Genomic DNA, 109046 nt, shown 5'->3' with positions numbered 1-109046 from the left:
TGGCTCGGGAAAAATCCCCGGTTGCCCACTATCACACCCATCGTCATCTGCTTCGACATCTACGTCTCCATCTCTCTCGGTTAAAACCCGCGTACGGGGATTGTTTAAGTTATTTATGCATTGAGTAGAGCTTCCTGCGACGCTGAGTGGCTCTCGTGAGCGATCTCGCGTAGCTGACGGAAGGTCTCCAGCATGGTTACGGATTCTGGTGCGCTCTCGCCGAAATTAAAGTAATGCGCTCGATAGTGGCGATAGAGCTTGTCATAAATCGCGACTGCTTCGGGTTCCGGATTGTAGGTTCGATATTTCAGGCAGAGTTTTTCCTGCGCTTCTTCTACGGTCTTGAAGATACCCGCCGCCAGCATGGCAAATATTCCCGAGCCGAGGCTGGTGGGAATGCCGTCAGGAACGACGACAGGCTTGTTGAGCACATTCGCGTAGATCTGGTTAAGTGTCGCGTTATTCTGCGGAATGCCTCCCGCATTGACGACCCGCTCGACCGGAACGCCATGCTCGGCCATGCGCTCAAGGATGATGCGCGTATGAAACGCCGTGCCCTCGATGGCGGCGTAAAGCTCATCCTGCGCGGTCGTCAATAGGTTCCAGCCGATAGTGATACCGGCGAGGTCGGCGTTGACCAGAACAGTGCGGTCGCCGTTGTCCCAAGTGAGTCGCAGCAAGCCGGTCTGGCCGGGGCGATTCTTCTCGATGCCTTCAGCAAGCGCCTTCACCGTGGTTTCAGCGCGGCGGGCGATGGCTTCGAAGATATCACCGGTGGCTGAGAGCCCGGCCTCGACACCGGCATAGTTGGGATGCACGCTGCCGGGAACGACGCCGCAGACCCCGGGGATGAGGCTGATCTCCGGCTGCATCGCAATGATGCAGGTTGACGTGCCGATTACGTTGACAACATCGCCCGTGCGGCAGCCAGCGCCGATGGCGTCCCAGTGCGCGTCAAACGCGCCGACCGGGATGGGAATGCCTGCGCGCAGGCCCAGCTCGGACGCCCAGTGCTCAGAGAGATGCCCAGCGAGATGGTCGGAGGTGAGATATTCGCCCGAGAGCTTTTCGACCACGCCGTCGAATAGCGGATCGAGCTTCGAGAGAAACGCCTGTGGAGGGAAGCCGCCCCACTTGGGGTTCCAGAGCCACTTGTGGCCCATCGCGCAGACGCTGCGCTTTGCCTTGCGCGGATCGGTGATGCCGGAGAGTGTCGCGGCGACCATGTCGCAGTGCTCGAAGGCGCTGGCGAAGTTGGCACGCTTGTCGGGGTTGTTGCGAAGCCAGTGCAGCAGTTTGGCGAAGCCCCACTCGTGCGAGTAGACGCCGCCGCACCACTCGATCGCTTCGATGCCATCGCGATGACAGGCCTCGGTGATCTCGCGGGCCTCGCGCTTGGCGCGGTGATCGCACCAGAGGTAGTACTCGTCGAGCGGCTGGAGATTTTTGTCTACCGGGATGACGCTGGAACCGGTGGTGTCGAGTGCGATGGCTTCAACCTTATCGCCCGAGACGTTACACTTTGCCAACACGTCGCGCATGGCCTTGGCCAGACCGCGCATGTGGTCTTCGTGAGACTGTGTCGCGTAGTCGGGGTCTTCGCGTTTGCGATGCAGCGGATACTCCGCCATGGCGGTTCCGAGCGGGCCGCGCTCGCTGTCGAGAAGCGTGACGCGCACGCTCAGGGTTCCGAAATCTACTCCTGCAACAATTGCCATGGTGTTATTGTCCCCGTTCGCAGGTTAGATCGTGCTTTGCAAGAGAGCCTTGCTTTAAAAGGGTGACGGCGGATCGGGCCAGCTTGACGATCATCATGAGCATAGAAGAACAATCCATCAATTCAGATTAGAGTGTTTTGATTAAATATTGAAGAAAACGTTTACCAAATAACGCTATCTTCTTTAATCTATCGATGTCAATAAGGTTTTTCAGGGTGAGACTGTCGGAACGGGAGAAAGCGACCATGTCCAGGTTCCATTCCTCGCAGTCGCGCGAGAGATGGAACCTGGGCGTTCTGGATGGTCCGAGCGGTTTAGGCGAGCTGGATGGTGATGCGCGAGACAGAAGCCGGAGGAATGGTGATATTCAACCGGCCACCCTGCACATCGACTGCCAGCTTTTTGAGCTGAACGGCATTAGGCTGCTCGAACGTGTTGTGGGCGTGCATGTCGGCGTCGGTCAGTACCGATGCCTCCGCGGAGGCTATCCTTGCAGAGCCCCGAAGAGCAATCTCGGTCACCTTCGACTCTTTGAGGTCGGGGTTGGTCGCGGTGATCGTGACAGTTTTGCCGCGCATGGAGGCAGAGCCGAGCAATCCCGCCAGCGTGGTGGGCTTGCCGTTACGTTGATAGTGGATCTGCGGCGAAGAGAAGTTCACGCGCAGTGATTGAGCGCCCTGATGCGCGGCGTACATATCGAAGACGTGGAAGACTGGGGTGGTGATGAACTTGTCTTCGTGCGAAAAAAAGAGGGCATTCAGGCAATTGACCAGTTGCGCGCAGGCGGCCATGCCGACTTTTTCCGCATGGCGGTTGAAGATGTCGAGCGTCATGGCGGTCAGCAAAGCATCGCGAAGAGTAACCTGCTGGCCGAGCAGGTGTGTGGGATCGAGTTGGGTGCCGGGTTTGTACCAGGGTCCATACTCATCCACGACGAGCTTGATGTTGCGGTTGGGATCGAATTCACCCAGTAATCCCCACTGCGCTCGCACGATCTCTTCCATGTAGAGGCCCTGCAGGAAGAGTTCGTACCATCCGGTCTCGTCGAAGTCGAGCGCATCGCGCTTGCCCGCGACCCAGTCGGTGGTCTGACCCAGGCTCAGGTTCCAGGTGTAGTAGTGGACGCTCCACCCATGAAGCTCGCGCGGCATATAGTTCTTTTTGCGCAGCGCCTCGAAGAAGCCGTTGGTCCACTCCAGATTGTTGTCGTTGGGGCCTGAGCCGATGAACGAGAGCGGCACGCCGTAGTGTGGAACCCAGGTGGTGAAGCGGCGAAACTCCTCGGCATATTCCTCCGGCTCGAAGTTGCCGCCGCAACCCCAGCTTTCGTTGCCGACGCCCCAATACTTCACATCATAGGGAGCAGCAGAGCCGTTGCCTGCACGCTGCTTCGCCAGCGTGGTGGAGTCGGCGGGCGAGTTGCAATATTCGACCCAGCGAGAGAACTCGAGCGCGGGCAGGCTGCGCAGATTGCTCGCGAGGTAGGGCTCGGCACCGCTGAGATTGCAGAAGCGTACAAATTCGTCCGTACCAAAGGCGTTATTTTCATAAGCCTGAACGGCGTTGCCCTTCAGCCGCGCTGCGTCGGGATCGTCAGCCCAGAAGTTGGTGCGGGTGGGCCGGTCCTTGCGTGGACCAACACCGTCTCGCCAGTCGTAGCTGTCGGCGAAGCAGCCGCCGGGCCAGCGCACGACGGGGACGTGGATCTGCTTCATCCGATCGATGATCTGCTTGCGTATCCCGCCGACGTTTGGGATGGGCGAGTCCTCGCCTACCCAGATACCGTCATAGATGACGCCGCCGAGATGCTCGGTGAACTGGCCGTAGATCTCGGGCGCGATGGTGCCGACGCTCTCGTCGAGCAGAACTTCGACATGTGCATCGGCGGTTGCGCTCCATGCGGGACGGGCAGCGAATGCGAATGCGGCTCCGGCGAGTGACGATGCCTGCAGGAATCTTCTACGGTCCACGGGGTTTCTCCTATGCGGTGAATTCAGGGACGATGTCTGCCCTCGACACATCCACTGTAGTGGCGAGGCCGATTAACAGCAAACGTTTCCAATAAATGGATCCGGTTGGGGAAAGAGTGGCTCGGACGAAAGAGATCTTCCGAGAGTTGCCGGGGGGAACGGTGCACAGGCTGCGAATCGCGGTCTCTGTAGCGGGCGATGTGCCAATGTGGAGGCTATCGGGTTACATAATCGTTTTAGCTGCGTAGGCTATTCTGTAAACGCATTCCTGATACTCTCTATGGCCAACCTTGGACAGAGCACGAAGAAGAAGCGCACGACGACGAAGAAGACCCCGGAGCGTATGGATATTCGCACCATTGCGCGTCTGGCGAACGTTTCGATTGCAACTGTTTCGCGCACGATCAACCGCGTACCGACGGTGAACGCAAAGATCGCCAAGCGCGTGTGGGAGGTCATCGAAGAGCTTGACTACTTTCCCAACACGCAGGCGAGAGCCCTTGTATCCGGGCGCAGTTGGATCCTGGGCCTGATCGTCTCCGAAATCACCAACCCATTCTTCCCTGAGCTGATTCAGGGCTTTGAGGACATCGCCGTCGAGCATGGGTACGAGATACTGGTAAGCTCGACCAACCACGATCCCAAGCGCATGTCGCACTGCATCCGCCGCATGTTGGAGCGCAAGGTGGACGGTGTCGCGGTCATGACCTTCGGCATCGAGGCGCCACTGCTGGACCAGTTGGCCCAGCGCAAGGTGCCGTTGGTCTTTGTCGATGTAGGGCCGGATGGTCCCGGCATTAACGTGCTGAAGGTGGATTATCACCACGGCATACGCCAGGGCGTGCAACACCTCGCGGCACTGGGACATAGAAATATCGCCTTCCTGCGTGGCCCCGTGGGCCTCCATTCGGCTCAGTCCCGCCTCGACGCATTTTTGGAATCGCTGCGCGAGTGCGGCATCGCACCTAACCCGGCGTGGATTCTGCAGGGTGACCATACTTTGGAAGGTGGCATGGCGGCCATGCAGCAACTGCTGGCAGAAAAAAACATGCCGACCGCGGTGATGTGCTCGAACGATATGACCGCCATCGGCGTGCTGCACACGATGTACCGTGCCGGGTTGCGGGTGCCGGACGATCTCTCGGTCATCGGCTTCGACAACATTCACATCGCCGAGGTGACCATCCCTCCGCTGACGACGGTCCAGATGTCGCGCTTCGATCTGGCAAAGGCAGCGGTGACCGCATTGCGGGCCTGTGCGGAAGGGACGGAGAAATCCGTGCAGAAGCACGAGTACAACATTCAGACCGACCTTGTGGTGCGCGAATCGACTGGCTTTCCGCGAGGAACGATGAAGGACCTTCGCAAAAAGTCGCCGCCGAAAAAGAAATAGATTGGCCTTGGCTAAACCGTATCGACATATTCCCCGGAGTAAGTCGTTGCTCCTATATCGATGATGAGCGGTGAGAACGAACTTCGCGCTGAAGGCGCGGTCTATACCAGCATGGGGCACAGCCCCATGAAACGTACAAGCAGGAAATGCAAGGGCTGAAGGCCCGACCTGGTCAAAGGTTCCACGAAAAGTGCCGTCACCGAAAGCTAACGGTGACGGCACTTTATTTACGCATAAGACGAGAGTTAGTCTGCGATGCCTACATCGGGAACATCGATACCGAGGGCGGTAGCGAGAGAGATCTGGTGGTCCTGCTCCTGCAGAAGGATGTCGCGGATATGCTCCGCCGTGGCGAACTCGCCAAGCTCGTCGCACTGCTTGACGCGGCGGCGATACTGGCGGATCGTCTCGTTCTCATTATCCAGATCGAAGTGAAGCATGTCCGTGGCCTTCTCGGAGGTCTTGACCGGCTTGGGGGTAACGCTGGGCATTCCGCCGAGGTAGTCGATCTGGTTGGCGATGGTGATGGCGTGGGCCAGCTCTTCACCGGCGTGCACGGCCAGTTCAGCGGCGATGTTCATATACTGCGCGCCCTTGAGGACCTGGGAATAATTGACGTACGCAATGATGGCCTGATATTCGCGGGCGAGGTCTTCGTTGAGGGCATCGATGAGTTTTTTGCGGGTGACGGAAGCTTTGGCAGTTTTTTCGGTTGGCATCTCTTCTCCAGGATTTTATGAGTACTCTCATAGTGAGATGCAGGAAGTTCAGGCCGCGTTTTTGAGGAGCGGTTCGAAAAATAGAGGACATAGTGTCTGGCAGCCCTACTCTTTTCTACAGAGAAGGGTAGTCCGTATAACCATGACGCCCGGGAGCATAGAAGGTATTTGGCTCAGGCCGATTAAGCGGCGCGTGTTTCGCGAAACGGGCAGGCAGGTCAGGGTTTGCGATGAAAAGCTTGCCAAAGGCCACGGCATCTGCCTTTCCTTCGTCGAGAAGCTGTTGCCCCGTCTGCTGGTCGATGGCTTCATTTGCGACGAAGGTGCCGCCGAATATCTGCTTGAGCTGGGGCCCGATGCTGTCAGGGCCGACGTGCTCGCGCGCAGCGATAAAGGCGATCTTGCGTCGGCCCAGCTCGCGGGCGACGTAACTGAAGGTCGCGGTTAAGTTGGAGTCGGAGATGCCGTGAGAATCGCCGCGCGGCGCGAGATGCATTCCGACCCGCCCAGCGCCGAAGACGGAGATGGCGGCATCGGCAGCTTCGAGCATCAGCCGGGCGCGGTTTTCAATGGGGCCGCCATACTCGTCGGTGCGGTGGTTAGAGCCGTCCTGAAGAAACTGGTCGAGCAGATAGCCATTGGCTCCATGCAGCTCGACGCCGTCGAATCCGGCAGCCTGTGCGTTCTGCGCGCCACGGCGGAAGGCTTCGACCACGCCCTTGACCTCGTCGAGCTCGAGCGCTCGCGGAGTAGGGAAGGCGCGCTGCGGACGAAGCAGGCTGACAGTCCCCGATGCCGCTATGGCGCTGGGTGCGACGGGAAGCTGTCCATTGAGAAATTCGGGATCGGAGATGCGGCCGACGTGCCAGATCTGCGCGAAGATGCGACCTCCGGCATGATGGACGGCGGCGGTAACGGGCTTCCACGCCTCGACCTGCGCCTGCGACCAGATGCCGGGAACGTTAGCGTAACCGACGCCCATAGGATCGACCGGCGTTCCTTCGGAGATGATGAGTCCCGCGCTGGCGCGCTGGGTGTAGTACTCGATCATCATTGCGGTGGGGATGTGGTCAAACGTGCCGCGGAGACGAGTAAGCGGCGCCATGAAGATGCGGTTGGGAAGCTGCAGGTCGCCGAGTTGAATCGGGTCGAACAGTGACGGCATTGGTTACTCCTTCGCGTCCTTCAAAGGCGCGTCGATGATTGGATGCCCGAGGTACGAGAACGGTGCTTAGGGGTGAGATGGAGTAAATGGAATGAAGACATCCCATCCTTCGTGATGAAGTTGCGAAGGATGGGCGTCTTTGTTTGTCCCACTTTAGATTGGAAAAGATTTAAGCCAGGCACGAAACGCCGGCCCGAGGTCCTCGCGCTTGAGCGCGAGCTCGACGGTGGCCTTCAGGAAGCCCAGCTTGTCCCCGGCATCGTGACGCTTGCCCTCATAGCTGAAGCCGTAGACCTTTTCGTATTGCAGCAGGGCCTTAATGGCATCGGTGAGCTGCAGCTCGCCGCCCGCGCCGGGAGTGATGCCTTCGATCATTTCGAAGATGCGCGGAGTAAGAATGTAGCGCCCGATGATGGCGTTCTGCGAAGGCGCTTCTTTCGGCTTCGGCTTCTCGACCATGTTCTTTACGGCGAGCAGGCGAGGATTCTTTGGATCGGGCGTGCAATCGAGGCAGCCATAGGCCGAGATGGCCGCGCCTTCGACAACCTCGGAGCCGAGAATGCTGCACTGCGTCTCGTTGAACGCTTCGACCATCTGCTTCATGCAGGGAACAGTGGCGTCGACGATATCGTCAGGCAGCAATACAGCGAAAGGCTCGTTCCCGACAATCTCTTTAGCCTGAAGGACAGCATGGCCCAGGCCGAGCGGCTCCGACTGACGAGTGTAGGTGATCTTGGCGAGCTTTGAGACGCTGCGCGCGATTTCGAGTAGCGCAGTCTTGTTCTTGGCTTCGAGCGCGGCTTCGAGTTCAGGGCTGCGGTCGAAGTGGTCCTCCATAATGCCTTTACCGCGGCTGGTAATGATGATGATCTCGGTGCAGCCGGCCGCCACAGCCTCTTCGATGCCGTACTGGATCAGCGGTTTGTCGACGAGACAGAGCATCTCTTTTGGCAGCGCCTTGGTTGCAGGCAGGAAGCGAGTGCCCATGCCTGCGGCTGGGAAGACAGCTTTGCGAATCTTCTGGGGAGTCTTTTGGGTCATAAATTCCTTGGATGCAATTTGATTGTTGAAAATGCTAGCAGGCAGGAGTTACAAGTGAATCAATCCAATGGCGGCAGAAAGACCTAACACCGATTTACATCGATCGCACCGATTAACTACGAAGAACAATTCAAGCCTTATCGGTTTAATCAGTGTAAATCGGTGTTAGGTCTTTGGGCTTAAAGTACTGGCGAGTCACTATGCAGCATGGCTTTGCGAATGATCTCAATAGGAGCAAAGCCCTGGCGCATGAAGTTGTTGTGGAAGGTCTCAAGATTGAAGGCCGCGCCCTCTTTCTTCATCATGTCCGCGCGGAGCTGCATGATCTCCAGCTTACCCAGTGTGTAGTAAAGATAAGTCGGGTCAGAGGTGCCTCGTTTGGTTTCAACCACACCCACGGAGCGCGACTGGTATCCCTCCTTCACAAAGAAGTCCTCAGCCTGTTCCATCGTCCACTTTCCGTCAGGCTCGCCCTCGCCGGTGTGCAGCTTGATGCTGTTGACGAAGCGCGCGTCGCGCAGCAGCGCATCCTGCAACTGCCCAAGACGGACAAGATGCGACTCGCGAATCTGTGCAGCCGTGGCATTCGGGCCGGGCGCGTCGTAGCCTTCGTCGAGCATCATCTGCTCGGTGTAGTGAGCCCAGCCTTCAATGTTGGTGTTGGCTCCAAGCACCTTGCGGATCTTGCTCGAAAACTCAGGCATCCAGAGGAACTGAACATAGTGGCCGGGATATGCCTCATGCACGCTGGTGCTGATAATCGTGCCCACGTTGAAGCTGGCCATGTGCTCGGCGATGTGCTGCGCCGTCCAGTCTTTCTCCGGCAGCGTTACGTTGAAATAGGCCTTCGCGGAGTGCGTCTCAAATGGCCCCGGAGGGTCCATCGAAGCGAAGGTGGTGGCGCGCATAAACGGCGGTGTCTCTTCGAGCGTAGGTTGCACCGTGCTTGGGATGGTAATGATGTGGTGCGTATTAATAAACGTAATGAGCGAGTCGAAGGTGCTGTGGAATGCCGAAAGAAGCTGGTCAGGCGCGGGATGAATGGTGGCGAGTTCGGCAAGGACCTCCTGTGGCGTCTTGGTAGGATCGACCTCCTTTGCTACGCGCGCGAACTCAGCCTGGTTCTTGTGCAGGTCGGCAAAGGCAATCTGTAAAAGTCTGTCCAGTGGAATATCAACCATCTCGTCATAGGAGAGCTTCTTGCGGAACGTATCCGCCCCAAGTCGAAAGTCGCCGTTGGAACGCGGAAGAAGATCGGTCTTCATCCACGCTCCGTAAGACTGAAGCGCCGCGATGACCGCCGCATTGGACTTGGCGAAATCAGCCTTCGTGTCAGGATCGGTAACGGATGCAAACGCGCTGGGCACGTCATTTTGAAAAAAGCTGACCAGCCCGTCGATCTGTTCGAGAGCGATCTCGGTATAGATGTGCGGCGGATTCTTAAGGTTCTTCCGTGCCTCTTCGAGCACCTGCGGAATCAACTTCTCGCGCTCCACCACAGCATGAAGCCGCGTATCGGCAGGAGCATAAGGCCGTTCCATGATGACGAAGATGGAGTTAGTGACACCCGAGGAATAAGTGTCGGGGTTCTTCTCCCAAGGCCGAATGACTTCGAGCGTCAGCAGTTGCGAGCGAATATTATTCAGCAGAATCTCGCGGTCCCCCGCGACGCTGGCATCGAGAGCGGTAGGGTCAATCGTTTCGACCTTCTTCTCGAAGTCGTGAAGAGCCGCAATCTCCTTCTGAATCCCCGCAGCGGAGTAATCCTCAAGCTGCGTGTCGTATTGATGCAGCCCCGCACTCGTGCCCGCAGTCGGAGAGAAGTGGAAGTAGACATCGCTGAAGTATTGATCGGAGACGTACTGGAAGGTCTGTGGCGAACCGTCGGCAGAGATGCGTTGCGCGTTGGCTGTCTGAGCGACGGGGATGGCCATGAGAAATCCTAAATATGCGGTCAGGAGGGCGATGGTACGGAAGGATTTGTGCAAAAGACGCCTCATTAGTTAATTCGGTTGAATGGGGGGTTCCGCGGGTGGATGATAACCGCCCGGAGGCATTTGGTCGAAGACCTCAAAATTTACCTGTACTACGAGCTCGACTGCCACGGGCTGTCCGTGTAACGTCGCTGGCTTGAAGCGGTATTTTTTCACTGCATCCATAGAGTTTTTATCGAAACCTGCATTGCTCGACTTGACGATGCGAATTTGGGTTGGTTTGCCGGATGTATCGACAACTACACCAACGTGGACAACGGCTGTGGTTCCTACCCCGCGGAGGCCGCGAGGAAATTTTGGATTTGCCATATGAATTAGAACAGGCGGGAGAACATCTCCGCCTATCTTCAGGGGTGTGGACGCATCTGCTGGCGTTGTGGCGGGGAGAGGGGTAGTCGTTTGAGCGAGGACAGGCAGGGCGAACAAGAGCAACGCAGCGGGAACAAGGAGTTTGAGTGTCATAGATGTTGAAGTGAGTTTACGGCATTGTGTTATGCGGTTTCAGACAAAGGGTAATCGAAGCCTTGGGAGGGATTTGGTTCAGCCATGCGTATCGAGAGCATCCAGCAGCGCACGCGTCTCAGCAATCACATCTTCGGCTTTGGCACTGGTAAGCGGCCAGCGCAGAATACCCTGCGGCGTGAACTGCGCGCCTTTTTTCGTATTGCGGCTGACCAGCTTCATCAGCACTCCCGGATCGACGCTTCGCTCGCGCGCCGGAGCCACGCCCGGAGCGGTCGCAGGTGATCCACCCGATAGCCGTTCGGCAAACTTCAGATGCAGCATCTCGACAAAAGTCTTGGTCTTGCCCAGTTCAATCTGGGTACGTTTGCGGTCGAGCTGTGCAATGCCAAGCTGCTCGCACTGTAGCCGAATCTCCCCAGCTGCCAGCAGGTTCAGCACGGACTCTGGCGGCGTGCCGTAGCGGTCCTGCAACTCGGCACGAACATCGGCAAGTGTGGCAAAGTCCTCCGCCCCGGCGATGCGCTTGTACATGCGCAGGCGCTGGTTCTCTTCGGGGATGTAGTCCGAATCGATGCGAACGCTGATGCCGAGGTTGATGACCGTGTTGGCATGGGCAGGCTTGTCCTCCTCGCCCTTCATCTTGCGCACGGCCTCTTCCAGCATGGTCGTGTACATCTCGAAGCCGATGGCCTCGATGTGGCCCGACTGCTCGCCGCCCAGCATGTTGCCCGCGCCGCGCAGTTCCAGATCAAGCGCAGCGATCTTGAAGCCCGCGCCAAGATCGGAGAACTCCTTCAACGCCGCAAGCCTGCGCCGCGATACCTCGCTCAGCTCCTTCTCCGGAGGAATCAGAAGGTACGAGTAAGCGCGCCGATTGCTGCGCCCCACGCGTCCACGCAGTTGATACAGCTCGCTCAGCCCATGTCGATCTGCACGATTGATGATGATGGTGTTGGCGAGCGGAATATCAAGACCGTTTTCAATGATGCTGGTCGCAAGCAAAACATCGTACTCATGATTCATGAAGGCGAGCATCACCCGCTCCAGCTCTGCCTCGGGAAGCTGCCCATGACCAATCACGACGCGGGCCTGCGGAACCAGCTCGCGAATCTTCGCCGCGAGCTCGTAGATCGACTCCACGCGATTGTGTACGAAGTAGGTCTGCCCGCCGCGCTCCAGCTCCATCTCAATGGCGGTGCGCACCAGCTTCTCGTCGAACTTGGCGACGATGGTCTGAATGGCCATGCGGTCTTTGGGCGGCGTCTCGATCACGCTCATATCGCGCAGCCCGATCAGCGACATATGCAGCGTGCGCGGAATCGGTGTGGCAGACATCGCAAGTACGTCAATGGCCGTTCGCATCTGTTTCAGCCGCTCTTTATGACGCACGCCAAAGCGTTGCTCTTCATCGACCACCAGCAGCCCGAGGTCCTGAAACTTCAGGTCCTTCGACAGAATGCGATGCGTGCCGATGAGAATGTCGACCTTCCCCTGCTCCACCTTTTCGAGAATGATCTTCTGCTCCTTCGCTGTGCGGAAGCGCGAGATCATCTCGATATTGACGGGAAAGTTGGCGAAGCGTCGCTTGAAGGTTTCGTAGTGCTGAAAACTCAGCACCGTCGTCGGCGTTAGTATTGCGACCTGCTTCGAGTCCTGCACCGCCTTGAACGCCGCGCGCATGGCAACCTCGGTCTTGCCGTAGCCCACGTCGCCGCAGAGCAGGCGGTCCATCGGCTGCGTCGATTCCATATCGCGCTTGATGTCGGCAATGGCGTTGAGCTGGTCGTCGGTCTCGTTGAAGTCGAACGCATCCTCAAACTCGCGCTGCATGTTCGTATCCGGCGAAAAAGGAGTGCCCTGAATCGACTCGCGCTGTGCGTAGAGCTTCAACAGCTCGGCGGCCATGTCGGCCATCGCCTTTTTGACGCGCGCCTTGGTCTTCTGCCAACCCTGCGTGCCCAGTTTGTTCAGTTGCGGAGCAGGCCCTGTATCGGTGCTGCGGTACTTCTGGATCAGATCGAGCCGCGTAAGCGGAACGTAGAGCTTGGCCTCGTCGGCAAACTCAAGGATCATCAGCTCCAGTGGTGGCGAATCGTTTTCTTCGATAACGCGCAGTCCGCAATACTGTGCGATGCCATGTTCGACGTGAACAACGTAGTCGCCGACAGCAAGATCGCGAAAATCGGAGATGAAAGCGGAAGCCTTCGATTTGCCGCGCCGCGCCGTCCGCACCGTTACGTCGGCGTCGTCCGATAAATCCTGTGCTCCAAAGATGACAACCTGACGCGCTGTCGTCCGGTCGAGGTCGAGTATCTGCACACCCGCGGCGATCGTCGTCTTTACGATCACAGGCGTGCGCAGGTCGCCCGCAAGATAGCTGGACTCCGAATAAACCGTCGAGCTGCCATGCTGCTCCGTCCGCGAACCGAGGCGATAAGGAACGTGATACTCCTGCAAAAGCCCGGCAAGCCGCTCCACTTCACCCTGATTAGGAGCCGTGAGCAGAATGCGTGCATCCTGCTTCATCAGCACGTTAAGCTGATCGATCAGCGCCGGAATGCTGCCATGAAATCGCTGCGTGGGCCGAGTGGCGAAGTCCACCTCCGACAGGTCGCTGCGGTCGGCGTCGAGTATATCGACCAGCCCAAGCTGATCGAGTTCGCAACCGCAGAATTTGTGGAGGCGGTCATCAAGGTCCCATGGCGAAAGATAAATATCTTCGGGTCGAACCAGATTGCCGATGCCGGAACGATCATGACGCTGCTCAACTTTGTTCCACCAGCGCTCGCCCTGATTTTTGACCATCGCAGGTTCTTCAATGAAGACGCGAGGCGCAGGGCCGCTTGCCGTCAGCAAGTCTAAAAGTGTGTGCGTAGCTCCAGCGACCGGCGCGAAAAACTCCCAGCCGGGAAACACCGTCGCCTCGCCGGTACGTGTGGCAATGTGCGTCTGCAACTCGACCGGCTCTTCTCCACCTTCGAGCGCAGCCCCGGCAACTCCGCTGCGCGTGAGCCGTGCATTGATCGCGGTCAGAACTTTCTCGGTGACAGGAATCTCTGTAAGCGGAAGCAGCAGGGCCTCATCGAGCGGGTTGCTGCTGCGCTGCGTCTCGGCGTCAAAGGTGCGGATGGACTCGATCTCGTCGCCGAAGAAGTCGATGCGCACCGGGCGCTCCATCTCGGGCGAGAAGGCGTCGATGATGCCGCCGCGCAGCGTAACCTGCCCCGGCATCTCCACCACATCGACGCGGGTGTAGCCCACCGAGAGCAGATGCTCGATCAGCATGTCCGGCATGTACTCTTCGCCGACCTTCAGATGCAGTGCCAGCGCCTTGTAAAAGTCGCGGGTAAAGAGCTTCATGCAGGCAGCTTCGACCGGAGCAATCATAAGCCGCGCCGTCCCGTTCGCGATCTTCCACAGCGTCGCAGCCCGGGTCTCCTGAATCTCAGGGTGCGGGGATAGATTTTCAAACGGAAGAACATCGTGCGCCGGAAGCCGCAAGACCTGTGCAGGGTCCAACGCTCCGGTCAACTCGCAGGCAGAGAGTACTGCGGCATGAAGTGCCTCGGCGGCCTTGTTGTCCGAAACGACAATCACGCACGGAGCATTGGCCGCGCGAACGAACAGCGGCAGATAAAGTGCCCGCGCCGTAGCGGTCAATCCAGACACACGTCTGCGCCCCGTGCCCCCGCTCAGGTGGCGGCGTACACGCTCAAAGGCCTCAGAGTGTTCAAGGTCCGCAAGTAGTTCGCGGACGAAGGGAAGAACCATGCTGCATTGATTCTAGTGGAAATCGATGTTTTCAGGCACCGCCCGACCAGACGGTGGACCTGACGCGTTGAGACACGTGTTAAGCCCGCTGCGGGAAGTGGCCTTCGTCGTCCAGATCGTCACCTTATTTCGACCTGAACGTAGCGAAGTGAGGTCCCTGTCCCTCGGTACTATCGTTGCGTCTCCGCGTCAGATTTTTTGGTGGTCGAGCCCGGAGAATCCGGCTCGGGAGGAAGCGCCTCCGCCTCGGCATCGCCGCCGTAGACCACCTGGCCATATTCAAGCAACGTAACCATCCCGACTCCGCCGCAGATATTGCCCGCCACGGCGAGCCATAGCCAGTGCAGAAAGTCCGTCAGCGAGGCCTGCCCGACCAGCACCGCAGTCAGAATCTCGCCGCTGGCCGCGATGCAGTGGGCAAAGTTACCCAGCCCGACGACGAAGGCCAGCATCCAGATAATCATCACCGACCCGGTGATCGAGTGCGAGCCCGAGACCAGCCACGCCACAGTCGCTATGATCCAGCCGCCCATCACCCCGCTCCAAAAGGTAGTCTCCATCGGACGGTGCAGCGCTTCCAGGCCCAGTTGCGACAGCGCATGAACCACATTCGGATGCAGCGCTCCCGTAAGCCCGGCAATCGCGGCAAAGGCCAGCGCGCCCAGCACATTTGAAGGAAGCACGATGCCCCACAGCCGCAGCGTCTTCCACAGATGCTTCTTCTCCGAAAGCACCAGCGCCACCGGATAAAGCGTATTTTCGGTAAAAAGCTGCGAACGCCCCAGGATCACCACGATGAACCCCAGCGGATAAAACATCTTCGCGATAAACAAAGTGGTGTTCGTCGGCTCCGTCCCCGGAGCGGTCAGCAGGGCGATTGCAATTGCATTCCCCAACCCCGACAGCCCCATAAAGATGCCGCCCGCCAGCCCCGAGATGGCGAGTGCCACGCTCGACCGGCCCAACTCCTGACGGGCGTTGTTCGCCACCTGCTCGTAGATATCCTGCGCGCTGGGACGTTCCAGGTTCTTCTGCGCTTCATTCTTCGGGGCGGGCTGGCTGGGGCGTAGGCGATAGGGCATAGGCTTCCTTGGTTTGATCCGTTGCACTTGTGAGATGCAAAAATAGCAGCCGTGACGGCGCTTGTTAGAATCAACTTTGATTATGTCTACCGCTACCGCGCTCTCGCCAGAGGTTCTCGCCAAATATCAGCCCGTCATCGGGCTTGAGGTCCACGTTCAGCTCCTGACCGCTTCAAAGGCCTTCTGCGGCTGCGTCAACCAGTATGGCGGTGAGCCGAATACGCACGTCTGCCCCACCTGCCTCGGGCTGCCCGGCGCGCTGCCCGTGCTCAATCGCAAGGCAGTCGAGTTCGCTGTGCTCGCGGCAAAGGCCATCAACTGCGAGATCCGCGAGACCAGCATCTTCTCGCGCAAGAACTACTTCTACCCCGACTCGCCCAAGGGCTATCAGATCTCTCAGTTCGACAAGCCCATCGCCGAACATGGCTGGCTCGACGTGCCCGACGCCAGCGGCGCGTCCAAGCGCATCGGCGTCACCCGGCTCCACATGGAAGAGGATGCGGGCAAGAGCGTACACGACGGCTTTGCAGATTCCGTATCGAAGACTTACATCGACCTCAACCGCTGCGGCACGCCGCTGATCGAGATCGTCAGCGAGCCCGACCTGCGCACCGCCGACGAGGTCTTCGAGTACCTCACCAAACTGAAAGAGATTCTCCTCTACACGGGCGTTAGCGACTGCAACATGGAAGAAGGCTCTCTCCGCTGCGACGCCAACGTAAGCGTCATGCTCAAAGGCGCGAAGGAGTATGGCACCAAGGCCGAGGTCAAAAACGTCAACAGCTTTCGCTATATCCGCGCGGCGGTCGAGTACGAGATCGAGCGCCAGATCGGCGTCATCGAAGAAGGCGGCCGCGTCGTGCAGGAGTCGCGCCTCTGGAACAACGCCGAAGGCCGGACGTTCTCGATGCGTTCGAAGGAACAGGCGCACGACTACCGCTACTTCCCAGAGCCAGACCTTCCGCCGCTGGTCGTAGGCGCAGAGTGGCAGGCCGAAATCCTGAAGTCGCTTCCCGAGCTGCCCGAGGCCCGTCGCGCGCGCATGATCGCCGAGTACGAGATTAGCGAGCAGGACGCCGCAACCCTGACGGCAACCCGCTCCTTCGCCGACAGCTTCGAGTCCGCAGCAAAGAAAGCGAAGAGCCCCACGCGCGTAGCCGCTCTGCTGACCAGCGAGTTGACCATGCGCCTACGCCTCGCAAATCTCGAACTGGACCAGTCTCCCGTATCGATGGCAGGAATCGTTATGGCCGCCGACCTCGCTGAGTCAGGCGAGCTTTCGAGCAAGATGCTCAAGCAGCTTCTCGACACCTGTTTCGAAAAGAACGAGGACTTCCCCGCAGTCTACGACCGCGAGAAGCCGCAGCAGATCTCCGACGCCTTGGCCATCGAGAAGATGATCGACGAAGTCATCGCCGCAAATCCAAAACAGGTCGAACAATATCGCGGCGGCAAGAAGACGGTCTCTGCCTTCTTCGTAGGCCAGGTCATGCGCCTCTCCAAGGGACAGGCCAACCCCGCGCTGCTGAACGAACTGGTAGTAAAAAAACTCGATAGCTAAAAATCGTTGGTTCGCTTCATCTGCACGTCATCTCGACCGGAGCGAAGCGCAGTGGAGAGACCCCTGTATTTCGCCTTTGCCTCTCTGCCCCGCTTGACACCTGCCCATCAATTGGCTAAACAGGTGTGAGAAAAGTGGCTATGGCAAACCTGTTGAGATGCAAATCGAGTTCGGTCCGCAAGCTGTTACTGTTCACGTTTGTATGGATGGTTGTCGCCGCGCCAGTCACATTCGCGCAGGCAGGCGCGGTTCCAGATGTGGCTGCGACTACAAGCAAAGCGTATGTACCGACGCTGACGTTTGATGTTGCTTCGATCCGGCAAAGCCCAGCCGCGGATTCTTATATGGTGAGCGGTTCCTTCGCGCCTCACTCCAGCTCTTTGCGTGTGACAGACTTCGATGCCATGAACCTCCTTTCCATGGCATACGGTGTCCGGTGGGACCAAATATCGGGCATGCCAAACTGGAGCGCGATGTTCAATATCCAGGCAAAGTCAGACAGCGCTGCCGATGAACGTTTGGCGAAGTTGAGCAAAGCTCAGGAGAGGCTGGAACAGCAGCACATGATGCAAGCGCTCCTCGCCGACCGCTTCAAGCTGAAGGCCCACTGGGAGACGCGAGAAGGCCCAGCCTACGATCTGGTGCTGTCGAAGAATGGATCGAAGATGCAGGAGGCGAAGGGCGAACCGCCCAGTGCCGAGGAGAGGAAAGCATGGGGCGACTATCCCATACCCCCTCTCTACCAGCGAGGCGATAGCCGGGTCGGTTTCGATTATGTCGCTCACGGATGTTCGATGAACGATATAGTTCAGCAACTGGCCGCACAGTTTGGCCATCCCGTCGTCGATAAGACTGGACTCACAGGTAAATATGACTTCACGCTGCGATACCACGGCACGCGGCTAAGCGACAGGAAAGCCGACGATATGGACCCCATCCAACCGCTCGATATAGCGATTCAGGAGCAGTTGGGGCTGAAACTGAAACCCACCAAGGGTTCGGTACAAATGCTCGTGATCGATCACATCGAGAAACCTTCAGAGAATTAGTGGGGGATGGAAATTTTCTGAGGTCTAATAGGCGAATGCATACTCCAGTCAATGGAAAGCTTGGCCGCATCTGCTGTGCGATCGTTCTGGCCGCATTGATCGGCTGCAAAAGCGACGCGCCCTACGTCGTGCCGGAGGAGCCGATGCCTGCCAATACCGTGATGTTGTCGCAAATGATGCGCGAGCTTTCAGCCACTCCCGGCTTCACCGAAGCCGTCCTCGCAGAGCTGGACAAGAGTGGAAAGCAAGGCCCTGCCTTGATGACACCAGTCCTGATGCATCGCCTGCGCGAGTTAATTCTGGGCAAAGACTGGCAAGGGCTCGACCGCTTCCCCGGCTGGACCATGCAGGAGATCAATCCCACCGTGCGCGTCGCCGGACGCATCGCCGGAAAGAATGAAGCACTCCAAGACCTCGCCGCGCGGCATCCCGGCAGCCCGAAGAGCAGCCTGTCCACTGCGCAGGCAAAGCAGTTCATCGACCTCGGCCCCTACACGCTCGAACACGCCGAGACCGTCGATCTCGACAAGCCATCGCAGTTGCCCGGCTTCACCCGCGCAGGCCTCGTCAGCGACCTCGGAGCAGGCGTCCTGCGCGGAGACGATGCCAACCCGCAGCTCGCTCCGCTCCATGCTGAGAGCCAGCGCATAGCCGACGTGCTCAACCGCCTGAGCCTCAACGGACTCGACGACGCACCGCAAGCCACCGCAAAGCTAGCCGGGAAAAATTCCGCAACTCCCGAGGCACTCATACAGACGCTGATCGATTCCGGTCACACCGTCACCGTGTGGGACGCGCGTTACTTCGCGAACTTCGGCCACTTCCACTACAAGGGGCAGGACGTAATGATGCCCTTCTGGGTGAGTTCGCAGATCAAAATTCCCGGCACCAAACGAACGCTGCTCATTCCCGTAAGCCACGCCGAGTACGAGTGGCAGATTCGCGGGCCAAAGATTAACGCCGACGTAAGCTGGTACTTCGGCGTCGATGGCAAGGCCGAGTTCCGCACCATGGACACGCTCGACCAGCCCTGGGTACTCGTCCGCCACGCGCACGAGTACCGCAACGCCGACGCGCTCGAAGTAACCCGCCTCACAGGCAGGATGTCGATCGCCTACATGCATCAACACCAGGCACGCCCAACCCTGCCCTTCGGCGGCTACTACGCTCTCGGCGTCTGCCAGGACAGCGTCGCCGCCATCGAAAAGAAGATGACCGGCAACGCGACGCTCTTCCCAAACACCGCGGATGGCGCGTTCTTCGACGATCCACGCGACGCCGAAGTCAACGCACTCCTCGAAGCCATCCCGAAAGACCGCAACGGAAAGCCGCCGGAGCCGGAGCGAATCTTCGGTTCTTTACCGACGGCAGATTTAAATGCAATCACCATCCCCGGCCTCACTGCCGATCTCGTAGCCGTGCAAACCGCATGGCATGATGGCTCGCTCGAACGTACGCAATCGTGGACGAGAAAGATGCTGGGAAGATTGCTGGGCATATCCGCAGCGGCATTGCTGCTGGGAATCGTAGTGGTAAAGCGCCGACGCTCGCGATAGCACTGTCTGCAACGATGCAACTTATCGCTGCGATTCCATACTCCTAGATGCAGGGAGAATTTTATGGCAAACAAAAAAGCAACAAAGAAGTCCGCAACTAAAAAATCGGCAATCAAGAAATCAGCCAGCAAAAAAACTACAAGCAAGAAAACCGCAACAAAAAAGACTGCGACGAAAAAGAGTGTCAGCAGGAAGACACCTGCGAAGAAGAGCAGCTCAGGCCGCAAGTACGGAACGGCCGCTGGCAAGAGCGTCGAGCGCGAGATGAAGGCGATGAAGCAGGGCAAGCTCAAGAGCGGCCGCAGCGGCAAGAAGGTCACCAGCCGCAAGCAGGCTATTGCAATTGGCCTCTCCGAAGCGCGCAAAGCCGGTGCAAAGGTTCCCAAGAAGAAGAGCTAGAACGTATGACTTTCTGAGTCCACGCTCTGCCATCACCATCAAAACGAGATGAGCGAAAATACGATTTTCCGAAAGCCTTTATTGAGCGCGGCACTTGGAAGCCGAACGGTTACGCAGGTAGAAGTTCGTGAGATTGTCTTTGCGCCCGGCCAGCGCACCGGCAGGCACTCTCATCCCTGTCCGGTCGTCGGGTATATCGCTGAAGGAACTGCCGTATTTCAGCGGGAAGACGAAGCGGAAGCGCGAACGCTCGATACAGGCTCAGCCTTCCACGAACCGGCAGACGCAGTGATTACGCGTTTCGACAACGCATCTGCCTCGCATCCCATGAAGTTCGTTGCATACTACCTGCTCAACGGCGATCAGGAGCTGATTCATATGCTGCCGCAGGAGTAGCGCTTTCGTTATTTCTTATCCGAACTGGCTGCAGGTGCTGGAGCAGAAGCTGCGGGCGCCGCCGCAGCCGCTGGTGCAGGAGTAGTGTTCGAACCCGAGTCTGAACTCGGCGCAGAACTTTTACTCTCGGTGGAAGCCTTTGGCTTGGCGTTGCCATAGCCGTCCGCATACCAGCCTCCGCCTTTGAAGCTGACGGCAGGCGCGGAGATAACGCGCTCAAGAGGCCCACTGCAATAAGGGCAAATCGTGATCTCGGGGTCGGAGAATTTCTGTATCTTCTCGGTGCGGCGATGGCAGGCAGTGCATTCGTATTCGTAGAGCGGCATTGCGGAGTCGTTTCCTATCTGTCCAGGTACAACTCTATTTTATAGCCTCTGGCAAGGGCGCTCGCGCTACAGGCGAGAATCGCTACTCCGCTTCCGCCAAACCGCCTTCACCTTTGCGCGCCATCGCTCATCCAGCGCAACCAGAGACCACTCCACTCGCGGCGACAGATATCGCAGCACCACCTCCGTCGCCGGATGCACCCGCAACGCCGGAGCCACCAGATAGAGCTTCGGCGCCTCGGCCGACAGCCTGACCCCGCCAAAGTATCCATGCCGTTGAAACTCGCCCAGCCCGCTCATTTGATCGGGATTCTGCAGATGATGCCATCGCACTCGCACCCAGTAGTCCAACCCCTGCAAGGCAAGGTGCAGATCTTCGTCGGCCTTCAGCTCGATCACCGCCAGTCGTCCATCATCGGTCACGCCCAGCAGATCGAGCATCCCGCGATCCGCCGCGGCGAACGCCGGAACCTGCGTATAAACATGCGCCGCATTCAAATGCGCATCCAGCGGTTCGACATCGCGCCGCAGAACGCTCTCCAGCCAACGCTCCGGCTGCATCCTGTACAGCGGATCGCGGCTGTCGCCATTCGCAGCCCGTCGCGCAAACAGCCGCGACACCAGCTCCCGCAGCTCGGCTTCATTCTCGCCGGTCAGCACCGTCTCATTCGCGCCCGCGCCAAACGTAATCTCCTGCGTGCTGTTGAAGGAGCTGCCCCCATACCCCATCCGCACCCGCGCAAACTCCAACCCATGCAGCAGAAACGCCATCTCCGTTCCGCTGCGAATCTTCTGCTCCACCACCTCGCGCATCGGTTCCGGCACCAGCGCCATCACTCGCGCAGCCGACTCGCCAAACCGCTCCCGCGCGGCCTCCATATTTGGCGCATGCATCAACCGAGTCGTCAGGTTGCCATGGTCGGCAGCATCGCGCTGCTCCAACTCTTCGCTCGCCTGGTCCAGCTCCCACAACTCCCACAGCGCAGCATCGCAATTGAGCCACGCCAGCCGCGACAGCGTCAGCGTTGCCATGCCACGCGGCACAATCACCCGCAGCCCCTGATACAGCCTCCGTCCGCCGCCCGATTCGCGACAGTGTTGCAGCCACAAAATTCCCAGCGTCAAAATCCCATCGACGGTGGCCTGCGTCTCTTCTTCATTCACGGCGATGACGGCCCAGGCCTTCTGTCCTTGCACCAGCGATCCCCGCGCATACGCTGGCCCAAAGCTCTTTTCAAGGTCCATCGCGGTACGAAACCCATCCGGTTTCCAGTCGTCGAAGTTCCGCTGCAGCACCCGTTCCAGCACGCGCAGATACTTCACCCGCGTTGCCTCGCGCGTCGAAGGCGTGCGCCGGTCTTTATCTGCGGCAAGCTCCAGCATCTGCGGTTTCGTCTGTCCAAAGCGATGCGTGCTCAGCCGCAGTACGCCGTTCCGCAGCGCAGTTCCGCTCACTCGGCGAACCAGGTTGCGGTCCTCGCCCCAAAGATGCAGCGTGCATCGTCCATGCTCCGTGGCCAGCGAATACTTCGCCTCGCGCATGTCGAAGAGCACCTTGCCGTCTTCGAGCACGACTGCCTTCGGGTGTTCGGCAAGAAACCCCTCCAGCGCCGCGGCAATCTGCTCCACGGTCTGCTCCGGCTCTGCCCCTGCCGTGCGCGACAATCTCATGCCGCCAGCTACCACTCTTCTTTTGCGCGCAGATGCGTAATGTGCGCCACATGATGCATCGAGTGCCACGCATACGTTAGCGTCATCACATCCAGCGTCACCGGTCCGTTCTCGGGATGCAGAAACCCGCGCTGCCACTGCTCCTCGCTCAGCGATTGCAGCAACATCACCCAGCGCGCATGAAGGCTCTCCACCAGCTCCAGCGACCACTCGATCGGGGCGGCATAGTCGCGAAGCGTTGCCCATGCTTTTTCGTCATAGGGCTTGATCGTCGGCCAGTCTTCGGTCAGCGCCAGCCGCAAGCGGACAAATGCGTTCATGTGGCTGTCCGCCATGTGGTGTACCACCTGCCGCACCGTCCATCCTCCCTCGCGATAGGGCGTGCTCAGTTGTGCTGTATCCAACCTATCAACGGCGTTGCGTAACATCTCCGGCGTCTCCGCCAGCGTCGAAATCGCTTGCAGTCGGTCGTCCGGTGTAATGATTGCCGGCTTCTCAAACCTTCCAATCGGATAGTGCGGATCATGCTCGGACATACAAAGCTCCTCAAAGATTCATTGAATTGCAAGGTAGCATATGGCCTCGTATCTTCAGTTAAGGCTTTTTCAACGTCTCATCTATTACATGCGTCTTCTGATCACGGGTCTCGTCCTCTCCACTCTCGCTGCCTTTGCCAGCGCTCAGCAGCCCTCATCTGCTAATCGTCAGCAATCAGACGCTGCACACGCATATCTAGGCTTCGATCTCAACGACTATCCCGGCGATCAGGCGCTCCCAGCTCTGCGGCAACACTTTTCCTTTACGGGATATTGGCTCAACACTCCCCCCGGCGATCGGCAGAATAGCTGGCAGGGCAAACGCGACATCATCCTTCGCAACGGCTTCGGATTTCTTGTGCTCTTCAACGGACGGCTCGATACCGAAATTACGAAGGCACAGAAGTCCGGCACCGCTCCCGCCGCACTCGGCAAAAGTGACGCTGCCGCCGCCATCGCCGCCGCTCGGCGCGAACATTTTCCACTTAACGCGATCATCTTTCTCGATCAGGAGGAAGGTGGACGACTTCTGCCGGAGCAGGCAGACTATCTCTTTGCATGGACGGAGGTTATAGCTCGCTCCGGCTATCGACCTGGCGTGTATGGCAGCGGCCAGCTCGTCAACGAGGGACATGGACACACCATCACCACGGCGCAGGACATCCGCAGTCACGTCGCCGCACAGCATCTCCACGAGATAGCGCTGTGGGTGGTGCAGGACGGGTGTCCGCCTTCGAATGGCTGTGTTTTGAATGCTTTACCGCTTGCTGCCAGCGGAACTCCGGATGCCATGGTGTGGCAATATGCTCAGTCTCCGCGGCGCAAATCCCTCACTGAGGCCTGTGCGCAGAGCTACGGCCGAGACGGCAACTGTCACGCTCCGGGCGCTCCCGATCTCTCGATCGACCTCAACACTGCAGCTTCGCCTGACCCGTCCCATGGTCGATGAAACCACCTAAACGGAGTTTTACCGGTTACACTAAATCAAATGTAACCATTCCAGTGCTATTTTACTGGTTACATGTTGACTGCCGTCGTTTGCCGCCCTTCCCCCGGGAGCCTACAATGAAATAAGATGACAACCCCCTCCGCAGACCACAAGCGTTATTTCATCGAAAAGCTGGGTATCTCCGAACGCCTGATGGAACGGTGTCTTGGGGAGGCGCTCTCTGCGGGTGGAGAGTATGCAGACCTTTATTTTGAGTCGGTTACGTCGACCTCTCTAGGAATCGACGAGTCGCTGGTCAAGTCCGCCAGCCAAGGCATCAGCGTCGGTTGCGGCATCCGCGTTCTGAGCGGCGAGCGCACCGGATTCGCCTATACCGACGACCTCTCCAGCGACCGCCTCCTCAAAGCCGCCCGCACTGCAGCCTTGATCGCCAGCGGCCCGGCGAAGGAGTTGGCTCATGGGTTTACGCATACCGAGACGCCGACGCTTTACCCTGTTGCCGGAGCTACCTCCGACGCCGAGATCTCGGAAAAGCTCAAGCTCATCCAGCGCGCCGATAAGGCTGCTCGCGCCTATGACTCGCGCATCGTGCAGGTTCGCGCCGGGTTCAATGATGAGCTACGCCGCATCCTTGTAGCTGCCTCCGATGGCACCTTTGCCAGCGACACGCAGCCGTTGGCTCGGCTTAATGTTTTTGTTATTGCGAAAGACGGCCCCAACACTGCGCGCGGTACCAGCGGCGGCGGCGGACGTGTGGCTCTTGATTTCTTTGAGGGCAAAAAGAGCCCTGAGTTTTATGCCCGTGAGGCTGCTCGCACCGCCATGTTGCAACTGGGAGCGGTCGATGCTCCGGCTGGCGAGATGGAAGTTGTGCTCGGTCCCGGCTGGCCCGGCGTTCTGTTGCACGAGGCTGTAGGGCATGGGCTCGAAGCCGACTTCAACCGCAAGGGCACATCTGCCTTTAGCGGTCTCATCGGTCAGCAGGTTGCGTCCAGCAAGGTGACGGTGGTCGACAACGGCACGATGCCCAACCGGCGCGGGTCGTTGAATGTGGACGATGAAGGCACGCCGACACAGGAGAACGTGCTGATCGAGAACGGCATCCTCAAGGGCTATTTGACCGACAAGCTCAGCGCCCGTCTGATGGGGACGACGAGCACCGGCAGCGGACGCCGCGAGAGCTATCAGGCCATCACCATGCCACGCATGACCAACACCTACATGCTCAACGGCGACGACATGCCCGAGGACATCATCAAGAGCGTGAAGCGCGGTCTTTATGCCGTGAACTTCGGCGGCGGCCAGGTGGACATCACCAATGGCAAGTTCGTCTTCTCGGCCAGCGAGGCCTACCTGATCGAAGACGGCAAGGTGACGCAGCCGGTGAAGGGCGCGACGCTGATCGGCAACGGACCGGAGGCACTGAAGTACGTGTCGATGGTGGGGAACGATCTTGCGCTCGATGAGGGCATCGGTACCTGCGGCAAGAACGGCCAAAGCGTTCCTGTCGGCGTAGGTATGCCTACCGTGAAGCTCGACCGCATGACGGTCGGCGGTACCGGCGGATAAAGTTTGATTTTAATTTTTATATCCCATGGAATCGAACCCATGCGTACCGCACAAAGCAACAATTGAGGTGAATCATGGCAGTCGAACGCGAAAAGTTTTATGAGTGCGAAGTGAAGCGTCGGCGAGTCAAAGCCACCGGTGGCTACGAGCCGTTCTGGAAGGTGAAGATGATTGCCGATGCTCTCATCGATAACGATACGGAGTTCCGCTGCAAGAGCTGCGGTGGTCCGCTCAAGGTGTTTCGCCGCAATGTCGAGAATGCGCCACCGCCACACGTCGAGCACAAGCTGAAGAGCGACTCGGAATACTGCGCGGCTGGTCTGCATTTCCTCAAGGCCACCGATGGCCGTGAGGCGCGTCCGTCGCAATCGCCTGTTCACTAAGTGTTTGTGGTTGAACTAAACAAAATACAGGGGTCTCGCTCCGGTTGAGATGACCTGTTTTTGTTCTGGCAGAATGATTGAAGATGCACTCAAGAGGAACTGACCATTGCAAGCTGAACAAATTGCTTCCGACCTGAAGAATCTTGCTTCGGATGTTCTTGCCAAGGCGCTCAAGACGGGCGCGACCGATGCTGAGGCCGTCGTCTATGAAGGCGATGAGTTTTCCGCGCTGGTTCGTCTCGGGCAGGTTGAGACGCTGAAGGAGTCGGGCTCGCGGGCCATTGGCTTGCGCGTCTTTGTTGGTCAGAGGACGGCGAGCACGTCTTCGTCGGATTTTTCGGCGGAGTCGATTGAGCGGCTGGTGGATGGTGCGATTACGCTGGCGAAGATTACCAGCGAAGATCCGTTTGCCGGTCTGCCTGAGGCGCATGAGTTTGGCAAGATCGAAGAAGATCAGCACCTCTACTTCGAGGACGTCAACGAGATGCCTCCGGCGGATCGCATCGAGACGGCGCGGCGAGTAGAAGCTGCTGCGATGGGCTACGACACGCGCATTCAGAATTCCGGCGGCGGCGACTTCGATACGGCGACCTCACATAAGATCCTGGTCAACTCGCGTGGCTTTGTAGGTGAGTATCGCCGCTCGTATTGCGGCTTCTCTGCGATGCCGATTGCGGTGGATGAGAAGGGCGGAATGCAGCGTAATTACTGGTACTCGGCTGCGCGGACGACGCGCAAGCTGGAGTCGCCGGAGGAGATTGGCCACGAGGCGGCGCGGCGGACGCTGGCGCGGCTGGGAGCGCGGCAGGTGAAGACGCAGAAGGCCCCGGTAGTGTTTTCGCCGGAGATTGCGCGGTCGATTATCGGCAACATCTTCGAGGGGGCCAATGGCGATTCGATCTATCGCAATGCCAGCTTCTTTTGCGATCAGCTTGGGCAGCAGGTTGCGGGAGAGAACATTACTGTCGTCGATGACGGCACGATGATTTTTGATGGTATCGGCGGGTTTGGGACTTCTCCTTTTGATGGCGAGGGTCTGCCTACGCGGCGAACGGTTCTGGTGGAGAACGGCATTCTGAAGAACTATGTTTTGAATACCTACACTGCCAAGAAGCTGGGGATGAAGTCGACCGGGAATGCTTCGCGTGGGCTGGCGGGAAATCCGGGGATTGGTGCTGGGAACTTTTATCTTGAGCCGGGTACACTTACGCCGCAAGAACTGATTGGCGATGTGAAGAGCGGGCTTTATGTGACGGAGACGATGGGCTTCGGCGTGAACCTTGTGACGGGTGATTACTCGCAGGGAGCCAGCGGCATGTGGATTGAGAATGGCGAGCTGGCTTATCCGGTGGAAGAGATTACCATCGCTGGAAATCTGAAGGACATGTACAAGAACATCGTTGCGATTGGGAATGATCTTGTCTTTCGCGGGTCTAGTGCGGCGCCTACGATTCGGGTTGAGGGGATGATGATCGCCGGGGCTTAGAGAGGTTCTCCTCCAGATATGTAGTATTGGTGATTCGGGCAAAACGCAGATTCCCTTCGGGAATGACAAACAAAGAAACCTTCCCCTGATTTGCTGTTTTCTATCCGTGCGCTCGAGGAAATGAAATCGGCGCGGGGCCGATTGAAGAAACTACAATCCGGGGGTGGGATTGAGTTTTCATTTCGAACATGTTGTTGACTTCGCGCCGGAGCGGGCAGAGGAAATTCTGCGGGCTGTGCCTGCGTTGCCGGGCGTGTTTGCGCTGTGCGGCGCGCGCGAGGGCGATGAGCCTTATCTGACGCGCACGGCTGATCTGCGGCGGCGGATGAGGCGGCTGCTCGATCCGCCGGAGTCGCAGTCGAAGCGGCTCAATCTGCGGGACAAAGTGGCGCGGATTGAATATTGCGTTACCGGCTCTGACTTTGAGTCGTCGCTGGTGCTGTATGACGCGGCAGTGGCGCTGTTCGGATATGCCGAGGCGCGGCGCAGGCTGAAGCTGCATACTCCTTATTTTTTGCGGTTGACGATGGAGAATGCGCATCCGCGGGTCTATGCGACGAACCGACTGTCGAAGCGCGGGCTGGCGGAGATGTATGGGCCGTTTCCTTCGCGGGCGGCTGCGGAGCGGTACTGCGATGCGGTGCTCGATCTGTTTAAGCTGCGGCGGTGCTGGGAGGACCTGGAGCCTTATCCGGAGCATCCGGGGTGCGTGTACGGGGAGATGAAGAAGTGCATGGAGCCGTGTAAGCAGGCCTGCACGCCGGAGCAGTATGCGGCTGAGGCTGAGGCGGTGAAGGCGTTCTTCGACACGCGCGGCGAGAGCAGGCTGGCGGCGATCGAGTTGGAGCGGGAGCAGGCTTCGGCGGAGATGGAGTTTGAGAAGGCGGCGGCGCTGCATACTCAGTGGCAGAAGGTAAAGGCTGCTGCGGCGCTGGCGGATGAGATGGTGCAGCCGGTTCCGAAGCTGCGGGCAGTGATCGTGCAGGCTGCGGCGGTGGAGAAGGAAACACCGGAGCAGGCGGCGCTGTTTTTGCTGGAGGGTGGATGCATTGCCGGGCCGGAGCGGCTTTCGACGCTGGGGGTAAGGGTGGTGAAGGAGCAGACGAGCGTCGGCTCCTCGTTGTTTGCACAGCCGCTGATGTTGCAGGCGGTTCCGCTGGAGGGGGAGGCAGGTGCGCCTGCGGACTCGCCTGAGGTGAGGGCTGCGGCGGTGCTGGCTTCATTGGAGGCTAAGGTGGGGAAGGCCAGTGATCTGGCGCTGCTGAGCGATCATCTTTCGCTGTTCAAGCGATGGTATTACAGGCCGGAGAAGCAGCGGACGGGCGAGGTTTTTTTGCCGAATGCGGATGGAGGGTGGCCGGTGCGGCGGATTCTGCGCGGTGCGGCCAGAGCGGCGCTGGGCGAGCCGAAGAAGATGGCCGAGACGCAGCGGGAGGCGGCCAAGGGGGCGAAGGTGAAGATTCTGCATGAGGGCAGGGAAGGCGTGGAGCGAGTGGTTCTGGTGGCGGAGAAGAGAGAAAAGATCGAATAGAGGAGTCTCGGGGGTTGAGTGGAAACCCATGTCCCAGAATCGGGACATGGGGCACCCGGTTTGTTGAGGAGCATGATGGAGAAGCAGATTGCGGTGGCGCTGGTAAACTGGCTGGCAGGAGCGAATTCCTTTTGATTGAACTGGCATTTTCGATATTGGCGTCTGACTTTGCGCACCTGGCCGATGAAGTGGCGGCGGCGGAGCGGGGTGGCGGGACCATCGTCCATGTGGATGTGATGGATGGGCATTTCGTGCCGAATATTACGTTTGGGCCGCCGATGGTGCAGTCGTTGCGGCGGGTGACGAAGCTGCCGCTGGACTGCCATCTGATGGTCGAGAATCCGGATGCGTTCATTCCGGCCTTTGCCGAGGCGGGGGCGAACATGGTGAGCGTGCAGCAGGAGGTTTGCCGGCATCTGCATCGGACGCTGCAACTGATTGAACAGCATGGGATGAAGCCGGGAGTCGTGATCAATCCGGCGACGCCTGTGGATACGTTGATCGAAGTGCTGCCGATGGTGCACTATGTGCTGGTGATGAGCGTGAATCCGGGGTTTGGTGGGCAGAAGTTTCTGCCGCTGGCGCTCGAAAAGATTGCGTATCTGGCCGCGGTGCGCAAGGAGATGGGATTAGGTTTCCGCATCGAGGTGGATGGCGGCGTTGCTCTCGATACGGTGGCCCGCGTGGTCGACGCAGGAGCGGATATGCTGGTGGCTGGCTCGGCCATCTTCAGCCCGAAGAAGACGGAGCAGAATGCGCGGAAGTTTTTGAAGGTAGCCCGTGCGGCCGCGCCGAAACAAAACTAGCCACGACCTAAGGGACAAGGCTGACAGGAAAGACTAGAATAGAAGGCAGCCTGTGCGCCGATGCGCGAGGCTTATGGGGTACACCGCAGGATGAGTGAGCGTTCCTTTTTTCCAAGTTTGAAGGCCAGTGCGCTGGCCGGGGTGGCGGTAGCGGTATTACTGACGTCTTCAATGGTTGCAGGGGCACAGGTGACGGGCTCGTCGCAGACGACGACCGACGCCAATGGGCAGCAGCAGGAGAGCGTGACGCTGTCGGCCTCGGACAGCAAGAAGCCCAAGGAGAAGAAGGAAAAGGTCGTGGTGTCGAAGGACACCAAGAAAGAGCTGCGGAAGCAGAAGGCGCTCACTCCGATTGCGGAGCAGGACGCGAAGTTGCCCGATAAGGCGCTCTATGACAAGGCTGTGATTGCGACCAAGAAGGGGCACTTCGACGTAGCCCGACTGGACCTGCAGACGTTGTTGAATACCTATCCCGATTCGCAGTATCAGATGCGGGCGAAGCTGGCGATTGCCGATAGCTGGTACAAGGAGGGCGGCACGGCGGCATTGATGCAGGCCGAGAGTGAGTACAAGGACTTCATCACCTTCTTCCCCAACGCTCCTGAGGCCGCCGAGGCGCAGATGCGCGTGGGCGATATCTATTTCCGGCAGATGGACAAACCGGACCGTGACTATACGAACGCCACCCATGCCGAGGAAGAGTACCGGCTGATGCTGCAGCAGTTCCCGGAGTCGGCGCTGGTGCCTCAGGCCAGGCAGCGTCTGCGCGAGGTGCAGGAGGTGATGGCGGAGCGCGAGGCGGAGATTGGAGATTTTTACGCTTCCCGTGCTGCGTGGCCTGCGACGATCGCCCGCTATCAGACGGTGGTGGACACGTATCCCGAGTACAGCCACATGGACGATGTGCTGGTGGGACTGGGAGACGCTTACGAGGCTGAGGCGAAGTACGTCCGCTCGATCCGTCTGCCCGAGGCCGCGAAGGCACGGCTGGAACATATTTATGACGACCAGGCGGCAGATGCTTATCGCAAGGTGGTGCTTGAGCACTCGGCTTCGCCGCACGTAGAAGATGCACGCGACCGGCTGGCGGCGATGGAGCTGCCGATTCCGAAGCCTACGGCGGAGCAGGTGGCGGCGAGCGAGGCGTTGGAGAACAGCCGCTCGGGCTACAACCTGAAAGAACGGGCCAGGCTGCTGGTAATGCATACGCCGGATACGGTGATGGCGGCCCATGCCGGCGATCCGTCGCTGACCGATCCCAAGGCGACTTTGGCTCCGGATGTTACGCGCAAGATTATCTCGGACTTCAATACCTCGATGCATCCTGAGACCGCGACGACCCCGGCGGCCAAGCCGGCGTCGGCTGCGACGACCGATGCTGCACCGGCGGATGAGGCTGTAGCCCCTGCGGCACCGGCTGCTCCGCTGGCGTTCCATGATGTTCCTACGGCTGCTCCGGGTGCGGACAACGGCTCTGCGGTGCAGACGAGCGTTCCGGGGGCGACCAGCAATACATCGTCGGGAACTGCCTCAGATTCGATGGGCGTGGAGATTGTTTCGCCTTCCTCGGCCCCGAAGCCGGATGGCGGGTTGAAGGCGGTAGGGCCGACGAACAATACACCTCTGCCTGCGATCGAGAAGGCCGGGGATTCTCCGATGCAAGCGAACGACATCAAGCCGGGAACGCAGCCCGCGGCGCAGGCCCCGAACGCTAAGGGGAAGAAGACGAAGCCTGGGTTCGACAAGTCAGATGAGTCGTCGAGCAAGCACAAGAAGAAGAAGGGTCTGGACAAGCTCAATCCTTTCTAGGAGTTGATGAAGTAGCAGCAGAGAAAGCCCTGGATGATCTCCAGGGCTTTTCTGTGGGGGCTGGGTTTGGAGAATCGTGCAGGGAACGGCGAAATACGGGGGTCTCTCCACTGCGCGCTGCGCCCCGGTCAAGATGACGTGCATTTATGGTTAGGGTAAGCTTCGGGGCGGGCTAGATAACAAAGCCTTCTGCTCATTGGGATATGCGTGAAGCTCTATTGACATGCTTTGCTGTGGCATGTACGTTGGCTGCAACGTAACCGCTTACTTATTGGCTAGTTTGAGGCAGGGGATTGTTTTGACAGTGCCGGTGGCAGATTGTGCATCCGGAGAAAGAACTGGCGACGGCAAGAAGAACGGCGAAATACAGGGGTCTCCGCTGCGCCGCAGGACGACGCCGCGTGGCTCCGGTAGAGATGACGTTTCTATAGGTTTTGATGGCTGGTTCGAGTTTTCAGGCAGGTTCGAAGGTGGAGGGTTTTGCGATGGGTTTTTGGCGCGGCGTGAGGACGATTGTGACCGATAGTCACTTTCTGGTGCCGTTTTTTGTACTGCTCGCCGGGATTGCCCTGCTGGTGGCGCTGCACTAGATAAAAGTCCCGGCCATTTTTGTAAAAGATGCTCAATTGAACGTGGAGAAGTGTGTGGGAAGCGTGGTAACCAAGAGGCAAAAAGATGGGATGTCGCTGCATGGCCTGGGCGTGGTCTGCGGGCTGACGGCGGGAGTGTGGCTGGGCGCGGCGGAGGCCCCGACGAAGCTGGTGAACGCGGGGTTCTCCCCGTTTGCGATCTCGCTGTGCATGGTGGCGGGGGTGTTTACGGCGCGGTGGACGTTTCCGACGCTGCTGAAGGGAACGAGCTACGTCTTCGCCGATCTGTTTGCGAAGAAGCACCTGATCGTTTGGGCGCTGCTGGCTGGGGCGCTGTGGGCGGTGGCGAATACGCTGACGGTGTTTGCGATTCGCGATGTGGGGCTGGCGGTGGCGTTTCCGCTGTGGAATACGAACTCGCTGATCGGGCTTTTGTGGGGACGGCTGCTGTTCCGCGAGCTTGAAGGAGCGAGCGCGAAGAACATCGGCAAGGTGGTGCTGGGGACCGCGGCCATTGTGGCTGCGGCGGTGATGCTGGGCTTCAGCACGCTACATGGCGGGACGGCGACCGGCCACAATGCGGTGGGAGGGATATTAGCTGCCGCTGGTGCGAGTTTGATGTGGGGGACGATGTATGTTCCTTACCGGAAGGCTTATCTGAGCGGCATGAATCCGCTGTCGTTTGTGACGGCCTTTACGGTGGGGGAGCTGAGCACGGTGTTTGCGCTGACGCTGGCGCTCGATGGCGGACTGCACTCGCCCTCGTTCCAGTTGTTCCATCTGCGGGGAATGGTCTTCTGGCTGTTTCTGGGTGGTTTTGTTTGGGTGATTGGCGATTTGTTTCAGCAGTTTGCTACGAAGTATGTCGGCATTGGCCGGGGGATTCCGCTTTCGAACACGAACCAGCTTTGGGGATTGGCGTGGGGAGCGCTGGTGTTTGGGGAGCTGGCGGCGGCGGACCATCGGCATAAGCTGCTGGTGGTGACGGGATCGGTGGTGATGATTCTGGGGGCGCTGGCGATCAGTACGGCGGTGGCGTCGGCGAAGGAGCAGACCTCGACCAATGAGGCGGTGCTGCGGGAGTGCGAGCGCTATGGGCTGGACTATAACCGGACGATGATGGCGATGGCCGGCGAAGAGTTCAACACGCGCAACGAGAAGCGGCGTTGGTGGGACTATGCGATCATTGCCGCGGCTACAGGCGTGTTTATCTGGCTTGGAGTGAGGGCGGTCGTGCCTCCGCTGGCGATGAATGTTCGCTGGATTGCTGCCCTGGGTGCGGTGTTGCTGCTGAGCTTGATTGTGGGGACCTGGAGCTTGTGGAGAAGGACTCGGTTTTCTTAGGGTTTGGAGTCGATGGGGAGGAAGGCGTGCCCCAGGGGCTAAAGCCCTTTTCCTCTGCTGAGTATTAGAGAGCCAAGGCTGAAGCCTTGGCGTACCTAGAGGCAAGGGCAACCGCAAGAGCAATTGCAACGGCGAGAGCAAATGCAGCGGCAAATGCGGGTAGGTGGTTTGGTTTTGACCTGAGATCGTTCAGGATGGCTGAGTTTGGGTATGCTTCAGGTGTGGAGAAGTTTCAGGAGCGGACATGGCTGTAAGGCTGAAAGATATTGCGCGTGATTTGGGAGTGTCGGTCGTAACCGTGTCGAAGGTGTTGCGGGGCAATGCCGATATCGGAGAAGAGACGCGGAAACGGGTGTTGAAGCGCATGAAGGAGCTGAACTATCAGCCCAACATGATGGCGCGGGGGCTGGCCAGCGGGCGCACCTATACCGTGGGGCTGGTGGTGCCGGACCTGGTGCATCCGTTCTTTGCCGAGTTTGCCAAGTCTCTGAGCGGCGTTTTGCGAACGAGCAAGCGGGCTTTGATTCTGGCTTCGTCGGAGGAAGACCCCGAGGTGGAGCAGCAGGAGATTCGGACGCTGCTGAGCCGGGGAATCGATGTTCTACTGATCGCATCGTGCCAGGCGAGCCTGCGTAATTTTTATGAGCTGGGAGATGTACGGACTCCGTACCTGCTGTTTGACCGGAACTTTCCTCATCTGGCGGCGCACTTTGTCGGGACGGACGATGTGAAGGTTGGCGAGATGGCTACGCGGCACCTGATCGAGATTGGGCGGAAGCGTATTGCACATATCGGCGGGAAGAACACCAGTCCTTCGTTCGACCGTCTGCGCGGCTATCGGAGTGTGATGGCGGAGCATCGGCTGATCGTGCCGGAGAGCTATGTTCTGGTGCGGGAGCGAGTGGAAGAGGCGGGCGATACTGCGGGGTTTCAGGCGATGCAGGAGCTTCTGCGGCTGAGCCCTCGTCCGGATGCGGTGTTCTGCTACAACGACCTGACCGCTATCGGAGCGATTGAAGCGACGCTGCAGGCAGGGTTGCGGGTGCCTGAGGACATTGCGTTTATTGGCTGCGGAAACCTGCGCTATGCGGATTATCTGAGGGTGCCGCTGAGCTCGATCGACCATGGGACCTCTGAGCTGGGACGGGTGGCGGGAGAGTTTGCGCTGGATCTGTCGGCCAAGCCGGAGCAGTCGCCGCGCAGCGTTCTGCTGGAGTCGACGCTCGTGGTGCGGCAGTCTTCCGTTGGCGCTGCCGCTGTGAAATAAGTAGAAGATTCCACTTGCCATCGCGGCATTTTCAGGGCTACTATAGTTAGCGGTAACGCGAGCCGCGGATTTTTCGCGCCGAAGAGGAAATTCCTATGGCAACGACAGCAATCTCGAACGACGCCCCGCTGAAGGACATGGATGAGTGGGATGAATTTTTAACCGGGCGCTATCAGGAAGGCAAGAGCGAGGACGAGTTCCGTCAGTATGACGAACATGCGACCCCCGGTGTCGCTGAGTTCTATCGCCTGAATCACCTGCACCAGAGCTTTGACTATGTGATGGCGAAGGAGAAGGAATACTTCAGCTTGAACAAAGGCGAGAAGAGCATCTGGGAGGCTGCGGAGTTTCTGAATACGCTGGTGGACGATAGCGATCCGGACACCGATCTTACGCAGATCGAGCATCTGCTGCAGACGTCGGAGGCAATTCGCAAGGACGGGCATCCGCGCTGGTTTGTGCTGACAGGATTTATCCACGATCTGGGCAAGGTGCTGTGCCTGTGGGGCGAGCCGCAGTGGGGCGTGGTGGGCGATACGTTCCCGGTCGGTTGCGCTTACTCCGACCAGATCGTCTTTCCGCAGTACTTCAAGGCGAACCCCGATATCAACAACGCGCTGTATCAGACGAAGTACGGCATCTACGAGCCGAACTGCGGACTGAGTAAGGTGCACCTGTCGTTTGGGCACGACGGCTATATCGGCGAAGTGATGAAGAACTACATGCCCGAAGAGTCGCTCTACATGCTGCGCTATCACTCGTTTTATGCGGCGCACCGGCATGGCGCGTACCGCCACCTGATGAGCGACCACGATGTGAAGATGTTTGATTGGGTGAACAAGTTCAACGTGTATGACCTGTATTCGAAGGGACATACGAAGCCAAATCTGAAGGAGCTGAAGCCTTACTACGACGATCTGTTTGCCGAGTTCTTTCCGGCGAAGATTGCCTGGTAACGGAGACCTTCCCCGAGTTTTCACTGAGCAGCCCCGAGATTGCGAGAGCTTTTTCGGGGCTATTTTTTTTGACCTTTGCAGGTGATTGTTGGAGCCGGGTTGGGTTAAGAACAAACAACTGCAAGAGCAACAGCGAATACAGGGGTCTCTCCACTGCGCTTCGCTCCGGTCGAGATGACGTAAGTTAGTGGCTGGGTTTGGTTGAGATGACGTATAGACGAGATAGTGGCGAGAGCCGGAGAAGGACGAGGCGATGTCGAAGCGTTTGATTGGCGGTACGGCTGGTTTGAAGGGGCGGAACATCTTCATCTCTCCGAGCAACAGCTCGATGCGGGAGATGAGCTATGGGCGGATTCGGCTGGATGCAGAGCAGAGCCGCGTGAGATTTACGAATGACGGGCAGGAGACGGGGCTGGTATGCCTGAGCGGCGCGGCTACGGTTACGGTCGGAGAGCAGCACTTTGAGCTGGGGGCGAAAGATGCTCTGTATGTTTCGAAGGGATTGCCGGTGACGGTGGAGACTACTGCCGCGGTCGACTTGGTGGAGTGCTCTGCTGTGGTGGAGGGCGAGTACCCGGTGCAGTTCGTCCCCTATGCCAGCGTGAAGGCGAATGAGAAGCTGCACTTTGTGGCGGGCAATGAGAGCTCGAAGCGCGAGATCAATATCATGCTGGGGACGAATGTGCAGGCGGGGCGGTTGGTGGTGGGGGTGACGAGTTCGCTGCCGGGCAACTGGACGAGCTGGCCTCCGCATGAACATGCGGCGATGCTCGAGGAGATCTATGTGTTCTTCGATATGCCGGAGCCTGCGTTTGGGCTGCAACTGGTATACACGGACGGGATCTCAGCCGCCGAGGTGGAGGTGGTGCGCGATGGGGATGCCGTGCTGTTGCCGGAGGGATATCACCCGAATGTGGCGATCCCCGGCAGTGAGCTGAACTTTGTATGGATGATGGCGGCGCATCGCGAGGTGGTGGATCGTCAGTGGGGCGTGGTGACGGTGGACGCTCGATTTGCCTAAGTTGTGATAATGATCTGGTGAACCGGACCTGGGCGCTGCGTATGTTTATGGCGGCGTCATTGGCTGTTCACTTTCTATTCACATCAAAACAGCATGATGGAGTTTATGCGCTTCTGAGCAATTTTCAGGTCGTTTTAGTTTTCGCTAAACAATATGGTTTTTCACTATTAAGTATATTGTTTTGAGTAGCTTGTCTGTGTTTTTCTGGAATTTACGTTATCGGTTCCGTTAGCGCATTTTGGTTGACAGGTGTTCTACGGGGTGCGTAATGTTCATTTCGGTTGAACAAGGCAGTACGTTGTGAAGCGTAAACGCGGATGATGCCGCTGCGCTGGTACCACCCAATGAAGTTCATTTTTTCCGAGAAGGCAGGACAGATGATGCAAAGTATGCAAGCAGTGAGCCCGAATTGTTCGGGAAGCGGATTTACGAGAACACGGTTGGTGGCGCAGACATGGGGATGGTTGCCGCTGGTGCTGGCGATTCTGTTGCTCTTGCCAGCGCTCCAGTGCTATGGACAGTTTGAGTCGGCTTCGGTGCTCGGCTATGTCAGGGACACGACGAGCGCGGCGATACCGAACAGCAAGGTGACGCTGACCAACGTTGCAACGAGCATTCAGCAGACCGCGACGACGGACGCTGAGGGCCGCTATGAGTTTTCGAGCGTGCAGATCGGTTCGTACAAGGTCGTTGCCGAGGCGCAGGGCTTTCAGCAGACGCAGACGCAGGCCTTCACGGTGACCACCAACGCTCGTCAACGCGTGGACCTGGCGCTGAAGGCTGGATCGGTTGCCGAGACGGTGACTGTGTCGGCTGCACCGACGGCGCTGGAAACGGAGACAAGCTCACGCGGCCAGGTGATTGGGACGCGCGAGGTTGAGAACCTTCCTCTCAATGGCCGGTCCTATGCTGACCTTGTTCTGCTTGCTCCTGGTGTGCGTAAATCCGCGCTGGAGAACCAGACGGCATCGAGCCGCGAGGGTTCGTTCAATGTGAACGGCCAGCGCTCTGCCTTCAACAACTTCCTTCTCGACGGTCTCGACAACAACAACTACGGCACCTCGAACCAGGGCTTCGCGAATGAGAACATTCCGCCTTCGCCTGATGCGGTGAGTGAGTTCCGCGTTGAGACCAGCAACTACTCCGCTGAGTATGGCCGGGCTTCGGGCGCGGTCATCAACGTGTCGACACAGCGCGGCACTAACAAGTTTCATGGCAAGGGATATGACTATCTCCGCAATACGAACCTGAACGCCATTGGGCCATTTCAGCCGGCAGGCGGGATCAAGCAGATCTTCATCCGCAACCAGTTTGGCGGAACGTTCGGCGGGCCGATCTACAAGGACCACACGTTCTTTTTCGCGGACTATGAAGGGTTGCGTCAGATCTTCCGCAACCAGGTGACGACGGTGACGCTGCCCAATGCGGAACAGCGCCAGGGAATCTTCCTGTTCCACTACAAAGACCCATCGATTGCGCCGACACCGATTACGCTGCAGAACCCGGTTACTGGTGCGGTCTTTACGTCGGGGAACATCTCGTCACAGGCGACGCCGTTTGCTCTGGCTGTGATGAATGCGCTGCCAGCCAACAATGCGACCTCTGTAACCGGTGGCGGTCCTGGTGCCGTTGCCTATGACACGATTGCCAACAACTATATTGCTTCGCCGCGCGGCACGATTCAGGATGACAAGGGCGATGCCCGGGTCGATGAGACCTTCAACCAGAAGTGGAGCATGTTTGCCCGCTACAGCGAGCATCGCGGGACCATCTTCGATCCTCCGACGGTGCTGGGGCGCGCGGGCGGTAATGGCAACTCGAATGTTCATCTGCTGAACCGCCAGATTGCAGGTGGCACGACATGGATTATTTCGCCTACCAAGCTGCTCGACATACGCTTTGCTTATACGAAGAACCAGGGTGCGAAGACGCCTTATGGGCAGGGAGACTCCTCGCTGTTGACGGAAAACGGCATCACCAATGGTGTGCCAACCGATAAGAGCATCGTGCGCGATCTTAATGCGCAGCAGGTCACGGGCTTTACACAGTTTGGAGCACAACCTTCTAGCCCGCAGTTTCAGAACCCGACGATCTATGACCCGAAAGCCAACTTTACGTGGGTTCGCGGGCGGCACTCGATGAAGTTCGGCTATGAGTATCAGGCGGTCAATACACAGGTCAACGACTTCAACCCGAGCTACGGACAGGACAACTACGCGGCTGGTTATGCAGCCGTTCCGGTCTGCACGACACCTCCTGCGGCTCCGGTGTCGCCTTGCGTGGCATCGAATCCGTCTGACCCTGCACAGGGAAGCAGCGCGGCTGCTCAACTTTCGCAGGCGGCAGACATGGCCGACTTCCTCTTTGGCAATCAGTCTTCGTATTCGCTGACGAACTATACGGTGGTGAACCTCCGGCAGCGGTTCAACTTCATGTATGTGCAGGATGACATCAAGGTTTCGCCCACGCTTACGATCAATGCAGGGTTGCGGTATGAGATTGCGACTCCGCAGTGGGAGCGCGATAACAAGCTCGCGAACTTCGATCCGACGACGAATACTCTGATTCAGGCGAAGAACGGCAGCGTCTACGACCGCGCGCTTGTACATGTGCCGATGAAGAACTGGGGACCGCGCTTCGGGTTTGCCTGGAGCGAATCGCCGAAAACGGTCGTTCGGGGCGGCTATGGCATCAGCTATACGCAGTACAACCGCGAGGGCGGCGAAAACAACCTGACTTACAACGGGCCGAACGTCGTCAACGCTTCGATCAACAATCCAACGCCGACTATGACCAACCGTTGTGTCAACGACACGCAGGACCAGACGGCTTGCTTCCGTCAGATGCAGCAGGGCTACGCAGTTGGGCTAACGAGTCCTTCCAACTTCGACCCGAAGAAGGTGACATCACGTTATATTCCGAAGAACTTTGAGACGGGTTATGTGCAGAGCTATTTCTTCGGCTTCCAGCGGGAGCTTCCGTGGGGATTGGTGATGGACATCGCCTATGTCGGCAACAAGGGCACGCACCTTCAGGTACTCGCCGACTATAACCAGGCTGCGCCTTGCCTCAATGCAGGTGGAGCAGGCTGCGCGACCTACCAGTCGCGCCGTCCGGTGACGACATTTGGCGATATCGAGATTGCTTATGGCGGTAACTCGTCTTCCTATAATTCGCTGCAAGCTAAGTTGGAGAAGCGCGTCGGCGCGCTTTACTTGCTGAACTCGTTTACGTGGGGCCGTGCATTCGACCTGGCTTCGGGACATCTCGAGACCAGCAACGGCGATAACTCCCGCGTGAACTTTGCAAATCCGCGCAATGACTATGGCCCGTCGGGTTATGATCAGCCGATCAACAACACGCTTTCGATTGTGTATGACCTGCCGTACGGTCATGGACGCAAGTTCGGAGCTAACTCAAACTTCCTGATCAATGCAGTTCTTGGTGGATGGCAGACTACGGTCATCAATACATCGACAAGTGGATTGCCTTTCAATCTGAACTACAGCAGCTCTGCCAATAATCCGCTGTATACGTCCGATCTGGTGACTCTCCGCCCACAGTTGACGATGGCTGGTGCGAAGATCAAGAACCCAGGCTCGAAGCAGATCAAGACGGCCACTTCGTTGAAGGGCTATCTGGATGGAACGTATCTGGCGGTGCCATCGGTGGCGTTAGGAAATACGAACGCTTATGGCAATGTCTCGCGTAATAAATTTCGTTCCTTCGCGTACTTCGATACGGATTTCGGTCTTCACAAGGCGTTCAATCTTTGGAATGAAGCCTCCAAGCTGGACTTCCGCGCCGAGGCCTTCAACGTGCTCAATCAAGTGGATTATCAGGCCCCTGACAGCGCGATCACCGATGGAGGCTTTGGTGCCATCACAAGCGCTTACCCCGCACGACAGCTTCAGCTTGCAGCCAAGCTGATCTTCTAGTGGGTTAGGTGTACGGAAACTGGAAATGCTTCGGCACCGTCCTCTTCAGGGCGGTGCCGAACCTAACTGAAGGCATTGATGTCGCAAAGAATGGAGTTCAGGTTTGAAGATTGATCGCCGCGCGTTTGGCATGATGGGAGCATCGGCGCTGGGTACGCTTTGGACGCAACGAGGATGGAGCGAAGTAACGCAGGCAGCATCTCCTTCCAGATTTCACTTTGCGGTTGTGGCAGACCCACATATCATCGACGAATTTTATGTGAAGGGAACCGAGAACGGCGTGGAGGACAATGAAAGCATCCTTCACACGTCAGAGCGTCTCATCTCGGCGCGAGAGCTGATCAATTCACTCCATCCGAAGATCGAGCAGGTCTTTGTTGCAGGAGATTGTTTTCATAACTACCCCTCTGCGGATTACGATTTTTACTTCAAGAACAAGACACGCATCGACAATGCGAAAGAGATCTTCGATGGCTTTCAGATGCCGGTGCACCTGGGCTTTGGCAATCATGACTATGACGTTCCACGAGTTTCGCGGGAGATGTCTCATCGGCTATTCGCTGAAAAGCTGAAGGCAAAGCCGTATTCGTCGGTTGACTACAAAGGCTTTCGGTTTGTGCACCTTAATAACTTTCTGGGAGCGAGATGGGATCGAAACTCGCCTCAGTTCGACAAGCGGCTGGGTTCGCTTGGGGAAGAGCAGCTTAATTGGTTTGAAGGGCTTCTGAATGATCGCAAGCCTACCATTGTGTTTATCCACTATCCGCTATGGCTGGTGGATGCAACGGAGGTGCGTGACTATGGTTTGCATCCGCTGCTTAGAAAGCATAGCGATACGATCCAGATGGTGATTGCGGGGCATTGGCATAAGTGGGTGGACTTCGCCCATACCTATGGGCCGCAGCATTACGTTACGGCAGCTACTCGCTACGATGCTAATGCCTATATGTTGTTTGAGGCGGACAGTCGCAACCAGAAACTGCGATGGATGAATGCAGATCTGGTGGAGTGGTCGACGCATTACAGCAAGCCCTACCTGGTTGGATAACAAACGCATCACGGGACAGATATGACGATCAAAAAGACAGCTCAAATCTCACTGGCCATGACGATATTTGCTATGGCTGGATCGGCGCTGGCGCAACAGACAACTGCTGCGCAGCAGGACCAGCGGGTACATGTAAATCAGATTCAGGTGATTGGCTCGCATAATAGTTATCATGCAGGGTTTCCGCCTAGCGCGAGGAAGCTGATGGCGATGAAAAGTCCCGAGGGATTGCATGGGCTCGATTATCATCATGCTCCGCTGGCCGATCAGCTATCGGGTGGCGTGCGACAGATAGAGATCGACGTGTATTCCGATACGAAAGGCGGCAGGTACGCGCATCCTGCGATTCTGGGTATGGTGGCGAAGGCTGGATTGCCAGCGGACCCGGAGTTCGATCCGCATCATGTAATGGACAAGCCGGGATTCAAGGTACTGCATATGCAGGACATCGATGTACGCAGCACATGCATGACTCTTGTTGCCTGTCTCAGCGATGTTCGCGGTTGGTCGAAGCAGCATCTTCATCATCTGCCGATCTTTATTTTGATCGAGACGAAAGAGGGGCGAGACCGCAACCTTCCGAATGCAGTAACACCAGAACCATTTACTGCTCCTGTATTCGATGCGCTGGATAAAGAGATTCAGTCCGTATTCACGGCCGACGAGATGATTACACCGGATGACGTGCGCGGCAATTCGGCGACGCTGGTAGAGGCTGTTCATGCTGGCAAGTGGCCTACGCTGGCAGAGGCTCGCGGTAAGGTTCTCTTCTTGCTCGATCAGAGACATGTGGAGCCTATCTACACGAAGGGGCATCCATCGCTGCGTGGGCGAGTGCTCTTTACTAATGCGGAGCCAAGCGCTCCTGATGCGGCGTTTACGGAAGAGAACGACGGAGCGCGTGAAGAGATTGACGCGCTGGTGAAGCAGGGCTATCTGGTGCGGACACGCTCCGATGAGAATACGGATCAGGCGCGCACGAATGATACGACGCGGCGCGATCTTGCGCTTTCGAGTGGAGCGCAGATGATCAGTACGGACTATCCGGCGTCCGAGCCTTCGCCGTGGACCAAGTACGTTGTCGAATTTCCCGCGGGGCTTGTTGCCAGATGTAATCCGGTGACGAAGCCTGTGGGTTGCGTCGATAAACTTTTGGCACCACCTGTCAGTGCTCACTGACAGGTGGTTTGGTTTTATCGTTTCGAGAAGTTCAGGTAGATGGGATTTCCTACAATGAGGAGAACACCGCTTTCGGAACGGATGTTGACTCGGAGCCAATGGCGCTTGCCGTCGCTTTGATAGTCGAAGTTCCTTATTTCTTCGTTCTGCTTTGCGGCCCATGTATCCAGTAATGTGGTTGGCTGGCCATCCAGAATAATCTCTGGATGGTCACTCGCGAGGGCTGTCATCTTTAGCGTGAAGTGGATCTGCTCTCCCGCAGGAGATTGAATTTCATCTCCCATGGATGCAACGCTTGTAGCCGTCTTTGCTGTAAATTCGATGGCTCTGTCTTTTGTGCCCTGAGCATCGACGAAGACGTGACCTGCGCGAATCGCATCGAGGATGGCATTCTCCGATAAATTAGCCGCATAGATCGCGGTTGTAGGATGGCCGATGGCTGAATAGGTTTGAGCCTTGAGATCGGAGTCATGGTTATCGCTGCCGCCTAATGCTGTCAGACGAAATCCATTGTTGAGTTGCTGCTGCCAGAGGGGGATGCCGGAGTGTGGGCCGTCGGCTGTGCCGCCGTTGATCACTTCGATGGCGGTGACTCGGCTGAAGTCTGTATCAGGAACTGTCCAGCCGCAGCCCATGCAGGACTCTCCCGAAGGAATGCCGGGATGATTGATGGAGAGAATGCCATGCACGCTTTGAACTTCATCGAGCAGTCGGTTGAAATTCGGCACGTGTGGGCTGGTCAAGCGGAAGTCGATGAAGTCAGTGGGGCCGTAGACGTTGGCGTGTCCTTGGAAGGTAGTTATTTCACGAGCGGGGATTAGGAGCAGCTTGTCGAAGTAGGGTTGTAGCTCGCGCATGTCGTTGTATTGCGAGATGGTGTTGTGATCGCTGATGGCGATGAAGTCGAGGCCTCGTTCGGCTGCGGTCTCGACGGTCTTATAGAGAGGGCAGGGAACCTTCTTGCCAGATTGGCTGAGGCATGAGCCATCGCTGTGGGCGTCGTGCATGTGCAGATCGCCGCGATACCATGCCGGGCCGTTGCGGAGAGGAGCTTCGCTGAAGGTGGATACCTCTGGCCTGTCTCCAGCGTGCGAGAAGTGAATTTTGGCTTCGTACCCGGAGCGAACGCCTTCCCGGATATTAGGAACGCCGAGTATCAGCTTCCATCTTCCGGGGATGATCGGGCCGGGAAGATAAGAAGGAGTCGCGTCGGTGGCTGATACGGTGAAGGTCGACTTGTTGCCGCCGCTCCACCCGCGAAAACGTTCGCTGTCGAACATGCCGAGATCGATGGTTGTGTGTTTGTCGCGTTCTGTGTAAGAGAATTCCACGGTTACGCGAGTGACTCCTTTGGACACTTCGAAGGGGACTTCGACGTAGCTCTGGCGATTCGCATAGGTTATTGTTCCGTGCAGATCCAAGTCGGAGGATGGCTTCTGTGCGCGACATGCTACCGAGGTAAAGCCGGCGAGGAGACAGACGATTGTCGTTGCGGATTTGATTCGAGTTCGAGAGCGCCGCGAAGTTTTTGGGAGTAGCGGATAGCTGGCGCGACTCTTGCTGGAATCGAGAAAGGAGAACCATGTCATGGCAATCATTATGGCAGCATCGTGGTTGGCTCTGTCATGAAGATGGTATGACGGTGATATTTTTTGGATAGAAACAAGCCACGGCAACGGCGAAATACAGAGGTCGCTGCACTTCGCTACGCTACGGTCGAGATAACGTTATTTTTGAGGAGGGAGAGAAGTTACTTCCAGGCGCGGGACCACTTTGGGCCAGAGGTATCGCCGGTGCGAAGGCGAGCGTCGATGCCCGCGGTCAATTCGATCAGCCTGCCGAAGAGCCAGATGAGATCGGAGAGGCGGTTGAGGTAGGCGATGATCTCGGGCTTTACCTCTACGCCATTTTCTGCGAGACGAACAGCGTTGCGTTCGGCGCGGCGGCAGACTGTGCGAGCGATCTCGTAGGCGGCGGACTCAGTGTGCGCTCCGGGTAGCGACCAGTCGGAGAGGATGCCTTCGGTCGCTTCGATCTGATGGACGAGTTTTGTGAGAACGTCGACATCATCGAGCGAGATGACTGGAGCGTTCTTCTGGTTTTCGGGAGGAGTGGCCAGGGCGCCTCCGACGCGGAAGAGTGTCCGCTGAATCTCTTCGGTCCATGCACCGATTTCTTTGTGATTGCAGATGCTGCGGGCGAAGCCGAGGGTCGCATTCAACTCATCGACCGAGCCGTATGCCTCTACGCGCAGGTCTGCTTTTGAGACGCGTACGCCGCCAGCTAATCCTGTTTGCCCGCTGTCTCCCTGGGTGGTTGCGATGCTCATGGCTTGTCTCCTTCTATGCATTGCTGCGCGGCTGCGCGCGCGTCTCTGACCAGGTCGGGTAGACCGACGCCGCGGTATCCATTTCCTAAAAGATATAGTCCATGGAGGCTTCCTATGCGTTCGTCGAGTTCCTTCATTCGTTCAAGGTGGCCGACGGCATATTGTGGGAGGCTCTTCGGCCAGCGCCGCACTACAGTTACCTGAGGCTTTGGCAATGGGCCGAGGATGTGTGCGATCTCGAGGCGTGCTACGGAGGATACTTCGTCGTTGCCGCAGCGTATCAATCGTTCTGCGGCGTCTCCGCCGAAGAAGGCGCGAATCAGCTTTCCATTTTGCGGCACGCGGTTGGCGAACTTCTGGTCGACAAAGGTGCAGGCCAGCAGGCGGCTTCCCGAGCCTTCGGGAACAAGAAAGCCAAAGCCCGGGGGAGTAGAGAATTTTGCTGCATCGGAGAATCCGAAGGCTACGACCACTGCGGAGCTTGCGTCCATCTCCATGAGCTGTGCAGCTCGCGCGTCGATGGGCTGCATCAACTCTCGCGCGATGTGGACAGGTGCAGCCAGCATGACGGCATCAAAGTGCTCCTGAGCCTTAGAGGTATTTACCTCCCAGCCATGGTGACTGTGCGAGATCGAGTGGATCGTGGTTCCCAGGCGGAGCCAGTGTTTGGGAATGGTTGCGACCATCCTGTCTACAAGTGTTCCCAATCCACTTTGCAGCGTGGTAAAGATGGCAGCCTGCTTATTTTTGCTTGCGGCAAGGTTGGCCTGCATTGCTGCGATCAGGCTGCCGTGCTCGTGCTCCATCGCAACGAACGGAGCCATGACGGCGCGCACGCTTAATTGCGTTACGTCTCCGCCGAAGACCCCGCGTAGCAGCGGAGCGCCGATGGTTTCGAGCACTTCACTGCCGAAGTGCCGTTGTACAAATGCTGCGACGCTCTCGTCCTGCTGCGGTGCGCTGGCCTTGAGTTCAGTCGCTCGATTTATCTCGGCGTGAAAAGACTTTTTGGCCTCTTCGCTGAATAAGTCTGACTGATCGAGAGCATGGAGGTTGGATGGAACCATCATGCGCATTCCATCCGGCATCGCTTCGAGCTGGCCGTCCCTCAGGACGTAGGTCTTGCGCGTGGCATCGTTAGAAGAGATGATCTCATCGGCCACGCCAAGTTCTTCTGCCAGCTCGCGGGCCCATGGCTTTTCTGTCACCCAGGCATCGGGGCCGCACTCGATGACGAAGCCGCCTTCGCGCACGGTCTCGACGATGCCGCCCAGCCGCGGTGAGGCTTCGAAGAGCACGGCTTCTACCGCGGCTCCGTTGCTCGCCAGGCGCGATAGCTCATAGGCTGCCGTCAATCCTGCTATGCCGCCACCGATGATTGCTATTCGCTTCATCCACGCTCCAAAAAATGCTCTGGCTTTTATTAGCCTAGAGCATTTTCACAGAGAATCTTTGCGGGTGGAGTGAAAAGCGAAATACAGAGGTCTCTCCACTGCGCTGCGCTCCGGTTGAGATGACGTGATTTGGTGGACGGCGAAATCGGAATGCCTAAACCTACGCTGGAACTATTACCTCATCGACTACGGCTTTATATTGACCTGACGCGATCTCTGTTAAGGCGTTGATCAGTATGTCGGAGTCGTTCAGGCTTTCGGCTCGCCACAGTTTTAAGCCGAGCGCCTTTGCCTTCTCTGTGAAGGCTATATCGATGTCGTACAGAATTTCGACGTGGTCGCAGAGAAAACCTACGGGCTGCATGACGACGCCAACGTGGCCCTCTTCTTTGATGGCCTTGAGCGTGTCCTCTACGGTCGGGCCGATCCATGGGCCTCCGCTGATGCCCTGGCTCTGGAAGGCGAAGTACCAGTCCTTCTCTCCAAATCCGACCGGGGCCATGCGCTCGGCGACGAGCTCGGCGGTGCGCTTTGCCTCTACGGCGTAGGTGTCGGGAGGCTCGGATGTTCCGTCATCAGCCGTCTTTGTCATTACGGTGCGGCAGGGAACGCTGTGCGCTGTGAACAGCACGGGAATGCGTCGTCCTGATTGGGCGCAGGCCAACGCCCACACCGGCCACAGGCGCTCGGCAAACGCCTGCGCGAGCAGGGGATGCTCGGCCCATCCGGCGACGAAGTCAACCTCGAGGCCATCAGCGGCGGCGAGCACGGCCTTGCGATAGAGGCCAACGCTGGTGCGGGAGTTTTGCGGAGCGAGGCAGATCGCCTTGATGTGGGTTACGCCGTCGAGCCGCATCTTGGCGATGGCATCGGCGATGTAGGGATGCCAGTTCCGCATCCCCACGTAAACCCTGGTATTGGAGTCGCCGATTCGATCCAAGGCGCGCTCCAGCAGATTCGCTTGAATGAGCGTCCATTTGGTCAGCGGTGGGGCTTCGGCTCCCGGCGTTTCGCCCAGGCCAATCTGCTGATACCTGTGCTGCAACTCTTCCACAACTTCTTGGGGGAGCGGTCTGCCACCGGTCACTTTGGCAAGATACGCGGCCATCTCACCGAGCACGTCGGGAGTGCCGTGCGCGAGCAGCAGAACGGCGCTTCGGCCTGCCTCTCCGCTCATAGCGCTCCGTACTCCTTGACCCATTCGACGACTTTGATTACGTTTTCAACGGGAGTTCCGGGGACGATGCCGTGACCGAGGTTGAAGATATGGCCGGGACGCCCGGCTGCTGCTGCCAACACCTCGCGTACTCGGTCTTTGAGAATCTCTTCGGGGGCAAACAGAGTGATAGGGTCGAGGTTTCCTTGCACGGCATGGCCGGTGCCGACGGCCTTCCATCCCTGGTCGAGAGGAATGCGCCAGTCGAGCCCGATGACGTCTGCTCCGGTCTCGGCCATGGCGGGGAGAAGCGAGGCGGTGTCTACGCCGAAGTAGATGACGGGAACTCCCATCGACTGAATTCTGCGGACGAGTTCTGTGACGGCGGGGAGGCAGTAGCGGCGGTAATCGGTCACGCTCAGCGCGCCGACCCAGCTATCGAAGATCTGGATGACGTCGGCTCCGGCTTCCACCTGCTGCTGTGCAAATCCGACCAGCACCGTCACCAGCTTTTCCATCAGCATCGGCCACGCGATGTTGTCGCTGTACATCAGTTTTTTAGTTTCGATGTAGTTGCGCGAAGAGCCGCCCTCGATCATGTAACTGGCCAAGGTGAACGGCGCGCCGCAAAATCCGATGATGCCAAGCTGGTCGCCATCTGCTCGTGGAGCGGAGAAGTGAGCGGCGACCTTCTCAATGGCCCGCGCTACATAACTTAGTTCGTCGATGCGGTCGGTGCGGAGAGCGCGTACGTGTTCAACGGTGCGCACGGGGGAGTGCACGACCGGACCTTCGCCGGCGAGAAATTCGAAGTCGAGCCCCATGGGGGTAAACGGCAGCAGCAGATCGGCAAAGATAATTGCGGCGTCGACGCTCAGCCGCTCGGCGGCGGTGATGGTCACTTCGGCGGCAATATCAGGGGTTCGGCAGATGTCGAGCAGCGAATGGTGCTTGCGCACTGCCATGTATTCGGGCATGTATCGCCCAGCCTGGCGCAGCAGCCAGATGGGGGTGCGATCGACAGGCTGACGAAGACAGGCGCGAACAAATCTGCTTCCGGCGGAGGCATTTCCGGCAGGTTGAAGCGCCGCAATGGTTTCCAGGGATGCAGGGATCGACGAAGGACTCAAAGGGTTCTCCATTGCTATGCTTTTGAGCCTAGCACCAGCCGATTGCCGCTTCCAGCCATGGCGATGAATTTTGACCGGAAACGGTGGGAACGCAGTGTTTAGGGTTCCAGCCGGAAGGTAAACTCTTCGATTACCGGATTGGTCAGCACCTCGCGCGCGATCCGTTCGATCTCGGCCTGCGCCGCGTTCTGGTCCAATCCATCTTCCAAAGTCAGCAGGAAATACTTTCCCTGCCGTACGTCAGCAACGCCGCGATATTCCATTCGCCGTAGTGCATCCGCAACTGTCTGCCCCTGGGCATCCAGCACCGTTCGTTTCAGCGTGACATAGACATGAGCCTTCATTCTGCTTGATTATAGACAAGGTGCCGCTTTCCTTCCTAAAACGGAGAGGGAGCAGTTGCCGCCGGCAGTTGCGATCGCATTGCCACAAGCTGCAAAATTTCGCACACGAGAAGAGATCCCAGATTTTATGCCGAACTATCTTGAGCTACCCATCGGAGATAAAGCGCCCGAGGTAATCAACGCCGTCATCGAGATCCCCTCCGAAGGCATCAACAAATACGAGTATGACAAGAAGCTGCATGTCTTCCGGCTGGACCGCAATCTTTATTCGCCCGTTCACTATCCCGGGGATTATGGCTTTATTCCGAGCACCCTTGCGGCTGATGGCGATCCGCTGGACGTCCTGGTGCTCGTTGATACGCCTAGTTTTTCGGGCTGCATTCAAGAGGTTCGTCCCATCGGTGTGCTGGAGATGCTCGATCAGGGCGTAGCTGATGAGAAGGTACTGTGTGTCGGCAAGAATAATCCGCGCTACCAGGACGTCTGGAACTACTCCGAGATCTACCCGCACATGCTCAAGGAGATCACGCACTTCTTTGCTATCTATAAGGACCTTGAGGGTAAGCGTGTCGAGGTAAAAGGCTGGCGCGATGCTTCTTTTGCCCGCGATAAGGTGCTCGAAGCACAGCAGACCTTTATCGACAATAAGGCGAAGATTCAGGCAGAGGCTGTTGCTAAGAAGTAGAAAGTAATTGAGGGAAGACGTAAAGTCAGGGGCCGCTATATATTGGCGGCCCCTTTCGTTTTCCGTGGGCCGGCGCGCAATGACGGAATGTAGAGGGTGTGGTGAGCGAGGCAGGGCTCGAACCTGCAACCGTCAGCTTAGAAGGCTGATGCTCTATCCATTGAGCTACTCGCCCCTATACGTTCCTGATTCGATTGTAGCGGGTGGGACGGTCAACCGGAAAACACTTAGGCGAAGGAGAGATCTTTGCTGCGGACGAGGCCTACGATGGCGTCGAGGGCGCTGGCCCAGTTCTCTTCGGCAGATTGTGGATCGTGGCCGAGGGACTTGATATAGAGGCTGAGGGCGAAGCCCTCCTGTGGCCCGGTGAGGTCGACGAGCGCAGGGCGCAGAACGCAGTCGAGCATTGCATAGGGATGGCTGAGCGGAGCGGCGTGCCGGGTGAGGCGGTGGAGAAGCTGCTCGTGCTGGTGGAACGAGGTGAAGATCGAGCGCTCGCGCCAGAGGATGTCGATATAGCTGACGAAGCCGTCCGAGGCATCGTGGGAGGCGTCATCGAAGATATCGAGGTTGAGGCGAAGCTGTTCCAGCTCGTCTGCATCTTGTTTGGGTTGGAGCGGCCATGCATCGCATTTGGCCGTGAATACAGGCGAGCGGGGCGCGTTGAGGGAGCGGAGAGCATGCATGAGCGGAGGATGAAGCTCCGCTTCGGGGAGATGTTCGAGGTCGTACGGATTTTCGCGCAGGTCGATGAAACGACGATTGCCGCTGGGGTCTGAGGGGTCAGACCAGGGAATGACGAGGACGGGATCGTCTGCGGAGGCTTCTACGGACCATTCGGCGAGCATCAATCACTATCTTAGCGGGAGTCTGAGGCTGGTAGGGAATGGCTTATGCATTGGCAAGGATGAAGCGCAGGAGGGTGTGCTCGGCCCAGTAGCCGTCGTAGCAGATGGAGGGGTCCGGTTGGGCGAGAAAGGCGCAGTGGCCGCCCTGGGCAGTTTCGAGGAAGGTGATATTTGGGTTCGCCACGATCTTATCGCGGGTATCGGGCGCGATGCGGATGAAAGGGTCGTCGAGAGAGTTCAGGATGAGCGTGGGGACGGTGATTTGATCGATGACGCGGGCTGCGGCCACGCGATGGTAGTAGTCCTCGGCCCCGGAGAAACCGGCGTAGAGGGCGATGATGCGCTCGTCGAAGTCGCGGAGCGAACTGATGCCGATGGCACGATTGGGATCGAAGGCGCGAGGGAAGAGCGCTGCCTTACGGCGAAAACGGCGAAGCATGGCCCGCACAAATTTCTTCTCGTAGATGCGGTTCTGCCAGAGATGAAGAGCGTCGGAGGAGGGCGCAAGGTCGATGACCGGGGAGACGCCGATGACCGCGCGGAGCTGTGGCGGCGGAGTTTTGCCGAGGTCGCCGGCGAGCTTGAGCACAAGGTTGCCACCCATAGAGTAGCCGATGAGCGCGATGGATTGAAGCTGATGCAGATCGACGAAGAAGCGCATGACCGCGTCGACGTCGCTCGATAGTCCGGAGTGGTAGAGCGTGGGTGCAAGCGCTTCGGTGCCACCACAGTTACGCATGTTCATGCGGACGATGTTGCAACCTGCCCGCCAAAGCTTGTTGGAGTTGCCGATTACATACTGCGAGTTGGACGAGCCTTCGAGGCCATGCACGATGATGATCGTAGGACGTGCGGCGCGGACGTCTTCGGGCTGCCAGTGGCAGTGGCAGAGGACCTGGCTGGAGATCTGGTAGTCGGTGGCCGGGGAGACCTCGACGAGCTGGGCCTCGCCCGGAGGAAGGCTGTTCGTGCGCGGCAGATAGTTGCCGAAGATGGTCTGCAGATGGCCATTGTGCAGGAAGCGCCGCGGTTGAAAATCGGCGATTTGAACGGTGTCGGTTGCGAGCGTTGTTGCTGACATCAATGCTTGTCCTCGATGGCAAGTGTGCGGTCGAGGAAAGCTTTGGCGTTGAGTGCGCCGGTGGGTTCGTCCTCGTGCTTGAAGTAGGCGTAGACATTGCGCTGCTGCGCGAGTGCGGTGAAACGTTTGGCGAACGAGTCGAGCTCGACGGAGGAATAGCCGCCGCTGCTACGCAGACGGAAGCAGGTAAATTCAGTTGCGGTATGGATCTCGGGGGTAACGAGGTCGTCACTTTGGGCGATACAGAGCGCGGCTTCGTGCTGGCGCAGGATGGTATAAATCTCTTCGTTGAACCAGGATTGGTGGCGAAATTCAAACGCGATGCGGGGCGTGCCTGATGTCTGCAATGCCGGGGTAGTGAGGAACGCTGTGAGCAGGCTGGCGTCGGCCTTGAAGTTTGGCGGAAGTTGAAAGAGCAGGAGGCCGAGCTTGCCAGCTTGGCGGACCGGTTCGAGCGCGGCGATAAACTGAGCCACGTCGGCATCACAATCGCGGAGGCGTCTGAAGTGGGTGATGCGCTGCGGGGCCTTGAAGCTGAAGCGGAAATGCGGCGGAGTGGCAGCGAGCCAGCCTTCGAGTATTTTTGTGGTAGGCAAGGCGCGAAAGGTGTAATTGACCTCGACAGAGGTGAGCTGCGAGGCGTAGAACTCGAGGAACTTCTTTGCGGGAGTGCGAGGAGGATAGAAGTCAGGTTTCCACGTCGGGTAAGCCCAGCCGGAGGTTCCGGCGAAGATTCGAGTTGAGGCTTGGGTAGACACCACGATGGATCGAGAACCTGGAGTCGTCTATAAGCTGGACTTCTACGAGGAGAGAAGATTTTGGGGCGGCTAGTGGGTTTCGAACCCACGACATCCGCTGCCACAGAGCGGCGTTCTGCCACTGAACTATAGCCGCCGTATACTCAGAATTATAGCACCGGGATAGTGGGGAGCGCGATGGAATTTACAGCAAAGCCCGAGGTTCTGCCGCCACGCACGAAACGCGGGGGAAAGCTATTCGATGACGAGAACCTGGACCTGCTGTCGCATGTTCTCGACGACTTCCTGAGGATTCCCGGAACGTCGATTCGCTTTGGCCTCGATGGCATTGTCGGCGTCATTCCGGGAATCGGCGATGTGATCGGCGGAATTGCTTCGTGCATCATCATTATCGCGGCATGGATTCGCGGTGTTTCGTATGTAACGCTGGCGCGCATGGCGGCCAATGTCGGTATCGAGGTGGTGGTGGGATCGGTCCCGATTATTGGCGATATGTTCGACATCGCCTGGCGCGCGAACCGGCGCAACTACGCCCTGCTGGCAGGCAGCCTGGTGCAGCCGCGAAAAAATACGATCCAGAGTTGGATATTCCTGATTGTGCTGTGCATTGTGCTGGCCGCGCTGATTCTATTGCCGCTGTTGCTGGTTGCATGGATGGCGGAACATGTGTTGCAAGCGATTGGCATGGATATGCATCGCCTCTTCGCAATGTAGCGTGAGCTGCCGCATGAATGCGATAGACTAAAAGAAGTCGGGGCGTAGCGCAGTCTGGTAGCGCATCTGGTTTGGGACCAGAGGGTCGGGGGTTCGAATCCCTCCGCCCCGACCATGTTTTCAATCACTTACAGGCTTGTTTCCGAGTGTGTTCATTAAATTCCGGCGGTTGGCCTTGCTCAAACGGTATATACCTTTGAGGTCCGCATGGAAGTCCGACTCTATCTCCACATCAAAAAGAACAATGGTAAAGCGCAGTTTTGCGCCCGTGGCTTACGGAAAAAACAGCAAGATTCTTCCTCAGCGAGTGCTCGTTGGTGGCCAGGCCGAGTTGCATCCTGAAGGTTGTGTAGCGTCGATTGCTGCCGGCAAAAAACAATAAGTCCGAACTTCAGTACGCAGTCCGGAGGATTAAATACAAAGCAGTGTCAGGCGCCGGATACCGCAGATATGGTGTATTGCTTGAGGAACGCGTCGCGAAGCTCGATATCGCGGAAGGCTTCCGTGCCGCCTGTCCGTAAAGTAGATAAGGCTCCGGTGACGTTTCCCATAGCGGCGGCGCGCACGGGATCTTCGCCCTTTAGATACGAGCTGAGGAAGCCGGCGTTGAAGCTGTCGCCAGCTCCAATGGTGTCGACGGGTTCGACCGAGAGAGGGGAGACCCAATCGCGTTGCTTCCCTTGCTGCACGACGGCCCCGCGCGCGCCACACTTCACGACGATCAATGGAACGCGAGCAGCCAGCAGATCGAGCGATTGTTCGAGCGTGGGCCTTCGAGCGATGCGCATGACCTCGTCCTCGTTGGGCAGAAGAAGGTCGGTCCGGTCGAGGAGCTGATCGAGTACGCCTCCCCATGTATCGCTGGGATCGTCGTTGGTGTCGAGCGAGATCGTCAGATCGGCAGCCTTCAACCGATCGAAAAGTTCAGGCAATCCGGGTTGAAGTGCTGTTTGCAGAAAGAGCGATGAGAGATGAAAGTGGCGGGATGAGGTGAGATAGTCGAGACTCAAATCGGAGACGGTCATCTCCGCCATCGCCCCAAGGTAGGTCAGGATGTGACGCCGGCGGCCATGCGGCAGCAACAGGGTGACGCCGGTATCGACGCGGTGCTGGCGTTTGATCTGAGAGAGGTCGACGCCGCTTTCGGCGAGGCGGGCAAGGGCGATCTCTCCCATCTCGTCACTGCCAACCTGCGAGGCAAAGCCTACTCGGTTGCCGAGCATAGCAAGATTGTGGGCGAGGATTGAGGAGGATCCGCCGAGAGTGACCTTGAAGCCGGAGCCAAGCAGCTCTCGCTCAACGGGCATCTCCTCCGGCAGACCGTAGAGGATAAGGTCGAGGTTGGTCTCCCCCGCGATAGTGATATCGAATGATTTTTCCTGTCCGCCGGGACGCTTGGTATCCATAAAAGCCTCTTGTTGTTTTGTGATGCAAATACGAGTATATGTATTATTATTACTTATGTTTGATTTCGATTCTGATTCAATGTTTCTAATTCTTCCACTATAAAGGAATCTCCGTGGTGTCTCGTTCAAGCTTTGTTGACTTGCCTGTACAGGAACAAAAGGCTCGCGGCGTTTTCTTCACAGCGCGCGAGATTGCGCAGCAGCCGGATACATGGGAGAAAACGCTACACATCTTCAAGGAGAATCAGGAGCGGATCTGTCATTTCCTTGAGGAAGCCGGGTTGCGGGGCGATTTGGAGAAGCGGCCCGTAGTGATGCTGGTGGGAGCTGGAACCTCCGATTATATTGGCCAGGCGCTCGAGCTGCTGCTGCGGCAGAAGTGGGGTTGCGAGGTGTCAGCATGTGCAAGCACGGAGTTGCTGCCTAATCTGGACGAGTATGTCGTTCCGGGGCGGAGATATCTCTGGATCTCGTTTTCGAGATCGGGAGATTCGCCGGAGGCGGTCGCGGTGGTGGAACAGGCGATCAAGTTATATCCAGGTATCGCCCATATTGTGGTGACCTGCAACGCGCAGGCACGATTGATCGCTATCTGCGAAGAGGCGGCACACGCCTGCGTCATTGTGCTGGACGACGCGGTGAATGACCGCAGCCTGGCGATGACGAGTTCGTTTACGAACATGGTGCTGATGGGGCAGTGCCTGGCTCATGCATGGTCGATCGAAGAGTATTCGGCGATTCTCGAAAGGCTGGTTCGCGCCGGACGGAAGTTTATGCCGCTGGCGGAGACCGAAGCAGAGCGGCTGTCGTCGCTCAGGCGCTCTCGCGTATGCATGGTCGGGACGGGATCGCTGGCGAGTGTAGCGAAGGAGTCGGCGCTGAAGGTGTTGGAGATGACGGCGGGCCAGGTGAAGACGATGTCCGAGACCGTGCTTGGACTTCGTCATGGACCTATGGCAGCGCTCGATGCGGAGACTCTCTTTGTATGCTTTGTCTCCGGGGAAGAGCGTAGGGCAAATTACGCGGCAGACCTGCTGCGCGAGGTCGGAGAGAAGGGAATTACCGCGGAACGGATCGCGATCGGGCCTCGGTCGGCGAGCGAAGAGATTGCACCTTACTGCGATTCGTATCTTGCCATCGACGACGATATCGAGGATGCCTATCGACCGGTGGTGGATGTGATCTTCGGCCAGCTACTTGGGTTGCATTGCTCGGTAGCTCGCGGCTTGCAACCGGATTCGCCGAGTCCCGGCGGCGTGATTAATCGAGTGGTGCAGAAGTTCAGGATCTATTGAGCGCCATGAGTTCATCACTGCAGAAACATCTCGAAAAGCGTGTGCAGGGGACCCCGATCGGCATCTATTCGGTCTGCTCCGCGCATCCCTGGGTCATTCGTGCAGCGGCGGAGCAAGCCGCCGAGGATGGATCGTTGTTGTTGGTAGAGGCTACCAGCAACCAGGTGAACCAGTTTGGCGGCTACACGGGAATGCGGCCGGCGGAGTTTCGCAGCTTCGTGCTCGAGCATGTCGCCGCCGCCGGGCTCGATGCGAGATCACTGATTCTCGGCGGAGACCATCTCGGTCCCAATCCGTGGCGCGCGATGCCTGCGGAGAAGGCGATGGAGAACGCGGTAGCGATGGTCGCCGAGTATGTACAGGCGGGCTTTACCAAGATCCATCTGGACGCGAGCATGGCGTGCGGTGGCGATCCGGCGCACCTCTCCGATGAAGCGGTCGCGAAGCGCGCCGTCGAGCTATGCAAGGCCGCTGAGGCTGCGCGAACGCCGGGCGATGCGCCGGTGTATGTGATTGGAACCGAGGTTCCGGTGCCAGGAGGGGCGACGCACTCGGTCAAGGAACTCGATGTGACTTCGACCGCTGCGGCTGCTTATACGCTCGAAGTTCATAAGCGCGCCTTTGCAGAGCAGGGTCTGGATGACGTCTGGCCACGAGTGATCGCGCTGGTGGTGCAGCCGGGCGTCGAGTTCGATCACGATGCCGTGGTTGCGTATGATCGCGCCAAGGCCAGACCACTGGTGGATTGGCTGCAGGCGCAGCAGGAAGAGATAGTGTTCGAGGCGCACTCGACCGACTATCAACTGCCGCTGGCTTACAAGGCGCTGGTGGAAGATGGATTTGCGATTCTGAAGGTAGGGCCGGCGCTGACGTTCGCCATGCGCGAGGCGCTGTGCGCGCTAGAAGATATGGAGTCGCAACTGGTGCCGGAGGCGCAGCGGTCCTTGCTGACGCGGGTGATCGAGGAGACGATGCTGCGAGAGCCTGCGAATTGGCAGCCTTATTACAGCGGCAGCCCCGCAGACCAGAAGCTGCTGCGTCTCTACAGCTATAGCGACAGGATTCGTTACTACTGGAACCAACCAGAGATTGCGACAGCAGTCGATAAGCTGGTTACCAACCTGTCCACGGTGGCGATGCCGGAGAGTATGTGCAGTCGTTATTTGCCCGCGCAATATCTGCGGCTGCGAAAGAAAGAGATAGCCGGAGACCCAGAGTCGCTGATTGTGGACCATATTCGCGACGTGCTGCGGGTCTACGCGGCAGCTTGCAGCTAGAGCACAGCTTCATCGTAGTCGATGGTGTCGTGCGCGATGCTGCTGTCGCATCGATCGCAATTTAATTCGACGCTGTCAGGTCAGACTGGCTTGAGGTCTCGTTTGCTGCTTTCGACGAGAACTCGCCATTCATTTAATTCAAAGCGAGCATTCATCCAGAAGTACCCAAGACATCCGGAATCTCCGGCGGTTGCCGCATCTCCATTCGCCTCGTCACTGCTAATAATTCGTCATTCCCGTTATAGGTTTTCATGCCATCGTGTGATTTTCGCGTGCTTTCGTTCGAAGCTCGATAATTCCCTTGACATATCTGTAACGTAACGTTATGAATGATCTACCGAAGTAAAACATAAGTAAAAAGTACTAATCAAACCTTGCAAACATTTCGTTTATGCATCGGAAACATTTTGTTTATCCCGCATTCGGAGCAAGCCATGACCCCTTTATCATCCATCTATCGTCTACAAGCTCGTCTTTGTCTTGCCCTTGCGGCAGGCGTTTTTCTGCTCCTTGCGAGTGGTCCGCTGTGTCTTGCGCAAAAGGACGCCGGTGCCATCGCCGGCACAGTGCATGATGGCTCCGGGGCGGTGATCGAGGGAGTGACGATTGCGGCTACGGATGTTGATCATGGCGCGGTGGTCACTGCCACCTCTAACGCCAGCGGCGAGTATGTTATCGCTCCGCTCAAGGTGGGCCACTACGTCCTCAAGGCCAGCAGGTCCGGATTCAACAGCGTTGTATCTACTCCAATCACACTGCAGATACAGCAGCGCGTCGTCTTCGATGTCACGCTCAGCGTGGGAGTGGTCAGCCAGTCTGTCACTGTTACCGACTCCACCGCTCAGTTACAGACGGAGACCTCCGATCTTGGCCAGGTGATCGACAGCCGCCAGATCTCGAATCTTCCACTCAACGGCCGCAACTTCGCGCAGCTTGCCTTGTTGTCGCCCGGTACGGCGCCCGCGGCCCCCGGCTCGCGCGATCAAAGCAGCTTCGGCTTCAGCGCCAACGGAGCTCGCAGTCTGCAAAATAATTTTCTGCTGGACGGCATCGACAACAACTCCAACCTGCCCGATCTTCTCAACGGTTCGAGCTACGTCATTGAGCCGCCGGTCGAGTCGCTGCAGGAGTTCAAGGTCCAGACCAGCTCTTACACCGCGGAGTTTGGCCGCGGCAATGGTGCGGTCATCAACGCCGTGACGCGCTCCGGCACCAACCAGCTTCATGGCGCGTTCTATGAGTTCTTTCGCAATGACGCGCTGGATGCCCGCAATTATTACGACGTCACCCGTCAACCATACAAGCAGAACCAGTTCGGTGGCACCATCGGCGGCCCCATTGTTCTGCCGAAGATCTTCAACGGCCGCAATCGCACCTTCTTTTTCACCGACTACGAAGGCTTCCGCTCCGTCGACTCCGAGCCTATTCCTGCGATTGTCCCCACGCTGGCGCAGCGCTCTGGCGACTTCTCTTCTAACATCGACTACAGCAGCCCCGTCACCGATCCTGTCTCCGGTATGCCGGTATTGGATTGCAATGGGCAGTCCACGTATCCGGGGGAGATCTTCAACAGCCGCCTGGCGCAGCAGTCCTCGGTAAACAGCGCTGGTTATTGTGGAGTTCCGTTCGGCTACTCCGGCGGACAGGCGGCCAATGTGATTCCCGGCAGCGTGATTGATCCTCTGGCCGCGCGCATTGCCGCACTGTATCCCGCACCGAATGCGAACAATCCCGCTTACAATTTCGTTTCCAGCCCCAAGCGCGTGATCAACCGCAATAACTTCGATCTTCGTCTCGATGAGCAGATCAGCGATACGGACACCGCCTTTGCCCGCTATAGCTTCGAAACTGTCCCCTCCAATATTCCCGCTGTCTTCGGTCCGGTGGCTGACGGCGGCGACTTCTTCTCCGGCATCAGCAATACTCACTATCACAGCCTTGCTATTGGGGAAACGCACATCTTCACGCCGCATCTCGTAAATGAGTTTCGGTTCGGCTATAACCGTATCTACTCGAACCGGCTTCAGCCCGGCTATAACTCCGACATCGCGCAACAGATCGGATTTCCGGGCATTCCCTCTGCACCCTCCAATGGGGGGCTGCCTCAGTTGACCTTCAGCGATGTTTCCCAAATTGGAAGCTCGCTCTTCCTTCCTTCGCGCGAACTTCAGAACACCTATATCATCTCGGAGAATCTGAGCTGGAATGTGGGAAACCACAGCGTCCGTTTCGGCGCGGAGATCGATCGCAATGAATTTGCCATCTATCAACCCGCGGAACCGCGTGGCACGCTCGACTTCGGTACCCAGTTTACGGATAACGCAGGTTCTTCGACGACAGGTACTGGAGGCTCAGGATTCGCATCGTTCCTGATTGGCATCCCCGATGGCGGCAGTATCAGCAACGCTATCAATATCGACTACTTCCGCCCAAGCTGGAACTTCTATGCCCAGGACGATTGGAAGTTGAGCCGCAGGCTTACTCTCAACTTCGGCCTGCGCTACGAGCTTTATCAGACCGTCCGTGAGCGAAACAACCACGAGGCCACCTTTGACCTGGCCACGCAGACCCTGATCCTGCCCAAGGGCCAGCCTACGACCCTAACGCCGCAACTCGCTTCCATCATCCATGTCAGCGCTACTGGCAGCGATGGTCTCATCAAGCCCGACCTCAATAACTTTGCACCTCGTCTCGGCGTGGCCTATGGCCTGACCTCTAAATCAGTGCTCCGCGCGGGTTATGGCTTCTTCTATGGCGGCAGCGAGAGCGGACCATATTCCAACCCCAGCCCTGGCTACAATCCACCCTATTACGCGACTAATTCTTATTCGCCGAATTGCTCGCTGGGCAGCGCCAACCCCGCACAGACAGACTGCTCCATCCCCGGCCTCAGCGTGCTCTCTGACGGCTTTCCTGTCAACGCCCTTACCGATCCCAATACACCGCTGCTCTACTCACTCGATCCGAACCTGGTTACGCCTTACGTGCAGCAGTACCAGCTCTCCACTGAATATCAGCTTCCCTCGAACCTGCTCTTCACCGCGGCCTACGCCGGTTCCCACGGTCTCAAGCTCTACACCTTCTTCAATGGCAATGAGGCTACCCCCACGGCCGATCCTACTGCACCGGTTGCACCTCGGCGACCTATCCCTTCTATTGATGCTCCGATTCAGTGGTTTCGTTCTTCAGGGCGGTCCAACTATAACGCGCTGGAGTTCAGTCTTGCGCGCAGCTCCAGCTCCGGTCTCTCGCTGCTGGCCGCGTACACGTATGCCCATGGCCTCGACAATGCCTCATCCGCAAACCTCGGCTCACAGAACGGAGGCGACTTCCGCGACTTCCGTCACCCTGAAGCGGAGTATGGCAACTCAGACACGGACGTTCGCCATCGCTTTACCTTCAGCTCTCTCTATCCGCTTCCAATAGGCCAGGGGCAGCGCTTCCTCGGCAGCACTGGCAAAGCACTGAACACGGTCATCGGCAACTGGCAGCTCGGCAGCATTGTCACGCTCTCCACCGGCAATTGGTATACGGCCACGGATGCGGTCAACTTCTCCAACGTCCCTGACGGCGGCGGTAACGTGGGCAGCTCGCAGCGTCCGAACTATGCGGGGAACCCAAACAGCAAGCCTTGCATCGCTGGTACCTACTTCAACACCTGCGCCTTTACCGATCCGGCCCAGGGCTCCTTCGGCAATGTCAACCGCAATACCATCGCGGGTCCCGGTACGGAAAACATAGACTTCTCTCTCTTCAAGCTCCTTCACCTTACGGACCGCTTCAATCTAGAGTTCCGTTCGGAGTTCTTCAACATTCTCAATCACTACAATCCGCTCTTCGCTCCTGCCGCTGCCAGCGCCACTGTCGGCGCAACGGTGCGCGACACGCCTGGATTCGGCTTCCTTACTGCCGCTCAGCCACCACGCCAGATCCAGTTTTCGCTCAAGCTTTCGTATTAGCCGAGCGTAATATTTCATCGACAACGGACCACAGATATTCAAAGCGTTCAAAAATCAAAGAGATGAGCCGCATAGATGAAGCAGCGAAGCATCCGTCAAATTATCGGTCTTACCCTTGCAATTCTCTGTCCTCTGGCTTTCGCTGCTGCACCGAAGGATGCAGCCCTGGAGTTGAGCGCGAATGCGGCTGACGGCAGCTATACGCTCTCCGCGCCCGGCTTCGCTGCACCTGTGCTTCGGGCCAGTGCGGCGGTTAAGGTGAACGGCAAGTGGCTCCATGCCGCGGACTATCCAAAGCACATCGTCAGCACTGCGAGCGGTGCAGGTGAGCTTGGCCCTGCCAGGGTGACGACCATTCGCTACACCGGTCGCGACGATGCGCCGGATCTGCTGCTCAAGCTGCGTACTTACGAGGACACTCCTTTCGGCGATATGCAACTCACGGCGGACAATACGACGGGACACGCTATTGAGGTTCAATCACTGCGTGTCCTTGAATCGAACAACAGTGAATCAAACGGCAGCGCTCTGATCAACCTGAATGGGCCCGCTGGCGATGATCGCGTGTTGTCCGACAGCTTCAGCGAAGATCGCCCTGCGATGAAGCTCCGCGACCTTGGCGATGCGGAGAACGATCTTCACCGTGCCGTCGGCGTGCAGCTTCTTTATAACCTCGAAAGCAAGCGTAGCTGGTTCATTGGTGCTTTGACTTCGGACAAGTTCCTCAGCGTCCTTCGCTTGCACATGGCTCCGACTGGAGACCCGGCAACGATGACATCGTATGAGGTCGACTCTACCGGCACGACCGAGCTGCTCGTCGAAAACTCTTTGGAGCACTCTCCCGCAAAAGACCGCGTTGAACTCAGCCTGAGCGTTGCTCCCGGCGCGAAACTCTCCTCCGAGCGGATGCTCTTCAGCGTCGACAGCGACTACCATCGCCAGCTCGAGACCTACGCTCACCTGATCCTCGATATGCACCATGCGCGCGTCACGGCACCGACGCCGATAGGCTGGTGGAGTTGGACCGCCTACTACTTCGGGCTCAACGAGGGCACGGCATTGACCAACGCCCAGTGGCTCTCTGAAAATCTCAAGTCGCATGGTTATACCTTCTTCCACATGGACGAGGGCTACCAGTTCGCTCGCGGCGAGTACGCTACGCCCAACGCGGACCTGTTCCCGCAGGGCATCGCGGAGTTGGAGCGCAAGGTCATGAACGAGGGCCTGACGCCCGGCATCTGGACGGCGCCCTTCGAAGTGTCGGAGCGGTCGTGGGTCTATACGCATCATCCCGACTGGCTAGTTCACAATGCAGAGGGCGAGCCGATTCATATTGGCCTCGTCACCAATGGTCTTGATCGACTTTACGCGCTCGATACCACCAACCCCGGCGCGCAGGCCTATCTGCGCAGCACCTACTCCACGCTGGTTAACAACTGGGGCATCCGCTACATCAAGATGGACTTCATGGAAGACAGCGCTGTCGAGGGGAGCTATTACAAACCGCAGACGACGGCGCTCGAGGCGCAACGTCTCGGCATCCAGATCATCCGCGACACGGTCGGGCCTAACGTGCTGCTCGACAAAGATGGATGCGAACTTCTAAATCCCGTAGGACTAGTCGATATGGGCCGCATCTCGCAGGATACGGGCCATACCTTCTCTTCGAGCAAGGACGCAGCTACCGGCATTGCGGCCCGCTATTACATGAACCGCAACTACTATCTCGCAGACCCTGATGCCTTCTCGGTATCGACACAGACTGTCGATGATCAGAACTGGCACGGTGGCGAGAAGCCGCTCACGCTCGACGAGGCAAAGATCTCTATTGTGCTCTCGGCGATTTCCGGCGGACTCTACGAGATCGGCGACGATCTGCCGACTTTGGGTGAAGCCGCCGACCGGATCGCGCTAGTGAAGAACCGCGATCTGCTCGACATGGCCAAGCTGGGACACGCATCGATCCCGCTTGACCTGATGACCTACGACGCCAAGGATTTGCAGCCGAGCATCTTTCTATTGAAAGAGACCCCGCGCCAGTCCATCGTTACAGTCTTCAACTGGTCGGAGACTAACCGGCAGCATAGCCTTACGCGCTCGATGCTTCATCTCGATCCCAGCGCGCACTATGCTGTCTCTGAAGTATTGGGCGCGACAGGCGGACCAGGTACGCTTGGCGCAGCACTCGTGGTCCAGCAGCCACCCCACTCCGTACGCGTCTTCAAGGTGGTCAACACCGACATTGCTGCAAAGGCGCCTGCCGTTACGATCAAGGTAGCGTCTTCCGGCAAAGCCGGTGAACCGATCGGCTTCCACGCAGCGCCAGCAGACGAGGCGCAGCCGGTACTTCATTACACATGGCACTTCGGAGATGGCGTCACGATGGAAGGGTCCGACGTCATGCACACCTATACCCATGCAGGCGTCTTCAAGGCACGGATCAAATCCGAAGGCTTTGCGCCGGAACCGGATGTGCATCCTTTCTCGATCACCATTACGGGAGCGATTGCTACGAAGTTCAGCCCGGAAAGGAATCGCCGCTTTGTTGAGGGGCAGCCAGGAGTCGATGCTTCACAGCAGTAAAGTCCAACGCGTCATCAATTAAAGATGGCTCTAGCGACAGGCTTTATCTATCTCCGGAATGGTGAAAACGATCACAATGCAATCAGACGGAGCCGAGACAACCGCACCTCATCTTAAGCGGTCGCTAAAGCTGTGGCATCTCATCGCCTACGGCATTGTCATCATCCAGCCCACGGCGCCGATGGGGATCTACGGCGTGGTCAGCAACGTTGCACGCGGCCATGTTGTCTCGACCATCCTCATTGCGATGGTCGCCATGCTCTTCACCGCCGTCAGCTATGGACGCATGGCGCGGGTCTATCCCAGCGCGGGCTCCGCCTACACCTACGTCGGCCGCGAGATCAACCCCGTAGCCGGATACATCGTCGGCTGGTCGATGTTGATGGACTATCTACTCAACCCCATCGTCTGCGCGATCTGGTGCAGCGCCGCAGCGCGGAACGTACTACCCAGCATCCCCTATGCTTCGTGGGCAGTTGCCTTTGTTCTTCTGTTCACGCTGCTCAACCTGCGCGGAGTCAAAGCATCGGGCCACTTTAACGGTGTTCTCGCCATCGGCATGAGCCTGGTCGTCGTCATCTTCTTCGCCTATGCCATCCGCTATCTTGCGTTCATCGCGCGTCCGGTTGGCGGCGAGTGGCTAACGCCCTTCTACAATCCTTCCACCTTTTCTCCGTCTCTGCTCTTTCGCGGGACTTCGATTGCGGTCCTCACTTACATTGGCTTCGACGGCATCTCCACCATGTCGGAAGAGGTAGAGAATCCGCGCCGCAACATCATGCTGGCCACCGTGCTGACGTGCCTTATCGTCGGCATCCTCTCGGCCATCGAGGTCTACGTCGCCCAGCTCGCATGGCCATATCACGGTCCCTTTGCCGAGGCATTCGTCGATACTGCCTATGTCCACGTCGCCCGTCGCATCGGTGGCAGCTTCCTCTTTCAATTGCTCAACGCGACTCTGCTGATCGCAAACATGGGCTCCGGCATCACCGCGCAGTTCGGAGCAGCGCGTCTGCTGTACGGCATGGGCCGCGGGAATGCGTTGCCTCAGCGATTCTTCGGAGCGCTGAGCCCAAAGACCGCGATTCCGCGCAACAATGTGCTTCTGGTAGGAGCCGTCACTCTGCTCGGCGTCTTTCTGCTGACTTATCAGCGCGGCGCGGAGCTGCTCAATTTTGGAGCCTTCATCGCCTTCATGGGGGTCAACGCCGCCGCACTTATCCACTACCGGTTCCGCTCGAAAGAGAAGGTGCTGCTGCCGTTGGCCATCCCACTCGCCGGCCTGCTTATCAGCGCCTTCATTTGGCTCAACCTTGGCCACAATGCACAGATTCTCGGTTCGATATGGATCGTACTTGGACTGGCACTCTACTGGGCTCGCCGCCGTACTCGCAGCGGAGCGGCCGCAGAGGAGCTGATGGATCCGATGGAGAGTTGAACCCGCCCTGCGCAATGGAGAGATCGCCTGTCAAAATCGCTAGCTCCTGAGCACAACGTTGAAGGACCAGTGGGGTTTCGACGGTCTCGTGCTGACTGACTACAACGCGCTTGCGCAACGAAGAAAGCAGCGTTTGCTCGATGAGGTTACTGTTCGCGCCTCGGAGGTAGTGTGGGAAGACTTTTGGAATACTGGTGCCGCTACCTTTAGCCGCCAGATCTGAGAGTTCGACTCTTCTGGTGGCCACGAATTATTCAAGTCTGACCAGGCGCACAGGTTGGGTCAAGCCCATGGGATAGAACGGCGTATTTTCTGTCCATACCCGGGCAGACTTATTGCCGGTCAATGTCTTCATGTAATCGCCAAGGGTCGATACGACTTTGATGGTCACTTCATTTACGCCAGGTATCAATGCACCTGATAGGTCATACGTGTGTTCGCCATACCAACGTGTACCGATGAGGCGACCGTTTATCACCAGTTGCGAAACACTGTGGAGATGTCCAAGGTCGAGGACGAAGTGCCGATCGGGGTGATCAACTTGAAAATGATTGCTATAGATCATCGCGCCTGCAAAGGACTTCAGATCGTCCTGCTGACTGAGGTCGATAAGAGTCTGCAGAACGCGAGACTGAGTTGTTCCATTCACATGAATGAGCTTCAGATTCCAGGGTCCCCCTATTATGCGTTCCGAGAGAGGGTTGTCTGTCGGAGCAGGCAGGATCTTCGATGCGCTGACTGAATTCGGCTTACCACTGGTTGCGGATTTCTCGAAGACAATTAGCCTCGATTCGGATGGGCCAAGCGTGATGTTTAACACATTCTTTGAGCCAAATATTGGATAAGATGCGCGCTCTCCTGTCTCGGCGTCCCATAGCCAGGGCGTCTTATCTTTGAGGCGAAAGTCCGCTTGAAAAGTGTGAGTTTGTTGTGGGCCGTAATTACTGAAGAAGAAGATGTCTTGATCTCCACTGATGTAATGTAACTGACTGATATAGTCAGTAGGCTTATTTATTAGCACATCAGGCACGAGCGCGTACTTTTTCTGCACCTCACGATACCAATTCACCATATCTTCTTCGTTCATGGCCAGAATAGGAGTACGAAGTGGATAGTTGTTTCGGAGGGACTGAATCACTTCATGGACAGTTCGACTCTCCGGTGCGTTATCGATGAACCCGCAGGCACGATACGGGACTTTCCCGATGCACAAGAGCGTTCCGCCGGATTCTACAAATGTTTTCAGCAGCTTGGCTGTAACAGGATGGATCGACTCGACATCTGGCAGAAAGATCGCCTTGTAGGATCTATCGTGAAACTGCAACCTGCCCTGGCTGACAGTCGATTGGCTGATTATCTCTTCGGTGAGATAGTCGCACCCACTTCCATTCTGATGAATGACCTCCCATAGCTTATAGAGATATGGTGGCTCGACCGTCTTGGGAAAAGGATCACGCTGAAAGCCGTATTGTGACGCGAGGTCCGCCAACGGAGGCAGGATTGCGATATCAGCCTGCATTACCGAGTGCTGAAAGAGGGCCGAAAGACGAGCCTTGTAGTCTACCCATAGCTTGAAGTAAGGCCACCACGTATTTCGTTCGCTGAAGTAGGTTCCATATCGAACCCAACCTGGAAATGGGGCATCCGGCGGGCTATAGTTGAAGCCATGCAAGACCGACTGGGTAACTCCGGACAACATACTTTGATCTCCGGCAACCTTGATTCTCTCGAGTGAGGCATGGAAGGGGTCGTCGGTATTTGTCATCTCCTCACAACTGATGAGTTGCTTGCCGGATAGATGAGCGGCGGAGGAGACAAATTTGTTGATCATGGTGTAGCTGCGGCCCTGACGATAATCGCCAGTACCGAAAGCCTCGATCTTCTCCGACCGTATCCATGTTTCACATTCTGGAATATCGATCATCATGCCGGCGGTGATGGCATCGAGGTCCATACCATACGCCTGCATTCTCGACTTGACTCCGTTTCTTGTGCACCAACTTGCGAAGGTTGCAACGAACCTTTCTTGGAATAGCTCATGCCGGGTGATTTCGAAGTCGTACCGAACAAGATCAGTCTGGGCCTTGAATGCAGGAGAAAAGTCTGCTCCGTATTTTTCACTGACAGGATTTCCCATCTCTCCCACTTTGAAGAGAATAAATGGGAGCCATGGGGAGAGGTCGTATCCTCTTCGATTGCGAAACTGAATGAACATGTCATCGCACCAGTTCGCTCCTTCAAGCTCGATACTATCGGTGAAAAATGCTCGGAAGTGTCCGCCTAATGATCCAATTCTGGCCGATAGCTTGCTCGAAAGGCGATCGAGGTAGCGTGTTACAGCCCCCTCGCTGTAGTGGTTCAAGACTGGTCCCGAAGCGCCCGGCGCGCCATTGATGACTGCCATAAACCCCGTGAGTTTTACAAGAAAATACAGAACATGATCACCGGTAGGAAGATCAAACTCGATGAATTCATCGTTTAGGTGATCATCCATACGTTGGCTTGCGGCGGTCGTGTTTAGCTGAGATGGAACTAACGTAAGTCCAAAGAGTTCCTTTAGGCTGTCCTTGTAAGGCGAGACGAAATGCGGGCTCACAGCTTCCAGTAGCCCTTCGCGAGCAAGCTTAATATGCGCGGGGCCAGTTAAAGTCTTTGTGCCTAGCGCTACCATCTGCGTTTGGTCTTTCCGGGAAAGGAACTCGCCTCCGTACGGCCAGCCCGAACCTACAATCATGTCGCAGGTCATACCTCGTTCCTTGGTGCCTTGGAGGGCCACGTCCAGCACATCGAGCCATTCATCGCTCATCCATGTGAGCGCGCGGGCATTCATTGGGTCCGCTTCATCTGGAAACCGAATCGGATTGATCTCAACTCCACCGATTCCAGCGGCCTGCAATACGTCTAGCTCTCGGAGAATCTCCTTTCCAACAACTCGATCCCCATTCCACCACCATCGGACCATTGGACGATATTGAGTTGCCGGCTGCTGAAAAAGATCGTACAAACTTGTCTCGGAGGTATTGGCAAGCTGAGGATGGGCTCTTGAACTTTCGGTACTAAATTCAGATAGACCAGAGCTACTTGCGCCGCAATCTTCTAGGCTGGTGAATGGCAGCGCACCTGCTGCTAGCGAAGCCAAACGAATAAACTCTCTGCGAATCACAAGGACACCAAACCTTCTACGGCTTCTGCCGCGGTGAATTAAGCCCAAAGGCCATTGACAGAACCAATCGAATTTTCTTGCAAGCACTTTTCCTTATTACATGACAGCTTGTGTGTGATTTAGTGGATATTTGATGTTTCTGGAGGGGAAAGAGGTAGCTTTAGCCAAGCTAATCCTACACTCCGCGCCATATGTGAAATGCTGTTGCCACCAGGTGCGTCATAAAAAATTGCAAGGCGGTTTTTATAGGGCAACACGGACGGCAGACCAATGCATCGCCTGGACCATTTGCTGTTCGTGCCATCCAGTACGATCGCCTTCTTTGACGAGTCCCAGTGGTTAAGGTCTTTCGTCCAATACACCCAGATGGCATCAGTGTACTCACCGTCACTATCGATACCGACATGATTGGTGAACAGAAACCATGTTGAGTTTGCTTTCTCAAAGTAGAGGGAGCTATTTTCAACCTGTTCCGTAGGAGGAAAAATCGGTGATGAATCAACGGTCCAACGCCCAGTCAGATTTGAGCTTCGGGCGATACTCAACGTTCGCAGGATTGGCCTGTCCGTTGAGGCGCTGAAGAACTGTAGGTATTGGCCGTCGCTTCGTATGATCTGACCCGGACTGGCCGTCGCGGAATAATAGGTTCCAGGTTTGGGTTTAAAGGGAGTTACACCTCGAAGCTTCGTCCACGGACCAATTGGTGAAGACGAGCGGGCCTCAAGCGTCAGATACGGGAAAGCCGGGATCCTATCCGGGAGAGCCGTGGCATGTGGGGTTCCCAGGTAAAACATGTACCACTGATGTCCATCAAGGAAGGTGGTTCCGTAGGAAGCGCTGGCGGAATCCCGGCTGCCGGGTGGCCCCAAGGCAAGAACTGGACCACGCTTTTCCCAATGCTCGAGGTCGCGACTGACAGCAAGCGCTGTCAACCATCCGTTAGCGCCTGCCGCATCGTAGTGCATGTAGAACTGTCCCTCATGTTCAAAGACCCAAACATCGCGAGCGCCATATTTATCGCACTCGTTGGGGCATCCACCGGGACGAAGAACGATACCTTGATCCACAGCATCATAACGAAGAGTAGCGACAGGCCGGTTGTCCAAATAGCGCCGACCTTCAGTGTGCTGAGCAGCCAATACGATCGTTGTACAGCATACGAACAAAGTAGCTAGTCCTGCCCTCACGTTAGTCATATCCGGTTCCTATATCGATATCTTCTCAAGTGTCATTCAATAATTCTTCAGTACGTCGCTCTTCCGCCACTTAGATCAAACACTGCTGCTGTAGTGAAGGAGTTCTCTTCGGAGACTAACCAGGCAACCATGGCGCTGACTTCATCGACTTCGAGAAAACGTCCACGCGGGATTTTGCTCAGCATATAGTCCACATGCTCTTTCGATATCTGCTCGAAGATGCGTGTACGGGCTGCGGCTGGTGTGATGCAATTGACTGCAATGTTGTTAGCTGCCGTCTCTTTGCCAAGCGACTTCGTCAAGGCGATGACACCAGCTTTTGAGGCGCTGTATGCGGAAGCGCTAGGGTTGCCTTCTTTACCCGCAATTGAAGCAACATTAACGATTCGCCCATAGTTCTGTCGTAGCATGTGCGGCACGATGGCACGACAGCAATAATAGACGCTCAGTAGATTCACGTTGATGACGCGTTGCCATTCGTCGATTGGGTACTCCCAGGTTTTATAATTCGGCCCTGCAATACCGGCATTCGCCACAAGTATGTCGATACGTTTGTGCTTATCGATCGTCGACTGAGTCGCCTGCTCCACGGAGGTCACCTCCGAGACGTCGACGATCTCCTTGGAAACCTGGCCAATTCCTTTCAGTTGTTCTACCGCAGTATCGAGAAGTGTGCGATCACGGTCCCAAATAGAGACTGATGCACCGGACTTTAGAAGGCGAGTAGCCACGGAGAGGCCGATTCCTTGAGCTCCTCCTGTTACTACCGCATGACGGCTATTCAAATCAATTTGATTCATCTCATCCTCAAAACAAGCGTGAACGTACTTAGCAGCGACGTATTTTCATTGTCTTTAGATCGATACTCCAATCACTGTGTTGGATAAAGCTTAGGGGCGCGTTCCAGCCTCTTTCATCAGTTCAGAGATAGTTGATTTCAGCGCATTTCTAAGCAGAATAGTTTCAGAGACGTTGTCCGTGCAATTGCAACCCTTCCAATCCACCCACACATATTCAAGCGCGAGAAAGCCACCATAAGCGAGTTGCTGTAGACCGGCAAGCATGTTGGGAAAATCGATTATGTTTTCGGCGACCGAGGTTTGAAGTCTTTCGCGAGCACCTCCGCGCACATGGATATGAGATGCAGATGGAAGCAGATTATGTACGTGATCGGAGGTTTCACCTGCCATAATGAAATGCCCATAATCCAATGTCAGCGTCAATCCTTCGGTAGTAGCAAGAAATCTATGAGTACTTTCAACATCAGGGCAGATCGAGCCAATATGAGGCTCAATTGCATAGACGACGCCTGCACTGGCACATTCCGCGACGCGCCACGCGCAAACTTCCGCGGCGATATCTAAATTTCGGCCGTGCGAGTCGTCAGCGTGATACACCCCGGGCAGGCCCGTCAGATGTTTCGAGCCAAGCGCTACACAGAACTCCAGTGCGCTTTTAAAGATGTCGCGATTCCGAAGGCGTACAGCGAGGTTTGGATCGTTGGCTGCAGCCTCGGAGGGATCGACTCCGATTTGAAGAAACACATCGGAGACACGTAGTTCCGCTGCATCAAGATCTTGCAGGACTTGCGCTGTATAACTGCGCGGTGACGCAAATAAATCAAAAGGTGAAAAATGTGTGCTGCGTGCGAATAACCCAATGTCCGCATGATCAAATCCGAGCAGCTTTACCAGATGCAAGGCGGTGGATCGCTCCAATACAGGGAAAGTGAAGTCTGCACAGGAGAACTTAAACATACTTTGTACTCTCTTTCAGGCTGGAGCGATAAAGCCCATCGATTTCTTCGATTGCTCTGCGTGGATTTCCATGGTGTTTGCAGTGCTCGGCTATGAGTTCTCCGGCACGCTCCTGCAGGTTTACATAACCTTTGTATCGTGGGCGCACATAGGCGGTTTCTATGCTGGCGGCGGTGCGCAAGAAGAAATCATCCGTGATCTGGTTAAGTAGGGGATCGCACCAGGCGCTGCGTCTTGCCGGTTGACCGCCACACATGCCATAAAGGGTGCTCTGACAAGATCGACCTGCCACAAACAAGCTGTAATCCAGAGCAAGAACTTGTTCGTTACATTTTGCCGAGATAGCAATTCCAGTACCGCCAAGCACTGTGCGCATCGGAAGATCTTTTTCCAGAGCTACCGGGTTAGAGAATCGAACATGCTTCGCTCCGAAACCATTCCGCGAGTAATTGCTGTAGGTATATGCGAATGGGCAGTAGGCAAAGTTGTCCCCACGCGACATTTGCTCATAGATAGCAATTGGATTCATGCGGTAAATCTCCTCCGGCATGAGAGCGGCAAGTTCATCAAGCTGTTCCAGGCAGAGCGAGCCGATTTCGTGATCGATAAGGTGTTCGGGACTTGCAGCCACGGCGCTGCCTCGTGAAACGCAGAGCCCCAAGAAGTTCAGAAATAGGTCTGCCGAGAAAGCTGGCATTCGTACCAGGCCTGACCGTGCGAGGGCGACCACGTCACTCCAGAGTATTGGTTCCTTGACACCGTTTCGCTCGAACAAGTCTGGACGGAAGCTTGCGGCAGGCGCAGCAGAGTCGATCGGTAGCGCATAGAGCTTCCCCTGATATAAGTAACTTGAAAAGGATGGGCCGAGCGAGTCATCTCGAAGGTCTTTGATCTCTTCGAACGAGAGCAGGGGGAGCAGATCTGTCAGTATATTTGCCGCTTCAGCGTCACCTGCCATTGGATGATCAATAATGAGCAGATCGAAATGATGAGCCAGCGTAGCAAGATCTGCATGCCCAAATTCATGGAGGCTTCGTTTTTCCCATTGAATTCGCACGCCCGGGTTAAGTTCTTCATAACGTTGTGCCGTGGCAATTAGCGGCGGTAACGCGCGACTATGGTTCCAGGTGATGCCCCGTAGCAGTACTTGCTTCATACAGTTTTCTCCACGAGTGATGTCACGAGAATATTGTTGCCGCTTTTTACCGACCGGCACGCACCTTCGATCACTTCCATCGCGGCTACCCCTAAAGCTGCCGGCGATTGATTACGGCTTGGATTCCGGATGGAGTCAATCAGATTGATTGCGGGAGCCTGGTGAGGATAGACTGCGTCTTCTTCGAGGTCAGGAAAGGTGCGGGGTTCTCCGACTAATGGCAAAAACTCCAATTTTCCGCGCCACAAATCAAGAAATATCATTCCCTTGGTTCCAAAGACGCGTATCTCAAAATCCTTCCGTTCAAGACTTGTAGCACCTGTGCTGGCAATAGTGACGATTGAACTGTCGTCCATACGCAGAGCAAGCGTATCGTAAATGTCTAGCGCTGCACCATCATTGTGAAAACGCGCAAAAACTTCGCTGGGTCGCGCACCAGTCAGAAAAGTTAGGTAAGCTGCTGCATGGCACACCTGCGCGTAGATTTGTCCTCCGCCAGCCAGCTTTGGATCACTATAGGTCCCTGCGCGCGGATGGATATAGGGTGTCCTATTTGTATGTGTAGGTATCGTATCCGCGCCGCGAAGCAGATCGCTGATCGGATTTGTCATCAAGATGCTGATCATTCGTATCTGCCCAACATCTCCATGGCGAATCAAGTGCTGTGCCTCGACAGCGTGCGCAGTGTAATGCCATGGGCAACTGATCAGAAACTGGCAGCCATGCTGATCTGCGATCTTTACCAGTTTCTTGGCTTCAGCAACTGTGAGCGTCATTGGTTTTTCGATCAGCACATTTTTACCAAGTGACAGAGCTGCGAAGGCATCTCGATAGTGAAAGCCGGGACTGCTGCTGACTACGATTGCCGAAATATCTTCGATAGCGAGAAGCTCGCTAACGGTAGTACATGCGAAGGCGACGCCGAAATCTTCACCAATCTTTTGCGCCTCCTGTGGATTATCGTTTTGAATCGCGACCAACTCCGCATCAGGATGCCCTTGGAGCGCGGGAATGTGGGCGAACGTTGCCCACCATCCCGCCCCGATGACTCCGCATTTGATCTTAGGTTGCACCATGCGCTCCTCTGTCCTTAGAAGTTGATTGGCTCAAGTAGTTCACGGTTGAGTTCAACGCCGAAGCCTGGACTGTTCCCAAGGGTGATATGTCCATTGACGGGAAGCGGCTCACCAATAACTGCTTCGAAGATAGGACGCACCTTCGTCCCATCTCCCACGGACAGATACTCTGCGAACGGCGAATTCAGGTTGGATTGCACAAAGTGATAGTTGTAGATGCCCGCACCGTGAGGAATGACTGGGACATCATACGGCTTCGCCATGGCAGCGATGCGCCGAACTGCGGTGAGTCCGCCGCACCACTGAATCTCGGGCTGAATCACGTCACATGCACGCGCGGCCAGAATTGCGGCGAAGGCCTTTACGTCGTATTCCAGGTTCCCAATGGCCACCTGTATAGGATTGATGCGTGTTCGTAATTCTGCATTCATGTGTTCAGCCCAGCCATTTTGAAGAGGGTCCTCATACCACTTGACATCGCACTCGCGTGAACGCTCTGCCAGCCGGGAAGCAAATTCGATGTCCCACGATAGGTAGCAGTCGACCATTAACTCCATCTCATTGCCCAATGTCGTGCGGCAATCTTCCAGACATTTCTGCATCTTGAGTAGGCCGGGACGGCCATCGGCTGCGCCCCACGGCGCGGCAATCTTTACACCCAGAAAGCCGCTGCCTTTCCAGTGCGATACGAGGTCTGGATGTGTGGTGACATAGCAGGGAATTGACTCTTTGGTTTCACCGCCAAGCAAGCGATATACGGGCTGTCCTAGCGCCTTGCCCATCAGGTCCCATAACGCTAGATCAACGCCACTCATGGCCATCGACGTGACACCCCCGAGCCCGTAAGGCATCGTGGATCGATACATCTGATCCCAGAGCAACTCGATATTGAATGGGTCCTGGCCAATCAAAAATTTACTGAAATGTTGCTCGATCACAGAGCAGGCAAAATAACCACCACCATAATTGACGGCGCATCCGGTGACGCCTTCGTCGGTAAAAATCTCGATAGCATATGGGTCTTGGCCAGGCCCCATCCACGAAGTACGCACTTTGGCATACTTTGGGTAAATAGACATTGGATTTGCAATGTGTGAACCTGTTTGCCAACCACCCCCCCAGTATTGAGATTCTCCGAAGCGCGCACCTTTCTCCCCGGTATTGCCCGACTTGATCCTGTAAAGCTTGATCTGCGTGATCTTCATTCCCTAGCCTCATTCGTTCCAACAGATTGACTGACCTAGATAATAGACAGCCAGTGTTCTGTCCTAAGCAATCAGGAAGATGAAGTGTTATTAAGTTTGCGTATATCGCAAATGGTGTGAGCTATCTTTTCCGCGTTAGTGGTTACCCGCTGAGGAGTTTGCGCTGATACATAACCTGGGCGTAGCCCAAAAGGGAACTCTTATGACTGTAGCTTCTTATCGGCATCGGCGAATAAAGTTCCGGGATAATACTTGTCGATGTTTTGTGGAGTAACCAGTTGAATAGGAGCATAAATCGCAGGTGGCACAGGCTTGCGATGAAGAATGTCCAAAGCGATCTGAATGAGGTTATCTCCATATCGTTCTGGAAACGTAGCAATCGAGCCGATCATTCTTGTTTGCGGAGAACGCAATTCATGGCGCGCTTCCGGGAATGCGCCCACGCCCAGGGCGAGGCAGCAATCGCTTCGACCTACTTCTGAGAAGGCACGGAGAGCACCTAGAACCGCAAGATCGTTGACCCCGCAAATAAGCGTCTTGCGCTTCGGAGAAAACTGCATATGGCGACGGACCAGTTCAAAGGACCGTTCCATTTCGCCACGCGAATCGAGATGAAGGATTTGATAGCTCCCTGCTAATGATTTGCGAACTGTAGACTCTGCGCCAGAGATACGCAGGTGCGGAAGGGAGCCGGCAACCTCAAGATCGAGCATCAGTAATTCATCGATTTGGCCTTGCCAATGCTGCTGGGCTGCCTTGACCAAGGCCTTACCTGCGAGTTGACCGACGTTATAGTTATCTATTCCAAAAAATACGGCTCCCGGTTGTGGAATCTCGACTGCGATTACAGGTATCGCCGCCTTTTCGTAGATGGCTGACAATTGAGTGCCAATGCGTTCGTATACCTGGAACTCGATAGCGAGATCGACTTTTTGATCAGCCAATCTTTGCGCATTACGCAATGCTGCCTTGGCGCTATAAAGGTTCTCCACCTCGATCAGATCAATTTGATGGCGAGTTGCTGCCCGCCGAATCCCCTGGGTCACAGCCTTGGAAAAGGAATCGCTGTTTTGTGAGGCGTATCCGATGCGGAAGCGCTTTTGGGTGACGATGTTGACATTGGAAAGATACCGTCGTCCTTCAGGTCGACGCAGCAAGCCGCCTTCTTCTAAAGTCCGCAGAAGCCGAAAAGCAATTGTGCGCTCAAATCCGGTCCTCTCTACAACTTCGCTGAGGCTCAGTGACTGTTGAGCCTCAGCGAATTGATGCAGGATCGTGCAGGCTCGTGCCACAGTCTCTAATTTGTATCGGGCGTGATCCTGCTTCGCAGCGCACATTATCGAATCCCAGCAGGCTAAATTTACGGCATCGTTGGTGGCCAAGTCGACCGTATTCGGGAGTGTAGCACTTGTTGCGATATACGCAATTGATCGACTGCGTGCTTTTTGCGGTTGTCAATTGACCATCTCCAAGCGCTTCATCTCGTTTTATCAGAGCAGTGAGGCAAACTGCTGAGTCATGCAAATTCGGAGGTCGAAACTTGAAACGACTATTTCGCAATAAAGGACTGCAAATTGCAGTCTTCCTTAGCTTATTGGCAGTCACAGGACGGTTCCTGAATGCACAGGCAAATACAGGTTCTATCTCTGGCACCGTGACCGACCCGACTGGTGCTGCTATCGCGGGCGCGACGGCAACAATTACGAACCAAGCAACGGCCGTCTCTCACACAGCGACGACGGATAGCAGCGGTTTCTACTCAGCCGAAGGACTTTCAGTCGGTCAATACAAGGTTGCGATTTCAAAGCCGGGGTTCAAAGAGACTCTCACGAATGGAATACAGCTTGACCCCGGTCAACGACGCGCAAACAACATTAAGCTTGAGGTCGGCAACGCGACGTCTGAGGTGACCGTTACGGCGGATGCAGTTCAGGTCAATACGGCAAGTTCTGAGAGCGGAGGAACGATCAGCAGTGCGCAGATCGATAATCTGATGTTGAACGGACGTAACTTCCAAACACTTGCGATTGCAATTCCTGGCGTGAGTAGTACAAACGCCGCCGATGCATTAGGTGGTGGCGGCCTCGAGGGTGGAACCACCCTGATTGTTAATGGGAATTCCGTCGAATACACGACCTACACGATCGATGGGGTTTACAACATGAACTCCGGCAACTTGGCCAATATCAATATCCTGCCAGTTGTCGATGGAATTTCCGAATTCTCGGTGCTGAAAGACAGCTACAGCGCAAAGTACGGATTTGCGGGTTCTGGCCAGGTCGTTGTTGAAACAAAGAGCGGGACGGGAACGTTTCATGGTTCGGCTTGGGATTATCTACGCAACAATGCGTTTGATGCCGCGAACTACTTCTCGACGGGTACCCAGGCGCTTCATCAAAATATCTACGGATATACGCTGGGAGGCCCAGTGATTATCCCGGGCCTCTACAACACGGACCGATCGAAGAAGACATTTTTCTTCGCTTCTAATCAATGGCAGAAGATCAGCGCAGCCTCAGTTATCCGGGCCGCGGTCTTCCCGCAGGCCATGCGGAATGGAGATTTTAGCAGTAGTCCGACACTGAATGGGAGCTTGACGCTGGATGCGCATAGTCAGGCACTTCTTGCCTCGGAAGGGAAAACCAATTGCATTACTGGGCCTACAACGCTGAATTCAGCGTGTCTGGATCCGGTGGCGGTTGGATTACTGAACGCCTATGTTCCGCTACCTAATAATGCAGCGGGAGGATTTCAAAACTATATCAATCAGGATCCGCAAACGACGAGTCAGATTGATTATCAGTTCCGCGGGGACCACCAGATCAATCAAAATAACCAGTTGATTGGCCGGGTCATGTACGAACAGGTCCTCAATGGTTTTCCGAATGACGCTTGGAGCGGAACTCCCTATAACACCATCACTAACGCCTACTACACGACAGGATTTAACGGTGTAGTACGTCTTCAGTCGGCGATTACGCCAAACTTTATGAATACGGCGAGTGTGGCTGAAACGGACGATAGACCCCATATCAAGCTCACTAAGGGAGGCGGCCAGCTACCCGAAGGACTGTCGATCATTCAAGCGTTTCCCGACGCACCGACTCTCAACCGTATTCCGAATATCTCTATTGCTGAAGGATGGGCCGGAAATGGAGTTGGGTCTCAGCCGATCTCCGCTTCGGATGGCGAGGGAATGGTCATGGACGACGTCAGTTGGATTCGTGGTCGACACGTTTTGCAGGCAGGTGCGTTGTATATGTTTGGCATCAAACGACAGACTGTCTTTACTAATCCACAAGGGTCCTTTAACTTCAGCGGTGCGCACACAGGAGATCCCGCTGCAGACTACATGCTGGGACTGGATTCGAGTTACTCGCAGGCTAGCACGGAGCGGGAAGGTGCCTTTCACTATCGGCAAGGTGAAGCCTATGTTCAGGATGACTGGAAAGTGACGCCTCGTCTCACCTTGAACCTGGGTGTGCGCTGGGTCTATTTCTCCAATGACTCAGTCAGTGGTGACCAGGTCACCAGCTTCAAGCCATCACTTTTCAATGCTACTCAGGCTCCTGTCGTGACTCCAACCGGAGCTTTCATCGTCAATGGCTCGAATGAGCCACTTACTTCCGGCGGGACACAGGCAAATCTTTTGAATGGGCTTACGTTTGCAGGGCAAAATGGAATTCCCGACGGCTTCTTTATCCCGAAGAAGACAAACTTCGGGCCGCGCGTTGGTTTCGCATACGATCTATCGGGAAATGGAACAACGTCTCTTCGAGGTGGATATGGAGTTGGTTACTCAAGAATTCCAGTAGCCGTAATCTACTATGCGTATGGCCAGAACCCACCCTACAACCAAAGCGCCAACATTCTTAATAGTCTATTGAGCAATGGAACGGCAGGGGGGACAGCAGCTGCTCCTACACCACAAAACCTGAATGCTGTTCCGTCTACTTTTACTCCCACTCAAATTCAGTCGTATAGCTTGACCCTGGAACATCAGATCAAAAGCAATATGATTGGCGCATTGGCTTATGCCGGTAGCCAAACGCGTCATCTTACGTCAGGGGTTGGCGGCGGCAATGACATCAATTGGCCATTGCAGGTAACTGCGCCGAGCGCAACTGGTTGTCTGCCCACCGGGCAGGCCGCCTCAGCCTCCTATGACTTTGATCCCTGCCTCAACGCAGGAGTGTCTTCAGCCGACTATACCCGTCCTTATCAGGGCTATAGCACTATCAACAATCAGTATGATGAAGGCAGTGCCAATTACAATTCGCTTCAATCCTCGCTTAGCTATCGAGCAGGAGCTTCGCAGTTCAGCCTGGCTTACACCTGGAGCAAGGCTCTTGCCACGGTGGCTGGACGCGGTGCAGGCAATACAACATCTCAGGGAGCGGGGCCGCAGAATCCGCGGAATTGGGCTGCGGAGTATGGCCCGCCGTCCTATGACTTTTCGAATGACATAACCGGAACCTGGGTATATGCCATCCCATATTTCAGGCATAGTAGCAAGCCATTGAAATATGCACTCGGAGACTGGAATGTTGGCGGACTGTTTTTACATCAGAGTGGTTTCGCCTTAAGTCCAGGAATGTCATCGAGCACGCAGGGGCTGGCGGCGCGTCCAAATCAGGTGGCACCGTACCGTAAGGTTGGCAAACTGACTGAATGGTTCAATACCAGTGCATTCGTAGCACCTGCTTATGGATTCTACGGAGACGCTCGGAATGGAACTATTCGGGGACCCGGTTACACGTCTTTCAATCTTTCTCTTAATAAGACGTTTCCAATCCATGATCGCCTTGCGATGCAGATAAGAGCTGAGGCTTTCAATGCGCTGAACCATCCCAACTTCAGGAATGTAGATACAGGCTTAGGTGACGGAAGCTATGGACAGGTCAACAGTGCGGGCGATCCTCGAATTATGGAGTTCGCGATGAAGGTGACCTTCTAAGGAGCATGGAGTTGCGTATTGCGAGGTGTGGAACGTCTGGGTTTCGCACCTCGCTTGAACTTGCGCTTCCATCGGCTTGGACTGTGCTTATGGAGGCTATCTCTCTATCAAAGAGATCTTCTATATCGGTAAGGATACTTGACTTGGTAGGATGGCTGGCGCAACAAATATTTTGGCCAGAGCTCAAGGATTGCAGACTGGAATTGAATTTAAACCGCAAGGGAAGTGATCTGTGCAACGCATATGTTTTGTGCTTCATGTCCGACGGGAAAAGATAGAAGAGTACCGAGAATGTCACGCAGCAATATGGCCAGCGATGGTTGAAGCTCTGCAAGATGCCGGCTGGAAAAACTATTCTTTGTTTCTACAGACCGACGGCCTTCTAGTCGGCTATTTCGAAACGGAAGACCTGGTGTCTTCGCAGGAGAAGATGCAGGCCGCCTCCGTGAATGCACAATGGCAGCATGAGATGGCCCATTGTTTCGAAAATTTAGGAGAGACAATGCCCGACCAAAATATCATTCCACTGACAGAAGTCTTTCATCTGACCTGAAGGCACTCCAGATTGCCGAATCCCAACAGTCTGCTCCAGGGACAAACACTTTTATCCAATTCCTCTTCGGATTTAATTAGAGGCCACATTTGGAGCTACATCGGATGGAGTTCGTGTCGCAAGTTAAGCAAAATCAATGCGTGTCTTGTCCCTCGTTCAAGTAGATACCGAAAAGGAGCTAGAGTATGAAACTTGTCGCACTCGTCGCGTTTTGTGTGGTGGCAGGCGCACCCTTATCGGCGCAGACTGTTGCCACCGTTGCCCAGCAGTTCCAGAACCCAGCCAAGAACTACCGTCCAATGGTGCGCTGGTGGTGGCCGGGTAACGATGTAAAAGACGCAGAATTGCGCCGCGAAGTAGATCTTCTTGATCAGGCGAACTTTGGTGGCGCGGAAATTCAGCCTTTTACCATCGGGCTCGACCCGAACATGCCTGAGGCTACTCGAAAGCGCGTCGACGATTATTTGAGTCCATCATTCTTTGCTCATATGCAGGCCGCTCTTGAGGAGGCGCGCGCGAAAGGAATGTGGATGGACTACACCTTCGGCTCGGGATGGCCTTTCGGAGGAGCAGGAGTCGTGACTCCCGAGCTGGCTTCGACAGAATTGCGATCGGAACACCAGACCATTCGTGGGCCCGTTCACTTTCGCGGAAAAATACTAATGCCCCTTTTGAGAGAAAGCATCGCGAAGGATGCAAATCTGCCGTCGGGTTGGCTGAACGAATTTAAGCAAAGAGAGAAGCTTGTGGCTGTGGTCGCGATTCGCGGAGACAACGTACAGTATGTCCCCAATCAGGATTCTGACCGGGCTCCGGCAGTGAAGAGTACAGGCCAGCTTGATCCAGGCACGTCGATAGTTTTGACAGGGCACATGCTGCCCGATGGCACGCTGGACTGGGATGTTCCCCCCGGTACGTGGCAAGTGTTCGCGTTTAAAGAAATGCCGACTGGACAAAAAGTCGTCGGTGGCGCCGGGGAGGGACCACAGCTGGTTCTGGACCATATGAACAAGCACGCATTTGACGCGTATGCCGAGCGCGTTGGGGGCACGGCCCGACAGTATGACGGCCAATATTTTGGCCACGGTTTGCGGGCCATCTTCTGTGACAGCCTGGAAGTCCAAGCCTATCTATTCTGGAACGATCATTTTCTTCAGGAGTTTCGCCAACGCCGGGGATATGATCTAACCCCGTATTTGCCCATTCTCAAGATCCCAGGGTTTGAAGTGCCATACAACGGCACTGCCGCGAGGTTGCCGCTTTACGACATAGAAGGAATCGGCGATCGGGTGCGACGGGACTATTGGCAAACCGTTTCGGATGTCATGATTGAGAACTTCTACTCACCCTTTATCCAGTGGGCCGCGGCGAACAATCTTCAATCGCGTGTGCAGGCACATGGATCACCGACCGACTTGCTCCGTGTCTATGGCGCTTCCAGCATCCCGGAGACCGAAGATCTTCTGGACAATGGTCGGTACGATTTTCTCAAGATGTCGTCTTCTGGAGCCGATTTGTACGGGCGAAAGATCGTATCGAGTGAAAGCTTTGTCTGGCATGGCAAGGCCTATCAGACGACTCCGGAGAAGATCAAACGCTATGCTGACGAACTGTTGACTGCCGGGATCAACGAGATTATTTATCACGGGTATCCCTATGAATATATGGATCGACCCTTCCCCGGCTGGCATCCGTTCGCGACCGAGGGAGCGTTCTCATCCGACATGAACCAGTCGAATCCATTCTGGCCATATCTGCCTCAGTTGAACCAATACATCACGCGTCTGCAATACATATCGCAAGCAGGAACCACTGAGGTGCCAGTAGCACTTTATCGCAGCATGCTAGCTTACGATCCGATCGAGCCCGCGCCACCCGAGCCGGAGATCGATACCCGCCTCATGGATGCTGGATATAATTTCGATCACATCGATGCCTACACGATATTGAAGTCAAAAGTGGTGGAAGGCAAACTGATTTCTCCCGGAGGAGAAAAATTCAGCGTGCTGGTACTTCCGCAGCCGGAGAGTATCTCCGTACCACTCGCTGATCAATTGGTGACGTTCGCCCGCCAGGGGCTCCCCATCGTATTCATGGGCGGTGTTCCGAAAACGGAGTCGAGCATTGTGGGCGGCCAACTGTCCGAGAGCCCCGGACCGGATACGCTCAGGAATGTTTTGAAAGACGGTCATGTACATGTGGCGCCGGACGCCAAGAGTGTGGCAAAGATTCTGGAAGCGTCCATTTCTCCCAACCTTCATTTCAATGGGGCGCCATTGCCGTTCATAGAGAAGCGCATCGGCAACCTCGACACTTTCTTCCTGCGCAATCCCGACGATGTGGCGAAACAGACCATTATTGAAAGCCATGCCCTTGGATCTCCTGAACTCTGGAATCCGTGGACAGGCACTATTCGTCCGTTAGCCCATGTTGAAAGGCATGGAGGCATCATTCGAGTGCCAATTGACGTTGATCCCTACGGATCGGTGCTTTTGGTTTTTGACCCAGATGGAAAATCTGGAGAAAAACCAATTGAGATGTCTGCTCCGGCACAGCCGGAACTTCAGATAGCCGTAGGGGAGAATGGCTGGGATTTCCATGGCGTCGGAATTGGGCCTGGCAGCCACCCTCAAGTGATCGATATGAAAATGTCGTCGTTGGAAGACTGGACAATGATTGACCGCCTGAAGAATTTCTCAGGCCGTGGCCAGTACACAACTACGTTCACCGTACCTGCGTCGCTTCTTAGCAGCAATCGTCGTATCGTGCTTGATCTCGGCGATGTAGGTAATGTTGCTCAGATCTCCATCAATGGAGAGCCGGGTCCCAATCTTCTGCTGCGCCCTTATCGTGCAGACGTTACTCCACTGCTGCATGCTGGAGAGAACACGCTCGAAATCACAGTCGTAAACGCTCTCTTCAACGCGCTTTCCGCCAAGGGTGTCAGTGCCAACTACTTGCCGGAAGAGACCAACACGGCGAATGGGTTGCTCCCATCCGGCTTGGTTGGCCCTGTCCGATTGGAGGAAATGAAGTCTGATGGAAGCTTGTAACAAGACAAATGGAACAGTCTGCCAAAAAAGCTCGGGTTAGTGTGGACAAACACAAAGCTGTACGCTGATCGCTCGTAAGAAATCAGGGATAGATCGAATCGTAGTCAATAATCATCGCGACCTCCATCAGGTCGCGATGACCCCAACATCCATCGATACGCTGAGTGCATACCATAGGAACTGAAATCACAAGACGAAGATTTGTTGAGTTGGCTTCCATCGAAATGCTCTTGCAGCGTTTTTGCTATCCGAAGGAAGTATCGGTCGGCCAGAAGCTGCTACCCCCGGTGACTAGCCATCTACTCTCTACTGGTTCCGCTATCCAAGAACCCTACGCATTGCTGCATGGAGGAGGATTCGATGGGCCGACCGTTCTTGAATCACCGGACCCTCTGGTGCGTTATCGATGGAACAATCCGGATGCTGCTGATAGCTTGCAGATCTATGTTCTTCGTCCGATGGGGTCGTTCACCGAGACGACGGCATCATTCCGGATTGCAGAATCTCCATCCAGCCAACAGGACTCGATAACGATTGAGGGTGTTGGATCAATTCGCTTCGATTTTGGAGTAGAGAGCGCAGCATGGCTGGAGTTCGACAGTTCGGATCTCCTTGGATCAGTGGAGATGAGTATCAGCGAATATGACGAGCCGGCTATTGAAAATACAGGGCCCGTGCACCGCTTCAAGACGAGTCCGCCGCAGCGCTACGGCAATACCTATCGGCTCGAATTGAATTCAGAACTCTACGAGGGTGTACGTTTTGGCTGGATTCATGTACTTACATTTGAGCGTCCCTGGCACATCACGGCGGTACGCGCGGTATGCCAGGTGAAGCCAACAAACTATGCTGGCTCCTTTTCGTGCAGTGATCCGATGGTCACGCGCGTCTGGTATACGGGCGCATACGCAGTCAAAGCCAACTTCTGCAAAGACTATTTTGGAGCGCTTCTCATGGATCGGGGGGATCGCATCTCCTGGACAGGCGATGCGCATCCCGCTCAGGCCGCGGCTCTGGTGTCTTTCGGAAACTGGGACTTTATCAGGCAAAATTTAGAACGCAGCGCAACAACCAACAACGGCATAGAGAGCTATTCGCTGTATTGGGTACTGAGCTTGCTTGAGTACTATCAGCACACCGCCGATCAAACGACCCTTGAAAAATATCTGAGCCATGTCAGAATGCTGCTGGATCATGCGACAAGTATCTATCCTGATCCTCCCATCAGCTTCTACGGCTGGGATGAACGACTCGGTGCCGGCTTTGAAGACCCGGATAGATTTGAAACAAAAAGCGCATACCGCATGCTCTTTATTCGCGCCTGCATGGAGTTTGCCTCTGCGTTGAACGAGATTGGGCGGCTCGATCTAAGCAAAACATATCAGGAGATGGCACTTCAGAAGATGAATGAAGTGCGCCGCAACGAGCGTTGGTACAGCCGTCTCGGGGTTCACTCCCTTTCTGACGCGGTGAACACGGGTCTGGCAACCCAGGAGGAAAAGTCCGCAATCTTTGCACAGGGATTCTCCGATCGCCTGAACTGCCTCTCCTTTTCTCCGTTCAATCAATACTTCATCCTCCAGGCTATGGCTTTGATGGATCGTTATGACGAGGCTATCGTCAGTCTTCGCGATATATGGGGAGGACAAATCGAATATGGCGGCACAATGTTTTTTGAAACCTACACCCCTTCATGGAATCAGTGTCTCGAAAGAAACGGAGCCGTTCCCAATTGTCAGGCTGGCTATACCAGTCTGGGGCATGCGTGGGGAGCGGGAGTTACTGCCTGGCTATCTCGTGAGGTGCTTGGGATCAAACCTGTTGGTCCGGGATTTTCAGACATTGAGATAGTTCCTCATTTAGGACGGACACTTACCTGGGTTTCAGGAAGTGTTCCGACGCCTCATGGGGCTGTTCACTTCTCCTTTGACCAAAGTACCGGTCGCGGAGAGGCGACCATACCGCCGCATGCGAAATGCCGGATTGGCATACCGGGTGTAGAACGGGTAATTCACAAAGTTGTTTTGAATGGGAACCTCCTTTGGGATGGTGAATTGCATAAGAACGATGGCGTGGGTGGAGCGGTGGCGGATGCAAATTATCTCTATCTCAACGACGTACGATCTGGCCATTACGAGTTTTCCGTTTCCTACGGAAGTAAAACACCGTCATTTACGCAAGAGCCACTTATCTATCCCTTGCGTTTTGCGAGGGAAGACATTGGAACGAGCGGTAACTGGGGTGGAATATATGGGCGAGACGGATATGTTCTCTTTGACTACGATGGTGTGAAAAAAGACCGGCGCGAGTTGCCGCCGTATGTAGTTTCTGTGCAGTCATCTTCCAGAAAAAATGGTGGATGCCTGCACGCACAACTGTCAGTCTCGACCGAAGATCAACGCGCTCCAGCTCCAGGTCGAAGGAACGAGCCAATCCGGAATGTTGGCCAGCTCTATACCGGCGATCCAGTCGCCTGCCAACAGACGATGACTGTAGATGTGAAGGTGATTGAAAGCCAGAAATATAGGATCGCTCTCTATTTTCTCGATTGGGATCGGATGGGCCGCCGCCAGGCGGTAGAAGTCTTCGATCTCAAGACGCTCAATCGTATAGCGCCAGTGGAAATTGTAAAAGATTTCGAGCAAGGAAAATATCTGATCTATGAGTGCGCCCAGTCCGTGAGATTCAGAATCAATCAAATACGAGGCAAGAACGCAGTCCTGAATGCTATTTTCTTTGATCCTGTCCTTTAGCTGCTGGGCGTTGGCTTATTTGTTAAGGCTTGCGAACACCCATTCATGCCAAAATTGGCTGCCGCGGAGATCTGTAAATACCAGAGATCGCAAAACCGCATATTGGACGACACAGGACACGAGTCAGCTCACAAAAGCGGTGGGGGAAATCCAAGTGGTTTAGAGACATCCTTTATTTTTGAATACTTATATTGCGGCATCGCGGATGGCTTGTTCGCGTGCTGCGCGCAAAGTGGCGACCGGTTCGCCCGTGGGATAGAACTCCATGGCGATGTAGCCGGTATATTTCAGCTCCGCGATCTTGCGATAGATCGCGTCGTATCGTATCTCCCCGGTTCCAGGTTCATGCCGTCCGGGGACGTCCGCGATGTGGAAGAGGGCAATGAGGTCGATGTTCTTCTCGATCTTTTCGAGGAGATTTCCGGCCTGACGCTGCTCGTGATAGATGTCGTAGAGAACGCGCGTGTGCGGGCTGTCGACGGCCCGTACGATCTCAAAGGCCTGGGTGACGGATGTCAGATAGGCGTGGGGATTCTCGAGCAGATCGATGGGCTCGAGGACGATCTGGACGTCGGCCTTCGCGGCGATGGCGTCGAGGCGCTTGACAGATTCGATGGAGCCGCCTTGGAGAGTCGGAGAATCGGTGCGCTGATTCGAGGTAAGAATGATCTGTTTGCAGTCGAGTTTTTTGCAGGCTTCGATGGTCTTGCGCAACTCGGACTCGATGGTGTCGAAGGCAGCGGCGTCTGCGTAGCCGTGAGCGCCCGCGGTTGAATCGACAGTAAGACCGAGAGACTTGGCGCGGGTAAGGAATTTAGAGAACTCCGCATCAGTCCACGACTTCCATTCGCCGACCATCTCGACGCCGGTGTAACCGGCCTGGGCGACGATTTCCAGGATCTTCTCAAGAGGGCCGTATTTTTTGAGCGTCCAGAGCATGACGGAAAACTTGAATGGCGCTGTGGATGCCGCTTGCGACTGGGCTTGTGCGCGTGGCAGTAGGGAAGCTGCCATGGCGGTGGCGGCAGAGAGGGTGAAGCTGCGTCGGTTCATCGTCATAGAGGGTTTATCGTCTCGTCTTTATGGTTCGTGGCGGTGGATTGCAGCTTTATGCGAATGATGAATTCTATCTACGCCGTTCGCCATCAGCTTTTGCGACATCATTGTGCATCATTTTCGTGAGGGGCTGAGTATAGCGCGTCAAAGTCATTTAACAAAAGCCGCCGCCAAACGTTTGCGTGACCGATGATCGACCACGCAAACATTCTCAACAGCCAGACGACACCGGCTTGTTCGTCATACTGTGTATTGCGATGTGCGGCTATTCTTGCGAAAGCCCTCTTATGTGGCCTGGGTGAAGCGACCTAAAAACTGTGTTGCGAGTCCGCCCAGCGAGCTTTGCGGCGCTGCCTGACCACCGGGAGCGAAGTGCTGGACGATCATGGGAAGAACAGTCGTCAGCGCAGCCTGTACTACCTGTGGCGAGACTCCGGCGTGCTCCGCCGTCTTCTCGATAAGACCGGTTCCGGCGAGTCCCTGCTGAACCTGGTCTGGGGTTGCGGTCGCGTTCTGGCCATTGCTCCAGGCTCCGATGTGTTCGGCGAGGCCGTTTTGGGTGAAGCTGCTCAATATCCCCTGAATTCCTTCGGGATGCTGTGTCAGCGCCTGAATGAAGCCGCCGGCCACTTTTGCCTGGTCACTCTGAGAGTCCTGCCCAACCTGTCCAGCCAGAGACTGGATCGAATCCAAAATACCCATAATGCACCTCGATGCGGAATCAGACGGCCTTTGTTGCCGGGCCTTCTGTGTGCAAATGGTTTTATCAGTTATTTGCGTTGCTTGTCGCCCCGGTTGCGGTGAATTTGCGCAGGGTCAATATGGCGATAGACTTGAGGCACTATGAGCGACCAGACCAAGACCGCAATTTCAACCACGGACGCACCCGCCGCCATTGGCCCCTACTCGCAGGCAGTGCGTGTTGGCGACATGTTGTTTGCTTCAGGTCAGGTCGGCCTCGATCCGGCCACGGGGCAGATTGTGGATGGCGGAATCGTTGAGCAGACCAAGCGAGTTTTTGAGAATATCAAAGCCGTTTTGGCCGCCGCAGGATCCGATCTGACCCAGGTGGTCAAAACGACCGTCTTCCTCAAGAATATGAGCGATTTCGCGGCGATGAACGAGATCTATGCAAAGTATCTGGCCCCTTCGGGCACGATCCCCCCGGCGCGGTCCACGGTTGCCGTCGCAGGGCTTCCCAAAGACGCGCTGGTAGAGGTTGAAGTGATCGTAAAGGGGTCGGCTGGAGCTTAATCGACTGGCGAGCGTCTCATAAAAGAGGGCAAATTTCATCATGGCTGAAACCGAAAACGCCGAGAAGGCTGAAAAGATTCACAAGACGGAGGCAGAGTGGCGCGCCCTGCTGACGCCGGAGCAGTTTCACGTCATCCGCGAGAAGGGAACTGAACATCCCTTCACTGGTGCATTGTTGAACAATCACGACGATGGGGTCTATCACTGTGCGGCATGTGATGCCCCCTTGTTCACCTCGGACAAGAAGTTCGAGTCAGGCAGCGGTTGGCCGAGCTTTTGGTTGCCAGTCTCGGCTGAAGCCATCGAGGCTCATAAAGACAATGCGCTGGGAATGCAGCGCATCGAAGTCACCTGCGCACGCTGCGGAGCCCACTTGGGACATCTCTTTCCCGATGGCCCCAAGCCGACTGGGATGCGTTATTGCATCAACAGCGCGTCGTTAGACTTTACGAAGAAATAAAAAGTAGAAAAACAGGAAAAGCCCCAGCCGCCTGTTGCACAGCTGGGGCGTTCTATTTCCATAATTCTGTTTAGCCTAGTTCTTGACGACTCTGCCGGGCTTAGCCTTTGATGACTTTGCCGGTCTTGATGCAACTGGTGCAGACGCGCATGCGCTTGCTGCCGCCGACAGTCTTGGCCTTAACGGGCTGAAGGTTTACGTTCCAGCGACGCCGAGTGGTGTTGTGGGCGTGCGAGATGTTGTTGCCGAACTGCGGGCCTTTGCCGCAAAGATCACATTTTTGTGCCATGACTGAAGCTCCAATCTTGATTCGCAGAGGCTTCCGAAGTTCAAGCTCAATAAAATGAGAGGCTTGCGGAAGCGGTAGGCACGAGCGAAACTAAGTTCGCTGACTCTCTACCGTGTCAGAATGCGTTAGAACAAATTCTATCACTTACAAGCCCTTTGCCGCCATATAGAACTTAAAGACCAATCCGATCAACCTGTATTTCGCAGTCCGGCGCTGATTCCATTGATGGTGGCGGAGATGGCACGATTCAGCTCAGGAGAGTCCGGCCTGCCTTCGGCGATCGCTGCTCGTTTCCGGCGAATTAACTCGACTTGAATCAAAGACATCGGGTCAACATACGGGTTCCGCAGTCGGATCGAGCGCTCCAGCACGGGGTTGTTCTCGAGCAGCGTCGTTTGCTGGGTAATCTCAAGAATCATGCGATGAGTAAGGTTGAACTCCGCTTCCAGCGTAGCGAAGACGCGGTCGCGCAAAGCTTCGTCTTCGACCAGAGAGGCATAGAGCCGGGCGATGCCGAAGTCGGCCTTGGCCAGCGCCATCTCTACATTACGCACGATATCCAGAAACAGCGGGAAGTCCCGCGCCATGGTCTGAAGCAGGGCAAGTCCGCCGTCATTTGCCTTCACAAACCGGTCCAGCGCATGTCCCACACCAAAGTAGGCGGGCACAAGCTGGCGCGACTGCATCCAGCCGAAGACCCAGGGAATAGCGCGAAGGTCGGCCATCGACTTTTTGCCGCTGCGTTTCGCCGGACGCGAGCCGAGCCGCGCATGTTCGAGCTCTGCTACCGGGGTCGCCTGCTCAAAGTAGGTAAACGTCTCCGGATTGTCCACGATGTGCTTGCGATAAAACTCGTAGGACGTCTCCGAGAGCCGGTCAAGCGCCGCCTCCCAGTCGGGAAGAATCTCACCCGTAAGGTGAGGAGGAACCTTACCTTTTTGCAGGATGGCATCCGGCCGCGCCAGCGCATCGAGGCTGGCAGCGATCATCAGCTCAAGGTTGCGCTCGGCGAGCACCACGTCGGAATACTTCCAGTTCAGCACCTCGCCCTGCTCGGTCAGGCGCAGTTCGCCGGTAAAGCTGTCGATGGGCTGGGCAAAGATGGCGCGATGGGTCGGTCCGCCGCCACGGCCAACGGTGCCTCCGCGGCCATGGAAGAGGCGCAGCGTAACTCCGCACTCGCGGGCGACTTCATGCAGCGCCCGGTGGGCCTTGTAGATCTCCCATGTGCTCGTAATCATGCCGCCGTCTTTGTTCGAGTCGGAGTAGCCGAGCATGACCTCTTGCCGATGCTTCCAGCTCTTCAGCAGCGGCTGATAGGCCTCGCTGGTCCAAAGCTGACGGCAAACCGCCGGAGCATTCTGCAAATCTTCGATCGACTCAAACAGAGGAACAGGTTGCAGGCCGGGATCGTGCGTCTCCTCGTCGGCTTCGACCTTCACGCCGCCAAGCCGAGCCAGCCACAGCACTTGCAGCACATCCTCCGCGCTGGTTGCTCCGCTGATGACGTACTGCCGAATCGACTCGGGCGCATAGGTCTGTTTCAGTTCGGCGATGGCGCGGAAGGTCTCGAGTACCTCGCTGGTCTGCGGCGAAAGCGTCGGAGGAAGATGAATCGCAGACGTCAGCGGAGTCGCGCCAGTAGGCGGCTGCCAGGAGGAGATTTCGGCCACCGCCTTGGTGTGAACACGCGCATGTTGCCGAATGTCGAGCGTGTGCAGATGCAGCCCATACGTTCGAACCTCGATCAACAGCGGATCGATCAGCATCTCAGCGAGACGATGTCCGCGATTTTCGGCAAGGCTGGCGCGCAGGATCGTGAGGTCGGAGAGCAGATCGGCGGCACGGGTGTAAGGCTTAAGCGCCGGATCCGAAGGCAGCGGCAGTCCGGATTGCGGCGTAGCTCCCAGCCGCATCATGATGCACGCAATCAGCAGCCTAAGGTGCTCGTAGTGGAAGCGCTGCTCCACCGCTAACTGTCCGGCTGCGCGAAGCTTGCCAAGATATTGGTCCAGCAATGCAGCGACTTCGTCGGAGACGGGTACCTGCTGAATCGAGCTGCCAAGCTGCTCGAAGACGTTTTGCATCCGTCGCCGATAGTGGTTCAGCAGCAGGTTATGCGCCATGGCCAGCGACTCGCGCGTGACCTCGGGAATGACGAAAGGGTTGCCATCGCGGTCGCCCCCGATCCACGAGCCAAAGCTGACCAGTTGCGGCAGCTTGGAGATGGCGGCGGGCTGAGAATCCGGATTGGAGTCGGGATACTCTGCCGCCAGCGCAGCGGCTACCTCGGAGTAGAGCACGGGGAGCGTATCGAAGAGACTGGTCTCGTAATAATCGAGCGCCATGCGAATCTCATCGCGAACCGTCGGACGCGCGCTACGAACGTCGTCGGTCTGCCACAGCGCAGTGATCTCGGCAGTCAGGTTGCGCTCCAGGGCCTCAAGCTGCGGAGCAGGAACAGGGATGCGGTCAAGCTGCTCCAGCAGGTCCGAGATGCGCCGCCGCTTGAACATCACCGAGCGACGAGCCACCTCGGTAGGATGCGCGGTAAAGACGGGCGTAATGCAGATGCGGCGCAGAAAATCGTAAGCCTGGGCAGCGTCAAGTCCCGTCTCACGAAGGCGGCGCAGCGTCCCGCGCAGATCGCCTCGTTGTGGGGCGGCATTTTGATCCAGTTGAATCGCCAGCCGCCGGCGCTTGCGATGATTCGTCTCGGCAAGGTTGATCAGCTCGAAATAAAACCCGAAGGCGCGAGCAAGCTGATAGGCGGCTGGAAGTTCCAGCGCACCAACCCGGCAAAGTGCCTCTTCGAGATGCGAGGCAGCGGCGGCGGTATCGCCCTTTGCATCAGCTTCGCGGCGGGCAATGGCGATACGGCGAAGCGCTTCGACGGCGTCGTAAAGAGGAGCACCAGCCTGCTCGCGCAAAACCCCGCCAAGCAAGGTGCCAAGCGAGCGAACATCGCGGCGAAGAGGAGCTTCTTTCAAGTCTCCAGTAGGTGCCTGGAGTTCAGCAAGGCGTTGGGGCCAATTAGGAGGAGTCCACAAGGACGACATGATTCAACGATAAATCAATCATGGGCAAGAAGGGTAAGACTGCCCATGCCAAGCCAGCACCAATAAAAAAAGCGCCCATGTTTTGGCGCTTTTCCCAGAAAATTAGCGTTGAGGTACGAATTACATTACCAGCGCAAGCTTCTCAAGCTCTTCCTGCATCAACTGCAACGAGCCGACGGATTCGATGCGCGACGCTGCAATTCGCGCAGCATCGGTAGAAACGCCATAACCACGTCCCGAGAGGAAGCTGCTGATGAGGTCTGCGGACTGCCAGGAATCAAGGCTCGATTTTCTTAGCTCTTCGCGAAGACCGTTAAGGTCAGCCGCTGGAAACTGTTCGATCCGCGTCTTCTGCATGTCTGTGATCATCTCTTTCCTCCTCTCTCAATGACAGGCTCTACGGACTCGCCATCAATTTACTTCCCATTTATATGATGCAAAAAACGAACAAATGTTGCGAAGCTCTCTGCGAATCCGGGGAAAATGCATCATTGCGATTCGAACCGTCTTCTTGCAATACGCGAGAACGCAACGGGAAGTTCCATCGATCGTGCCAGTTAGAGAGCGCGATCTGCCAGCAAAACAGGGATACCGTCAATCAGCGGATAGCGTCGATGGCAGCCGGTGCAGTCGGCGCTCTTGGGTTGAAGTTCCAGTGGCTGGTGACAGACGGGACAGACTATCCATCTGAGATCTTCGGCGGTCAGGGGCTTTATGCTCATCTTCCTATCCATTCTCCCATCTCAGCGATTGCCGCGAATTTGGGGCATCGCTGGTCGCGATACCATGAAGGTGATGACAAATACTCCACGAATTCTAGATGGCGTCGCGATTGCCGGGCAGATCAAGGCCGAGGTCGCAGTTGAGGTCAAGGAACTTGCAGCTCGCGGAATCACGCCGGGGCTCGCGGTCATTCTTGTGGGCGAGGTCCCTGCCTCCCAGATCTACGTCCGCAGCAAGGTAAAAACCTGCGGCGAGCTGGGAATCTACAGCGAAATGCTGACTCCGCCGGAGAGCATCACCACCGACGAGATGCTGGAGCTGGTCGCCGAACTGAACGCCCGCGAGGACATCGACGGAATCCTCATCCAGCTGCCTCTGCCCAAACATGTAGACACCAAACGCCTGCTCGAAGCGGTTTCTCCCGACAAGGATGTCGACGGCTTTCACCCTGTGAATGTGGGTCGTCTGCAAAGCGGCCAGCCTGGACTGGCACCCTGCACTCCTGCCGGAATTATCGAGATTCTGAAGCGCAGCAACCTTCCCGTGGCCGGACAAAATGCCGTAGTTGTGGGCCGCTCGGACATCGTAGGCAAGCCTGCAGCGATGATGCTACTCAACGCCTCGGCTACGGTGACGGTCTGCCACAGCAAGACGAAGAACCTTGCGGAGTTCACGCGCGAGGCAGATCTTCTGGTGGCGGCGATTGGCCGTCCCGGTTATGTCACTGCGGAGATGGTCAAGCCCGGAGCCACGCTGATCGATGTAGGCATCAACCGGGTAACCGATGCCGCCGAGGTCGAAGGCTTCTTTCCCGGCGATGCGGTGCGAGCGGCCACCTTTGCCAAGCGCGGCTCAGTCGTCGTGGGTGACATCCATCCGGCAGCCTTCGCCGTCTCTGGCGCGTACACCCCGGTTCCGGGCGGCGTAGGGGCTTTGACCATCGCGATGCTGATGAAGAATACGGTGACAGCGGCGAAGCTGCGCCGTGGCCTCTCAGCAGAGAAGGACTAGCGATATGCTGCGCGTAGGCCTCACCGGCAGTCTGGGGAGCGGCAAATCGACTGCCGCGAAGTTGTTTGCCGCGCACGGCGCGCAGGTACTGCAGTCGGATGCAATCGGCCGCGAGCTGATGGAGCCGGGTCAAGCCGTCTACACAAAAATTGTCTCCCACTTCGGCGACAAAGTGGTGCTGCCCGACGGGCGGCTCGACCGCCCCGCCCTGGCCAATCTCGCCTTTGCGGAAGGAAAGGCCGACGAACTGAACGCAATCGTCCACCCCGCCGTGATCGCGCGCCAGCGAGAACTTGTCGAAGACATTGCACGGCGCAACCCTGCTGCGGTGGTAATGGTCGAGTCGGCATTGATCATCGAAGCAGCCCATGGCAACGGTGCGGACTGGCAGCAGCGGTTCGACCGCCTCATTCTGGTGACGGCACCCGAGGACGTAAAAATTGCCCGCTTCGTGAGCCGGTGTATCGGTGACACAACGCCGTCAGCCGAACAGATCGCGGAGTTCGAGCAGGAGGCCCGGCGAAGGCTGGCCCGCCAGATGCCGGACGAGCAAAAGATGGCTCTCTGCGACTACGTGCTCACCAACGACGGCGCCGTCACCGAGTTGGAATGGCAGGTCGATCAACTGTGGCCGATTCTGCGCATCGCAGCACGGTAAAGATATCGCACGTCGGCTGCTCGTGCTGAATCAGCCTCGTCTCGCTACAATTACAGCAGACAGCCGATACGCTCGGCATAAAGGAACCAAGGGTCTCCATGATGAAACTGCGTCCCGTTCTTCTGGTCATTCTGTTGCTCTCCGGCTTCTACTATCTGACGACGCACGTCGCGTCCTCCGGAGCCTTCGCGCCCTGGGTGCATCACGTCTTCACCAGAGCGACAGCGCCCGATGTGAGCCCTGCCATGGTGAGAGGCCCCATGGGCACGCTCGAACTGACGGAGGCCGCCGCAGCGCCTGCCTTTGACTCAGAGGAGCAGCAGAACATCGCCGTCTACAAGAAAGCTTTGCCATCGGTCGTCAACATCACGTCAACGGCGGTGGCCTTCGACTTCTTCTACGGTCCGGTGCCGCAGCAAGGCCAGGGCTCGGGCTTCATCCTCAACAAGGACGGCCTGATCCTCACGAACAATCACGTTATCAACAATGCGCAGCGCGTCGAAGTGAAGCTCTCGAACAAGCACACCTACAAGGCCCGGGTGCTTGCGGTGGATAAAGGCCACGATCTGGCGCTATTGAAGATCGACAACGCGCCCAACCTCACCCCGGCAACCCTAGCTTCTTCTCAAGGACTGGTCGTAGGCCAGCGAGTCTATGCCATCGGCAATCCGTTCGGGTTGCAGGGCACCATGACACGCGGAATCATCTCCGCCATCCGCTCCATTCGCGGGCCGGAGCAGAACCCCATTGAGGATGCCATTCAGACCGACGCCTCCGTCAATCCCGGAAACTCCGGCGGCCCACTCCTGAACTCGCGCGGCGAGGTCATCGGGATCACCACCATGATCGCCAGCAACGGCGCGGACCAAAGCTCCGGCGTCGGCTTTGCCATTCCCATCGACACAGCCAAAGCCGTCCTGAGCGACTTCGAGAAGTATGGCTATGTGCGCCGTCCTTCGCTCGATATCGTGACCCTGCCCATCGGCCCTGACATCGCCCAGCAACTGGGCCTGCCTGCGAACTACGGCATCCTCATCGACCACGTCATTCCCGGTGGCGCGGCAGCCCGCGCTGGTCTTCGCGGCGGCACCCAGCGCGCCTATATGGGCAACATTCCGGTGATGATTGGCGGCGATTTGATCGTCGGCATGGATGGACAGGACATCGCCAACGCGCAGGATCTCTCCGCTGCGATGAACAGCCATCACGCTGGAGACGTTGTCACGCTGACGATCTTCCGCGGCCAGAAGCGTATGGATGTGAAGGTCACGCTGAGCGACGCGAAGGATCAGCAGAGTCAGACCGGAGAGCCGGCCTAAGCAGCGGCCTTATTTAAGGCGGCGAAGGTAGCGCCGCTCGCTGAAGGCGTATTCGCCGCTGAGCACGCGGGCAATCGCCTCGGGATAAGCAGCATGCTCCTGTTGCAGCACCCGCGCCGACAGCGTCTCGGCAGTGTCCTCGTCTTTGACCGGCACCGTCTTTTGCAGAATGATGACGCCGTGATCGACCGCCTCGTCGACGAAGTGCACGGTGCATCCCGCGACCTTGGCGCCATACTCCAGCGCCTGCCCCTGCGCATCGAGCCCGGGAAAAGCTGGCAGCAGCGACGGGTGAATATTGAGAATTCGGTCAGGAAAAGCGCGCACGAAATCCGCCGTCAGCACACGCATGTAGCCCGCCAGGCAGACTAGATCGACGCGATGCTGATGCAGCCGCGCCACCATCTCCGCATCGTGTTCGGCCCGCTTGCGCCCGGCGGAAGGAACGCAGAAGGCGGGAATCTTCAGCTCCCGCGCCGCATCGAGGCCGCCCGCGTCTTCGCGGTTCGAGAGCACCACCGCAATCTTCGCGCCCAACAGGCGATGTTCATTGATAGCCTTGGCAATCGAAAGAAAGTTCGACCCACGTCCGGATAGCAGGATTCCAAGCCGTTTCACTCCAAGCCTCTTTTATCTGGTTATGCTGCGTCAAGTTGAATGCACGGCAAGCACCACACCGATGGTGCCTATGGTGTTGGATGCCGCCGATTGCGCTTACGCTGCACTCAAACCTAGTTGTAGCTGACCTTGCGCTCGCCGCGAACGACGCGCCCGATGATGACATGCCGCTCGTTGGCGCGGTTCAGAATAGCCTTCGCCTTCTTGATTTTCTCCGCCGGAATCGCCGCGATCAGGCCGATGCCCATGTTGAAGGTGCGAAGCATCTCGTCCTGTTCCACATTGCCCAGCGCCTGCAGATGCTCGAACAGCGGTGGCACCTGCCACGACGCCAGATCGACCACAGCACCCATGCCCTTGGGCAGAATGCGCGGCAGATTTTCTGTAATGCCGCCGCCCGTGATGTGGGCCATGCCGCTGACGACCTCAGCTCCCGTCAGCTTCTTGATGATGGCGAGATAGCTGCGATGGGTGCGCATCAGCGCCGCTCCGGCCTTGTCCTTCAGCTCGTTGACGTAGTGGTCGGGCGAATACTTTGCCTCTTCAAACAGCAGCTTGCGCGCCAGCGAATATCCATTGGTATGCAGCCCGTTGGACGGCAGCCCTACCAGCACATCCCCCACCTGAATGGTGTCGCCGGTGATGATCTTGTCGCGGTTTACCGCGCCGATGATGGTTCCGGCCAGGTCGTACTCGCCGTCAGCATAGAAGCCCGGCATCTGTGCCGTCTCGCCGCCGATCAGAGCGCAGCCATTGGCGCGGCAGGCCTCGCTGATGCCTTGCACTACGGTCTCGATGATGGCGTTGTCGAGCTTTCCGGTGGCGAGGTAATCGAGGAAGAACAGCGGTGTCGCGCCCTGCACGGCGATGTCGTTGACGCAGTGGTTGACGAGGTCCTGACCGACCGTATGGTGAATGCCCAGTTCGAAGGCAACTTTGAGCTTGGTGCCTACGCCGTCGGCGCTTGATACCAGCACGGGATTAGGATACTTCTCCAGATCGAGCGCGAACAGGCCGCCGAAGCCGCCGATCTCGCTGAGTACCTGCCGGTTAAAGGTCTTGCGCGCCAGCATCTTGATGCGCTGTTTGCTGCGCTCGGCGCTGGTGATATCGACGCCCGCATCAGCGTAGCTAATGCTTTTCTTCGCGGTCGAGATGCGCTTTCCGGCGGGCTCCGTCGCTTTGGCCGATTTTTTTGAGGCTGTGCCTCTCTTGCGGTCTGCCTTGGCCGCGGCAGAAGGTTCCGCGGCAGCTAGCCCTGTTGACCGCTGGTCCGGCGCGGTTTCATCCGTTAGTGTTGTGGCGTGCATAGGGAAAGCCTCGTCCGGCAAAGTCGTGCTCCATGGTTATTATCGCTTGAATATGAAGAGTTTCAGTCTAGCAGGATGAGGATAAGTCCCTATAAAACAGCCTTCGTTTGTCTTTTGTTTCGGCTTTTATACTGAAGCAGATGCCCATTTCTCACGTCAAATCCCGCCAGTTGCAACAACGAGCAGAAAAACTTCTTCCCGGAGGCGTTGATTCGCCTGTCCGCGCGTTCCGTGCGGTTGGTGGGGAACCTCCCTTTGTGACCCGTGCCGAGGGCGCTTACCTGTTCGACGCCGATGGCAATCGCTACCTGGACTTCTTCGGCTCCTGGGGGCCGATGATCCTCGGCCACGCCTTTCCACCAGTGGTCGAAGCCATCCAGCAGGCGGCGGCGCGCGGTGCCAGCTTTGGCGCGTCCACAGCGGCAGAGGCCGATCTGGCGGAGTTGGTGACGCAATGTTTTCCCTCGATCGAAAAGCTGCGCTTCGTCAGCTCCGGCACCGAAGCCTGCATGTCCGCCATCCGTCTTGCTCGCGGCTTTACCGGTCGCAACTTCATCATCAAGTTCGAAGGCTGCTACCACGGCCACTCCGACGCCATGCTGGTCAAGGCTGGCTCCGGTGTGGCGACGCTGGGTATTCCCGGCTCGGCAGGCGTTCCGGCCGAGACGGCGCAGCATACGCTGGCGCTGCCCTTCAACGACCTGGCTGCGGTCGAGGCGACATTTGCTGCGTATCCTGACGCAATCGCCTGTGTCATCGTGGAGCCGGTCGTCGGTAATGCCGGAACCATTGCTCCGGCGCCCGGCTATCTCGAAGGCCTGCGCGCGCTGACGAAGAAGAACGGTGCATTGCTCATCCTCGACGAGGTGATGACGGGCTTCCGTCTCTCGCTCGGCGGAGCGCAGCAGCTCTACGGCATCACTCCCGACCTCACCACGCTGGGCAAGATCATCGGCGGCGGTCTGCCCTGCGGAGCCTTCGGTGGCCGCGCCGACATCATGGACTACCTCGCGCCGCTTGGCCCGGTCTATCAGGCCGGAACGCTCAGTGGAAATCCGCTGGCAATGGCTGCAGGAATCGCCACCTTGCAGGAGCTGATCGCAAAGCAGGACACAATCTATCCATTGCTTGAAAAAACGACGACCGCCATCGCAGAAGGCGTTGCCGCCATCGCCCGCGAAGCAGGGGTCTCGCTCACGGTAAACCGCGTAGGCTCGATGTTCACCTTGTTCTTTACGCCGAACGCCGTGACCGACTTCGCCAGCGCAGCGACTTCTGATACCGAAGCCTTTGGCCATTTTCACCGCTCCATGATGGAGCAGGGAATCTGGCTGCCACCCTCGCAGTTCGAGGCCGCATTTGTCTCAACCGCTCATGGTGATGCCGAGATTGCCATGGCGCTGGCTGCAGTTCGCAGCGCCTTTGGCCTTTAGCTAGAGGCTGCGAACAGAGTATGTTGGGTCATCCCCCAGGGCCTATTTGGAGTCGAGCAGATGTTCTCATAGGTTTCAGGGAGCTTTCTAAGGTGACGACCTCTATGTTGCGAGACGTAGCTCAGAGCATCTTTCAGCAATCGGTAGCGGACTGTAGCATCGAGCGTGCTTTTGCGAAAGCTATCCATGTCCGCAATGAAAAAGGTAACCGCAAACTTCTCGTCCAGGGGATTGAGCCAATTGAACTCGATCATCTAAAGCACATTCGAGTTATCTCCGTCGGCAAGGCTTCTATCGCCATGCTGACCGCGCTGCTGACCTGCCTGGAGCCATGGTTCCAATACGACGTATCTGGCGTGCTGGTTGCCGGTGAACAACCACCAACTCTACCGCCGGGCTTCCAGTTCTTTCAAGGCGGCCATCCGCTGCCGAATGAAGCCTCACAGGCTGGAGCACAGGCTGCGCTCCAGATGCTGCACGATCTGCGGAAGGACGAAGCTACCGCTTCCGAGACCTTGGTTCTCTTCCTCATCAGCGGTGGCGGCTCCGCCATGATGGAGCTTCCCCTCGACTCTTCTATCTCCCTGGAGGACATAAAAAGCTTCTATCGCGAGCTTGTTCACAGCGGGGCCTCCATCGCGGAGATCAACTGCCTTCGCAAGCATTTCTCGGCAGTCAAGGGGGGGCGCCTTGCCCTGGCGGCACGCGGAATCGCAAGCCTCTCATTGTTTATTTCAGATGTTCCTCCTGAACATCTCGACGCTCTCGCCTCGGGCCCGACTCTGCATGATACCTCGACCATCAAGCAGTGCCGCGAGATTCTGGCTCGATATGACTTGCAAAGCCGGTTCCCTCGTTCCGTACGGCAATTTTTTGATCGTCCGGATCTTTCAGAGACTCCCAAGCCTGAAAGCTTCACCGCAAGGGCAATCACCCTGCTGACCTCCGACCATCTGGCTGAGGCCGCGCGGATACGAGCGGAGGAACTAGGATTTCACGTTGTGATAGACAACACCTGCGACGATTGGGACTATCGCAAAGCGGCGGAATATCTGATCGACCGCATTCGCAGTCTGAGGAGCATTTATCTACGAGTCTGCCTGATCTCTTCTGGCGAAGTGACGGTAAAGCTGCCCAGTGGAACGAAACGAGGCTCATTCGGTTTAGGCGGACGTAACCAGCACTTCAGCCTCTATGCGGCAACCCTGCTGGAGGCTGCAGACGCTTCGACGGTCGTTCTCTCAGCAGGATCGGATGGAATCGATGGCAACAGCCCGGCGGCAGGGGGTGTTGTGGATGAGCAAACGCTGCATGGCGTGTCCGGGAATGTAAGAGGGGATGTAAGAGATGCGGCGAAATCATTACAGGAGTTCGACTCTTATAGCTTTTTGGAACGTATGGGAGCAACGATCTCGACGGGGGCAACTGGCAATAATCTCCGCGACCTGCGAATCCTGCTGAGTGCAGGCGGCTAAACGCTCGCGGGTCCCAATTTAGACGTGGAAAAACGCTTGATGAGTAAGGAATTTGAGTTTCTGCTTCACGGTCAAACAGTAATCGGTCCCCATGCTTTTGTCAGTCGTAATGGTGGGCCCGGAGGGATTTGAACCCCCAACCAAGGGATTATGAGTCCCCTGCTCTAACCGTTGAGCTACAGGCCCGACTAAACGGGAGGTGGAATGGAAATCGAAGTCCAAGTTAGGCTTTGGTTTCCGCGCCGGATAGCAGGGTGAGGTTCTGGTACCACTCCTGGTGGTGCGGTGCCTCTTTAGTCTCGCATATCAGTTTGTAGACGACCAGTTGATGAACTGATATGCGGAATCTTTCCTGCGAACCCGGCGTTATTTTTTGTGACATCCGCAAGACTCGCGAACCATCAACGTGACCGGAAGAACAGTTCTGGCGCTGGAGGTAGAAGACGTGCTCCTGATCTTTTGCAGAAGGAGCCGGGCGGAGGTGCGTCCGAGCTCGGCGGCAGGTTGGCGAATTGTGGTCACGGGAGGATTGAGCAGTGTGTAGAAATCGACATCATCAAAGCCAACCAGGAGTATGTCTTTGGGGACCTTGATGCCTAAGATCCTGAGCGTTTTGATAACGCAGATGGTGCATGCGTTATTTGCGGTGAACAATGCTTCAGGGCGATCGGGGGAATCGAACAGAGTCGCCAGGACCTTTTGAGCGGTGGCCTCATCCGATAGCGTTATTTTTCGACGAGGAAGGTTTGCGTGTCTCATGCACTCCTCGTACCCCGCAACGCGTTGCCTGACAGGCTGTAAGTGAGAGTTCATGACCATGCAGGTGATCTTTTTGCAGCCATGGCTAATGAGATGTTCCACTGCCATTCGTGCGCCAGCCCGGTTTTCAACCTCAACCGAATCCGTCACGGCTCCTTCGATGGGGCGATCGATCGTGACAAGGGGCGTCGATCCGGAGGCCAGGGTCTTTAGATATTTGCTCTGGCTGTCCGCCGGAACAAGCAAAATTCCATCCACAGGATGATGTGTCATTTGCTCGATCTGAGCTTCCTCAATGGCCGGATCGCCATTCGAGGCTGCCAGCCATGCCAGGTAACCAGCCTCGCGGGCGGCTTCCTGGACGGCGTGGCTGACGACAGAGAAAAAGGGATCTGACAGATCGGGGACGATGAGACCGATTGCCTTTGAGAGCTGTCCGGTCAAGATACGGGCGGCGTGATTTGGGCGGTAGTCCAATTGGTGGATAGCCGCACGAACTCTTTTTGCCGTTTCGTTTGCCACGTAAGGGTGGCCGTTGATTGTACGGGAGACTGTCATGGGGCCTACACCGGCAGCCCGCGCCACATCTTCCAGTGTCGCTTTCTTCTTTGGTAGTAGCTTGCGCACATGCACCTTTTGACCGTGTTTTATGAGAGGGCTAACACATCATTCACAATACTCAGTCTCAATATAGTTCAGTCATAGCATTTTTTTATTGACAGGAAAAATTGGAAGGCGTAAATCTGTTCCGCGATGTGATAGCGCAATCACGCGTAAGTCAAAAGTCGAAAGATACACGGTCCTAACTTTAAAGGAGTCCAGATGCTTACAGCCAAATGCAAGAGCGTTTTGTGTCTTTGCAGCGCCGTATCGATCTTTCTTATTCTCTCTCTTACGGCTTTCGGACAGTCCGACGTCGGAACGATTGGCGGATTTGTGAGAGATCAGTCGGGAGCTGTGGTCCCGAATGCGAAAGTTACCATCGCCAACGAAGGAACCAACGAATCTCACACGGTGAGTTCAGACGCGCAAGGTCACTACACAGTCACCAATTTACGGCCAGCTAACTACAGCATGACCGCCGAGGCAAATGGGTTCAAGAAATTTAGCAGCGTCCACAACAAACTAAGTTCAAACACCACGCTCTCCCTCGATGGAGATCTTTCTCTGGGCTCAATAACCCAGACAGTCGAAGTGACCGCCACCGCTTCTGTCTTGCAGACAGAATCCGGATCGGTGCAGAGCGAAGTTACAGGGCAACAGATCCGCGATCAACAATTGAACGGGCGCAATCCGCTCTATATGGGATCGCTGCTTCCCGGAGTTCGCAGTGGAAGCACCCTGGGTGACTTCAATTTCGGGGTTGGCGGCGGAGTACCTTTTCAGATCAATGGGTCGCGCGTGAATGACACGATGGTTACGTTTGACGGAGCCCCTGCCGTCCGCACCCGTGCCAACGGCGCGATCATCGGTGTCGCCAGTGTAGACGCCACGGAAGAGATGCAGGTTCTAACGACGGACTACCAGGCCGAGTATGGAAGTGCGGCTGGTGGTCAGGTGCGCCTTGTGACCAAGAGCGGCACCAAAGACTTTCACGGCTCCGTCTACGAGTACCTGCGAAACTCGGCCATGAATGCCAATACCTGGACGCGAAACCAGAGCTCGACGACAAAATTTGCATCGCCTTTCGTGTACAACAACTTCGGCTTTGCCGTGGGCGGCCCGGTCTGGATCCCAGGATTCCATGTGACGGACCGGCTGCGGGAAAAGCTGTTCTGGTTCGTCAATGAAGACTGGCTTCGATATCGCTTTTCCGACACTCAAACGCAAGCCGTACCCACCGACAGAATGCGTACTGGAGATTTTAGTGAGTTACTGGTTCCTGGCAATGTCTGGTACAAGGGGGCCACGAAGATCTATGAGCCTTCCACATGCCCGGTTAATGGTGCTTCAAGTTGTGTGCAATATCCGGGAAATGTCATTCCGGGCGGCCTGAGCCCCAATGGCATGGCAATTATTGACGCCTATCCTGCCCCCACGCCTGGATATCAACAGGAGACGGGCAATAGCACCAATTGGATTGCTCAAGCGGCGCACCCGATTAACCAGAGAAAGCAAATCATCAATGTGGACTGGTTGTTGAATGAAAACAACCATCTTGAGCTGCGCCGTCAGAACGCTACCTACAACGAATATCAGCCATTTGATCAGGGATCAGGTCTGACAGGTAAGTACTTCATTCGACCGAACCAGACCAATGTGCTGGCTTGGACATGGACGATCAAACCTACTCTTATCAATGAGGCGCGCGCGACTTACAGTCTCGATAACGTCTACATTCCAGTGAATACGGCGCTCGCGGGTTTTCATCGGGATACTTTGGGAATTAATTTCCCATACATCATTCCCGGCAACAAGGCAGCCCCACAAAAGATTCCTACTGTCACGGTTCCTAATTTTTATGGTCTGGCGGGAGGGCCTTATCCTTCCAGGTCTTCAGGCCCGATCTTTACAGCTTCGGACAGTATGACAAAGGTATGGGGAAACCACACCATCAAGTTTGGCGGTTTCTTCCAGGACTCGGGCGAGAACGACAACGATCAGATTAATGTGTCCACTGTTCCAGGTGGCGCCAATAACCAGAACGGGTCATTCGTTTTCACGGATACCAGAACTGGATTGGGTGGTACGACTGGAGTAGGTCTGGCCAATCTGGCGGTTGGATTGGCGGACAGCTATACAGAAATCGGTCCAAAATCCTATACCGTATGGCGCGGCCATATGTATGAGGTATTCGCGCAGGATTCATGGAAGATCACTCCAAAGCTGCATATCGATTATGGCCTGCGTGAGACAACAAGCATGCCTTATACCGCGGCGTGGGCGAATGCAGCATACTTCGATCCCGCTTCGTTCGATCCGACCAAGGTGCCGCAGGTAAATCCATCCACGGGCAATGTAACGTTGGGCACGGGAGATCCTTATAACGGTGTTGTGATTCCGGGATACAGCGAATTCCCAAGCTCCGCCGCTAAGCACTATGTGGCTGGTAGCAGCATTAATCCGAACGCGTGCGACGGTGGCCCGTGCACCGGTCTTTTTGCTCCTAAATTGCGAAAGGGATATGTCGACGTCGAAAATACATTTCAGCCGCGTATCGGTTTTGCTTATCAGCCAAACCCGGGAACTGTGTTTCGCGGTGGGGCAGGAGAATTTGCCACGCGCATGGGACTGCTGGATAATATCTTTCCCGGCGGCAATCCTCCCTTCCAGCCGTTTGTCACAGTCGCTGCCGCACCAGGCAATCTGACTGGGTTGGTTGACAATCCAGGGGCTGCTTTGAACCCAACCCTTGCTCCGCCCCTGACGGTTACAACGTTGGATCAACATTTGAAGTCGCCAGTGAGGTGGAACTGGAACCTTACGGTCCAGCAGGAACTTCCATTCAGCTCGACAATGTCAATCGCCTATGTCGGAGGTCGTGGTCTTCACAACTGGAGGACTTTCGATATCAACCAGCCGACCGTTGGCGCTTTGCAGGCGAACCCGGGAAAGAATGTGAACTATCTCCGGCCCTATCTTGGTTTTGCGGCGATCCAGCAGGAGAAGAGCGATGGTAAGTCAAACTACAACTCGCTTCAGGTCTCATGGAACCGCCGTTTCACGCACGGTCTCATGGTCGGCTTTAGTTATACCTTTGCAAAGAGCATGGATGACAGTTCCAACTATAGGGACATCGTTCCGGACTCCTACAACACCAGCAATCTCTGGGGTCCGTCGGAGTACGATACCCGGCATGATGCAGTTGTTAACTATCTCTACGCGTTGCCATTCTTTGCAAATCAGAATGTGCTTGCGGGCAAACTGCTCGGCGGTTGGCAGTTGAGCGGAAATGCTCAATTCCAGACAGGCACGCCCTGCGGAATCGGAACGAATAACGACTCTGCTGGTGTCGGGGAGGTCGGCAGCTTCGGGTGCGGATCAGAAGGGCAGTTCTATCTAATGAATGGAACTCCAAGAATCCTTAAGCAATTTGCTGGCTATGCTGGCAATAAAGGGCAGTACTTTGCCACAACCAATCCGGATGGTTCGTCAATCTTTACGCCGCCACCCGCAGGCACCTTCAATCTTCAGAAAGGTGTGCGCGACTCAATTTATCAGCCTGGGTTCCAGAATTGGAACTTGTCCATGAAAAAGAAGTTCCCGATCACCCAGAGAGCCGGCGTGGAGTTCAATGCTGATGCTTACAACTTCATCAATCATCCAAATTGGTCGGGTCCGAATCTGACTCCAACCTCAAGCCAGTTTGGGCAGGTGACAGGAAAGTCAACCAGCAACCCGAGAAATATCCAGGTCGGATTGCGGCTCTTGTTCTAAGTGACTGAATATCCAGAACCCCCGCTCATGGTTTTCATGGGCGGGGGTTCTGCACATAAGGAAATGCCCGTCAGCTTTCACTGGGCCTCTACTCTAATAGTGAAGAGGCGATTTTCCATAGAGAATCTGGGAGAACCTGAAAATCTTCAGTTTGGCCCTTTGAGCGATTTGGCCTCATTTCACGTCTACACATTTACAAAGCGTCCATTGGGGTTCGTGAGCAAGAGGCTGTGGCCCAATTTTCGGCAAATTGGCACAAAGTCCGGTAAGCTGTAGTGAGATTTGTAGATCGGCCACAGAGTGTTTCAGTTTCCTATGAGCAAAGACGAGAAAGATGAAAACCTTACAGGCGTGAAAACAGCATTTGCGAATTATTCTTCTAACAAAATTGGCCGCTGGCCCATCAGCCTCCTGATTCTCGGTCTTCTCTCCTCAGGTATTGGAGCTCGTCTTGCTGTTGGCCAGCAGCAGGGTCTGTATACGGACCAAGGGCAGACACCCGATCTCCTGCCGCAAGCCTTTCCTCCCACTGTTCCGGCGGGTGGGTCCTATGCTGGCGCGACATCCTCCACAACATCTCCTAATAGTGATGCAACCAGCCAGTCAACCAATGGGACCACCCAAAATCTGACACAGGCACAGCGACTTCAGCAGGAGTCTGTCAGGAACCAGCAACGCATCCTCGGTCTGCGCCGAAAACCCGCTCTGACAGAGTTCCAACAAATGGTGGCAGCCACAACCGGACGAACCCTGCCGATCTTTGGAGCGTCGACCTTCCTGAATGCCCTTCCTTCAACATTTTCTCCGGTGAGCGACGTGCCTGTAACTCCTGATTATGTCGTTGGACCAGGAGATGAGTTGCGCTTGCAGATATGGGGACAGGTCAGTCTCAGGGGCTCATATACCGTAGACCGAACTGGATCGATCGCGTTGCCTGGGGCGGGTACGATTCATGTCGCGGGAGTGCGTTTTGACCATTTGACCGACTTTTTGCGCTCCCATTTGGCTAGGGTTTACCGCAACTTTGATCTGAATGTAAATATGGGGCAGTTGCGATCAATCCAGGTATTCGTGGTAGGCGAAGCCAACATGCCCGGTAGCTACACCGTAGGCTCGTTGAGTACCTTGTTGAACGCTCTGTTTTACGCGGGTGGACCGAAACCTCAGGGAAGCTTGCGGGACATTCAACTCAAGCGCGGTGGCAAAACCATCGATCATTTCGATCTCTATGACGTATTGCTGCAAGGTGATAAAAGCAATGACGTGCAGCTTGCATCAGGAGATGTAATTTTCATTCCGCCTGCGGGCAAACAGATTGCAGTGGTCGGCAGTGTTAATAATCCCGCGATTTATGAGTTACGGAATGAAACAACGATTGAGCAAGTTCTTCAGTTGGCCGGCGGCCGAACAAATATCGCAGTGAATTCCCAGGCGCGTGTAGAGCGCATCTATGACCACGCGGTACGCAGCGTTATGGAAGTGAATCTCTCGCAGCCTTCCACGTTTCAGGTGCAGGATGGTGACATCGTTACCGTCAACGCCATTGTCGATCGCTTTAAAGATGCTGTGACTTTGCGCGGGAATGTCGCGAACCCTGGACGATATGCCTGGCATCCCGGGATGCGGGTGAGCGATCTGATCCCGAATAAAGATGCACTGATTACACGGAGCTACTGGCAGCACAAAAATGATCTCGGGCACATGACGATGAACTACGAACCTGAGCCCGAGCGGAATGCTCGAGGTGTGCTACAGCCCAAAAATTACTACGGTTCGACCACGCAAGACTCCACCACGCAGGCTTTGAATGGCACAGGGCTGCAACAATCTCAGGGAGCGCAAAATCAGGCTGGCCTCGATCAGAATCAATATGGAACCGAGCCGGAGCAATACGGTGTCGTACAAGATCCATATAGTGCCGATCAATATGGCTCTCTCCAGAGCCAATCCAACTTCCCTCCAAATCAGCCTGCACCTGCCGGAGGGCAATCATCTTCCACCACCACCCCGCAGATGGGGGCTCAGGCACAGGGATCATCAGATACGAGCACTGGAGGAAATTCGGTTGGAGCAGCTCTGACCGGCAATGTTGGCCGGTTTCCCGTTAAGACGAACGTGCTTCTGAGTGCTCCGGATATCGACTGGAGCTACGCAGTGATTGAACGTCAGAACGGGGAGAATTTGAAGACTTCGCTCCTCCCATTTAATTTAGGCAGAGTTATTCTGGATGGCAATCAGTCGCAGAATCTCGAATTGCTCCCTGGCGATGTCGTGACCATTTTCTCGACCGCTGATATTCGTGTCCCGATCTCTGAGCAGACCCGATTTGTACGTTTGGAAGGGGAGTTTGTGAGCTCCGGCGTCTATAGCGTAAAGCCCGGAGAAACTCTGAGGCAGTTGCTCGAGAGAGAGGGAGGATTTACCCCAGACGCTTATCTGTATGCATCGGCATTTACGAGGGAATCAACGCGGCGAGTCCAGCAACAGCGACTCAATGAGTATGCAGATCAGCTGGAAGTGCAGTCCGCAACCGCAGCGGCGGCAGGGAACGCATCAGCGGTTAATGCGCAGGATGCCGCCGCAGCGACTGCCGCTGCATCGGCGGCCCAGACCTCGATCGCACAGTTGAGGCGGTCGCACCCTGACGGCAGGATCGTGCTTCAATTGAAACCGGATAGTCGTGGGATTGACAGCGTTCCAGACCTGGCGCTGGAGGACGGTGACCAGTTTGTGGTGCCTAAGGTTCCCGCGACCGTCAGCGTAGAAGGCGAAGTCTACAGTGCGAACGCCTTCATCTTTAGGCGGGAAGAGCGCACGATTGACTATCTTCGCGAGGCCGGGGGGCCGGATCGGCAGGCAGACATGAAACATGCGTTTGTGTTGCGTGCAGACGGATCGGTCTACAGTCAACAATACGGAAATATCAAGAAAGCTACGATCTTTCCCGGGGATACGATCGTAATTCCGCCGCAGCTTCAAAGAATGTCAATTATGCGTAATCTGATTGATATTGGAACAATTGTCAGCCAGTTTGGCATAGGGATCGCGGCAATTAATTTGCTGAAGTAACGTGATTGGTAAATGGCGAATCAATGAAGCTTGAAGAAACGGAATCGTCCGCCCTGCCGCTGGCAACAACTGCCAGCGGCGATGAGGTTGAGTGGAATTTAATAGCCGCGGTCCGTAAAGTATTGCGGGCACGCCGCGTTCTATATATATGCACTCTGATTGGGCTTGGATTGGGGCTATTATTGGCACTCACCTTGCCGAAATCATATAAAGCAGAAGCGG

82 protein-coding genes and 4 tRNA genes are annotated in these 109046 nt (G+C 56.4%); 44 read left to right on the top strand and 42 right to left on the bottom strand.

The features are described 5' to 3' along the window. Positions 1-113: 113 nt before the first annotated feature. Both GSQ81_RS06470 and GSQ81_RS06465 read right to left on the bottom strand, forming a co-directional pair. On the bottom strand, positions 114-1718 hold the full coding sequence (locus tag GSQ81_RS06470) for a ribulokinase (protein WP_158909813.1): 1605 nt from the start codon (positions 1716-1718) through the stop codon (positions 114-116). Between the two features lie 314 nt (positions 1719-2032). Beyond that, positions 2033-3688: an alpha-N-arabinofuranosidase gene (locus tag GSQ81_RS06465; protein WP_254060038.1), complete on the bottom strand. Its 1656-nt coding sequence runs from the start codon at positions 3686-3688 to the stop codon at positions 2033-2035. Between the two features lie 280 nt (positions 3689-3968). Here GSQ81_RS06465 and GSQ81_RS06460 point away from each other — a divergent pair, with 280 nt between their 5' ends. Beyond that, a complete protein-coding gene (locus GSQ81_RS06460) occupies positions 3969-5081 on the top strand; it encodes a LacI family DNA-binding transcriptional regulator (RefSeq protein ID WP_371715218.1) in 1113 nt (370 codons plus the stop codon). A 245-nt stretch (positions 5082-5326) separates the two neighbouring features. On the opposite strand, the gene GSQ81_RS06455 is transcribed toward GSQ81_RS06460, so the two are convergent. The 7 genes from GSQ81_RS06455 to GSQ81_RS06425 form a co-directional block, all read right to left on the bottom strand. Next, positions 5327-5800 carry a bacterioferritin gene (locus GSQ81_RS06455; protein WP_158909811.1) on the bottom strand — a complete coding sequence of 158 codons (474 nt, stop codon included), beginning with the start codon at positions 5798-5800 and terminating at the stop codon, positions 5327-5329. A gap of 115 nt (positions 5801-5915) precedes the next feature. Then, positions 5916-6965: an alkene reductase gene (locus GSQ81_RS06450; RefSeq protein WP_158909810.1), complete on the bottom strand. Its 1050-nt coding sequence runs from the start codon at positions 6963-6965 to the stop codon at positions 5916-5918. A 153-nt stretch (positions 6966-7118) separates the two neighbouring features. Next, positions 7119-8006, bottom strand: coding sequence for a UTP--glucose-1-phosphate uridylyltransferase GalU (galU, locus tag GSQ81_RS06445; RefSeq protein WP_158909809.1), 888 nt, complete (start codon positions 8004-8006; stop codon positions 7119-7121). A 179-nt stretch (positions 8007-8185) separates the two neighbouring features. After that, the gene (locus GSQ81_RS06440) at positions 8186-9940 is read right to left on the bottom strand and encodes a DUF885 domain-containing protein (protein WP_158909808.1); all 1755 of its coding nucleotides are present in this window, start codon (positions 9938-9940) and stop codon (positions 8186-8188) included. A gap of 69 nt (positions 9941-10009) precedes the next feature. Beyond that, positions 10010-10462 carry an energy transducer TonB gene (locus tag GSQ81_RS06435; RefSeq protein ID WP_158909807.1) on the bottom strand — a complete coding sequence of 151 codons (453 nt, stop codon included), beginning with the start codon at positions 10460-10462 and terminating at the stop codon, positions 10010-10012. A gap of 78 nt (positions 10463-10540) precedes the next feature. Continuing rightward, complete coding sequence (mfd, locus tag GSQ81_RS06430; RefSeq protein ID WP_158909806.1) at positions 10541-14236, bottom strand: transcription-repair coupling factor; 3696 nt, start codon at positions 14234-14236, stop codon at positions 10541-10543. A 170-nt stretch (positions 14237-14406) separates the two neighbouring features. After that, positions 14407-15318 (bottom strand): formate/nitrite transporter family protein, encoded by a 912-nt coding sequence (locus tag GSQ81_RS06425; protein ID WP_158909805.1) that lies wholly within the window; start codon positions 15316-15318, stop codon positions 14407-14409. Between the two features lie 82 nt (positions 15319-15400). Between GSQ81_RS06425 and gatB the strand changes: the two genes are divergently transcribed. The 5 genes from gatB to GSQ81_RS06400 all read left to right on the top strand — a co-directional run bounded on the left by gatB (position 15401) and on the right by GSQ81_RS06400 (position 20279). Further along, positions 15401-16879: an Asp-tRNA(Asn)/Glu-tRNA(Gln) amidotransferase subunit GatB gene (gatB, locus tag GSQ81_RS06420; protein WP_158909804.1), complete on the top strand. Its 1479-nt coding sequence runs from the start codon at positions 15401-15403 to the stop codon at positions 16877-16879. A gap of 140 nt (positions 16880-17019) precedes the next feature. After that, complete coding sequence (locus tag GSQ81_RS06415) at positions 17020-17928, top strand: TIGR03435 family protein (protein ID WP_158909803.1); 909 nt, start codon at positions 17020-17022, stop codon at positions 17926-17928. 35 nt (positions 17929-17963) lie between these two features. Further along, positions 17964-19484 carry a hypothetical protein gene (locus tag GSQ81_RS06410; protein WP_254060037.1) on the top strand — a complete coding sequence of 507 codons (1521 nt, stop codon included), beginning with the start codon at positions 17964-17966 and terminating at the stop codon, positions 19482-19484. 63 nt (positions 19485-19547) lie between these two features. Further along, positions 19548-19883 carry a DUF6496 domain-containing protein gene (locus GSQ81_RS06405; RefSeq protein WP_158909802.1) on the top strand — a complete coding sequence of 112 codons (336 nt, stop codon included), beginning with the start codon at positions 19548-19550 and terminating at the stop codon, positions 19881-19883. Between the two features lie 81 nt (positions 19884-19964). Next, positions 19965-20279 (top strand): cupin domain-containing protein, encoded by a 315-nt coding sequence (locus GSQ81_RS06400; protein WP_158909801.1) that lies wholly within the window; start codon positions 19965-19967, stop codon positions 20277-20279. Positions 20280-20287: 8 nt separating this feature from the next. On the opposite strand, the gene GSQ81_RS06395 is transcribed toward GSQ81_RS06400, so the two are convergent. From GSQ81_RS06395 to GSQ81_RS06385, 3 genes are all read right to left on the bottom strand, one after another. Then, complete coding sequence (locus GSQ81_RS06395) at positions 20288-20605, bottom strand: FmdB family zinc ribbon protein (protein WP_158909800.1); 318 nt, start codon at positions 20603-20605, stop codon at positions 20288-20290. A gap of 66 nt (positions 20606-20671) precedes the next feature. Next, positions 20672-22276 carry a hypothetical protein gene (locus GSQ81_RS06390; RefSeq protein ID WP_158909799.1) on the bottom strand — a complete coding sequence of 535 codons (1605 nt, stop codon included), beginning with the start codon at positions 22274-22276 and terminating at the stop codon, positions 20672-20674. 8 nt (positions 22277-22284) lie between these two features. Further along, positions 22285-22812, bottom strand: a complete 528-nt coding sequence (locus GSQ81_RS06385; protein WP_158909798.1) for a YfiT family bacillithiol transferase — start codon at positions 22810-22812, stop codon at positions 22285-22287. Between the two features lie 88 nt (positions 22813-22900). On the opposite strand from GSQ81_RS06385, the gene GSQ81_RS06380 reads away from it, so the two are divergent. The 15 genes from GSQ81_RS06380 to GSQ81_RS06315 all read left to right on the top strand — a co-directional run bounded on the left by GSQ81_RS06380 (position 22901) and on the right by GSQ81_RS06315 (position 42688). Further along, a complete protein-coding gene (locus tag GSQ81_RS06380; RefSeq protein ID WP_158909797.1) occupies positions 22901-23761 on the top strand; it encodes a glycoside hydrolase domain-containing protein in 861 nt (286 codons plus the stop codon). Positions 23762-23887: 126 nt separating this feature from the next. Then, positions 23888-25330, top strand: a complete 1443-nt coding sequence (tldD, locus tag GSQ81_RS06375; protein ID WP_158909796.1) for a metalloprotease TldD — start codon at positions 23888-23890, stop codon at positions 25328-25330. 74 nt (positions 25331-25404) lie between these two features. After that, positions 25405-25713: a hypothetical protein gene (locus GSQ81_RS06370; RefSeq protein ID WP_158909795.1), complete on the top strand. Its 309-nt coding sequence runs from the start codon at positions 25405-25407 to the stop codon at positions 25711-25713. A gap of 106 nt (positions 25714-25819) precedes the next feature. Then, positions 25820-27199: a TldD/PmbA family protein gene (locus GSQ81_RS06365; RefSeq protein ID WP_158909794.1), complete on the top strand. Its 1380-nt coding sequence runs from the start codon at positions 25820-25822 to the stop codon at positions 27197-27199. Positions 27200-27362: 163 nt separating this feature from the next. Further along, positions 27363-28730 (top strand): excinuclease ABC subunit C, encoded by a 1368-nt coding sequence (locus GSQ81_RS06360; RefSeq protein WP_158909793.1) that lies wholly within the window; start codon positions 27363-27365, stop codon positions 28728-28730. Between the two features lie 131 nt (positions 28731-28861). Next, a complete protein-coding gene (gene rpe / locus GSQ81_RS06355; protein WP_158909792.1) occupies positions 28862-29536 on the top strand; it encodes a ribulose-phosphate 3-epimerase in 675 nt (224 codons plus the stop codon). A 90-nt stretch (positions 29537-29626) separates the two neighbouring features. Next, on the top strand, positions 29627-31345 hold the full coding sequence (locus GSQ81_RS06350; RefSeq protein WP_158909791.1) for an outer membrane protein assembly factor BamD: 1719 nt from the start codon (positions 29627-29629) through the stop codon (positions 31343-31345). Positions 31346-31830: 485 nt separating this feature from the next. Further along, on the top strand, positions 31831-31935 hold the full coding sequence (locus GSQ81_RS19790; RefSeq protein ID WP_216846387.1) for a translocated intimin receptor Tir: 105 nt from the start codon (positions 31831-31833) through the stop codon (positions 31933-31935). Between the two features lie 54 nt (positions 31936-31989). Beyond that, entirely contained in the window at positions 31990-33279 is a 1290-nt protein-coding gene (locus GSQ81_RS06345) for a GRP family sugar transporter (protein WP_254060036.1), read from the top strand. Positions 33280-33523: 244 nt separating this feature from the next. After that, on the top strand, positions 33524-34546 hold the full coding sequence (locus GSQ81_RS06340; protein ID WP_158909790.1) for a LacI family DNA-binding transcriptional regulator: 1023 nt from the start codon (positions 33524-33526) through the stop codon (positions 34544-34546). A gap of 95 nt (positions 34547-34641) precedes the next feature. Continuing rightward, positions 34642-35502 carry an inositol oxygenase family protein gene (locus GSQ81_RS06335; RefSeq protein WP_174237934.1) on the top strand — a complete coding sequence of 287 codons (861 nt, stop codon included), beginning with the start codon at positions 34642-34644 and terminating at the stop codon, positions 35500-35502. 253 nt (positions 35503-35755) lie between these two features. Next, a complete protein-coding gene (locus tag GSQ81_RS06330) occupies positions 35756-36523 on the top strand; it encodes a 5-deoxy-glucuronate isomerase (RefSeq protein ID WP_158909789.1) in 768 nt (255 codons plus the stop codon). Between the two features lie 443 nt (positions 36524-36966). Then, positions 36967-40461 carry a TonB-dependent receptor gene (locus tag GSQ81_RS06325; RefSeq protein ID WP_254060035.1) on the top strand — a complete coding sequence of 1165 codons (3495 nt, stop codon included), beginning with the start codon at positions 36967-36969 and terminating at the stop codon, positions 40459-40461. A gap of 103 nt (positions 40462-40564) precedes the next feature. Beyond that, the gene (locus GSQ81_RS06320; protein ID WP_254060034.1) at positions 40565-41509 is read left to right on the top strand and encodes a metallophosphoesterase; all 945 of its coding nucleotides are present in this window, start codon (positions 40565-40567) and stop codon (positions 41507-41509) included. A 21-nt stretch (positions 41510-41530) separates the two neighbouring features. Beyond that, positions 41531-42688: a phosphatidylinositol-specific phospholipase C1-like protein gene (locus GSQ81_RS06315; protein ID WP_158909787.1), complete on the top strand. Its 1158-nt coding sequence runs from the start codon at positions 41531-41533 to the stop codon at positions 42686-42688. A gap of 14 nt (positions 42689-42702) precedes the next feature. On the opposite strand, the gene GSQ81_RS06310 is transcribed toward GSQ81_RS06315, so the two are convergent. The 6 genes from GSQ81_RS06310 to purS all read right to left on the bottom strand — a co-directional run bounded on the left by GSQ81_RS06310 (position 42703) and on the right by purS (position 49041). After that, a complete protein-coding gene (locus tag GSQ81_RS06310) occupies positions 42703-44019 on the bottom strand; it encodes a CehA/McbA family metallohydrolase (RefSeq protein ID WP_254060033.1) in 1317 nt (438 codons plus the stop codon). Positions 44020-44438: 419 nt separating this feature from the next. After that, positions 44439-45017, bottom strand: a complete 579-nt coding sequence (locus GSQ81_RS06305) for a cob(I)yrinic acid a,c-diamide adenosyltransferase (protein ID WP_158909786.1) — start codon at positions 45015-45017, stop codon at positions 44439-44441. After that, on the bottom strand, positions 45014-46411 hold the full coding sequence (hemG, locus tag GSQ81_RS06300; RefSeq protein WP_158909785.1) for a protoporphyrinogen oxidase: 1398 nt from the start codon (positions 46409-46411) through the stop codon (positions 45014-45016). Before hemG ends, GSQ81_RS06305 begins: the two co-directional genes overlap by 4 nt. 160 nt (positions 46412-46571) lie before the next feature. Next, on the bottom strand, positions 46572-47588 hold the full coding sequence (hemH, locus tag GSQ81_RS06295; protein WP_158909784.1) for a ferrochelatase: 1017 nt from the start codon (positions 47586-47588) through the stop codon (positions 46572-46574). Beyond that, complete coding sequence (hemE, locus tag GSQ81_RS06290) at positions 47585-48697, bottom strand: uroporphyrinogen decarboxylase (RefSeq protein ID WP_254060032.1); 1113 nt, start codon at positions 48695-48697, stop codon at positions 47585-47587. Before hemE ends, hemH begins: the two co-directional genes overlap by 4 nt. A gap of 98 nt (positions 48698-48795) precedes the next feature. Then, on the bottom strand, positions 48796-49041 hold the full coding sequence (gene purS, locus GSQ81_RS06285; RefSeq protein ID WP_158909782.1) for a phosphoribosylformylglycinamidine synthase subunit PurS: 246 nt from the start codon (positions 49039-49041) through the stop codon (positions 48796-48798). A gap of 127 nt (positions 49042-49168) precedes the next feature. On the opposite strand from purS, the gene GSQ81_RS06280 reads away from it, so the two are divergent. Then, a complete protein-coding gene (locus tag GSQ81_RS06280; protein ID WP_158909781.1) occupies positions 49169-49726 on the top strand; it encodes an inorganic diphosphatase in 558 nt (185 codons plus the stop codon). Between the two features lie 99 nt (positions 49727-49825). Here GSQ81_RS06280 and GSQ81_RS06275 read toward each other — a convergent pair. The 5 genes from GSQ81_RS06275 to GSQ81_RS06255 form a co-directional block, all read right to left on the bottom strand. Next, positions 49826-49901, bottom strand: a tRNA-Arg gene (locus GSQ81_RS06275). 52 nt (positions 49902-49953) lie between these two features. After that, positions 49954-50574 carry a hypothetical protein gene (locus tag GSQ81_RS06270; RefSeq protein ID WP_158909780.1) on the bottom strand — a complete coding sequence of 207 codons (621 nt, stop codon included), beginning with the start codon at positions 50572-50574 and terminating at the stop codon, positions 49954-49956. Between the two features lie 43 nt (positions 50575-50617). Next, entirely contained in the window at positions 50618-51655 is a 1038-nt protein-coding gene (locus GSQ81_RS06265) for a YheT family hydrolase (RefSeq protein WP_158909779.1), read from the bottom strand. Further along, entirely contained in the window at positions 51655-52413 is a 759-nt protein-coding gene (locus tag GSQ81_RS06260) for a DUF72 domain-containing protein (RefSeq protein ID WP_254060031.1), read from the bottom strand. Before GSQ81_RS06260 ends, GSQ81_RS06265 begins: the two co-directional genes overlap by 1 nt. Before the next feature lie 61 nt (positions 52414-52474). Next, positions 52475-52549, bottom strand: a tRNA-His gene (locus GSQ81_RS06255). A gap of 41 nt (positions 52550-52590) precedes the next feature. Between GSQ81_RS06255 and GSQ81_RS06250 the strand changes: the two genes are divergently transcribed. Next, entirely contained in the window at positions 52591-53127 is a 537-nt protein-coding gene (locus tag GSQ81_RS06250) for a DUF4112 domain-containing protein (RefSeq protein ID WP_158909777.1), read from the top strand. 38 nt (positions 53128-53165) lie between these two features. Continuing rightward, positions 53166-53242: transfer RNA gene (locus GSQ81_RS06245), tRNA-Pro, on the top strand. 313 nt (positions 53243-53555) lie between these two features. Here GSQ81_RS06245 and GSQ81_RS06240 read toward each other — a convergent pair. Next, positions 53556-54533, bottom strand: coding sequence for a carbohydrate kinase family protein (locus GSQ81_RS06240; RefSeq protein WP_158909776.1), 978 nt, complete (start codon positions 54531-54533; stop codon positions 53556-53558). A 116-nt stretch (positions 54534-54649) separates the two neighbouring features. Between GSQ81_RS06240 and GSQ81_RS06235 the strand changes: the two genes are divergently transcribed. The 6 genes from GSQ81_RS06235 (at position 54650) to GSQ81_RS06210 (ending at position 65308) form a co-directional block, all read left to right on the top strand. After that, positions 54650-55828, top strand: coding sequence for an SIS domain-containing protein (locus GSQ81_RS06235; protein WP_254060030.1), 1179 nt, complete (start codon positions 54650-54652; stop codon positions 55826-55828). Between the two features lie 5 nt (positions 55829-55833). Then, on the top strand, positions 55834-57105 hold the full coding sequence (locus tag GSQ81_RS06230; RefSeq protein WP_158909774.1) for a D-tagatose-bisphosphate aldolase, class II, non-catalytic subunit: 1272 nt from the start codon (positions 55834-55836) through the stop codon (positions 57103-57105). 434 nt (positions 57106-57539) lie between these two features. Next, entirely contained in the window at positions 57540-61064 is a 3525-nt protein-coding gene (locus tag GSQ81_RS06225) for a TonB-dependent receptor (protein WP_158909773.1), read from the top strand. Positions 61065-61139: 75 nt separating this feature from the next. Further along, complete coding sequence (locus tag GSQ81_RS06220) at positions 61140-63647, top strand: alpha-galactosidase (RefSeq protein WP_158909772.1); 2508 nt, start codon at positions 61140-61142, stop codon at positions 63645-63647. 76 nt (positions 63648-63723) lie between these two features. Further along, positions 63724-65085 carry an APC family permease gene (locus GSQ81_RS06215; protein WP_158909771.1) on the top strand — a complete coding sequence of 454 codons (1362 nt, stop codon included), beginning with the start codon at positions 63724-63726 and terminating at the stop codon, positions 65083-65085. A gap of 58 nt (positions 65086-65143) precedes the next feature. Further along, positions 65144-65308 carry a hypothetical protein gene (locus tag GSQ81_RS06210; protein ID WP_158909770.1) on the top strand — a complete coding sequence of 55 codons (165 nt, stop codon included), beginning with the start codon at positions 65144-65146 and terminating at the stop codon, positions 65306-65308. Between the two features lie 27 nt (positions 65309-65335). Here GSQ81_RS06210 and GSQ81_RS06205 read toward each other — a convergent pair whose 3' ends face one another. The 8 genes from GSQ81_RS06205 to GSQ81_RS06170 all read right to left on the bottom strand — a co-directional run bounded on the left by GSQ81_RS06205 (position 65336) and on the right by GSQ81_RS06170 (position 76020). Next, positions 65336-68248, bottom strand: coding sequence for a glycosyl hydrolase (locus GSQ81_RS06205; RefSeq protein WP_158909769.1), 2913 nt, complete (start codon positions 68246-68248; stop codon positions 65336-65338). Positions 68249-68367: 119 nt separating this feature from the next. After that, positions 68368-69444, bottom strand: coding sequence for a hypothetical protein (locus GSQ81_RS06200; protein WP_158909768.1), 1077 nt, complete (start codon positions 69442-69444; stop codon positions 68368-68370). A 47-nt stretch (positions 69445-69491) separates the two neighbouring features. Beyond that, positions 69492-70244, bottom strand: a complete 753-nt coding sequence (locus GSQ81_RS06195; protein ID WP_158909767.1) for an SDR family NAD(P)-dependent oxidoreductase — start codon at positions 70242-70244, stop codon at positions 69492-69494. 90 nt (positions 70245-70334) lie between these two features. Then, complete coding sequence (locus GSQ81_RS06190; RefSeq protein ID WP_158909766.1) at positions 70335-71201, bottom strand: sugar phosphate isomerase/epimerase; 867 nt, start codon at positions 71199-71201, stop codon at positions 70335-70337. After that, positions 71194-72357: an extracellular solute-binding protein gene (locus tag GSQ81_RS06185; RefSeq protein WP_158909765.1), complete on the bottom strand. Its 1164-nt coding sequence runs from the start codon at positions 72355-72357 to the stop codon at positions 71194-71196. The genes GSQ81_RS06190 and GSQ81_RS06185 overlap by 8 nt, the downstream gene beginning before the upstream one ends. Continuing rightward, positions 72354-73433, bottom strand: a complete 1080-nt coding sequence (locus GSQ81_RS06180) for a Gfo/Idh/MocA family protein (protein ID WP_158909764.1) — start codon at positions 73431-73433, stop codon at positions 72354-72356. The genes GSQ81_RS06185 and GSQ81_RS06180 overlap by 4 nt, the downstream gene beginning before the upstream one ends. A gap of 14 nt (positions 73434-73447) precedes the next feature. Beyond that, the gene (locus GSQ81_RS06175) at positions 73448-74638 is read right to left on the bottom strand and encodes an enolase C-terminal domain-like protein (RefSeq protein ID WP_158909763.1); all 1191 of its coding nucleotides are present in this window, start codon (positions 74636-74638) and stop codon (positions 73448-73450) included. Between the two features lie 200 nt (positions 74639-74838). After that, entirely contained in the window at positions 74839-76020 is a 1182-nt protein-coding gene (locus GSQ81_RS06170; RefSeq protein ID WP_158909762.1) for a substrate-binding domain-containing protein, read from the bottom strand. A 158-nt stretch (positions 76021-76178) separates the two neighbouring features. Between GSQ81_RS06170 and GSQ81_RS06165 the strand changes: the two genes are divergently transcribed. The 4 genes from GSQ81_RS06165 to GSQ81_RS06150 all read left to right on the top strand — a co-directional run bounded on the left by GSQ81_RS06165 (position 76179) and on the right by GSQ81_RS06150 (position 85954). Continuing rightward, positions 76179-79595, top strand: coding sequence for a carboxypeptidase regulatory-like domain-containing protein (locus GSQ81_RS06165; protein WP_254060029.1), 3417 nt, complete (start codon positions 76179-76181; stop codon positions 79593-79595). Between the two features lie 232 nt (positions 79596-79827). Then, entirely contained in the window at positions 79828-80148 is a 321-nt protein-coding gene (locus GSQ81_RS06160; protein WP_158909761.1) for an L-rhamnose mutarotase, read from the top strand. Between the two features lie 185 nt (positions 80149-80333). Beyond that, a complete protein-coding gene (locus GSQ81_RS06155) occupies positions 80334-83201 on the top strand; it encodes a glycosyl hydrolase (protein WP_158909760.1) in 2868 nt (955 codons plus the stop codon). Positions 83202-83410: 209 nt separating this feature from the next. Next, entirely contained in the window at positions 83411-85954 is a 2544-nt protein-coding gene (locus tag GSQ81_RS06150; protein WP_158909759.1) for an alpha-L-rhamnosidase C-terminal domain-containing protein, read from the top strand. Between the two features lie 186 nt (positions 85955-86140). On the opposite strand, the gene GSQ81_RS06145 is transcribed toward GSQ81_RS06150, so the two are convergent. Together GSQ81_RS06145 and GSQ81_RS06140 are read right to left on the bottom strand one after the other, a co-directional pair. Then, complete coding sequence (locus tag GSQ81_RS06145) at positions 86141-87013, bottom strand: TIM barrel protein (protein ID WP_254060028.1); 873 nt, start codon at positions 87011-87013, stop codon at positions 86141-86143. A 282-nt stretch (positions 87014-87295) separates the two neighbouring features. After that, complete coding sequence (locus GSQ81_RS06140; RefSeq protein ID WP_371715226.1) at positions 87296-87769, bottom strand: YidB family protein; 474 nt, start codon at positions 87767-87769, stop codon at positions 87296-87298. A gap of 84 nt (positions 87770-87853) precedes the next feature. Here GSQ81_RS06140 and GSQ81_RS06135 point away from each other — a divergent pair, with 84 nt between their 5' ends. Together GSQ81_RS06135 and msrB are read left to right on the top strand one after the other, a co-directional pair. Further along, complete coding sequence (locus tag GSQ81_RS06135; RefSeq protein ID WP_158909757.1) at positions 87854-88264, top strand: RidA family protein; 411 nt, start codon at positions 87854-87856, stop codon at positions 88262-88264. 40 nt (positions 88265-88304) lie between these two features. Then, a complete protein-coding gene (msrB, locus tag GSQ81_RS06130) occupies positions 88305-88724 on the top strand; it encodes a peptide-methionine (R)-S-oxide reductase MsrB (RefSeq protein ID WP_158909756.1) in 420 nt (139 codons plus the stop codon). Between the two features lie 100 nt (positions 88725-88824). Here msrB and rpmB read toward each other — a convergent pair whose 3' ends face one another. The 4 genes from rpmB to GSQ81_RS06110 form a co-directional block, all read right to left on the bottom strand. After that, entirely contained in the window at positions 88825-89013 is a 189-nt protein-coding gene (gene rpmB / locus GSQ81_RS06125; protein WP_158909755.1) for a 50S ribosomal protein L28, read from the bottom strand. A gap of 188 nt (positions 89014-89201) precedes the next feature. Next, complete coding sequence (gene ppc / locus GSQ81_RS06120) at positions 89202-92072, bottom strand: phosphoenolpyruvate carboxylase (protein ID WP_158909754.1); 2871 nt, start codon at positions 92070-92072, stop codon at positions 89202-89204. Positions 92073-92192: 120 nt separating this feature from the next. Beyond that, on the bottom strand, positions 92193-92441 hold the full coding sequence (locus GSQ81_RS06115; RefSeq protein ID WP_254060027.1) for a hypothetical protein: 249 nt from the start codon (positions 92439-92441) through the stop codon (positions 92193-92195). A gap of 188 nt (positions 92442-92629) precedes the next feature. Beyond that, positions 92630-92794, bottom strand: coding sequence for a Trm112 family protein (locus tag GSQ81_RS06110; RefSeq protein WP_158909753.1), 165 nt, complete (start codon positions 92792-92794; stop codon positions 92630-92632). A 64-nt stretch (positions 92795-92858) separates the two neighbouring features. Here GSQ81_RS06110 and GSQ81_RS06105 point away from each other — a divergent pair, with 64 nt between their 5' ends. The 3 genes from GSQ81_RS06105 to GSQ81_RS06095 all read left to right on the top strand — a co-directional run bounded on the left by GSQ81_RS06105 (position 92859) and on the right by GSQ81_RS06095 (position 95783). After that, positions 92859-93806 carry a bifunctional 5,10-methylenetetrahydrofolate dehydrogenase/5,10-methenyltetrahydrofolate cyclohydrolase gene (locus GSQ81_RS06105; RefSeq protein ID WP_158909752.1) on the top strand — a complete coding sequence of 316 codons (948 nt, stop codon included), beginning with the start codon at positions 92859-92861 and terminating at the stop codon, positions 93804-93806. Beyond that, positions 93781-94464, top strand: a complete 684-nt coding sequence (coaE, locus tag GSQ81_RS06100) for a dephospho-CoA kinase (protein ID WP_254060026.1) — start codon at positions 93781-93783, stop codon at positions 94462-94464. The genes GSQ81_RS06105 and coaE overlap by 26 nt, the downstream gene beginning before the upstream one ends. 101 nt (positions 94465-94565) lie before the next feature. Further along, entirely contained in the window at positions 94566-95783 is a 1218-nt protein-coding gene (locus GSQ81_RS06095) for a S1C family serine protease (RefSeq protein ID WP_158909961.1), read from the top strand. Positions 95784-95792: 9 nt separating this feature from the next. Here the strand turns inward: GSQ81_RS06095 and purN are convergent, their stop codons facing one another. Beyond that, positions 95793-96401, bottom strand: coding sequence for a phosphoribosylglycinamide formyltransferase (gene purN / locus GSQ81_RS06090; RefSeq protein WP_158909751.1), 609 nt, complete (start codon positions 96399-96401; stop codon positions 95793-95795). Between the two features lie 113 nt (positions 96402-96514). Continuing rightward, complete coding sequence (gene purM, locus GSQ81_RS06085; protein ID WP_158909750.1) at positions 96515-97711, bottom strand: phosphoribosylformylglycinamidine cyclo-ligase; 1197 nt, start codon at positions 97709-97711, stop codon at positions 96515-96517. 140 nt (positions 97712-97851) lie between these two features. On the opposite strand from purM, the gene hemL reads away from it, so the two are divergent. Continuing rightward, entirely contained in the window at positions 97852-99144 is a 1293-nt protein-coding gene (gene hemL, locus GSQ81_RS06080; protein WP_158909749.1) for a glutamate-1-semialdehyde 2,1-aminomutase, read from the top strand. A 92-nt stretch (positions 99145-99236) separates the two neighbouring features. Further along, positions 99237-100619, top strand: coding sequence for a glycerate kinase (locus tag GSQ81_RS06075; RefSeq protein WP_254060025.1), 1383 nt, complete (start codon positions 99237-99239; stop codon positions 100617-100619). A 110-nt stretch (positions 100620-100729) separates the two neighbouring features. On the opposite strand, the gene GSQ81_RS06070 is transcribed toward GSQ81_RS06075, so the two are convergent. Together GSQ81_RS06070 and GSQ81_RS06065 are read right to left on the bottom strand one after the other, a co-directional pair. Beyond that, positions 100730-100805: transfer RNA gene (locus GSQ81_RS06070), tRNA-Ile, on the bottom strand. A gap of 180 nt (positions 100806-100985) precedes the next feature. Beyond that, positions 100986-102005, bottom strand: a complete 1020-nt coding sequence (locus tag GSQ81_RS06065) for a LacI family DNA-binding transcriptional regulator (protein WP_158909748.1) — start codon at positions 102003-102005, stop codon at positions 100986-100988. 195 nt (positions 102006-102200) lie between these two features. Here GSQ81_RS06065 and GSQ81_RS06060 point away from each other — a divergent pair, with 195 nt between their 5' ends. The 3 genes from GSQ81_RS06060 to GSQ81_RS19785 form a co-directional block, all read left to right on the top strand. Beyond that, entirely contained in the window at positions 102201-105755 is a 3555-nt protein-coding gene (locus tag GSQ81_RS06060; protein WP_158909747.1) for a TonB-dependent receptor domain-containing protein, read from the top strand. A 351-nt stretch (positions 105756-106106) separates the two neighbouring features. Beyond that, positions 106107-108824 (top strand): SLBB domain-containing protein, encoded by a 2718-nt coding sequence (locus GSQ81_RS06055; protein ID WP_158909746.1) that lies wholly within the window; start codon positions 106107-106109, stop codon positions 108822-108824. Positions 108825-108847: 23 nt separating this feature from the next. After that, a partial coding sequence (locus tag GSQ81_RS19785; RefSeq protein WP_216846386.1) for a hypothetical protein occupies positions 108848-109046 on the top strand: 199 nt, incomplete at its 3' end.

This window comes from Granulicella sp. L56, assembly GCF_009765835.1.
In the GTDB taxonomy this organism is placed as follows: Bacteria; Acidobacteriota; Terriglobia; order Terriglobales; family Acidobacteriaceae; genus Edaphobacter.
This window is presented reverse-complemented; position numbering and strand designations above follow the sequence as displayed.

Excerpts from the sequence above, each read along its gene's own strand:
- GSQ81_RS06470 (WP_158909813.1), bottom strand. The coding sequence starts at position 1,718 with ATGGCAATTGTTGCAGGAGTAGATTTCGGAACCCTGAGCGTGCGCGTC.
- GSQ81_RS06460 (WP_371715218.1), top strand. The coding sequence starts at position 3,969 with ATGGCCAACCTTGGACAGAGCACGAAGAAGAAGCGCACGACGACGAAG.
- GSQ81_RS06455 (WP_158909811.1), bottom strand. The coding sequence starts at position 5,800 with ATGCCAACCGAAAAAACTGCCAAAGCTTCCGTCACCCGCAAAAAACTC.
- GSQ81_RS06450 (WP_158909810.1), bottom strand. The coding sequence starts at position 6,965 with ATGCCGTCACTGTTCGACCCGATTCAACTCGGCGACCTGCAGCTTCCC.
- galU (WP_158909809.1), bottom strand. The coding sequence starts at position 8,006 with ATGACCCAAAAGACTCCCCAGAAGATTCGCAAAGCTGTCTTCCCAGCC.
- GSQ81_RS06440 (WP_158909808.1), bottom strand. The coding sequence starts at position 9,940 with ATGGCCATCCCCGTCGCTCAGACAGCCAACGCGCAACGCATCTCTGCC.
- GSQ81_RS06435 (WP_158909807.1), bottom strand. The coding sequence starts at position 10,462 with ATGACACTCAAACTCCTTGTTCCCGCTGCGTTGCTCTTGTTCGCCCTG.
- mfd (WP_158909806.1), bottom strand. The coding sequence starts at position 14,236 with ATGGTTCTTCCCTTCGTCCGCGAACTACTTGCGGACCTTGAACACTCT.
- GSQ81_RS06425 (WP_158909805.1), bottom strand. The coding sequence starts at position 15,318 with ATGCCCTATCGCCTACGCCCCAGCCAGCCCGCCCCGAAGAATGAAGCG.
- gatB (WP_158909804.1), top strand. The coding sequence starts at position 15,401 with ATGTCTACCGCTACCGCGCTCTCGCCAGAGGTTCTCGCCAAATATCAG.
- GSQ81_RS06415 (WP_158909803.1), top strand. The coding sequence starts at position 17,020 with ATGGCAAACCTGTTGAGATGCAAATCGAGTTCGGTCCGCAAGCTGTTA.
- GSQ81_RS06410 (WP_254060037.1), top strand. The coding sequence starts at position 17,964 with ATGCATACTCCAGTCAATGGAAAGCTTGGCCGCATCTGCTGTGCGATC.
- GSQ81_RS06405 (WP_158909802.1), top strand. The coding sequence starts at position 19,548 with ATGGCAAACAAAAAAGCAACAAAGAAGTCCGCAACTAAAAAATCGGCA.
- GSQ81_RS06395 (WP_158909800.1), bottom strand. The coding sequence starts at position 20,605 with ATGCCGCTCTACGAATACGAATGCACTGCCTGCCATCGCCGCACCGAG.
- GSQ81_RS06390 (WP_158909799.1), bottom strand. The coding sequence starts at position 22,276 with ATGAGATTGTCGCGCACGGCAGGGGCAGAGCCGGAGCAGACCGTGGAG.
- GSQ81_RS06385 (WP_158909798.1), bottom strand. The coding sequence starts at position 22,812 with ATGTCCGAGCATGATCCGCACTATCCGATTGGAAGGTTTGAGAAGCCG.
- GSQ81_RS06380 (WP_158909797.1), top strand. The coding sequence starts at position 22,901 with ATGCGTCTTCTGATCACGGGTCTCGTCCTCTCCACTCTCGCTGCCTTT.
- tldD (WP_158909796.1), top strand. The coding sequence starts at position 23,888 with ATGACAACCCCCTCCGCAGACCACAAGCGTTATTTCATCGAAAAGCTG.
- GSQ81_RS06370 (WP_158909795.1), top strand. The coding sequence starts at position 25,405 with ATGGCAGTCGAACGCGAAAAGTTTTATGAGTGCGAAGTGAAGCGTCGG.
- GSQ81_RS06350 (WP_158909791.1), top strand. The coding sequence starts at position 29,627 with ATGAGTGAGCGTTCCTTTTTTCCAAGTTTGAAGGCCAGTGCGCTGGCC.
- GSQ81_RS19790 (WP_216846387.1), top strand. The coding sequence starts at position 31,831 with ATGGGTTTTTGGCGCGGCGTGAGGACGATTGTGACCGATAGTCACTTT.
- GSQ81_RS06340 (WP_158909790.1), top strand. The coding sequence starts at position 33,524 with ATGGCTGTAAGGCTGAAAGATATTGCGCGTGATTTGGGAGTGTCGGTC.
- GSQ81_RS06335 (WP_174237934.1), top strand. The coding sequence starts at position 34,642 with ATGGCAACGACAGCAATCTCGAACGACGCCCCGCTGAAGGACATGGAT.
- GSQ81_RS06330 (WP_158909789.1), top strand. The coding sequence starts at position 35,756 with ATGTCGAAGCGTTTGATTGGCGGTACGGCTGGTTTGAAGGGGCGGAAC.
- GSQ81_RS06315 (WP_158909787.1), top strand. The coding sequence starts at position 41,531 with ATGACGATCAAAAAGACAGCTCAAATCTCACTGGCCATGACGATATTT.
- GSQ81_RS06305 (WP_158909786.1), bottom strand. The coding sequence starts at position 45,017 with ATGAGCATCGCAACCACCCAGGGAGACAGCGGGCAAACAGGATTAGCT.
- hemG (WP_158909785.1), bottom strand. The coding sequence starts at position 46,411 with ATGAAGCGAATAGCAATCATCGGTGGCGGCATAGCAGGATTGACGGCA.
- hemH (WP_158909784.1), bottom strand. The coding sequence starts at position 47,588 with ATGAGCGGAGAGGCAGGCCGAAGCGCCGTTCTGCTGCTCGCGCACGGC.
- purS (WP_158909782.1), bottom strand. The coding sequence starts at position 49,041 with ATGAAGGCTCATGTCTATGTCACGCTGAAACGAACGGTGCTGGATGCC.
- GSQ81_RS06280 (WP_158909781.1), top strand. The coding sequence starts at position 49,169 with ATGCCGAACTATCTTGAGCTACCCATCGGAGATAAAGCGCCCGAGGTA.
- GSQ81_RS06270 (WP_158909780.1), bottom strand. The coding sequence starts at position 50,574 with ATGCTCGCCGAATGGTCCGTAGAAGCCTCCGCAGACGATCCCGTCCTC.
- GSQ81_RS06265 (WP_158909779.1), bottom strand. The coding sequence starts at position 51,655 with ATGTCAGCAACAACGCTCGCAACCGACACCGTTCAAATCGCCGATTTT.
- GSQ81_RS06250 (WP_158909777.1), top strand. The coding sequence starts at position 52,591 with ATGGAATTTACAGCAAAGCCCGAGGTTCTGCCGCCACGCACGAAACGC.
- GSQ81_RS06240 (WP_158909776.1), bottom strand. The coding sequence starts at position 54,533 with ATGGATACCAAGCGTCCCGGCGGACAGGAAAAATCATTCGATATCACT.
- GSQ81_RS06230 (WP_158909774.1), top strand. The coding sequence starts at position 55,834 with ATGAGTTCATCACTGCAGAAACATCTCGAAAAGCGTGTGCAGGGGACC.
- GSQ81_RS06225 (WP_158909773.1), top strand. The coding sequence starts at position 57,540 with ATGACCCCTTTATCATCCATCTATCGTCTACAAGCTCGTCTTTGTCTT.
- GSQ81_RS06220 (WP_158909772.1), top strand. The coding sequence starts at position 61,140 with ATGAAGCAGCGAAGCATCCGTCAAATTATCGGTCTTACCCTTGCAATT.
- GSQ81_RS06215 (WP_158909771.1), top strand. The coding sequence starts at position 63,724 with ATGCAATCAGACGGAGCCGAGACAACCGCACCTCATCTTAAGCGGTCG.
- GSQ81_RS06200 (WP_158909768.1), bottom strand. The coding sequence starts at position 69,444 with ATGACTAACGTGAGGGCAGGACTAGCTACTTTGTTCGTATGCTGTACA.
- GSQ81_RS06195 (WP_158909767.1), bottom strand. The coding sequence starts at position 70,244 with ATGAATCAAATTGATTTGAATAGCCGTCATGCGGTAGTAACAGGAGGA.
- GSQ81_RS06190 (WP_158909766.1), bottom strand. The coding sequence starts at position 71,201 with ATGTTTAAGTTCTCCTGTGCAGACTTCACTTTCCCTGTATTGGAGCGA.
- GSQ81_RS06185 (WP_158909765.1), bottom strand. The coding sequence starts at position 72,357 with ATGAAGCAAGTACTGCTACGGGGCATCACCTGGAACCATAGTCGCGCG.
- GSQ81_RS06180 (WP_158909764.1), bottom strand. The coding sequence starts at position 73,433 with ATGGTGCAACCTAAGATCAAATGCGGAGTCATCGGGGCGGGATGGTGG.
- GSQ81_RS06175 (WP_158909763.1), bottom strand. The coding sequence starts at position 74,638 with ATGAAGATCACGCAGATCAAGCTTTACAGGATCAAGTCGGGCAATACC.
- GSQ81_RS06155 (WP_158909760.1), top strand. The coding sequence starts at position 80,334 with ATGAAACTTGTCGCACTCGTCGCGTTTTGTGTGGTGGCAGGCGCACCC.
- GSQ81_RS06145 (WP_254060028.1), bottom strand. The coding sequence starts at position 87,013 with ATGACGATGAACCGACGCAGCTTCACCCTCTCTGCCGCCACCGCCATG.
- GSQ81_RS06135 (WP_158909757.1), top strand. The coding sequence starts at position 87,854 with ATGAGCGACCAGACCAAGACCGCAATTTCAACCACGGACGCACCCGCC.
- msrB (WP_158909756.1), top strand. The coding sequence starts at position 88,305 with ATGGCTGAAACCGAAAACGCCGAGAAGGCTGAAAAGATTCACAAGACG.
- rpmB (WP_158909755.1), bottom strand. The coding sequence starts at position 89,013 with ATGGCACAAAAATGTGATCTTTGCGGCAAAGGCCCGCAGTTCGGCAAC.
- ppc (WP_158909754.1), bottom strand. The coding sequence starts at position 92,072 with ATGTCGTCCTTGTGGACTCCTCCTAATTGGCCCCAACGCCTTGCTGAA.
- GSQ81_RS06115 (WP_254060027.1), bottom strand. The coding sequence starts at position 92,441 with ATGATCACAGACATGCAGAAGACGCGGATCGAACAGTTTCCAGCGGCT.
- GSQ81_RS06110 (WP_158909753.1), bottom strand. The coding sequence starts at position 92,794 with ATGAGCATAAAGCCCCTGACCGCCGAAGATCTCAGATGGATAGTCTGT.
- GSQ81_RS06105 (WP_158909752.1), top strand. The coding sequence starts at position 92,859 with ATGAAGGTGATGACAAATACTCCACGAATTCTAGATGGCGTCGCGATT.
- GSQ81_RS06095 (WP_158909961.1), top strand. The coding sequence starts at position 94,566 with ATGAAACTGCGTCCCGTTCTTCTGGTCATTCTGTTGCTCTCCGGCTTC.
- purM (WP_158909750.1), bottom strand. The coding sequence starts at position 97,711 with ATGCACGCCACAACACTAACGGATGAAACCGCGCCGGACCAGCGGTCA.
- hemL (WP_158909749.1), top strand. The coding sequence starts at position 97,852 with ATGCCCATTTCTCACGTCAAATCCCGCCAGTTGCAACAACGAGCAGAA.
- GSQ81_RS06060 (WP_158909747.1), top strand. The coding sequence starts at position 102,201 with ATGCTTACAGCCAAATGCAAGAGCGTTTTGTGTCTTTGCAGCGCCGTA.